Annotated in this window: 99 protein-coding genes and 1 pseudogene (1 of these 100 running past the window's edge); 38 read left to right on the top strand and 62 right to left on the bottom strand. The window is 72.6% G+C overall.

Features of this window, described 5'->3' with window-relative positions; translation table 11 throughout:
• Positions 1 to 123 carry the start of a redox-sensitive transcriptional activator SoxR gene (soxR, locus tag ADK55_RS16165; protein ID WP_053679310.1) on the bottom strand. The gene continues 327 nt to the left of window position 1, outside the view, so 123 of the gene's 450 nt are visible here — the first part of the coding sequence; it begins with the start codon at positions 121 to 123; its stop codon lies beyond the left edge, outside the window.
• Positions 124 to 229: 106 nt separating this feature from the next.
• Here soxR and ADK55_RS16160 point away from each other — a divergent pair, with 106 nt between their 5' ends.
• Positions 230 to 691, top strand: a complete 462-nt coding sequence (locus ADK55_RS16160) for a MaoC family dehydratase (RefSeq protein WP_053679308.1) — start codon at positions 230 to 232, stop codon at positions 689 to 691.
• 109 nt (positions 692 to 800) lie between these two features.
• Here ADK55_RS16160 and ADK55_RS16155 read toward each other — a convergent pair whose 3' ends face one another.
• The 3 genes from ADK55_RS16155 to ADK55_RS16145 form a co-directional block, all read right to left on the bottom strand.
• Entirely contained in the window at positions 801 to 1,439 is a 639-nt protein-coding gene (locus tag ADK55_RS16155) for a TetR/AcrR family transcriptional regulator (protein WP_053679305.1), read from the bottom strand.
• Between the two features lie 89 nt (positions 1,440 to 1,528).
• Positions 1,529 to 1,846, bottom strand: coding sequence for a YiaA/YiaB family inner membrane protein (locus tag ADK55_RS16150; RefSeq protein WP_053679303.1), 318 nt, complete (start codon positions 1,844 to 1,846; stop codon positions 1,529 to 1,531).
• Positions 1,847 to 1,934: 88 nt separating this feature from the next.
• Positions 1,935 to 3,086, bottom strand: coding sequence for an acyl-CoA dehydrogenase family protein (locus tag ADK55_RS16145; RefSeq protein ID WP_053679302.1), 1,152 nt, complete (start codon positions 3,084 to 3,086; stop codon positions 1,935 to 1,937).
• A 76-nt stretch (positions 3,087 to 3,162) separates the two neighbouring features.
• On the opposite strand from ADK55_RS16145, the gene ADK55_RS16140 reads away from it, so the two are divergent.
• The gene (locus ADK55_RS16140) at positions 3,163 to 3,810 is read left to right on the top strand and encodes a TetR/AcrR family transcriptional regulator (RefSeq protein WP_053679300.1); all 648 of its coding nucleotides are present in this window, start codon (positions 3,163 to 3,165) and stop codon (positions 3,808 to 3,810) included.
• 189 nt (positions 3,811 to 3,999) lie between these two features.
• Here the strand turns inward: ADK55_RS16140 and ADK55_RS16135 are convergent, their stop codons facing one another.
• The 8 genes from ADK55_RS16135 to ADK55_RS16100 form a co-directional block, all read right to left on the bottom strand.
• A complete protein-coding gene (locus tag ADK55_RS16135; RefSeq protein ID WP_053679298.1) occupies positions 4,000 to 5,079 on the bottom strand; it encodes a Zn-dependent alcohol dehydrogenase in 1,080 nt (359 codons plus the stop codon).
• 26 nt (positions 5,080 to 5,105) lie between these two features.
• Positions 5,106 to 6,518: an aldehyde dehydrogenase family protein gene (locus ADK55_RS16130; RefSeq protein WP_053679296.1), complete on the bottom strand. Its 1,413-nt coding sequence runs from the start codon at positions 6,516 to 6,518 to the stop codon at positions 5,106 to 5,108.
• Between the two features lie 99 nt (positions 6,519 to 6,617).
• Entirely contained in the window at positions 6,618 to 8,156 is a 1,539-nt protein-coding gene (locus ADK55_RS16125) for a CitMHS family transporter (RefSeq protein WP_053679294.1), read from the bottom strand.
• Positions 8,157 to 8,229: 73 nt separating this feature from the next.
• Positions 8,230 to 10,428 carry a molybdopterin oxidoreductase family protein gene (locus tag ADK55_RS16120; protein WP_053679292.1) on the bottom strand — a complete coding sequence of 733 codons (2,199 nt, stop codon included), beginning with the start codon at positions 10,426 to 10,428 and terminating at the stop codon, positions 8,230 to 8,232.
• Between the two features lie 113 nt (positions 10,429 to 10,541).
• The gene (locus ADK55_RS16115) at positions 10,542 to 11,162 is read right to left on the bottom strand and encodes a TetR/AcrR family transcriptional regulator (protein WP_053679345.1); all 621 of its coding nucleotides are present in this window, start codon (positions 11,160 to 11,162) and stop codon (positions 10,542 to 10,544) included.
• A gap of 35 nt (positions 11,163 to 11,197) precedes the next feature.
• Positions 11,198 to 12,652, bottom strand: coding sequence for a hypothetical protein (locus ADK55_RS16110; protein ID WP_234350062.1), 1,455 nt, complete (start codon positions 12,650 to 12,652; stop codon positions 11,198 to 11,200).
• Positions 12,649 to 13,683: a cupredoxin domain-containing protein gene (locus ADK55_RS16105; protein ID WP_234350061.1), complete on the bottom strand. Its 1,035-nt coding sequence runs from the start codon at positions 13,681 to 13,683 to the stop codon at positions 12,649 to 12,651. The genes ADK55_RS16110 and ADK55_RS16105 overlap by 4 nt, the downstream gene beginning before the upstream one ends.
• Complete coding sequence (locus ADK55_RS16100) at positions 13,680 to 15,959, bottom strand: right-handed parallel beta-helix repeat-containing protein (protein ID WP_078998976.1); 2,280 nt, start codon at positions 15,957 to 15,959, stop codon at positions 13,680 to 13,682. Before ADK55_RS16100 ends, ADK55_RS16105 begins: the two co-directional genes overlap by 4 nt.
• Positions 15,960 to 16,351: 392 nt before the next feature.
• Here ADK55_RS16100 and hmgA point away from each other — a divergent pair, with 392 nt between their 5' ends.
• Together hmgA and ADK55_RS16090 are read left to right on the top strand one after the other, a co-directional pair.
• Entirely contained in the window at positions 16,352 to 17,680 is a 1,329-nt protein-coding gene (gene hmgA / locus ADK55_RS16095; RefSeq protein ID WP_053679291.1) for a homogentisate 1,2-dioxygenase, read from the top strand.
• A 49-nt stretch (positions 17,681 to 17,729) separates the two neighbouring features.
• Positions 17,730 to 18,479, top strand: a complete 750-nt coding sequence (locus tag ADK55_RS16090; RefSeq protein WP_053679288.1) for a GntR family transcriptional regulator — start codon at positions 17,730 to 17,732, stop codon at positions 18,477 to 18,479.
• A gap of 91 nt (positions 18,480 to 18,570) precedes the next feature.
• Here the strand turns inward: ADK55_RS16090 and ADK55_RS39220 are convergent, their stop codons facing one another.
• Complete coding sequence (locus ADK55_RS39220) at positions 18,571 to 18,747, bottom strand: hypothetical protein (protein WP_199826536.1); 177 nt, start codon at positions 18,745 to 18,747, stop codon at positions 18,571 to 18,573.
• Positions 18,748 to 18,930: 183 nt separating this feature from the next.
• On the opposite strand from ADK55_RS39220, the gene ADK55_RS16085 reads away from it, so the two are divergent.
• A complete protein-coding gene (locus ADK55_RS16085) occupies positions 18,931 to 20,091 on the top strand; it encodes a type ISP restriction/modification enzyme (protein WP_371591336.1) in 1,161 nt (386 codons plus the stop codon).
• Between the two features lie 129 nt (positions 20,092 to 20,220).
• Here ADK55_RS16085 and ADK55_RS16080 read toward each other — a convergent pair whose 3' ends face one another.
• On the bottom strand, positions 20,221 to 20,946 hold the full coding sequence (locus ADK55_RS16080) for a TetR/AcrR family transcriptional regulator (RefSeq protein WP_053679284.1): 726 nt from the start codon (positions 20,944 to 20,946) through the stop codon (positions 20,221 to 20,223).
• 70 nt (positions 20,947 to 21,016) lie between these two features.
• Here ADK55_RS16080 and ADK55_RS16075 point away from each other — a divergent pair, with 70 nt between their 5' ends.
• From ADK55_RS16075 to ADK55_RS16065, 3 genes are all read left to right on the top strand, one after another.
• A complete protein-coding gene (locus ADK55_RS16075; RefSeq protein ID WP_053679282.1) occupies positions 21,017 to 22,000 on the top strand; it encodes an ATP-binding cassette domain-containing protein in 984 nt (327 codons plus the stop codon).
• Positions 21,997 to 22,785, top strand: a complete 789-nt coding sequence (locus ADK55_RS16070; protein WP_053679281.1) for an ABC transporter permease — start codon at positions 21,997 to 21,999, stop codon at positions 22,783 to 22,785. Before ADK55_RS16075 ends, ADK55_RS16070 begins: the two co-directional genes overlap by 4 nt.
• 99 nt (positions 22,786 to 22,884) lie before the next feature.
• Positions 22,885 to 24,096 carry a CaiB/BaiF CoA transferase family protein gene (locus ADK55_RS16065; protein WP_053679280.1) on the top strand — a complete coding sequence of 404 codons (1,212 nt, stop codon included), beginning with the start codon at positions 22,885 to 22,887 and terminating at the stop codon, positions 24,094 to 24,096.
• 120 nt (positions 24,097 to 24,216) lie between these two features.
• On the opposite strand, the gene ADK55_RS16060 is transcribed toward ADK55_RS16065, so the two are convergent.
• The gene (locus ADK55_RS16060) at positions 24,217 to 24,486 is read right to left on the bottom strand and encodes a hypothetical protein (protein WP_078998975.1); all 270 of its coding nucleotides are present in this window, start codon (positions 24,484 to 24,486) and stop codon (positions 24,217 to 24,219) included.
• Positions 24,487 to 24,768: 282 nt separating this feature from the next.
• Here ADK55_RS16060 and ADK55_RS16055 point away from each other — a divergent pair, with 282 nt between their 5' ends.
• A complete protein-coding gene (locus ADK55_RS16055) occupies positions 24,769 to 26,472 on the top strand; it encodes a serine/threonine-protein kinase (RefSeq protein WP_053679278.1) in 1,704 nt (567 codons plus the stop codon).
• 12 nt (positions 26,473 to 26,484) lie between these two features.
• Here the strand turns inward: ADK55_RS16055 and ADK55_RS16050 are convergent, their stop codons facing one another.
• Positions 26,485 to 27,297, bottom strand: coding sequence for an SGNH/GDSL hydrolase family protein (locus tag ADK55_RS16050; protein ID WP_053679276.1), 813 nt, complete (start codon positions 27,295 to 27,297; stop codon positions 26,485 to 26,487).
• Between the two features lie 199 nt (positions 27,298 to 27,496).
• Between ADK55_RS16050 and ADK55_RS16045 the strand changes: the two genes are divergently transcribed.
• Both ADK55_RS16045 and ADK55_RS16040 read left to right on the top strand, forming a co-directional pair.
• A complete protein-coding gene (locus ADK55_RS16045) occupies positions 27,497 to 28,594 on the top strand; it encodes a DUF5925 domain-containing protein (RefSeq protein ID WP_053679339.1) in 1,098 nt (365 codons plus the stop codon).
• Positions 28,595 to 28,720: 126 nt separating this feature from the next.
• Positions 28,721 to 29,263, top strand: coding sequence for an FABP family protein (locus ADK55_RS16040; RefSeq protein WP_053679274.1), 543 nt, complete (start codon positions 28,721 to 28,723; stop codon positions 29,261 to 29,263).
• Positions 29,264 to 29,302: 39 nt separating this feature from the next.
• On the opposite strand, the gene ADK55_RS16035 is transcribed toward ADK55_RS16040, so the two are convergent.
• Positions 29,303 to 29,695: a GntR family transcriptional regulator gene (locus ADK55_RS16035; RefSeq protein WP_234350059.1), complete on the bottom strand. Its 393-nt coding sequence runs from the start codon at positions 29,693 to 29,695 to the stop codon at positions 29,303 to 29,305.
• Positions 29,696 to 29,766: 71 nt separating this feature from the next.
• Between ADK55_RS16035 and ADK55_RS16030 the strand changes: the two genes are divergently transcribed.
• The 3 genes from ADK55_RS16030 (at position 29,767) to ADK55_RS16020 (ending at position 32,637) form a co-directional block, all read left to right on the top strand.
• The gene (locus ADK55_RS16030; RefSeq protein ID WP_053679271.1) at positions 29,767 to 30,714 is read left to right on the top strand and encodes a GNAT family N-acetyltransferase; all 948 of its coding nucleotides are present in this window, start codon (positions 29,767 to 29,769) and stop codon (positions 30,712 to 30,714) included.
• Positions 30,711 to 31,193, top strand: a complete 483-nt coding sequence (locus ADK55_RS16025) for a DUF402 domain-containing protein (RefSeq protein ID WP_053679269.1) — start codon at positions 30,711 to 30,713, stop codon at positions 31,191 to 31,193. The genes ADK55_RS16030 and ADK55_RS16025 overlap by 4 nt, the downstream gene beginning before the upstream one ends.
• 304 nt (positions 31,194 to 31,497) lie before the next feature.
• The gene (locus ADK55_RS16020; protein ID WP_053679266.1) at positions 31,498 to 32,637 is read left to right on the top strand and encodes a lytic polysaccharide monooxygenase auxiliary activity family 9 protein; all 1,140 of its coding nucleotides are present in this window, start codon (positions 31,498 to 31,500) and stop codon (positions 32,635 to 32,637) included.
• Here the strand turns inward: ADK55_RS16020 and ADK55_RS16015 are convergent.
• Positions 32,634 to 33,725, bottom strand: coding sequence for an IS630 family transposase (locus ADK55_RS16015; RefSeq protein WP_053679264.1), 1,092 nt, complete (start codon positions 33,723 to 33,725; stop codon positions 32,634 to 32,636). The two genes, ADK55_RS16020 and ADK55_RS16015, sit on opposite strands and share 4 nt — an antisense overlap.
• 143 nt (positions 33,726 to 33,868) lie before the next feature.
• On the bottom strand, positions 33,869 to 34,732 hold the full coding sequence (locus tag ADK55_RS16010) for an esterase/lipase family protein (protein WP_053679262.1): 864 nt from the start codon (positions 34,730 to 34,732) through the stop codon (positions 33,869 to 33,871).
• A gap of 177 nt (positions 34,733 to 34,909) precedes the next feature.
• On the opposite strand from ADK55_RS16010, the gene ADK55_RS16005 reads away from it, so the two are divergent.
• A complete protein-coding gene (locus ADK55_RS16005; RefSeq protein WP_159041410.1) occupies positions 34,910 to 36,007 on the top strand; it encodes an acyl-CoA dehydrogenase family protein in 1,098 nt (365 codons plus the stop codon).
• 30 nt (positions 36,008 to 36,037) lie between these two features.
• On the opposite strand, the gene ADK55_RS16000 is transcribed toward ADK55_RS16005, so the two are convergent.
• Both ADK55_RS16000 and ADK55_RS15995 read right to left on the bottom strand, forming a co-directional pair.
• Positions 36,038 to 37,057: a DNA polymerase Y family protein gene (locus ADK55_RS16000; protein WP_053679258.1), complete on the bottom strand. Its 1,020-nt coding sequence runs from the start codon at positions 37,055 to 37,057 to the stop codon at positions 36,038 to 36,040.
• Complete coding sequence (locus tag ADK55_RS15995; RefSeq protein ID WP_053679256.1) at positions 37,054 to 40,602, bottom strand: DNA polymerase III subunit alpha; 3,549 nt, start codon at positions 40,600 to 40,602, stop codon at positions 37,054 to 37,056. Before ADK55_RS15995 ends, ADK55_RS16000 begins: the two co-directional genes overlap by 4 nt.
• A 215-nt stretch (positions 40,603 to 40,817) precedes the next feature.
• Here ADK55_RS15995 and ADK55_RS15990 point away from each other — a divergent pair, with 215 nt between their 5' ends.
• Positions 40,818 to 41,921, top strand: a complete 1,104-nt coding sequence (locus ADK55_RS15990) for a hypothetical protein (protein ID WP_053679254.1) — start codon at positions 40,818 to 40,820, stop codon at positions 41,919 to 41,921.
• 37 nt (positions 41,922 to 41,958) lie between these two features.
• Here ADK55_RS15990 and ADK55_RS15985 read toward each other — a convergent pair whose 3' ends face one another.
• The 3 genes from ADK55_RS15985 to ADK55_RS15975 are packed head-to-tail and all read right to left on the bottom strand — an operon-like array spanning position 41,959 to position 45,711.
• Positions 41,959 to 42,369 carry a hypothetical protein gene (locus ADK55_RS15985; protein WP_053679252.1) on the bottom strand — a complete coding sequence of 137 codons (411 nt, stop codon included), beginning with the start codon at positions 42,367 to 42,369 and terminating at the stop codon, positions 41,959 to 41,961.
• Between the two features lie 40 nt (positions 42,370 to 42,409).
• Complete coding sequence (locus ADK55_RS15980; protein ID WP_078998973.1) at positions 42,410 to 44,185, bottom strand: amidohydrolase; 1,776 nt, start codon at positions 44,183 to 44,185, stop codon at positions 42,410 to 42,412.
• Positions 44,186 to 44,229: 44 nt separating this feature from the next.
• Positions 44,230 to 45,711 carry a purine-cytosine permease family protein gene (locus tag ADK55_RS15975; protein ID WP_078998972.1) on the bottom strand — a complete coding sequence of 494 codons (1,482 nt, stop codon included), beginning with the start codon at positions 45,709 to 45,711 and terminating at the stop codon, positions 44,230 to 44,232.
• 156 nt (positions 45,712 to 45,867) lie between these two features.
• Between ADK55_RS15975 and ADK55_RS15970 the strand changes: the two genes are divergently transcribed.
• Together ADK55_RS15970 and ADK55_RS15965 are read left to right on the top strand one after the other, a co-directional pair.
• Entirely contained in the window at positions 45,868 to 46,473 is a 606-nt protein-coding gene (locus tag ADK55_RS15970) for a TetR/AcrR family transcriptional regulator (protein ID WP_053679250.1), read from the top strand.
• A gap of 402 nt (positions 46,474 to 46,875) precedes the next feature.
• On the top strand, positions 46,876 to 47,778 hold the full coding sequence (locus ADK55_RS15965; protein WP_053679248.1) for an alpha/beta fold hydrolase: 903 nt from the start codon (positions 46,876 to 46,878) through the stop codon (positions 47,776 to 47,778).
• 30 nt (positions 47,779 to 47,808) lie between these two features.
• Here the strand turns inward: ADK55_RS15965 and ADK55_RS15960 are convergent, their stop codons facing one another.
• Positions 47,809 to 48,996, bottom strand: a complete 1,188-nt coding sequence (locus ADK55_RS15960; RefSeq protein ID WP_053679246.1) for a hypothetical protein — start codon at positions 48,994 to 48,996, stop codon at positions 47,809 to 47,811.
• Positions 48,997 to 49,302: 306 nt separating this feature from the next.
• Between ADK55_RS15960 and fxsA the strand changes: the two genes are divergently transcribed.
• The 6 genes from fxsA (at position 49,303) to ADK55_RS15930 (ending at position 58,987) form a co-directional block, all read left to right on the top strand.
• Positions 49,303 to 49,467 (top strand): FxSxx-COOH cyclophane-containing RiPP peptide, encoded by a 165-nt coding sequence (gene fxsA, locus ADK55_RS15955; RefSeq protein ID WP_159041409.1) that lies wholly within the window; start codon positions 49,303 to 49,305, stop codon positions 49,465 to 49,467.
• Between the two features lie 29 nt (positions 49,468 to 49,496).
• The gene (gene fxsBH, locus ADK55_RS15950; protein WP_199826535.1) at positions 49,497 to 51,761 is read left to right on the top strand and encodes a radical SAM/SPASM protein FxsBH, inactivated beta-hydroxylase extension form; all 2,265 of its coding nucleotides are present in this window, start codon (positions 49,497 to 49,499) and stop codon (positions 51,759 to 51,761) included.
• Positions 51,758 to 52,537 (top strand): aminoglycoside N(3)-acetyltransferase, encoded by a 780-nt coding sequence (locus ADK55_RS15945; protein ID WP_053679242.1) that lies wholly within the window; start codon positions 51,758 to 51,760, stop codon positions 52,535 to 52,537. The genes fxsBH and ADK55_RS15945 overlap by 4 nt, the downstream gene beginning before the upstream one ends.
• Positions 52,538 to 52,580: 43 nt before the next feature.
• The gene (locus ADK55_RS15940; RefSeq protein WP_234350068.1) at positions 52,581 to 54,047 is read left to right on the top strand and encodes a TIR-like protein FxsC; all 1,467 of its coding nucleotides are present in this window, start codon (positions 52,581 to 52,583) and stop codon (positions 54,045 to 54,047) included.
• Positions 54,031 to 58,014, top strand: a complete 3,984-nt coding sequence (gene fxsT, locus ADK55_RS15935; RefSeq protein ID WP_107089203.1) for an FxSxx-COOH system tetratricopeptide repeat protein — start codon at positions 54,031 to 54,033, stop codon at positions 58,012 to 58,014. Before ADK55_RS15940 ends, fxsT begins: the two co-directional genes overlap by 17 nt.
• 76 nt (positions 58,015 to 58,090) lie before the next feature.
• Positions 58,091 to 58,987 (top strand): DUF4231 domain-containing protein, encoded by an 897-nt coding sequence (locus ADK55_RS15930; protein WP_053679238.1) that lies wholly within the window; start codon positions 58,091 to 58,093, stop codon positions 58,985 to 58,987.
• A 23-nt stretch (positions 58,988 to 59,010) separates the two neighbouring features.
• Here ADK55_RS15930 and ADK55_RS15925 read toward each other — a convergent pair whose 3' ends face one another.
• From ADK55_RS15925 to ADK55_RS15910, 4 genes are all read right to left on the bottom strand, one after another.
• The gene (locus ADK55_RS15925) at positions 59,011 to 59,490 is read right to left on the bottom strand and encodes a hypothetical protein (RefSeq protein WP_053679236.1); all 480 of its coding nucleotides are present in this window, start codon (positions 59,488 to 59,490) and stop codon (positions 59,011 to 59,013) included.
• An 80-nt stretch (positions 59,491 to 59,570) separates the two neighbouring features.
• Positions 59,571 to 60,446, bottom strand: a complete 876-nt coding sequence (locus ADK55_RS15920; RefSeq protein WP_053679234.1) for a S1 family peptidase — start codon at positions 60,444 to 60,446, stop codon at positions 59,571 to 59,573.
• 150 nt (positions 60,447 to 60,596) lie between these two features.
• Positions 60,597 to 61,415 carry a DUF1684 domain-containing protein gene (locus tag ADK55_RS15915; protein ID WP_053679232.1) on the bottom strand — a complete coding sequence of 273 codons (819 nt, stop codon included), beginning with the start codon at positions 61,413 to 61,415 and terminating at the stop codon, positions 60,597 to 60,599.
• A gap of 79 nt (positions 61,416 to 61,494) precedes the next feature.
• Entirely contained in the window at positions 61,495 to 62,769 is a 1,275-nt protein-coding gene (locus tag ADK55_RS15910; RefSeq protein WP_053679231.1) for a DUF5685 family protein, read from the bottom strand.
• Positions 62,770 to 63,053: 284 nt separating this feature from the next.
• On the opposite strand from ADK55_RS15910, the gene ADK55_RS15905 reads away from it, so the two are divergent.
• Entirely contained in the window at positions 63,054 to 63,515 is a 462-nt protein-coding gene (locus tag ADK55_RS15905; RefSeq protein ID WP_053679229.1) for a cell division protein SepF, read from the top strand.
• Positions 63,516 to 63,524: 9 nt separating this feature from the next.
• On the opposite strand, the gene ADK55_RS15900 is transcribed toward ADK55_RS15905, so the two are convergent.
• Together ADK55_RS15900 and ADK55_RS15895 are read right to left on the bottom strand one after the other, a co-directional pair.
• Positions 63,525 to 64,694, bottom strand: coding sequence for an acyl-CoA dehydrogenase family protein (locus ADK55_RS15900; RefSeq protein WP_053679226.1), 1,170 nt, complete (start codon positions 64,692 to 64,694; stop codon positions 63,525 to 63,527).
• 105 nt (positions 64,695 to 64,799) lie between these two features.
• Positions 64,800 to 66,488, bottom strand: coding sequence for an MFS transporter (locus ADK55_RS15895; protein WP_053679224.1), 1,689 nt, complete (start codon positions 66,486 to 66,488; stop codon positions 64,800 to 64,802).
• A 283-nt stretch (positions 66,489 to 66,771) separates the two neighbouring features.
• Here ADK55_RS15895 and ADK55_RS15890 point away from each other — a divergent pair, with 283 nt between their 5' ends.
• Both ADK55_RS15890 and ADK55_RS40975 read left to right on the top strand, forming a co-directional pair.
• Complete coding sequence (locus tag ADK55_RS15890; protein ID WP_053679221.1) at positions 66,772 to 67,887, top strand: glycosyltransferase family 39 protein; 1,116 nt, start codon at positions 66,772 to 66,774, stop codon at positions 67,885 to 67,887.
• Positions 67,888 to 68,215: 328 nt separating this feature from the next.
• On the top strand, positions 68,216 to 69,490 hold the full coding sequence (locus ADK55_RS40975) for a phosphatase PAP2 family protein (RefSeq protein WP_420713633.1): 1,275 nt from the start codon (positions 68,216 to 68,218) through the stop codon (positions 69,488 to 69,490).
• A gap of 7 nt (positions 69,491 to 69,497) precedes the next feature.
• Here ADK55_RS40975 and ADK55_RS15880 read toward each other — a convergent pair whose 3' ends face one another.
• The 3 genes from ADK55_RS15880 to ADK55_RS15870 all read right to left on the bottom strand — a co-directional run bounded on the left by ADK55_RS15880 (position 69,498) and on the right by ADK55_RS15870 (position 71,858).
• The gene (locus ADK55_RS15880) at positions 69,498 to 70,472 is read right to left on the bottom strand and encodes a helix-turn-helix transcriptional regulator (RefSeq protein ID WP_053679219.1); all 975 of its coding nucleotides are present in this window, start codon (positions 70,470 to 70,472) and stop codon (positions 69,498 to 69,500) included.
• Between the two features lie 69 nt (positions 70,473 to 70,541).
• Entirely contained in the window at positions 70,542 to 71,057 is a 516-nt protein-coding gene (locus tag ADK55_RS15875) for a hypothetical protein (RefSeq protein WP_053679217.1), read from the bottom strand.
• Between the two features lie 75 nt (positions 71,058 to 71,132).
• Positions 71,133 to 71,858, bottom strand: a complete 726-nt coding sequence (locus ADK55_RS15870) for a transglycosylase family protein (protein WP_078998970.1) — start codon at positions 71,856 to 71,858, stop codon at positions 71,133 to 71,135.
• A 294-nt stretch (positions 71,859 to 72,152) separates the two neighbouring features.
• On the opposite strand from ADK55_RS15870, the gene ADK55_RS15865 reads away from it, so the two are divergent.
• Together ADK55_RS15865 and ADK55_RS15860 are read left to right on the top strand one after the other, a co-directional pair.
• The gene (locus tag ADK55_RS15865; protein ID WP_053679215.1) at positions 72,153 to 72,971 is read left to right on the top strand and encodes a hypothetical protein; all 819 of its coding nucleotides are present in this window, start codon (positions 72,153 to 72,155) and stop codon (positions 72,969 to 72,971) included.
• Between the two features lie 230 nt (positions 72,972 to 73,201).
• Positions 73,202 to 73,597, top strand: coding sequence for a hypothetical protein (locus ADK55_RS15860; protein WP_234350057.1), 396 nt, complete (start codon positions 73,202 to 73,204; stop codon positions 73,595 to 73,597).
• Between the two features lie 27 nt (positions 73,598 to 73,624).
• Here the strand turns inward: ADK55_RS15860 and der are convergent, their stop codons facing one another.
• The 5 genes and pseudogenes from der to ADK55_RS15835 all read right to left on the bottom strand — a co-directional run.
• A complete protein-coding gene (gene der / locus ADK55_RS15855) occupies positions 73,625 to 75,085 on the bottom strand; it encodes a ribosome biogenesis GTPase Der (protein WP_053679329.1) in 1,461 nt (486 codons plus the stop codon).
• 75 nt (positions 75,086 to 75,160) lie between these two features.
• Positions 75,161 to 75,748 (bottom strand): lysophospholipid acyltransferase family protein, encoded by a 588-nt coding sequence (locus tag ADK55_RS15850; protein ID WP_234350065.1) that lies wholly within the window; start codon positions 75,746 to 75,748, stop codon positions 75,161 to 75,163.
• Positions 75,749 to 75,804: 56 nt separating this feature from the next.
• Positions 75,805 to 76,539 (bottom strand): (d)CMP kinase, encoded by a 735-nt coding sequence (gene cmk / locus ADK55_RS15845; protein WP_053679209.1) that lies wholly within the window; start codon positions 76,537 to 76,539, stop codon positions 75,805 to 75,807.
• Between the two features lie 197 nt (positions 76,540 to 76,736).
• Positions 76,737 to 77,825: a prephenate dehydrogenase gene (locus tag ADK55_RS15840; RefSeq protein WP_053679207.1), complete on the bottom strand. Its 1,089-nt coding sequence runs from the start codon at positions 77,823 to 77,825 to the stop codon at positions 76,737 to 76,739.
• Between the two features lie 279 nt (positions 77,826 to 78,104).
• Positions 78,105 to 78,581 (bottom strand): annotated as a pseudogene (locus ADK55_RS15835) (YidB family protein); the annotation flags it as partial.
• Between the two features lie 133 nt (positions 78,582 to 78,714).
• Between ADK55_RS15835 and ADK55_RS15830 the strand changes: the two are divergent.
• From ADK55_RS15830 to ADK55_RS15820, 3 genes are read left to right on the top strand one after another with little or no spacing between them, the layout of a single operon-like run.
• On the top strand, positions 78,715 to 79,104 hold the full coding sequence (locus ADK55_RS15830) for a DUF952 domain-containing protein (RefSeq protein WP_053679206.1): 390 nt from the start codon (positions 78,715 to 78,717) through the stop codon (positions 79,102 to 79,104).
• Between the two features lie 59 nt (positions 79,105 to 79,163).
• Entirely contained in the window at positions 79,164 to 79,628 is a 465-nt protein-coding gene (locus ADK55_RS15825; protein WP_053679203.1) for a Rieske (2Fe-2S) protein, read from the top strand.
• Between the two features lie 28 nt (positions 79,629 to 79,656).
• The gene (locus tag ADK55_RS15820) at positions 79,657 to 80,346 is read left to right on the top strand and encodes a DNA polymerase beta superfamily protein (protein WP_053679201.1); all 690 of its coding nucleotides are present in this window, start codon (positions 79,657 to 79,659) and stop codon (positions 80,344 to 80,346) included.
• 21 nt (positions 80,347 to 80,367) lie between these two features.
• Here ADK55_RS15820 and ADK55_RS15815 read toward each other — a convergent pair whose 3' ends face one another.
• From ADK55_RS15815 to ADK55_RS15755, 13 genes are all read right to left on the bottom strand, one after another.
• Positions 80,368 to 81,390: an ADP-ribosylglycohydrolase family protein gene (locus ADK55_RS15815; protein WP_053679199.1), complete on the bottom strand. Its 1,023-nt coding sequence runs from the start codon at positions 81,388 to 81,390 to the stop codon at positions 80,368 to 80,370.
• Positions 81,387 to 82,118, bottom strand: coding sequence for an NUDIX hydrolase (locus tag ADK55_RS15810; protein WP_053679197.1), 732 nt, complete (start codon positions 82,116 to 82,118; stop codon positions 81,387 to 81,389). The genes ADK55_RS15815 and ADK55_RS15810 overlap by 4 nt, the downstream gene beginning before the upstream one ends.
• Positions 82,115 to 83,209, bottom strand: coding sequence for an AAA family ATPase (locus ADK55_RS15805; RefSeq protein WP_053679195.1), 1,095 nt, complete (start codon positions 83,207 to 83,209; stop codon positions 82,115 to 82,117). The genes ADK55_RS15810 and ADK55_RS15805 overlap by 4 nt, the downstream gene beginning before the upstream one ends.
• Positions 83,206 to 83,880, bottom strand: coding sequence for a nicotinamide riboside transporter PnuC (gene pnuC, locus ADK55_RS15800; RefSeq protein ID WP_053679193.1), 675 nt, complete (start codon positions 83,878 to 83,880; stop codon positions 83,206 to 83,208). The genes ADK55_RS15805 and pnuC overlap by 4 nt, the downstream gene beginning before the upstream one ends.
• A 115-nt stretch (positions 83,881 to 83,995) precedes the next feature.
• Positions 83,996 to 85,414: a pseudouridine synthase gene (locus ADK55_RS15795; protein ID WP_053679191.1), complete on the bottom strand. Its 1,419-nt coding sequence runs from the start codon at positions 85,412 to 85,414 to the stop codon at positions 83,996 to 83,998.
• The gene (scpB, locus tag ADK55_RS15790; RefSeq protein ID WP_053679189.1) at positions 85,414 to 86,043 is read right to left on the bottom strand and encodes an SMC-Scp complex subunit ScpB; all 630 of its coding nucleotides are present in this window, start codon (positions 86,041 to 86,043) and stop codon (positions 85,414 to 85,416) included. Before scpB ends, ADK55_RS15795 begins: the two co-directional genes overlap by 1 nt.
• Positions 86,040 to 87,188, bottom strand: a complete 1,149-nt coding sequence (locus ADK55_RS15785) for a segregation and condensation protein A (RefSeq protein WP_078998967.1) — start codon at positions 87,186 to 87,188, stop codon at positions 86,040 to 86,042. Before ADK55_RS15785 ends, scpB begins: the two co-directional genes overlap by 4 nt.
• 102 nt (positions 87,189 to 87,290) lie before the next feature.
• Positions 87,291 to 87,797, bottom strand: a complete 507-nt coding sequence (locus ADK55_RS15780; protein WP_078998965.1) for a hypothetical protein — start codon at positions 87,795 to 87,797, stop codon at positions 87,291 to 87,293.
• Complete coding sequence (locus tag ADK55_RS15775; protein ID WP_078998964.1) at positions 87,782 to 88,900, bottom strand: ParA family protein; 1,119 nt, start codon at positions 88,898 to 88,900, stop codon at positions 87,782 to 87,784. Before ADK55_RS15775 ends, ADK55_RS15780 begins: the two co-directional genes overlap by 16 nt.
• Positions 88,901 to 89,268: 368 nt before the next feature.
• A complete protein-coding gene (gene ald, locus ADK55_RS15770; RefSeq protein WP_053679185.1) occupies positions 89,269 to 90,384 on the bottom strand; it encodes an alanine dehydrogenase in 1,116 nt (371 codons plus the stop codon).
• Between the two features lie 152 nt (positions 90,385 to 90,536).
• Positions 90,537 to 92,501, bottom strand: coding sequence for a tetratricopeptide repeat protein (locus ADK55_RS15765; protein WP_053679184.1), 1,965 nt, complete (start codon positions 92,499 to 92,501; stop codon positions 90,537 to 90,539).
• A 196-nt stretch (positions 92,502 to 92,697) separates the two neighbouring features.
• Positions 92,698 to 93,327, bottom strand: coding sequence for an NUDIX domain-containing protein (locus tag ADK55_RS15760; RefSeq protein WP_053679324.1), 630 nt, complete (start codon positions 93,325 to 93,327; stop codon positions 92,698 to 92,700).
• Between the two features lie 106 nt (positions 93,328 to 93,433).
• A complete protein-coding gene (locus ADK55_RS15755) occupies positions 93,434 to 95,071 on the bottom strand; it encodes a CTP synthase (RefSeq protein WP_053679180.1) in 1,638 nt (545 codons plus the stop codon).
• Between the two features lie 515 nt (positions 95,072 to 95,586).
• Here ADK55_RS15755 and ADK55_RS15750 point away from each other — a divergent pair.
• The 3 genes from ADK55_RS15750 to ADK55_RS15740 all read left to right on the top strand — a co-directional run bounded on the left by ADK55_RS15750 (position 95,587) and on the right by ADK55_RS15740 (position 100,513).
• Positions 95,587 to 97,392 carry a glycoside hydrolase family 15 protein gene (locus ADK55_RS15750; protein WP_053679179.1) on the top strand — a complete coding sequence of 602 codons (1,806 nt, stop codon included), beginning with the start codon at positions 95,587 to 95,589 and terminating at the stop codon, positions 97,390 to 97,392.
• A gap of 96 nt (positions 97,393 to 97,488) precedes the next feature.
• Complete coding sequence (locus ADK55_RS15745; RefSeq protein WP_053679177.1) at positions 97,489 to 98,871, top strand: FAD-binding oxidoreductase; 1,383 nt, start codon at positions 97,489 to 97,491, stop codon at positions 98,869 to 98,871.
• 22 nt (positions 98,872 to 98,893) lie between these two features.
• The gene (locus tag ADK55_RS15740; RefSeq protein WP_053679175.1) at positions 98,894 to 100,513 is read left to right on the top strand and encodes a PucR family transcriptional regulator; all 1,620 of its coding nucleotides are present in this window, start codon (positions 98,894 to 98,896) and stop codon (positions 100,511 to 100,513) included.
• Between the two features lie 31 nt (positions 100,514 to 100,544).
• Here the strand turns inward: ADK55_RS15740 and ADK55_RS15735 are convergent, their stop codons facing one another.
• From ADK55_RS15735 to ADK55_RS15715, 5 genes are all read right to left on the bottom strand, one after another.
• Positions 100,545 to 101,666, bottom strand: coding sequence for a glycosyltransferase family 4 protein (locus ADK55_RS15735; protein WP_053679322.1), 1,122 nt, complete (start codon positions 101,664 to 101,666; stop codon positions 100,545 to 100,547).
• A 251-nt stretch (positions 101,667 to 101,917) separates the two neighbouring features.
• Positions 101,918 to 103,636: a DNA repair protein RecN gene (gene recN, locus ADK55_RS15730; protein ID WP_053679173.1), complete on the bottom strand. Its 1,719-nt coding sequence runs from the start codon at positions 103,634 to 103,636 to the stop codon at positions 101,918 to 101,920.
• Between the two features lie 82 nt (positions 103,637 to 103,718).
• Positions 103,719 to 104,678: an NAD kinase gene (locus tag ADK55_RS15725; protein WP_053679172.1), complete on the bottom strand. Its 960-nt coding sequence runs from the start codon at positions 104,676 to 104,678 to the stop codon at positions 103,719 to 103,721.
• A complete protein-coding gene (locus ADK55_RS15720; RefSeq protein ID WP_053679170.1) occupies positions 104,675 to 105,490 on the bottom strand; it encodes a TlyA family RNA methyltransferase in 816 nt (271 codons plus the stop codon). Before ADK55_RS15720 ends, ADK55_RS15725 begins: the two co-directional genes overlap by 4 nt.
• Before the next feature lie 7 nt (positions 105,491 to 105,497).
• Positions 105,498 to 105,770, bottom strand: a complete 273-nt coding sequence (locus ADK55_RS15715; RefSeq protein ID WP_420713632.1) for a hypothetical protein — start codon at positions 105,768 to 105,770, stop codon at positions 105,498 to 105,500.
• A gap of 64 nt (positions 105,771 to 105,834) precedes the next feature.
• On the opposite strand from ADK55_RS15715, the gene ADK55_RS15710 reads away from it, so the two are divergent.
• Positions 105,835 to 106,182, top strand: a complete 348-nt coding sequence (locus ADK55_RS15710; protein WP_053679318.1) for an SCP2 sterol-binding domain-containing protein — start codon at positions 105,835 to 105,837, stop codon at positions 106,180 to 106,182.
• A 58-nt stretch (positions 106,183 to 106,240) separates the two neighbouring features.
• Here ADK55_RS15710 and ADK55_RS15705 read toward each other — a convergent pair whose 3' ends face one another.
• The 4 genes from ADK55_RS15705 to ADK55_RS15690 all read right to left on the bottom strand — a co-directional run bounded on the left by ADK55_RS15705 (position 106,241) and on the right by ADK55_RS15690 (position 110,349).
• Positions 106,241 to 107,068, bottom strand: coding sequence for an ABC transporter ATP-binding protein (locus tag ADK55_RS15705; RefSeq protein WP_107089202.1), 828 nt, complete (start codon positions 107,066 to 107,068; stop codon positions 106,241 to 106,243).
• On the bottom strand, positions 107,065 to 108,114 hold the full coding sequence (locus tag ADK55_RS15700; protein WP_053679316.1) for a FecCD family ABC transporter permease: 1,050 nt from the start codon (positions 108,112 to 108,114) through the stop codon (positions 107,065 to 107,067). Before ADK55_RS15700 ends, ADK55_RS15705 begins: the two co-directional genes overlap by 4 nt.
• Positions 108,115 to 108,176: 62 nt before the next feature.
• Entirely contained in the window at positions 108,177 to 109,223 is a 1,047-nt protein-coding gene (locus tag ADK55_RS15695) for a FecCD family ABC transporter permease (protein ID WP_199826534.1), read from the bottom strand.
• An 82-nt stretch (positions 109,224 to 109,305) separates the two neighbouring features.
• The gene (locus tag ADK55_RS15690; RefSeq protein ID WP_053679164.1) at positions 109,306 to 110,349 is read right to left on the bottom strand and encodes an HAD hydrolase-like protein; all 1,044 of its coding nucleotides are present in this window, start codon (positions 110,347 to 110,349) and stop codon (positions 109,306 to 109,308) included.
• 123 nt (positions 110,350 to 110,472) lie between these two features.
• Between ADK55_RS15690 and ADK55_RS15685 the strand changes: the two genes are divergently transcribed.
• Positions 110,473 to 111,744, top strand: a complete 1,272-nt coding sequence (locus tag ADK55_RS15685) for a DUF1015 family protein (RefSeq protein ID WP_053679162.1) — start codon at positions 110,473 to 110,475, stop codon at positions 111,742 to 111,744.
• A gap of 90 nt (positions 111,745 to 111,834) precedes the next feature.
• On the opposite strand, the gene ADK55_RS15680 is transcribed toward ADK55_RS15685, so the two are convergent.
• Complete coding sequence (locus tag ADK55_RS15680; RefSeq protein ID WP_053679160.1) at positions 111,835 to 112,713, bottom strand: tetratricopeptide repeat protein; 879 nt, start codon at positions 112,711 to 112,713, stop codon at positions 111,835 to 111,837.
• 15 nt (positions 112,714 to 112,728) lie between these two features.
• Here ADK55_RS15680 and ADK55_RS39215 point away from each other — a divergent pair.
• Positions 112,729 to 113,174: hypothetical protein (locus ADK55_RS39215; protein ID WP_420713631.1), on the top strand; the 446-nt coding region annotated here is incomplete at its 3' end.

The raw sequence follows: 113,174 nt of genomic DNA, 5'->3' as shown, positions 1-113,174 counted from the left end.
GGTGCGACGGCTGCTGATCAGGCCCTTGGCCTCGTAGAAGTGCAGCGCCGAAACGGCCGCGCCGCTGCGCGCGGACAGCTGACCGACGGTGAGTTCATGGACTTTCTCGGGAATCTGCGGCACCCGGCCGAGGGTAGTCGGCCGGACCGGAATCCGTTGACAGATACATGTGGCCCCAGCATGCTGAGCAAGCGCTTATTCGCTGGTCGGTGAGAGGCAGGGGCAAGGCATGGCCGAACCGAGGATCTTCACGTCCGCCGAGGAGCTGCGCGCCGGGGTCGGCGCCCCGCTCGGCCCGAGCGAGTGGCTGGAGGTGGATCAGAAGCGGATCGACCTCTTCGCCGACGCGACGGGCGATCACCAGTGGATCCACGTCGATCCCGAGCGGGCGGCCTCCGGCCCCTTCGGAACGACCATCGCGCACGGCTACCTCACGCTGTCGCTGCTGCCGAGCCTGGTTCCGCAGATCATGCGGGTCGAGGGCATGCGGATGGGCATCAACTACGGCACGAACAAGGTGCGGTTCCCGGCCACGGTGCCGGTCGGCTCGCGACTGCGCGCCACGGCCGTGATCACGGAGGTCACCGAGGCGGGTGGTGGCGTACAGGTCGCGGCGACCGTGACGGTCGAGCGCGAGGGCGGCGACAAGCCGGTGTGCGTCGCGGAGTCGGTGTCCCGGTACTACTTCTGAGCCGAGGGCCGGGGCGGGAGCGCGAGTCGGCCACGGAGACGGCGACCGGGCCCCGGGGCGGTATCACCGTTCGGTGTCACCGGGGACGGGCGTCAGCGCGTGACGGGCGTCAGTGCGCCGTCCCGTGGTCGGGGCGCGTGCCGACCATGCGGAGCACGAGGTCGGAGTAGAGCGCGCCGACCTCTTCGGGGGTGCGCGAGCCGGTCACGTTGAACCATCGGGCCACGTCGATGCACAGGGACAGGACGGCGAGTGTGGTGCCGGGCACGTCGGGGACCTCGAACTCGCCCGCCGTGACCCCGTCGGAGATGATCCGGCGCACAGCCGCGTCGCTCTGCCGGCGCAGTGCCACGATTTCGGAGCGGTGCTCCACGGCGAGAGCATCGAGCTCGTACTGGACCACGCGGGCGGTGGTGTGGTGTGCGGCGTGCCAGCCCACGAAGGACCGCACGGCCTCGTCGAGCCGGTCGGCGGCGGTCCCCGGGCCGGACGCGGCCGTCTCCAGGATCTCCAGCGCCTTGTCGTGGCCGATCCGGCTGATTCGGTGGAGCAGCTCTTCCTTGGTCTTGTAGTGGATGTAGAGCGCGGCCGGGCTCATGCCGGCCCGTCCGGCGATGTCCCGGGTGGTGGTGGCGTGGTAGCCACGCTCCGCGAAGGCCTCCACGGCGGCGACGAGCAGCCGCCGCGCGGCGTCGGGGGTGACCTCCGACCACGGCTGGTAGCCGCCGGTGTCCGCCGGGCTGTCCATCGCTCGCTCACCCTCTTCGCCTCGCGGAACCCGTGTCGCGGGATCCGTCGTATGGGAATGGACACCCTACCGGAGGGGTGAGCAAGCGCTTAGCGATCCTGGGCGGCCGGGCCGGGGGCGGGCTTCGGCGCAAAGGGGTCGTAGCCGGTCATGAGCTTCTCCATCCGGGCCTGATCGACCCGGGTGACGATCTGGGTGACCTCCTGCCGGTCGCGGATCACCTTGGCGAGGGTGAAGGCCGAGGTGGTCAGGTAGAGGACGGCGATACCGAGGAAGGCGCGCACCCAGCCGTTCGCGTCCAGGTTGTAGATCCCCAGGGCCACGGCCGCCATGGCGACGCCGAAGGAGGCGACGGCCTGGCCGTAGTAGGCCCCCGTGTTCTGCTGCTTGACCGGTGTCTCGTTCATGGGTCCAGCTTCGGCGACCTGTGGCCCGCGCCACATCCGTGCGTGTACTCACGTACGTACTCAGCCGGCGGCGGGGCGGCGGGGCGGCTCAGAACGCCGAGACCCCCGTACGGGCACGGCCGATGAGCAGCTTCTGGATCTGACTGGTGCCCTCGTACAGGGTCATCACACGGGCGTCGCGCAGCAGTTTCCCGGCCGGGTACTCGTCGATGTAGCCGTAGCCGCCGTGGACTTGGAGGGCGTTGCTCGCGGCGCGCACGGCGGCCTCGGAGGCGAAGAGCTTGGCGGTCGAGGACTCCGTGGCGAAGGGCTTCCCGCGGTCGATCAGGTCGGCCACCCGCCAGGTCAGCAGCCGGGCCGCGTCCACGTCGACCGAGATGTCGGCGATCAGCTCCTGGACCAGTTGGTGGTGGGCGATGGGCTTGCCGAACTGTTCGCGCTGGGCGGCGTACGAGACGGCCGCGTCCAGCGCCGCCTGGGCGATGCCGACGCAGCCGGCGGCGACCGACATCCGCCCCTTGGCGAGGGCGGACATGGCCACGGAGAATCCCTTGCCCTCGGGCCCGAGCATCGCGGAGGCCGGCACGCGGACACCGTCGAGGGCGAGTTCGGCGGTGGCCTGGCCGCGCAGGCCGAGCTTGCCGTGGATCTCGCGACGGGTCAGGCCGGGGCTGTCGGTGGGCACGAGGAAGGCGGAGATCCCGCGGTGGCCGGGCTCGTCGTTGGTGCGGGCGAAGAGCAGGACCACATCGGCCCAGGTGCCGTTGGTGATGAACATCTTGCTGCCGCTGACGACGTACGTGTCGCCCTCGCGCCGGGCGCGGGTGTCCAGGTTGCCGGCGTCGGAACCGGTGCCGGGTTCGGTGAGACCGAAGCAGCCGAGCGATTCGCCCGAGCACAGGCGTGGGAGCCAGGCCTGTTTCTGCTCCTCGGTGCCCCAGGCGGCGACGGTCTTGGCCACCAGCCCGAGGGAGACGGAGACGATGCCGCGCACGGCGGAGTCACCGCGGCCGAGTTCCTCGGTGACGAGCACGTAGGCGAGGTGGTCGCCGCCGGAGCCGCCGTACTCCTCGGGCACGGTCAGTCCGAGGAAGCCCAGGTCGCCGAGCTTCTTGACCAGGGACCGGTCGACGCTCTCGGCGCGGTCCCATGCGGCGGCGTACGGGGCGATCTCGCGCTCGGTGAACTCGCGGGCGAGCCGGCGGACGGCCTCCTGTTCCTCGCTCAGCTCCAGGTTCACCGGGCACCTCCGGGCGGTCCGGCGCAGATTAACTAGCACCGGTAGTTTATTGCGGGCAGGCCCTACTATGTGGCGCATGGCCAGACCGCGCAAGCCCCTCCTCAGCAGAGACCGCATCGTCGAGGCGGCGGGCGCGCTGGTGGACTCGGAAGGCCTGGAGGCGGTGTCCACGCGCCGATTGGCCGCCGCGCTCGGCGTCAGCGGGCCTTCGCTGTACAACCACTTCCGCACCAAGGACGAGATCCTCGACGCCGTCGCGGACGCGGTGAGCGCCCGAGTCGACTTGTCGATGTTCAGCTCCGAGGACGGCCGGAGTTGGCGGCTCGCGCTGCACGACTGGGCTCACTCGTACCGGGACGCCTTGTCCGACCACCCGAACATCGTTCCGGTGCTGGCGCGGGGACCGGGCCGTCGCCCCGCGGGGCTTCGGGTGGCGGACGCCGTCTTCGGCGCGATGACCGAGTCCGGTTGGCCGCCCGCCCACGCGACGCGGATCGGCGCGCTCATGCGGTACTTCATCCTGGGCTCGGCCGTGGCTTCCTTCGCCGGGGGTTTCGTGGACGACCGTGCCGCGTACGACCCGTCGGACTACCCGCACCTGGGCCAGGCCCACTTGCTGGCCGAGCGGCAGCACGAGGTGGACGAGGGCGCGTTCGAGACGGGGCTGACGGCGCTGCTGGACGGACTGGCGATCCAGTACGAGGCGCTGAAGGGGGCGACCTGACGGACGGCGGGGCGGGGGCCGGCGGGAGCCGGGACGGCTGGGACGCGGGCGGGAGCCGGGCAGGGGACGGGGCGCGGGCGGGAGCCGAGGGGACGGGGCGGGGCCTTGACCGGTTCCACCGGCTCCGGCCCCCCGCTCCGACCCCGGCTCCGCCCCCGCCCCCGGGTCCGGGTCCGACCCCGGGTCCGGTCAGAAGATGACCAGCGAGCGGCCGCCCTTGCCCGCCAGCATCGCGTCGAAGGCGGCCGGGATGCCGTCGAGGGTGATCCGGTCAGTGACGAGCGCGCCGAGGTCCAGCCGGCCGGCCCGGACGTGGTCGGCGATCACCGGGAGGTCGCGGGCCGGGTCGCTGTTGCCGTAGACGCAGCCGGTGAGGGTCCGGGCGAAGTGGAAGATCTCCAGCGCGTGGAAGGTGACCTGCTGCTCCTTGCCGCCGATGCCGACGACCGTGGTGCGACCGCCGCGACGGGTCGCGTCCCACGCACCGCGAATGGTGTCCGCCCGGCCGACGCACTCGATCGCCACGTCCGCGCCCCGGCCGCCGGTCAGCGCGCGGATCTGCTTGGCGGTGGTCTCCGATGCGAGGACGAACTCCGTGGCACCGGCGGCGCGCGCCAGCTCCTCCTTCGCCGGTGAGACGTCGACGGCCACGATCGGACCCGCCTGCGCGACGCGGGCCGCCTGGAGGGCGGCCAGACCGACCCCGCCGACGCCGAAGACGGCCACCGACTCCCCCGGGCGAACCTGGGCGCTGTGGTGAACGGCTCCGTAGCCGGTGAGGACGGCGCAGCCGAGCAGGGCGGCCTCGGCGAGCGGGATCCCGGCGGGTGCGGGCAACACGCAGTTCGCCGCGACCACGGTCTCCTCCGCGAAGGCGGCCACGTTCAGCCCGGGGTGCAGCTCGGTGCCGTCGGCGTCGTGGGCGTGGATCGCACCGACCCCGGCCAGCGCCTGGGTGCAGAGCCAGACCTCGCCGATCAGGCAGTGGTGGCACGCCCCGCAGGACGGGGCCCAGTTGAGCACCACCCCGTCGCCGGGGGCGACATGGGTGACGCCCTCCCCGACGGCGAGGACCGTGCCCGCGCCCTCGTGACCGAGGACGGCGGGGACGGGAACCCGCATGGTGCCATTGCTGAGGGAGAGGTCGGAGTGGCAGACCCCCGCTGCGGCGAGTCGCACGCGAACCTGACCGGGGCCGGGATCGGGCAGCACGATCTCTCGGATCTCCAGCGGGGCTCCGACTGCGGGCAGGATGGCGGCGCGGACCATGGTCGTCGTCTCCGTACTTCCGGGATTCAGAACTGCAGGGACTTGGTCTGGAGGTACTCGCCCAGGCCGTGCGGGCCCAACTCGCGTCCCACTCCCGACTGCTTGTAGCCGCCGAAGGGCGCGAGCACGTTGAAGCGACCGCCGTTGATGTCCACCTGGCCGGTGTCCATGCGGCGGGCGAAGGCCGTCGCGGTCTCCGCGTCCGCCGCCCAGACGGCTCCGCCGAGGCCGTACACGGTGCCGTTGGCGATGCGCAGGGCGTCGTCCTCGTCCTCGTACGGGAGGATCGACAGCACGGGGCCGAAGATCTCCTCCTGGGCGATGGTCATGTCGGGGGTGACGTCGGCGAAGAGGGTCGGGGCGATGAAGTACCCCTGGTCGTGGGGCGCGTCGGGCCCGCCCGCGACGAGGCGCGCCCCCTCCTCGACCCCCTTGACGATGTACGCGCGGACGCGGTCGCGCTGCTTGGCGTTGACCACCGGGCCGAGGCGGGTGCCCTGCTCGCGGGGGTCGCCGGTGGGGTACTTGGCGATGGCGTCGGCCGCGAGCGCGACGGCCTCCTCGTACTGGTCCCGGTGGACGAGCATGCGGGTGAGCGCGTTGCAGCTCTGGCCGGAGTTGTTCATGACGTGGCCGACGCCGACGGCGATGGCCTTGGCCAGATCGGCGCCGGGCAGGATGACGTTGGCCGACTTGCCGCCCAGTTCGAGGGCGACGCGCTTGATCGCGGCGCCGGCGGTGGCGCCGATCTGCCGGCCGACGGCGGTCGAGCCGGTGAAGGAGACGAGGTCGACTCCCTCGTGTGCGGCCAGCGCCTGGCCGGCGACCGGGCCGGTGCCGGTCACCAGGTTGAAGACCCCGGCCGGGATGCCCGCCTCGTGCACGGCTTCGGCGAAGAGCTGTGCGGTCAGCGGGGTGTCTTCCGCCGGCTTGAGGACGAGGGTGCAGCCGGCGGCGAGAGCGGGTGCCACCTTGGCAACGACCTGGTGCAGCGGGTAGTTCCAGGGCGTGATGGCCCCGACCACGCCGACCGGTTCCATCAGCACCGTGGAGTTCCCGAGACGCTCCTCGAAGGCGTACGAGGCGCCGAGTTCGGCGAACGAGCCCGCGACGGCGATCGGCGACCCCACGTGTACGGCCTCCGCGAAGCCGAGCGGGGCGCCGAGCTCCGCGGAGATCGTCTCCGCGATCTCCTTCTTGCGGCGGACCAGTACGTCGCGCAGGGCCCCGACGAGGGTCGCCCGCTCGGCCGGCGGCGTGGCCGCCCAGCCGGGGAAGGCCGCGCGGGCCGCACGTACGGCCTCGTCCACGTCCTCGGCGGTACCGGCCGGGACCGAGGCGAGGACCTGTTCGTCGGCGGGGTTGACGACCTCGATCCGCTCGCGTCCGACGGCCGGTCGCCAGGCGCCGCCGATGTACATCCCGTCGTGGGCCTTCATGGCTTTCCTCCCGAACACGCACGAGCGCGTAGAACCTGACCTCGCCAACACCCTACAAACTAGCGTCGGTAGTTTTGCGGGCGCCAGAGGCGTCCGGGATCAGATGATGCCGAAAAGCATCCCCGCCGCCAGGACCACCAGGGAAGTCAGGGCCGCCCATTTCACGGTGAATCGGGTGTGATCGCCGAACTCGACCTTGGCCATGCCGACGAGGACGTAGACGGCCGGAACCAGTGGGCTGGACATGTGCAGGGGCTGGCCGACCAGGGACGCGCGGGCGATCTCCAGCGGCGAGACGCCGTGGGCGGCGCCGGCCTCGGCCAGTACCGGCAGGACCCCGAAGTAGAAGCCGTCGTTCGACATGAAGTAGGTCAGGGGCAGGCTGAGCAGGCCCGTGACCAGCGCCATGTGGGGGCCCATCCCCTCGGGAATCGCGCCGACGAGCCAGTCGGCCATGTGCTTGACCATGCCGGTGCCGGTGAGGACGCCGGTGAAGACGGCGGCGGCGAAGACCATGCCCGCGACATTGAGGACGTTGTCGGCGTGGGCGGCGATCCGGGCCTTCTGGTCGGGCATGTGGGGGAAGTTGACCGTGAGGGCGAGGGCCGCGCCGAGGAGGAAGAGCACGGGGATGGGCAGCAACTCCATGATCATCGCGGTGAGGAGGGCGACGGTCAGTCCGGCGTTGAACCAGTAGAGGCGGGGACGGAGCGTCGCACGGTCCGGATCGAGCCCCTGGAAACCGTCATCGTCGCCGTCGGGGGTGGTGGCCGTGGCCGTGGGTGCGTCCGTGGGTGCGGGTGCGGGTGCGTGTGCGTGTGCGGGTGCGTCCGGAGCGGTGGAGGTGAGTACGGGTGCGGGTGTGCTGCCGGAGCCGCCCGGGCCCGAGGCCGCGACCACGGCGCCCACCCCCGCCGTGACCGTGGCGGGATCCCCTTCGGTCAGCTCCACATCCGACTCCGCGTCCCGCTTCGCCGCGGTCTTCTCCTGCCCGAACTCATCCTGCGCGCCGGGCATGACGAGCAGCCCGACCCGCCGCCGCTCCTTCACCCCGAGGACGTACGCGAGGAGGAACACGAAGAGCAGCCCGGCCGCCAGCGCGGGGATCATCGGGACGAAGACGTCCGCGGCGTCGAGCTTGAGGGCGGTGGCGGCACGGGCCGTGGGGCCGCCCCAGGGGAGGGTGTTCATGACGCCGTTGGCGGTGGCCGCGACACCGGTCATGACCACCAGGCTCATGCCGAGGCGCTTGTAGAGCGGGTACATGGCCGAGACTGTGATCATGAAGGTGGTCGAGCCGTCGCCGTCGAGCGACACGATCGCGGCGAGTACCGCCGTACCGACCACGACCCGCATCGGGTCCGCCTTGCAGAAGCGCAGGATGCCACGCACGATCGGATCGAAGAGGCCGACGTCGATCATCACGCCGAAGTAGACGATGGCGAACATCAACATCGCGGCCGTCGGCGCGAGTTTGCCGACTCCGTCGATGACGTAGTCGCCCAACTGCGCACCCTGTCCGGCGAAGACGCAGAAGAGCGCGGGGATGAGCACGAGCGCCGCGATGGGCGACATTTTCTTCAGCATGATCAGAACCAGGAAGGTCGCGATCATGGCGAAGCCGAGGAAGGTCAGCATGCTGGGAACGTAGGGGGCTCCTCGATGTGCCAACAAGACGTGGACGCGTGAGCAATACGAGCAAAACCCCTGCTCAGGGCAGAGGTGCCAGTTCGACCGGGAATCCGTTGAGCACGGCGGTACCGGACAGCGGGTCGAGTCGGCTGCCGTCGAGCAGCTGGTTCACATTGGCTCCGGGGACGGCCCTGGCCACCGAGAGCCGGGAACCGGCCCGGTCGTGGCCCCAGCCGTGCGGGAGGCTGACGACCCCGGTACGGACGGCGTCGGTGATCTCGACCGGGACTTCCAGACTGCCGCCGTCGGCGGTGATCCGGGCCCGGCCGCCGTCGGTCAGGCCCAGTCGGTCCGCGTCCTGCGGATGGACGTGGAGGGTGCACCGGTTGGAACCTCCGACCAGGGCCGGGACGTTGTGCAACCAGCTGTTGTTCGATCGCAGATGGCGGCGGCCCACGAGCACCAGGGCGGCGGGGCGTTCGGCGAGCGCCGCGCGCAGCCTGGGGAGTTCGGCCGCGATCGGGTCCGGGAGCAGTTCGATCCGGCCGGTGCGGGTCTTCAGCACGCCCGGGAGCCTGGGGCTCAGGGGGCCCAGGTCTATGCCGTGCGGCCGCTTCCGCAGCTCGTCGAGGGTGAGGTCGTACGGTCCGAGCCTCAGCATCATGTCGAGCCGCCGCTCGGGGCCGGTACTGCCCGTCAGCGCCCGCGCCTCCCGCTGCGGGTCCGCGCCGAAGAGCGGTGAGTGGGGGTCGGCGACCTCCCGGGCGAGGGTGTCGGCGATGACGCGGTCGTCGAGGACGTCCGGCGATGCCCCGTGCAGCCCGGACACCGCGAGGATCAGGCGCGCGTGGACCTCACACTCGTCCATGCGGCCCTCGCCGAGGGGCACGGCGGGTGGTGAGTAGCGGGCCTGGTTGTGGACGGCGAACGCGTTGAAGGCGAAGTCGAAGTGGGCGGACTGTGAGGGCGGTGGCGGGGGCAGGACGACGTGGGCGTGGCGCGAGGTCTCGTTGAGGTACGGATCGACGCTGATCATGAAGTCGAGGCCGGCCAGGGCCGCATCGAGGCGCCGGCCGTCGGGGGCGGACAGCACGGGGTTGGCGGCGATGGCGATCAGGGCTCGGATGCGCCCCACGCCCGGCGTCTCGATCTCCTCGGCCAGGGCGGCGGTGGGCAGTTCGCCCTTGGCCTCCGGGTGTCCGCTGACCCGGCTGTGCCAGCGGCCGAGGTCGAACCCCTTGCCCGGGCGGGCGGGTCGGGGGGCGCGGTCGGTCGCCGAGAGGGGGAAGAGCGCCCCGCCCGGGCGGTCGAGATTGCCCGTGAGGATGTTCAGTACGTCGACCAGCCAGCTGGCGAGGGTGCCGTACTCGGCCGTGCAGCTGCCGATGCGCCCGTACACGGCGGCGGTGGGCGCGGCCGCCAGTTCCCGGGCGAGGGAACGGATCTCATCGGCGGTCAGGTCGCAGGCCGGGGCGACGGCCTCGGGAGTGAAACGGGCGAGGGCGTCGGCGAGTTCCCCGAGGCCCTCGGTCCACTCCCCCGGCGTCCCGGGGGTCGCGAGTCCTTCCGCGAGCAGGGTGTGCGCGAGCGCGGCCAGCAGCAGGGCGTCGCTGCCGGGGCGCGGTGCGAGGTGCCGGTCGGCCAGCGCGGCGGTGCGCGTGCGCCGCGGATCGACGACGACCAGGGTGCCACCGCGGGCGCGCAGGGCCTTGAGCCGGCCGGGAAAGTCCGGGGCGGTGCACAGGGAGCCGTTGGACTCGACCGGGTTCGCGCCGAGGAGCAGGAGGAAGTCGGTGCGGTCGAGGTCGGGGACCGGGATGGCGAAGGGGTCGCCGAACAGCAGCCCGCTGGAGACGTGCTTGGGCATCTGGTCCAGGGTGCTGGCGGTGAAGAGGTTCCGGGTGCCGAGGGCCTTGAGGAGGAGCGGCGGGTAGAGGGCTCCGGCCATGGTGTGGACGTTCGGGTTGCCGAGAACGACGCCGACGGACTGGGCTCCGTGTTCCCGCACGAGGGCGGGCACGGCTGCGGCGATCACCTCGTAGGCCTCCTCCCAACTCGCTTCGCGCAGCCGGCCGTCGCGGCGTACGAGAGGGGTGCGCAGCCGGTCCGGATCGCCGTCGAGGGCCCCGAAGGCCGCCCCCTTGGGGCAGATGAAGCCACGACTGAACACATCGTCCCGGTCGCCGCGGGCGCCGGTGACCGTGGTGCCCTCGATGGTCAGCGTGAGGCCGCAGGTGGCTTCACAGAGGGGGCAGATGCGCAGGGCGGTGCGGGGCATGGTCGCTCCTGGGGACGGCAGGCTGCGGTGCGGGCGCACGGGCGGGTCGAGCATACCGACCGGTAGGGAGGTTGGGGAGGGGTGCGTTCGCGGCGGTTGTGGACCCCGGAGGCTCAGTCCAGTACGCGGGCCAGGTAGGCCTGCATCATCGCCCGGGTTTCGGCGACGATCCCGGGGTCCCCGGCGGGGTCGACGCGGAAGGCCAACTGGATGAGCGCGTCGGTGGCCTCGACCGCCACCAGCACGGACCGTTCGAGGGCGGCGTCGCGGGTGCGGCCGAGGTGGCGGGAGAGCAGTTCGGTGAGCCGTGCGGCGACCAGGTGGTTGGGGTCGGCGGCCGGGCCCTCGGGAGGCGGCGCGGGCACCCCGAAGTCGACGAGCGCGAATCCGGGCACGCTGCGCTTCATCGCCAGGTACTCGTCCAGGACGGCGTCGACGACGGGCCGCCAGTGGGTGGCCGGAAGGACGGCCAGCCGTTCCTCGATGCCGTCGGCGTAGCGGTCGAGATTGCGGTGGGCCAGGGCGATGGCCATGGCTCGCTTGTTCCCGAAGAAGCGGTACACGGAGCCGATGGGCACTCCGGCGCGCAGGGCGACGGCACGGGTGCTGAGGTTCTCGTACCCGGTCTCGTCCAGGAGTTCCGCGCAGGCGTCGAGGATCCGGGCGAGCCGGTCGGCGCTGCGCTGCTGGATCGGGGTCCGGCGCATGGGGTGGGCGGGGGGCACGGGGTCCATCATGCCGTTCCTGGCTTCCGCTCGGGCCGGTGGCCTCAGTTCAGCAGGAGGCTGAGGCCACCGATGGTGTACGTGATCATCAGCGCGAGCAGGGGCAGTTGGCCGGCCACGGCCTTGGCGGGCGGGAAGAGGCGCACGGACCGGTCGTGCGCGGCGATCACTCCGAGTACGTGTCCGGTGACGACGGCGATCACCTGGAGGGCCGCGAGACCGCCTGGACCCAGTGGTGGCAAGGGTTCTGGGGCGTTGTCAGTGCCTGCTGCCATGATTACTGTGCGTGGTCCTTCGGTGACGAGGAGGGAGAAGTAGTGGGCGACGAGATAGCCGAGCGCGATCGGCACGAGTGAGTGCGCGAAGGCCGTCAGCGGGCGGGGGTGCGGGCCGCTGACGAGGCGGGTGGCCGCCGCGCACAGGCAGTACAGGGCGGCGACGAGGGCGATGGAACCGAGAAGTCCGAGGGTGGCCGTGGGGGTGCGGCCGAGAGGGGAGGTCTGAATGGCGTTGATCCAGGCGGGGCTGTCGGAGTAGCCGTCGTAGGCGGTGGAGCCGAGCAGGACACAGACGACGGCGACGAGTCCGGGCCGCTCGGGCGTCGCGTCGAGTCCGTGGAACGGATTGCGGAGGACCAGCCGGCCGTCGGAGCGACGGCCGAGGGGGGAGAGTCTGGCCAGGAGATCGGAGTAGGCCTCGAAGGGGTCTCCGTCGGCGAACCAGTTCTCGCCGAAGCGGGCGGCGAGGGCCAGTTGACCGACGACGAAGCAACCGAGGGCGATCAGGAGGGTGGTGGTGGATGCGGGATCCGGGGAGACCAGCTCCAGCCAGGTGAAGCCGAACAGCCCGACCGCGGCGGGCCATTGGCCGAGCCGGGCGGGCAGTGGGCGGTCGGGGGCACGGCGGCGCAGGGCGACGGCGAGGAGTCGGTGCAGGGTGCGGAGCGGGTTGACAAGGCGCCATACGGGGCCGAGGAGGAGGGAGGCCGGGACGAGTCCGACCCAGAGCAGGACGTAGACGGCGCCGGGAGCGGGGTTTCGGGCGGGGTCGTCGGGACCGATGAGGAGGTGGAGCAACACGACGAGGGCGGCGGCGAGACCGAGCCCGCGCAAGGTGGTGCGGGTGGCCGGCGCGTCGGCCACCCGCTGGAACCGGGCGGGCAGGGCGAGGCCCGAACGGTCACCCCGGAAGCGGGACGTGGACCAGAGCAGACCGAGGGCGAGGAAGGAGACGAACAGCGCGGCGAAGGCACCGGCGAAGGCGTAGAAGGGAGAGATCGGCAGATCGTGCTGGGACCCGATCCCGTGTGCGAGCAGGGTGGTCGACGGATCGGCCAGGTACGGGACCACGTCCTGGCCGGAGCGACCGCCCCCCGCGCACGGGCCCGGACAGCCGCCGGCGCCCGGGCCGAGGAGGAGCCTCGGGGCGAGAGGGAGGTCCGGGGCGAGTCGGAGGTCCGGGGCGGGGGGCAGGCCCGGGGCGAGGCCGAGGGGGGTCATCGGACGAGGAGCTGGGTGAGGACGAGGTCGCTCTCGTGGGTCTCGACCTCGAAGAGCCCGGTGCGGTCGGCCGTCAGGATCAGGGTGGCCTCCTGGCCTGCGGGCAGGGCGAGTTCCTTGTCGTAGCCGTGGACGTGCAGGGTGTCCGCGCGGTCGCTGGTGACGCGCAGGGCCACCCGCTCGCCGCGCCCCACCTCGACGCGGCCGGGAGCGGGAACCACCTTGCCGTCCCGGACGACGACGGTGACCGTGCGGTCGGCATCCGGGGTCTCGGAGCTCCGGGGGGTCTGGGCCGGCTGGGGGGTCTGGGTTGCCTGGGGTGGCGTCGTCGGTGTGGGGGCGGCGTGGCTGTGGGACCCCTGGCCCGGGGGGCCACCGGTCAGCTCGACGGTGGCCTCGACCACCTTGCCGCCGACGGCCCAGGCGGTGTGGTCGTCGGCGTACAGGCGGACGGCCAGGGTGTGCACGCCCTCGGGCACCTGCGCCGCGGGCAGGTGGTACCAGGGGCCGTACACCCGGGCCAGCTTGCGCCCGTCCAGTTCCAGGTGGGCGTGGCCGGCGCCGGGGAGGGCCGCGCCGCCGACACTGTCGGGGGTGAAGCGGAAGTTCTTCACGACCAGTTGGAGGTTCCAGCCGTCCTCCGAGTCCGGCCGGGTGGTGATCCGCACCTCCGGCGCGCCCTGGGCCGGGACCTGCCGGAGGCGGTGGCCGGCGCCGTCCTGGGCACCGAGCAGGGTGCCCACGTCACCTGAGGCCTGTTCGTGGCTGGTGCCGGGTTTGTGGTGGGTGGTGGCCCGACCCCCACAGCCCGTCGCCGTGCCGCCGGCGAGCAGCAGGAGCAGGGCGACCAGAACCGCGGTGCGGACGGTTCGGCGGCGAGGACCGACCGCACGCCGGGGAGGACGGGGCAGTCGGGTCGCGCGGGTCGGTTGGGCCGTGAGGGGTGGGAGGGCCATGCGGGTCGGTCGGGCCGAGTGGGTCGGCGCGGCGCAGGCCTCGCGGCCGATGCGGTCGGCATGGTCTCGGCTCACCGCGGGCCTCCGTTCCCGGCCGGGGGTTCGGTCGCGGCCCGGGGTTCGGTCCCGGCCGGGGGTTCGGTCGCGGCCCGGGGTTCGGTGGCGGCCGAGGGTTCGGTCCCGGCCGAGGAGTGGGTGGCGGCCCGGGGTTCGGTGGCGGCCGGTGAGTGGGTGGCGGCCGCCGCGCTCAGGGCCGGGGGCGGGCCGACCGGGGCCGGGGCGCGATCCCCGTCGGGGTCGCCGCCGGGGCCGGTCGGGCGCGCCGGCGTGCCCGGGCGGGCTTCCGGACGGGCGGAGGCGACGACCGCCCAGAGCACCCACACCACCGCGACGAGCGCCCGTACCCAGGCGGGGCCGAGGGGGATCCAGGGAATCATCAGGACGGCCCTGTCGAAGGCGTCGAGGAGGGTCAGGACGGCCAGTAGCAGGGTGAGCCGGGCGAGCCACGGCCGGTCGGCTCGCAGGACCAGCCAGACGCCCGTCCACCACAGCCCCAGGAGGAGCAGGGCCAGTGCCGGCACGAAGGTGGGGGTGAGGGCGGTGGTGGACCCGGCGACGTCCAGGCACAGCCCGGCGAGGCCCAGCAGCGAGGCGAGCGTCCCCCCTCGGGAGCCGCGCAGTCGGCGCCACCACAGGACTCCGCCGACCAGCAGCAGCACGGCCGCGACGGCCAGCGCGATCTGGGTCTCGACCCGCTCCAGGCCTCGGGCGCCGTACCAGTCGCAGCCCGCCGGCAGCTTGCGGGCCTGGACGTTGTAGTCGGCGCAGACCAGCAGTTGGACGAGCTTGACCGGTTCGCCGGCGAGACGCGCGGAGCCGCCGGAGACGGCGCCGCGGCGCTCGCCGCACTCGGGCAGGGTGGCGGGGGTGGAACCGTCGGGTCCGTCCTGCCAGCAGTTGCCCCTGCCCTGTCCGTCCCACCAGACGTCCATGCCGTTGGGCCGGGAGGCCCCGGCCTTGTCCTTGCCGAGGATGTTGGCGGCGTAGCGGTTGTGGTGGGAGGTGTCGGCCTGCTTGGCCCAGGCCTCCTCGCCGCGGATGAAGGCGGGGACGGCGCTCAGGAAGAATCCGGCGCGCTGGTGGCCGTACACCCAGTTGCCCTCGTACAGGTTCCAGTTCCCGCCGGCCGTGATGATGCCGGTGCCGGGCGGCATGGAGATCTGCGGGCAGACCACGCCCTGCTCGTATCCCCGTTCGATGGGAGGTTTGGCGCAGGTGCCGTCGGCGACGTGACGGTAGTAGTCCTGGTTGTTGTCGTGGATCAGGTTCCGCTCGAACCTGGCGTGGTTCTGCGGGAGTCCGGGGTGGCCGGGGAAGGCGCTGTCCATCGACGCGCCGCCCATGTTCTGGTCGAACTCGTTGTCGTGGACCCAGACGGAGTCCCCGGCCGTGCCCGAGTAGCCGACCATGTTGTGGTGGCTGCGGCAGCCGGTGATCTCGATGGAGTAGCGGGGGACGTCGTAGCCGCGGCCGTCGTTGATGTCGGAGGCGCTGCCGGGGTAGATGCCGGAGTCCCCGTTGCCGTAGGACTCGCAGTTCTTGTAGAGGCCGTGGTCGCTCGCGAAGGTCAGGAAGCCGTACTCGTCGTTCCAGCGGGTCAGTACGTCGTCGATGACGAAGCCGTCGCCGGCGAGCACGTACAGCGAGTTGAAGGTGGTGCGCTGGGCGGTGAAGTTGCGGAAGTAGATGCCGTTGGACTTGTCGGCCCGGATGGCGTTCAGCTTCTGGTACTTGGCGTCGATGACCACGTCCTGGCGGGACGCCCCGGTGCCCTCGATCTGGAGGTTCGTCTTGCCGAGGATCGCGACGAGGTTCTGGTTGTGCCGGCACCGCTCCTGCTGCTCGTAGGACAGGATCTGGTAGCCGAGCGAGGAGTTGGGCGCCTTCAGCGTGGCGCACTCGCCCGTGGGCTTGGGGAGTGAGGGCTCCTCCTCGTACAGGCCGGGCAGGATCGCGATGTTCATCCCCGGTCGGTCCACCGCGTCCACGGCCTCCTGGAGGTGACGGAAGCCGGTCTTCTCGCATTGCGCGTAGAGGGCGAGGTTGCGCTGTCTGAGTTCCTGCGGGAAGCCCGATATCCGGCGCTCGAAGGCGGGCCGGTCGGTCTTGCACACCAGGAGGTCGGGCTCGGCCTTGCGGTACTCGGGTACGGAGCCGCTGCCGTCGGGGAGGGTGACGGGGCGCTCCTCGTGCGCGCGGGCGGCGGGCGCGGCGGCGAGGAGGGACAGGAACGCGAGGAGGGCGGCGAGGAGCGCCGCCGGCACGGCAGGAAACCTGCGGGTCCACGACATGCGCGAGAGAGTAGAGCAATGTTCACCTTTTGGGATCCCCCTCGACGCGAATCGGTTCAGCGCCCGTCGGAACCCGCCTGAACCCGCCCGCCGGAACCCGCCGGAACCCGCCTGAACCCGCCCGCCGGAACCCGCCTGAACCCGCCGGTCCGACGGCAGGCGCGTGCACGGGCACGCGCTCGGGCACGGGCACGGGCACGGGCACGGGCACGGGCACGGGCAGACCGGCCGTACGGGGACGGAGGCCGAGCGCCGCCGAACCGGGCTCCACACGCCCGAACGGAGGCTCTTCGGGCCGGGAGGGCGGGCCGGCCGGAAGGTCACCGTTGACGCGGGGGGCCGGGAATCCTACTGTCACCCATAGGATTCCTTCGGCAGACCGGGAGCGTTCCATGAGTGACGGCGACACCAGCGAGCAGGCCAGGAAGACCGCGGAGGCGCTGGAGTACCTCACCGGATTCGGCAACGAGCACAGCTCCGAGGCCGTTCCGGGCGCGCTCCCCCACGGCCGGAACTCGCCCCAGCGCGCCCCTCTCGGCCTCTACGCCGAGCAGCTCAGCGGCAGCGCGTTCACCGAGCCCCGCACCCACAACCGCCGCTCGTGGCTCTACCGGATCCGCCCCTCGGCGGCGCACCCGCCGTTCACCCGCGTCGACAACGGCGGCCTGCGCAGTGCGCCCTTCACCGAGACCGTGCCGGATCCGAACCGGCTCCGCTGGAACCCGCTGCCCGACCCGGCGCCCGGCACCGATTTCCTGGCCGGCCTGTGGACCCTCGGCGGGAACGGCGACGCCGCCCAGCGCGCCGGCATGGCGATCCACCTCTACTCCGCCAACGCCGCCATGACCGATCGGGTGTTCAGCAGCTCGGACGGCGAGCTGCTGATCGTCCCCGAACGCGGTGGTCTGCTGCTGCGCACCGAGTTCGGCCTGCTCAGCGCCCGGCCGGGCGAGATGGCCCTGATCCCGCGCGGGGTCCGCTTCCGCGTCGAGCTGCTCGACGCGAACGCCCGTGGCTACGTCTGCGAGAACTACGGGCAGCCCTTCGAGCTGCCGAACCTCGGCCCGATCGGCGCCAACGGCCTCGCCGCCGCGCGGGACTTCCGGGCGCCCGTGGCCGCGTACGAGGACGTCGACCGCCCGACCGAGGTGGTCAACAAGTACTGCGGCAACCTCTGGACGGCCACGTACGACCACTCGCCGCTCGATGTGGTCGCCTGGCACGGCACCCACGTCCCGTACGTGTACGACCTGCACCGTTTCAACGTGATCGGCTCGATCAGTTACGACCACCCCGACCCGTCGATCTTCACCGTGTTGACCTCGCCCTCGGACACCCCGGGGCTGGCCGGGGTGGACTTCGTGGTGTTCGCCCCGCGCTGGCTGGTGGGAGAGGACACCTTCCGTCCGCCGTACTTCCACCGCAACGTGATGAGCGAGTACATGGGCCTGATCGAGGGCGCGTACGACGCGAAGGCCGAGGGCTTCGTGCCCGGTGGCGGCTCGCTGCACAACATGATGTCCGCGCACGGCCCGGACCGGGAGACCTTCGACCGGGCGAGCGCCGCCGAGCTGAAGCCGCAGAAGATCGACGACGGGCTGGCCTTCATGTTCGAGACCCGCTGGCCCATCGTCGCCACCGACCAGGCGGCCGGCGCCGAACACCTCCAGCGCGGATACGACGACGTCTGGCAGGGTCTGGAACGCCACTTCCGCGCCTAGCATTCGCTGCACGCCCGCCCCAGACGTCCAGCCGTACGGAGAACCACCCGTGACCGCCTTCGCCCCCGACTCCCTGGTGCTGAACCGGAAGTTGCCGCTCTGGTACCAGGTGTCCCAGTCGCTGCGCGCCTCGATATTGGGGCGCACCCCGGACGCCTCGCTGCGCCTGCCCACCGAGGAACAGTTGGCCGGGCACTACGGGGTGAGCGTGCTGACGATGCGGCAGGCCCTCAAGGAGTTGGAGGGGGAGGGCCTGATCAGTCGGCACCGGCGGCGCGGGACGTTCATCGAGCCGGGGGCGCGGCGCGGGGCCCCGGTGCGGTTGTTGGGTTCGGTCGACGCGATCGTGGCCCAGCAGTCGGGTGAGCGTACGACGATTCTCGGACACGAGCGGACGGCGGTGTCCGGGGAGCTGCTGGAGCACTTCCCGGACACCTCGGAGCTGGTCACGTACCGGCGGCTGCGCCACGACAGCGTGAGCGGCGAGCCGACGAACTGGGCGGAGAACGCGGTCCGCACGGAGCTGGCCGCATCCATCGACCTGAGCGACCTGGAACGGTTCCCGATGACCAAGGTCCTCCGTGACCTGGTCGGGGTGAAGATCAGCCGGATCACGGACACCGTGGAGGCGCGGCTCGCGGACCCGGAGACGGCCGCGCTGCTCCAGGTCCCGCTGCTGAGCCCGATCCTGCACTACACGGGTGTGACGTACGACGACGGGGGCCGGGTGGTGGACGTGGCCCGCATCCGCTACCGCGGCGACCGGTTCTCCTTCACGGTGACGGTCGACGCGCACTGAGACCGGCCTCGACCGGCCTGCGCACACCGAGCCGGTCGAGGCACGGGAGGCCCGCCCACCCGCCGACCCACGCGCCGCCCACACGCCCCGCCTACGCGCCCGGGGGCCGCTTCGCGTCTTCCTCCGCGCCCCGCTCGCCCTCGGCCTGTGACGGGGTGGTGCGCGTGGTCTGCGGATGCCGTTGGCGCTTCTGCCGCTCGTCCATGTCCTCGTCGAGGCGTTCGCCCTCGGCCTGGGAAGGAGTCGAGTATTCGTCGTACTGACTCATCAGCCGTCTCCTCGGTCCACAGCGGTTGGTCCACACAGGGGTCGGTCCGCGCGGGGCTCGGTCCGCGCAGGGGGCCCTCACAGGGCTCGGTCCACCACACCGGTACAGATGCGTTCATAAGGAGCGTAACGCTTCGGCCTGGACGCGGCCCGGGCGTCGCCTCCCCTCGCTACCATCTGCCGGGTGAGCGACGACGTACCGCTGCTGGACGATCTGATGCCCTGGGCCGTGGGTTCGCTGCGGCTGGGGCGGGACTGGGTGACGGCCCCCGAGCCGGCGACCCTGCGGGCCCGCTGGGCGACCCTGGCCGGCGCCGAAGGCGCCGAGCGGGAGAGGTTGTTCCGTCCGACCCGGGCCCGTACGCCCTCCTCCGGGGCCGCCGCGCTGCCCGGGCAGCGGTCCGCGTCCACGGCCCGCTTCGCCGAGGCGCCGGGCCCGTTCCCGGAGCCCGTACGGGTGCTGACCGCGCCCTTCGACGAGCAGTGGCTGCTGCCCGACCAGCGGCTCATCGACCGGGCCCGCCCCGAGCTGTGGCGGGTGCGCGACGCCCACCAGCTGTTCGTCGTGGAGACGCCGGAACCGCTGGTCACCGCCCATCTCCCGGCCGGCCGGCTGGGCCGGATCCGCCCGCTGCACCGGCGCCCCGGCGGCGCGGAGCCCAACCTCGCGCCGGGCCTGCTGCACCTGCTGGGCGAGCGGCTCGGCGGTTGGGTCACTCCCGAGGACGTGCTGTGCTGGGTGCTCGCGGCGGGCCGCCCCGGGGCCCGGGGCACGTACGAGGTCCCGCTGACGGCCGACCCGGAACGCTGGCGGGCCGGGCTGGAGCTCGGGCAGCGCCTGCTGACCGTCCAGTTGCGCGGGGCGCGGGGCGGTGAGCCGCCCCGTCTGCCCGGCGGGCGGCGGCCGTACGTCCGCTCGACGGTCACGGCGTGGCCGCGGGGGCTCTCGTACGACCCGGACACCGAGACCCTGGGGCTCGGGGACGGGAGCATCTCCCCCGTGCCGCCGGGAGCGTGGGATCAGGAGTCCCGGGGCGAGCGGGTGTTGGAGTCCTGGTTCGCCGCCCGGACCGCGCACCGCTCGGACGGGGTCGACGGCCTGGAGGCGCTGGGGCCCGGGGAGTGGCCGCAGTCATGGACCTCGGAGCTGTTGGCGTTGGTCACGAGCCTGGCGCTGCTGGCCGATCTGGCGCCGGAGCGGGCGGCGTTCGAGCCCGGCCCGTCGCTCACGGCCACCGAGCTCGAAGGCCTCGGGGTGTTGCCGCCGCCGCGCGGGTCCCGGCGACCGGCCTCGGTGTTGGACCACCGCGAGGAGGGCCCGGGCGGCCAGTTCGCCCTGCTGTGAACCCCGGCGCGGCGGCGAACCCCGGCGCGCCGCGAACCCAGGGCGCGCCGCGAACCCGGGTGCGCGGTCGACGCCGCCCGAGGACCGGGTGCCCGCCCGTGCGCGCCCCGGGTGTCCGACCCCGCGCGTTCATGCCCCCCAGGTGTCGAGCAGCTGCGTGATCCAGCGGTCGAACAGTTCGTCCGGCGCGTCCAGGTCGGCGGGGACGGAGGGCAGCGCCGTGAGGGCGCCCGCCAGCCGCGGGTAGTCCCCGCTCGCCAGCCGGGACCCGAGCCACGCCGCCCGTACGCGCTGCTCGTCGGCCTCGCTCCAGGGCAGTGCGCGGGCCCGCTCGGCCAGGGCCAACTCGCCGCCCACGTAGGTGGCCACGGTGCCGTTGACGGCGGCGACCAGTTCGAGTTTCCGTCCGTCCGGCGCGTCCAGCGGCTCCAGGCAGGCCAGGCTGTACTCCAGGTACCGCAGGGCGTGCGGACTGAAGCCGTAGACCGGGGTGAGCAGCCGGGGCAGCCACGGGTGGCGGCGCATCAGGTCGCGCGTCTGACGGGCCAGCGCGAGCATGTCGGCCCGCCAGTCGCCGGTGGGCGGGGTCAGTTCGTACTCCCCGCTGACGGCGTCGACCATCAGCTCGTACAGGTCCTCCTTGCGTGGCACGTAGTTGTACAGGGACATCGTCCCGGCCCCGATCCCGGCGGCCACGCGGCGCATGGAGACGGCCTCGATCCCCTCGGCGTCGGCGATCCGCACGGCCTCGGCCGCGATCGACTCGCGGCTGTGGGCGGGGCGGGGGCCCCGCCCCGCGCGTTGTGGGCGGGCCCAGATCACTTCGGGTTCAGCGGGGCGGCCGCTGGGGGTCATCGCTCATCACCTCGTTCGTCGCCTCCATCCTAGTTACGTACGCCGTACGTAGTGAGGTAGGGTGCCATGCATGACGACTACGTACGCTGTACTTAGTGAAGGTCTGGAAAAGTCCTACGGCGAGGTGCGCGCCCTGCGCGGGCTCGATCTGGCGGTGCCCGAGGGCACGATCTGCGGGCTCCTGGGCCCCAATGGCGCCGGCAAGACCACCGCCGTCCGGATCCTCACCACGCTCACCGCGCCCACCGCCGGGCGGGCCCTGGTCGCCGGCCACGACGTCACCCGCGCTCCGGGGGCCGTTCGCCGCAGCATCGGGGTCACCGGCCAGTACGCCTCGGTGGACGGGGACCTCACCGGCCGGGAGAACCTGCGGCTCTTCGCCCGCCTCGCCGGGCTGCGCGGGGCCGCCGGTCGGGCCCGCGCCGACGAGCTGCTGGAGCGCTTCGAGCTCACCGAGGCCGCCGACCGCACCGCCTCCACCTGGTCGGGCGGCATGCGGCGGCGCCTGGACCTGGCCGCGGGGCTGCTCGCCCGGCCCCGCGTGCTGTTCCTGGACGAGCCCACGACCGGCCTCGATCCGGCGGCCCGCGACCGGATCTGGACCGCGGTGCAAGAACTCGCCGGCCGCAGCGGGGGCGGCGGGGGCACGACCGTGCTCCTCACCACCCAGTACCTGGAGGAGGCGGACAGGCTCGCCGACGACATCGTGGTGGTGGACGGCGGCCGGGCCGTCGCCACCGGCACCCCGGCCGAACTCAAGTCCCGGATCGGCTCCCACGCGGAGGTGACCGTCACCCACCCCGACGCCCTCACGGGCGCGGCGGCCGTACTGGACCGACTCACCGGGGGCCGACCCGTCCTGAACGGGGAACGCCTCACCGTCGGCGTGACCGTGTCCGACACCGGCCTGACCCTGCCGCGGATCATCCGCGCCCTCGACACGGCCGGCATCCCAGTCACCGACGCCACCCTGCGGCCACCCACCCTCGACGAGGTGTTCCTGCGCCTCACCCGGGTCCGCGAGGTCGCACCCGAGAAGGAGCACGCGGCATGAACACCCTGCTGTCCGACGGCGGAGCCGTCGTCACCCGTCAGTTGCAGAAGGCCCGGCACGCGCCCGCGCTGCTGCTGCTCACGCAGACCATGCCGATCATGATGCTGCTGTTCTTCGGGTACGTGTTCGGCAGCGCGCTCGCGATGCCGGGCTCCGAGTACCGCGAGTTCCTGCTTCCGGGCCTGCTCGCCGCCACCGCCGCCAACGGGCTGATGACGGGCCTGTTCACGGCTGCGCAGGACGCCCACCGTGGGGTCACGGACCGGTTCCGCACCCTGCCGATGAGTCGGGCCGCCGTGCCCCTCGGGCAGATCACCGCCGACCTGCTGACGACGGGAGTGTCCATGGTGCCGCTGATGCTGGTGGGGATCGCCATGGGCTGGCGGATCGAGAACGGGCTGCCGGGCGCGCTGGGGGCCCTCGGAGTGCTGCTGCTGTTCCGCTTCGCCTCGGCCTGGGTGGGCACGTACCTCGGCCTGCTCAGCAAGAGCGAGGAGGCCGCCGGCCAACTCGGCGGCGCCACCTTCGTCCTGCCGATGCTGTCCAGCGCCTACCTGCCGACCTCCGGGCTGCCCGGATGGCTGCGGACGGTCGCCGAGTGGAACCCGATCAGCGCCGTGGCCGGCGCCGTGCGCACCCTCTGCGGCAACGCGGGCGGCGAACCGGCGGCCGGGGCCGCCTGGCCGGCCGCGCACCCGGTGGCCGGGGCGCTGCTCTGGTCGCTCGTCATCCTGGCCCTCTTCGCGCCGCCGGCCACCCGCCGGTTCGCGCGCGGCCAGGACTGAGACGTGGCCATAACCGAGACGCGGTCAGGACCGAGCGCAGGGGCGGAGCCGCCGGGCGGGGGGTGACAGATCCGGGTCGGACCGGGTAGGCAGGCTGCCATGACACCCGATTCACGCCCCCACGACCCGCTCCCCCTCGACGGTGTCACCGTCGTCGCCGTCGAACAGGCCGTCTCGGCCCCCTTCGCCACCCGCCAGCTCGCCGATCTCGGCGCCCGGGTGATCAAGGTCGAGCGTCCCGACGGCGGCGACTTCGCGCGCGCCTACGACACCGCCGCGAAGGGTCTGGCCTCGCACTTCGTTTGGGCCAACCGGGGCAAGGAGTCCCTGGCGCTCGACCTGAAGGACGCGCGGGGCCGGGAGGTCCTGCACGAGCTGTTGACCGACGCCGACGTCTTCGTCCAGAACCTCGCCCAGGGGGCCGCCGCCCGCCTCGGGCTGGACTCGGCCGCGCTGTGCGCCCGGTACCCGCGTCTGGTCGCCGTGGACGTCTCCGGCTACGGGGCCGAGGGGCCGTACGCGCACAAGCGCGCCTACGACATGCTCGTGCAGTGCGAAGCGGGGCTGGTGTCGGTGACCGGGACCCCGGAGCGTCCGGTCAAGGCGGGCATCCCGGCGGCGGACATCGCGGCGGCCATGTACGCGTTCTCGGGGGTGCTCGCCGCCCTCCTGCGCCGCGGGATCACCGGGCGCGGGGGCCGGGTGGAGGTGTCGATGCTGGACGCGCTCGCCGAATGGATGGGGCATCCGCTGCACCACACGATGCACGGCGGGGAGCAGCCCGTGCGGACCGGTCTCGCGCATGCCGTGATCGCGCCCTACGACGCCTACCCGACGGCGGAGGGGGACCGGGTGCTGCTGTCGGTGCAGAACGACCGGGAGTGGCGGCGGCTGGCGGAACAGGTGCTGGAGAAGCCGGAGTTGGCGGATGATCCGGCGTTCGCGACGAACGCCGCCCGCACGCTGGGCCGGGAGCGCACGGACGCGGTGGTGGCCGGGGCGCTGGCCGCGCTGGACGCGGACGAGGCGATCCGGAGGCTGGAGGCGGCGGGCATCGCCTGCGCGCGACTGAACTCGGTGGCGCAGGTCGCGGCGCATCCGCAGTTGGCGGCGCGCGACCGCTGGCGGGAGATCGGGTCGCCCGCGGGTCCGCTGCGCGCTCTGCTGCCGCCCATCGGGCTGCCGGACGGCGCGCCGGCGCGGATGGGAGCGGTACCCGCGCTCGGCGAACACACCGACGCCCTGCTGCGCGCCCTGGGGATGACGGGCGCGCAGATCACGACTCTGCGCCAGGACGGCGTGGTCGCCTGAGGCGATCCACACCGGAAGAACACCGATGACGTCGACGAGACCGCCGACACCGGTGACACCGCGAACACGTACAGGGCCGGGTGGGCGCAGCCGGGTCAACCGGCCGCGTTCTGCGGGCAGTTACGAGCGGCGGCTACCGAAGAGCGTGCGACGCAGGCGACGCAGCGGCGCGAAGAGCGCGACGCGCGCGCTCCGGCTCCGCTGGACGTGCGTGTGATCGCGGGCGGTGAGCTCGCGCATCAGCAGCGTCGCCTCGGCGGTCTCGTGGTGCGGGACGGCGGGACCGCCCAACACGGCGAGATGGCGGTCGAGGCGCGAGCTGGTCGCGCTGCTCCCGCAAGTGATGGCAGGCACGCGAGGCGGCCTGCTGCGCATTGCTATCTGTTCCATGTCTCTCCCCACCCGTACGAGGGCACCCGGCCCGGGCAGGTTCACCCTATCGCCCCCGCGTCGCGCCCGGGTATCCCGGTGGTGTGAATTACCCCTATACCTACGGGGAGTTGACGATTACTCACCGGAGTCAATCGTCACTCTCCGCACAGATTGTGCGGAATTGACGCCCCCTCGGAAGTCGTGGCGGTTCATACGGGGAGTCCTGTCGTGACAGGGGCCACACGGCGCACACTGCGCTAACTTGGAGTGATCGTCCGGTAACACGTTCGGGGGGCTCGGATGAGTGGGAATGCGGGTGAGGACGGGCGTGTCATCGCCGGTCGGTACCGGTTGCTGGGCCCCCTGGGTCGCGGCGGCATGGGGATCGTCTGGCGGGCGCGCGACGAGGTGCTGGGGCGCGAGGTCGCCGTCAAGGAGGTGCGGGCGCCCGCCGGACTGGACACCGCCGAGGTGGAGCGGTTGTACCGGCGCATGGAGCGCGAGGCCTGGGCGGCGGCCCGGGTCTCCCATCGCGGCGTCGTCACCGTGTACGACGTGGCGAGCGAGGGCGGCCGCCCCTGGATCGTGATGGAGCTGATCCGCGGACTGTCCCTGGCGGAGGTGCTGGAGGGCGAGGGGCCCATGCCCCCGCAGCGGGCCGCGCACATCGGCGAGCAGGTGTTGGCCGCGCTGCGTTCCGCGCACGAGTCGGGGGTTCTGCACCGGGACGTCAAGCCCGCCAACGTGCTGATCGCCAACGACGGGCGGGTGGTGCTGGGCGACTTCGGCATCGCGAGCCTGGAGGGTTCCTCGGCCATCACCATGACCGGCGAGGTGGTGGGCTCCCCCGAGTTCCTGGCCCCGGAGCGGGCGCTGGGACGCGAGCCGGGTCCCGCGTCGGACCTGTGGTCGCTCGGCGTGCTGCTGTACACGGCCGTCGAGGGGACCTCACCGTTCCGGCGCGACAGCCCGTTGTCCACGCTGCAGGCGGTGGTGGACGAGGAGTCGACCCCGGCGCGCCGGGCCGGCCCGTTGGAGCCCGTGTTGGAGGGGCTGCTGCGGAAGGACCCCGCCGAGCGGCTGTCGGCGGCGGAGGCGTCCCGGATGCTGCGGATCATCGGCGCGGGCGGCACGGCACGGGCCGCCGGCGGACCGGTGTCGGGGCCGTCGTCGGGGCCGGCTCCGGCGGTGACGGCCGCGCACGGGCACGATCGGGACGCGGGGTCCCGGACCGCGACGCCGCCGACACCCCTGTCGGTGCCGCCGGGGTCGGGCACGGCGCCGACCGTGATGTCCCCATCGGGACCGACGCCGCCGCAGGGGCGGGCCGGGACGGTGCTGACGGTGGGGATCGTGGTGCTGGTCCTGGCCTTGGTCGTGCTGGGTTGGCTGCTCTGGAAGGACGACGGGGACACGGCCGGGGCTCCCGCGAACGGGGCCGGCGGTTCGGGTCCCGCGGCCACGCGGTCGACGTCGTCGACGCCCGCCTCGACTCCCTCTTCCCCCTCCCCCTCGACTTCCGCGTCCACCTCGGCGTCGGCGAGCGCCGGCGCGCCCGCGCAGAAGGTCACGGTGTACGTCCACACGCTCCGCGGTCGCTACGCGGGGAGTTGCCCGCCGCCCCCCGTCGACGCGCCCGCCTTCGCCGGCACCGTGGAGGTGGCGCGCGTTCCCGCCGAGTTGGAGTACCGCTGGGTGACCCGGGGCGGGTCGGCCGACGGGTCGGAGCCCCGCTGGCAGGACCTCTCGTACGGGGCGGACGGCGCCACGACCCGGCAGGTCGACCACGTCGAGGCGGGCCATCGCGCCGGCGCGACCCTCGACGACGCGGTCCGGCTGGAGGTGCGGGGCGCCGCGCGGGCCACCTCGCCGTGGCTGGAGTTCTCCGTGACCTGCGAGAAGGAGACCCCGACGGGCGGGGCCTCCTCCCCCGGCCCTTCCGGTTCACCGGGTTCCCCGCGCCCGACGCCGTCGCCGGCGCCGAGCCCGGGGGTCACGCTCTGAACGGGGCCCGGGTCAGGCCTTGGAGGCGAAGGACGGCAGGTAACCGCCCGACTGGCCGGACGCGGTCGGGTGGTAGGACTCCCCGATGTTGGTCCAGTTGACGCTGTGCAGCCACGGGCTGCCGGAGCAGATCTCGTGGCCCGTGAAGGCACCGGCGACCGAGGCGTAGGTGAAGCCGTGGTCGGCGGCCCGCTTGGCGACGGCGGCGTTGAGGTAGTCGGCCGCGCCGTTGATGGCGGCGCGTTCGCCCTCGGTCAGGCCGCTGACGCAGGATCCGTTCAGCTTGTAGAAGCGGGGATAACCGAGGACGACCACGTGGGCGCCCGGGGATCGGCCGGAGACGGCGTCGTAGACCTGGTCGAGCTTGCCCGGCAGGGTGGAGTCGACGTACGCCTTGGCCTGGTTGACGCGGTTGACGCAGGTGGATTCGGACTGGAGCACACAGGTCGTCATGACATCGGAGAAACCGGCGTCGTTGCCGCCGATTGTGATGCTGACGAGGTCGGTGCCGGAGTTCAGCGGGCCCAGTTGGTTGGCGAGGACGTCGCCCGTCCGGGCACCGGAGCAGGCGACGAAGGAGAAGGTCTGCGGGGAGTGGGCGGCGGCCCAGAGGGCCGGATAGGCGCGGTTGGTGCGCTTGCAGTTGCCGCTCGAACCGTCGTAGTTGCCGGCGCCGACGCCGGACGAGTACGAGTCGCCGAGCGCGACGTAGCCGAAGTCGGCCCGGGCGGAGGCGGCCGCCTGGCCGGCGCCGAACAGGGCGGCGCCCGCGGCGAGTAACAGGGAGGAGGTGAGGGCGGCGAAGCGCGACATTCTCTTGCTCATGTGTGCGGCTCCTTGTGGGGGTTACTCCTGAGTCCGTGGTACAAGCAGCCGCGCACTTCCGGAAGTGGCCATGCCAAGAATGTTCGGGGCAGGCTTGCGCCGGAATCTTCACTCCCCATGCGTTTGAAGAGGGAACTTGAGCACCCGTTCCGGCGAAACACGGGTGCACGGGGCCAGATCGTGCCGGATCATGGGCGCCATGCCAGCCAACCCGCACGAGGCCCTGCCGATCAGGCTCAACGTAGACGACAGCGACTCACCGTCCGACGTCGTCGACGCCCTGTTCCTCGGCCGGTTCGCCTCCGGCGAGCAGCCTTACTCCCAGAGCGTTTCCATCGAACGGGTGAAGGTCGAAGCGACCCTCCTGCCGGCCGGGGCGAAGGTGCTGCGCTCGGCTCGCGACACCGACCGCAGCGCCACCCTCGCGGAGGGCGAGGGGTGGACCATGCTCGTGTCGCGTTGGAGTCGCGGCGCGGACGTGACGGTGACGGCCGTCAGCGACGAACTCGCCACCCGCGTGCTCGGGGAGGCCACGGACGGGGCCCAGGACGAGCCCGAACCCCAGCCGGAGAACGTCACGATGGGGTTCTGGTACGTCTCCCCGCGCCGCGGGCCGTACCGCACGACCCGGCAGATCGCCGCCGGCACCTGGCCCGAGGTGCGCTCGAACTACACCGCGCCGGTGGCCGGGGCGATGGACCGGCTGATGAAGGTCACCCCCGACGACATCGCGGGCCGGCTGCTGTTGCTGCACGGCCCGCCCGGTACCGGGAAGACCTCGGCGCTGCGGACGCTGGCGCGCTCGTGGCGGGACTGGTGCCAGGTCGACTGCGTCCTGGACCCGGAGCGGCTGTTCAACGACGTGGGCTACCTGATGGACATCGCGATCGGCGAGGACGAGGGCACGGCGAAGGGGCGCTGGCGGCTGCTGTTGCTGGAGGACTGCGACGAGCTGATCCGCGGCGAGGCCCGGCACCAGGCCGGGCAGGCGTTGTCCCGGCTGCTGAACCTGACGGACGGTCTGCTGGGCCAGGGCCGCAACGTCCTGGTCGGCGTGACGACCAACGAGGACCTGGAGCGGCTCCACCCGGCGGTGGTCCGGCCGGGCCGTTGCCTGGCCCGCATCGAGGTCGGCCGGCTGACGCACCGCGAGGCCGTGGACTGGCTCGGCACCGACGAGGGGGTCTCCCGCGAGGGCGCCACCCTGGCCGAACTGTTCGCCCTCCGGCGGGGCGCCGGGCCGGCCGCGCTGCTGCCCCCGCAGGGGCACGGGACCGAGGCGGGGCTGTACCTGTAGCCCGATCCGCGTCGGGGCGGCGCCGCCGCGGTACCGGCGGGCCGGGGACAATGGCCCCGTAGTCGCAGTCCCGTCGGTCGGCGCGAGCCCGCCGCGGTCAGGACCCGCCGAACAGGAGAGTGCCCCGTGCCCGAGCCGGCGCAGGAGAATCCGTACCCCGACAGCCTCACGCCGGGCGGGGGCCCCGCGCCGCACCCGCAGCTCGCGCCGGTGCTGGCCCTGCTGGGGCGTTGGCACGGCCGGGGGCGGGGCGAGTACCCGACCCTGGAGCAGGGGTTCCGGTACGAGCAGGAGATCACTTTCAGCCACGACGGCAGGCCCTTCCTGCGGTACGAGTCGCGGGCCTGGCTGATCGACGAGTCCGGTGCGCCCCTGCGTCCCTCGGGCCGGGAGAGCGGCTGGTGGCGGGTCATGCCCGACGCCTCGCTGGAAGTCACGCTGGCCCACCCGACCGGGATCGTGGAGACGTACGTGGGCCGTGTGTCCGGTACGGAGATCGAGATCGAGACGGATCACGTGGCGCGGACCCCGCGGGCGAAGGAGGTGACCGGGATGAGGCGCCGGTACTCCCTCGCCGACGGACAGTTGACGATCACGCAGGAGATGGCGGCGATGGGGCAGCCCATGCGACACCACCTCAAGGCCGAACTGGGACGCCGCGAGGACTGAGGCCGGCCCGGGTGGACCTGCTTGCCGTACCGGGTGCGCCTACTTGCCGTACCGGGCCCGCAGGGCGTCCAGGGCGGCGGCCGTGGCCTCGTCGAAGGTCAGCCCCAGCCGGTGGGCCCGCTCCGCGTACGCCTGCGCGGCGGTGGCCGATTCCCGGGAGGCCGAGTCGTCCGCGGCCGCGACGAGGGTTCCGTTGCGGCCCCGGGTCTCGACGACACCGTCCGCCTCCAGTGCCCGGTAGGCCTTCGCGACGGTGTTCGCCGCCAACCCCAGTTCCTCCGCGAGGGCCCGGACCGTGGGCAGTCGGAACCCCACGGGCAGCCGTCCCGCCCGGGCTCCCGCCGAGATCTGCGCGCGCAGTTGCTCGTAGGGGGCGGCAGCGCCGGCCGAGCCGTCGATCTTGATCTTCAGGTGCGAGGGAGTCGGGGTCACGCGGCCGATTCTCTCCCATCGCCCGCGTAATTCGCAGGCGTCCCCGCTCTGATCGTCCTAGCGTCGGCGCCATGACCCTCACCATCCGTGACCTGCGCCCGGGCGACCCGGGCGACGCCGAGGCAGTCGCCGCGGTGCGCCGCGCCGCGCTCCCGTTCATGATCGCCAGTGGGGCCGGGGTGGCCCACGAGCTCGCCTCCGCCCACCCCGACAAGCGCTACCGGCTGCTCCTCGCGGAGAACGGGGACGGCCGGGTCGTCGGCACTGCCCAGGTCGGCATCGCGCACGACAGCGCCGAGCCGGGCGCGTCCTTCGTCAACGCGTACGTCCATCCCGACCACCGGGGGCTCGGAGCCGGGACCGCCCTGCTGCACACGGCCGAGGAGCACCTGCTCGCGCGGGGCGCGGTGGAGACGTACGCCTGGGTCGTGGACGAGCCCGGCCACCGGGCCTTCGCCGAGCGGCACGGCTACCGTCCCGGCCGCTCCGCCCACTTCCTGCGGCTGGACCTCACCACCGCCGCCCTTCCCCCGTACCCGGCCGAGCTGCCGCCGGGGGTGGAGCTGCGCACCGGTTCCGCCTTCGTCGACGATCCGCGGCCGCTGTACGAGGCCGACGCGGCGGTGAGCCGGGACGAGCCGGGCGACCTGCCGGTGGAACTGGACGACTACGAGGACTGGCTGAGCAGTGTCTGGCACGAGCCCACGCTCGACAAGGAGCTGACCACGGTCGTCCTCGTCGACGGCGAGCCGGTCGCGTTCACCGCCGCCCGGACCGACGGCACCGGGCGCTACGCCTCGGGGATGACCGGAACCCTGGCGGCCCACCGGGGCCGCGGCCTGGCCAAACTCGCCAAGATCGATTCCCTGCGCCGGGCCGTCGCGGCCGGCTGTACGGAGGCCTTCACGGGCAACGACGCCGGGAACGGCCCGATGCTCGCGATCAACTCCTGGTTCGGATACGAGATCCGCGCCACGGAGACCCGTTTCACCAAACGTCTGGAGCCCACAGCGCGATGAGCGAGCGAATCGACGTCACCCTCACCAAGGCGGGCCGCACCAAGATCCGTTATCCGGCCGAGCTCCTCGCCGACACCGGCGACCGGATCTCCGTACGCGCCCCCTGGGCGGCCGCGACGGTGCGCGACTTCGGGTTCGTGCGCTTCGAGCCCGGCGACGTGTTCACCGAGCACTTCTGGCGCGACCGCTGGTACGCGGTCAAGGAGGTCCGCACGGGCGCCGGCGTCCTGAAGGGCTGGTACTGCGACATCACCCGCCCCGCCGTGGTCCGGGACGGCGAGATCCTCGTCGAGGACCTGGACCTGGACCTGTGGGTCTCGGCGGACGGGGCCCTCGTCCTGCGCCTGGACGAGGACGAGTTCGAGGCGAGCGGACTCGCCGCGACCGACCCGGAGGCCGCCGGCGAGGCGGTCCGCGCGCTCGACGCCCTGGAACGCCAGTCCCGCACACCGGTCGGTCTGGCCGCGCTCCTCGGCTGAGCGGACGCGGCCCCGGGCCAGGCCCCGGGGCCCGGCCCCGAGGCGGCACGGACGTGTTCCGGAGGCTGCACGGACGTGTTCCTGAGGTGGCGCTTGTCCCTGCCTTAAGCGCGCCCTAAGGATCTCCGATCGGCGCCGGATCCGGACCGAACGGGGCTTTCGGGAGGCTAGCTTGGCCGAGCCGGGGAGGGCCCCGGGCGGCGCCGCGACCCGTGAGGGACGGCCGTCGGCCCGGCCGACTCGCACCGGCCCGCCCCTGACGCGCTCAGCCCGTTCCGCCGCCTTGCCCAGAGGAGTTCCATCCATGCGCCACGCACGCCGTACCGCCGCCCGAATCGCCGCCGTCGGCCTGGCCCCGCTCGCGGTGGCCGCGTACGCCGCCGTGCCCGCGGCCGCCCACGGTTCGATGACGGACCCGGTCAGCCGGGTGGCGGCGTGCTACGCGGAGGGCCCGGAGTCCCCGAAGTCGGCGGCCTGCAAGGCGGCGGTGGCGGCGAGCGGGGCGCAGGCGTTCTACGACTGGAACGCGGTGAACATCGCCAACGCGGCCGGGCAGAGCAAGTCCCTGATCCCGGACGGGCAGTTGTGCTCCGCGGGCAACGCCAAGTACAAGGGCCTGGACCTGCCCCGCGCCGACTGGCCGGCCGGTTCGATGACCTCGGGCGCGCACACCTTCCGCTACAAGGGCACCGCCCCGCACAAGGGGTCCTTCGAGCTGTACGTGACGAAGGACGGCTACGACCCGACGAAGCCGCTGAAGTGGTCCGACCTGGAGTCGAAGCCGTTCGTGAAGGTCACCGACCCTGGCATGCGCAACGGTGACTACGTCTTCTCCGGCACCGTCCCGAAGAAGACGGGCCGCCACCTCGTCTACAGCGTGTGGCAGCGCTCGGACAGCCCGGAGGCGTTCTACAGCTGCTCGGACGTGGTCTTCGGCAAGGACAACGGCGCGGGTGCCGGCACCGGCGGCGGCGCGCAGCCCACGGGCAAGCCGAGCACCGGTACGGGAACAGGCACAGGCACAGGCACCGGCACCGGTACCGGTCCGAGCGCGAAGCCGAGCGCCGGTGGGAGCGGCAAGCCGTCGAAGGCGCCCGGCAAGCCGGGCACCAAGCCCGGTACGGGCGTGCCCGGCACCGACGAGGACTGCCCCCTGGCCAAGGCGCCCACGGACCAGCAGATCGCGGCCGGCGCGGTCAAGTCCTCCGTGGAGCACCACGGTCACGGTGACGACGACGCGAAGACCAACGCCGGGAACGCCGCCGCTCCCCTCCTCGCCTCGGAGGCACCCGTGACCCCGAAGGACGGCAACCTCGCGGAGACGGGCGGCAACAGCGCCACCCCGACGATCGCGATGGCCGGGGCCGGCGCCCTGGCCGTCGGCGCGGCCGCGCTGTTCGTGGCGGCCCGCCGCCGGAGCGCCGCGGGCCGCCACGGCCGCTAGTCTTCTGAGTCAGGAATTCTGTTCAGATAGCTGGCGAGGCGTTCGAGGATCTCGTCTGCGGTCTTGGTCCAGACGTAGGGCTTGGGGTCGGTGTTCCATGTGGCGATCCAGGTTCGGATGTCCTTCTCCAGGGCCTGGACGGATCTGTGGACGCCTCGCCGTATCTGCTTGTTTGTCAGCTCGGCGAACCATCGCTCCACCAGGTTGAGCCAGGACGATCCGGTTGGTGTGAAGTGCAGGTGGAACCGGGGGTGTGCCAGGAGCCAGGTCTTGATGGCCGGGGTCTTGTGGGTGGCGTAGTTGTCCAGCACCAGGTGGATTTCGAGGCCGGCCGGGACTTCCTTGTCGAGCTTGATGAGGAACTTCTTGAACTCCTCGGCCCGGTGGCGCCGATGCAGGGAACCGATCACCTTGCCGGTGGCCACCTCCAGAGCAGCGAACAGAGTGGTGGTGCCGGCCCGGACGTAGTCGTGGGTGGTCCGCTGCGGAACTCCGGGCATCATCGGCAGCACCGGCTGTGAGCGATCCAGGGCCTGGATCTGCGACTTTTCGTCGACACAGAACACCAGAGCCCGCTCCGGCGGGTCCAGATAGAGACCGACTACATCGTGGACCTTGTCGACGAAGTACGGGTCTGTCGACAGTTTGAACGACTCCGAGCGGTGCGGCTGCAGGCCGAACGCCCGCCAGATCCGCGACACGGTCGACTGCGACAGGCCCAGCTCCTTCGCCATCGAACGCGTCGACCAGTGGGTCGCGTTCTTCGGGGTGGGCTCCAGCGTCCTGGAAACCAGCGCGGCCACCTGTTCGTCCGTCACCGTCCGCGGGCCGCCCGGACGCGGCATGTCACCCAGACCGGCGATTCGATACCGCACGAACCGCGCACGCCAGCGGCCCACCGCATGGGGAGTCGAGCCGAGTCGAGCCGCCACGTCTTTGTTCGAAGCGCCTTCGGCGCAGGCCAGGATGATCCGACATCTCAAGGCCCACGCCTGCGGCGTGGAACGGCGCCGCACCCACCCCTCGAGTGCGGCCCGCTCCTCGTCCGACAACGTCAACTCGGCCTTCGGCCGCCCCGTCCGCGCCATACCGCAAGCCTACACATCTGAACAGAATTCATGACTCAGAACACTAGGTCCTGTCGTCTAAGTGGCGCCGCGGGCCAGGCGGGACTTTGACGACAGGGCACGGGCGGTCCGTCAGGCCGTCCGGACGGACCGCCCGCGCCTCGTCACTCGAAGATCGAGGCGCAGGTGGTCCGTTCGGCGTGGGCCGGGTCGAGTGCGTTGAGCGCCTCGTGCCAGGCGATGCGGTCGGTCAGGCCGATGGTCACGTGCTCGGAGAGGTCCAGGGCGCACAGGTCCTGGAGCACGACGTTGCGCACGTTCGCCCCGTCGAGGAAGGCGCTGCGGTAGGGGGTGACCACCTCGTCGTAGCGGGTCGCGATCACGGTGTACTTCACGCCCGGGACGGTGTCCCCGCCCTCGTTGAGGCGGGTGATGAAGGCCGAGCCGGCGATCTGGTCGGCCAGGCCGGGGGTCGAGGCGCTGATCAGGTCCTCGGCGCCGGGGAAGTACGGGAGCAGGCGCGTCAGCCCGCTCAGGGTGGTGCCGTGGTTGTCGGGGGCGAGCCCGACGAGGGCGTTGACCTTGGCGGCGCCGCCCAGGAACTTCAGGTAGTGGCGCGGCATCATGCCGCCCTGTGAGTGGCCGACGATGTCGGTCTTGGCGGCTCCGGTGGCGGCGAGCACCTTGTCGACGAACACGTCGAGTTGGGCGGCGGACTTCTCGATGGGGCCGAGGCCGTGGAAGAAGGGGACGCCGGGGAGCTGCCCGTAGTCGAGGGAGTAGACGCAGTAGCCGCGGTTCACGAGGTACGGGGCGAAGCCGAGCCAGTTGTCGACGGAGTTCCCGAGGGTGCCGTGGACGAGGACGACGGGGCGGGGGTGTGCGGCCGTCGGCCGACAGGACCAGTTGTTCCAGCCGCTGCCGGGCGCCGACGCGGCCTGCGCGGCGGGGGTGGTGGGGGCGATGAGCGCGGCGGTGGTGAGGGCGAGGACGGCCAGCGGGCGGAGCAGTCGTCTCCAGGGCAGCATCGTGTGATCTCCTTGCGGGTCAAGGGGAAAGGGCGTGGGGGTTCGTCCCGTGATCCGGATCACAAGGGGGGCTGCTGCCGTTAAATTACGGGCGAGTAGCAAGACTTGGAAGTTACGCGTCGGTAAAAACTCGCGTGTCGAGGCTCCCGCCGGCCCCGCACCAGAAGAATGACCCGCATGCACACGGTCCCCGGCGCCGGAACCGCACTGGCCACCCCGCCCGACCTGGCGGTCGATCCGTTGGTCGCCGCCGTCACCGAGACCGCGGTGCGCGTGTTGCGCCCGTGTGTGGAGGAGACCGCCGAGGCGGGGGTGCCGCGTTCGCACCTCGACGCGCTCGCGGCGTGTGGCGCGTACGGGCTGATCGCATACGAACCGGATCCCGCGAGCGGGGTCGGGGCGCGGCGGGTGACGCGGGAGGTGCACGAGCTGCTGGCCGCCGCCGATCCGTCGACGTGGTTCGTGTGGACGCAGCACCACGCCCTGGCCAAGGGGCTGTTGCGCGGTGGTGACGCGGCGCTCGGGGAAGCGTGGTTGCCGGCCCTGGCGCGCGGAGACCGGCGGGCCACGGGCGGTTTCGCCTTCCTGCGCCATCCGCGACCGCCCGTCACCGCGGAGCGGGAGTCGGGCGGGTGGCGGTTGTCGGGGCGGGTGCCGTGGATGACGGGCTGGGGGCTGACCGACGTGGTGTACCTGGGCGCCCTCACGTCGCGGGACGAGGTGCTGTTCGCGCCGGTGGACTGCGCCCCGGGGGCCGGGCTGGCGTCGGCGCCGTCGGCTCCGCTGTGGGCGATGCGGGGGACGCGCACGGCGGCCGTCGAGGTCCGGGACGTGTTCGTGCCGGACGCCGAGGTGGTGGTCCGGGAGCCGCGGGCCGACTGGGTGCGGGCGTACGACCTGGAGAACGCCGACGCCCAGCCCGCCGTCTTCGGGCAGTTGCGCGCCACCGCGGACTTCCTGCTCGACTGCGAGGGCTACGAGGACCTCGGGCTGCGGATCGCGGACCGGGCGGCCCGGCTGCGCGCCGAGGCGTACGCGCTGCGGGACGAACTACCGCCCGGGGAACGGCCCGCGGACCGGCTGCGGCTGCGGGCCGAGAGCCTGGACCTGGCCGTACGGGCCGCCGCGGCCTGCGTGGCGGTGGCCGGCGGGCGCGCGATCCAGTACGGCAACACGGCGGGTCGGCTCTCGCGGGAGGCGCAGTTCCACCTGATCCAGGCCCAGACCGGCGGGCTCAAGCGCGAGGTGGCCCGGCTGATGGTGGACGGGCCCTGATCCACCGGCCGGGCCCCGGGGCCCGTCGGGTCACGAGGCCCTGCCGAGGCCGGCGGGATGCCGGACCGTGGCCGCCCCGAAGGTGGCCGCCGGGCGGACCGTGCCCGCGCCGAAGCGGGCGTTGGCCCGGTCGACGGCCGCCTCCACCGTCAGCCGGGATTCCCGTACCGGGTCCAGGGAGATCTGCCGGGCCACGCGTTCGGCGCCGGTCAGGTCCTCGGCCCGCAGCACCATCCCGGTCAGTCGGGCCCGTTGCAGGCCCGCCGCGTCCATCAGCCGGTACGCCGCGGTGCGCAGGTCCTCGTCGTGCGCGGAGGGTTCCGCGAGCCGCCGGGTCTTCTCCCAACGGGTGCCGCCCGCGAAGCGCAGGGTCAGGGACAGGGAGCGGGCCGCCTGGCGGCGCCCGCGCAGGAGCGCGCCGAGCCGGACGACCAGGGCGAGCAGGGTGGCCCTGGCGTGCGGGCCGTCCAGTTCCTCCCGGGTGAACCCGCTTCTGACGGCGGCCGAGGAGGGCAGGTCTCGGGGGGTCACCGGGCGCGGGTCGATGCCCCGGGCGCGCTCGGCGACCAGCCGGCCGGTCCGCTTGCCCAGGATCCGTTCGACGACGCCGGGCGGGACCCGGGTGAGGGCTCCCACGGTGTGCAGTCCGTACCCGCGCAGCGCCTCGGCCTGTCGGGAGCCGAGCCCGTACAGCGCCTCCACCGGCAGCGGCCCGAGGAATCCGGCCACCGCGTCGGGGTCGTCGGGGACGGCCAGGATCCCGCCGGGGCCCGGGATCCGGGCGGAGGCCATGGCCGCGAGGGCCCAGGTCGCGGCGACCCCGATCCGTACGTCCGTGCCCAGCCGGGCCACCGCGCGCAGTCGGACCACCTCGGCGATCCGGGCGGCCTCGATGCCGAAGTACCGCTGGGCTCCCCGTGCCTGGACCAGGGCGGCGCGGGGCGGCAGGGCCTGGACGAGCGGGGAGAACTCCCGCAGCAGTTCCAGGACCTCCCGGTAGCCCTCACCGGTGAGGGTCGGGGCGCACCGTACGTGCAGGATCGTGCTCATCCCGCGCTCCCCGGGCTGGAGTGCCACAGCTTGCGGCCGGTCGCGGCGCCCTCGCCGGGCGGCCGGAGGTCGGCCCACGGGTTCATCTCGTAGCCGTTCGCCAGGTGGATGCGGCGGCCGTCCGGTTCGCCGTCCGGCTGGGGGGCGCGCTCGCGGGCCGGTTCGGACAGTCGGGCGGTGACCGCCTCCAGGCCTTCCTCCCCGCGCAGTTCGACCAGTTCGGACAGGTTCCAGGCGGCCGCTCCGACGATGCTCAGGCTCTGTGGGCCGCGGCGCTGCACGACGCCTCGGACCAGCAGCAGGAAGGAGTGGAAGACGGTGTGGGCGCAGGTCTCGTGGCTGTCGTCGAAGAAGGCCAGGTCGACCAGTCCGGTGCCGTCGTCGAGGGTGGTGAAGATGACCCGCTTCCCGGATCGGATCGGCGGGGTCTGGGTGGCCGCCTTGGCGCCGGCGACCAGTACCGTCCGCCCGTGTTCGACGTCGCGGAGCCGGGCGGCCGGGACCACGCCGAGTTCGGTCAGGAAGGCCTGGTGGTCGCCCATGAGGTGGCGGGAGGCGTCCATGCCGAGGACGCCGAGTTCGGCGCTGAGGCGTTCGCCGTCGGTCAGGTCGGGCAGGCCGACGGGTGCGGTGGACCGGCCTCCCTCCAGCGGGAGTTGGGTGTTCGCGCGGGCGCCGGCGGCTCGTTGTGCCCCGTGCAGTTCGGTCAAGTGCAGCAGCAGGTCACGGCGGTTCGCGCCGAAGGCGTCCAACGCGCCGACCTGGGCGAGTCGTTCGGCCACGGGTCGGCCCGGGTGGGCGCGGTCCCAGAAGTCGCGCAGGGAGGCGTAGGGCTGTCCGGCCTCGATCCGGGCCGCCTCGGCCTCGCCGATGCCGTGGACGTCGGCCAGGGCCAGCCGGAGCCCCCACTTCTGCTCGGACACCAGTTCGATACGGTGGGCGACCGCCGACCGGTTCACGTCCAACGGCAGCACCGGCACGCCCCGCCGGCGGGCGTCGGCCAGCAGCAACCGCTTCGGGTACATCCCCGGGTCGTGGGTGAGCAGCCCGGCGTAGAAGGCCGCCGGGTGGTGGGCCTTGAGCCAGGCCGACTGGTAGGTGGGCACGGCGAAGGCGACCGCGTGCGCCTTGCAGAACCCGTACGAGCCGAAGGCCTCCACGATCTCCCAGGTCCGGGCGATCACCTCGGCCGAGTAGCCGCGCGCGCTCGCCGTCGCGGCGAACCAGACCTTGATCCGGCCCTGCGACTGCGGGTCGGACAGTCCGCGCCGCACGCGGTCCGCCTCGTCCCGACCGCAGTCGGTCATGACGTGCACGATCTCGATGATCTGCTCGTGGAAGACCACCACCCCGTACGTCTCGCGGAGCGCGTCCGCAAGGGCCGGGTGCGGGTATCGCGCCGGGGCGCGGCCGTGCCGGGCTTCGATGAAGGGCCGCACCATGTCGGCGGCCACCGGCCCCGGGCGGAAGAGGGAGATGTCGACGACCAGGTCCTGGAAGGTGGCCGGCTGGAGCCGTCCCACCAGGTCCCGCTGGCCCGGGGACTCGATCTGGAAGCAGCCCAGCGTCTCGGCCGAGCGGATCAGCTCGTACGTGGCCGGGTCGCCCGGCGGGACCTGCGCGGGGTCGTCCAGGTCGAGTTCCTCGCCGGTGGCGCGCCGGAGTTCGGCGACGGCGTGGGCCATCGCGGACTGCATCCGCACGCCGAGGACGTCCAGCTTGAGCAGCCCCAGCTCCTCCACGTCGTCCTTGTCGAACTGGGACATCGGGAAGCCCTCGCCGCCGCTCGGGACGACCGGGGTGCGGGAGAGCAGCGAGGCGTCGGACAGCAGGACCCCGCACGGGTGCATGGCGACCCCGCGCGGCAGTGCGTCCAGCGCCTCGACCAGCTCCCAGAGCCGACCGTACGACTCCCCCCGAACGTCGCGCAGTTCGGGGAGTTCGGCGAGGGCCGTGCGGGCGTCGCGGGCCCGGATGTGCGGGAAGGCCTTGGCGAGCCGGTCCACGGCTGCCGGGTCCATGGACAGGGCGGCGCCGACGTCGCGGATGGCGTGCCGGACCCGGTAGGTCTCGGGCATGGACACGGTGGCGACGCGTTCGTCGCCGAACCGGTCGATGATCCGCCGGTAGACGTCCAGCCGGCGGGCGGACTCCACGTCGATGTCGATGTCGGGCAGGACGTGGCGGCGCTTGGACAGGAAGCGCTCCATCAGCAGACCGTTCGCGACGGGGTCGGCGTGCGCGATCCCCAGGAGGTGGTTGACGAGGGACCCGGCGCCGGAGCCCCGGGCGGCCACCCGGATGCCCATGTCCCGTACGTCGTCGACCACTTGCGCGACCGTCAGGAAGTACGAGGCGAAACCGTGGTAGGCGATGACGTCGAGCTCCCGGTGCATCCGGTCCCAGTACTCGTGGTCGTCCGCGTACCCGCGGAGCACCATGCCGGCGGAGGCCCGGGAGGCGAGCACCCGCTGGGCGGTGCGGTGGCCGGCGCCGACGAGCCGGGCCTCGGGGAAGTGCACGGAGCCGATGCCCAGGTCGTCCTCGGGGTCCACGGCGCAGGCGTCGGCGGTGCGCCGGGTCTCGCCGAGCAGCCGGCGCGCGTCGGTGGGGCGCAGACCGGCCGCCCGGGCGATCCGGTCGGCGACCTCGGCCATGGCGGTGGGGTCCTTGAGCCAGCGTTCGCCGCTGTCCAGGCGCTTGCGGGGGTCCACGGGAACCAGGCGGCGGGCCGCGTCGAGGACGTCGGCGACCGGCCCCTGGCCGGGGTCGGCGTAGCGGACGGCGTTGGTGACCACGGCCGGGACGCCCTGCTCGACGGCGAAGCCGAGCGTGCGCGCGGCGAGGCGCAGCGAACCGGGGCCCGTGTCGACGTCGGCGCCGGCGCGGCCGTGGTGGACGGCTTCCAGGCGCAGCGCGTCCCCGTACAGCTCCCGCCAGGGCGCGAGCAGCCGCGCGGCCCGGTCGGGGCGGCCCGCGGCCAGCGCCCGGCCGACCTCGGAGTCGGGGCCGAGCAGGACGAACACGCCGCTCAGCCCGAAGGAGCCGAGCGCCTCGCGCAGGGCGTCCCAGGTCACCAGCGGGACCTCGGGGGCGCCCGCGTGGGCGGCGGTGACCAGCCGGCAGAGCTCGGCCCAGCCGGCGGCGCCGTCCCGGGCGAGGAAGACGGCTCGGGCGGCGGACTCGTCGACGAAGGCGCCGCCCCTGACGGGGGTGCGGCGGCGGAAGGAGGCCTCGGCGTGGGAGGTCCCGCCCCCGCCGGATCCCGTACCAACGGAGAACCCCGGACCACCGGAGGACCCGGCGCCCGCCGGCGAGGAGTCCGCGGCGGGGGCGACCGCGAGGTTCACTCCGAACAGGGGCCGGACCCCGGCCCCCGCGGCGGCCTTCGCGAAGCGCACCGCGCCCGCGAGGGTGTCGCGGTCGGTGAGGGCGAGGGCGTCCATGCCCCGCTGCGCGGCGCGTTCCGCGAGCCGTTCCGGGTGCGAGCCTCCGTAGCGTGCGGAGAACCCCGAAACGGTGTGCAGATGCGTAAAACCAGGCACCCGCGGCCTCCTGCTTCGCTCGATACTCGACCTCCCCTCTCCACCATAGAGCAATTCGAATACGCGTGCGAAACAGTTGTTCGATCACCGGGTGGGAGACCCGTCCGGGAGACCCGTCCCACCCGGTTCCGGGCGGGCCGCGGGACCGGTTCCCGCGTCATCCGTTCGGCCCGCCCCTGCTGCGCCCCTCCCCCGATACGCCGAGCGTGTGAGGCATGACCCAGACCACCTCCACAGGTCCGCCCGGCGGCTTCCTCGCCGAGGTCAAGGACGCCGTGACCGCCCGGGCCGCCCTGCTGGTCCTGGGGGTGCTGGCCCTCCAACTCGCCTTCATCACCTCGTACATCGGGGCCTTCCACCACCCCGTGCCCAGCGAGATCCCCCTCGCCGTGGCCGCTCCCGCGCGAGGGGTCGCCGACCGGTACGCCGAGCAGCTCGAGACCCTGCCCGGCACACCGCTCGACGCCCACGCGGTCAAGGACGCGGACACGGCGCTCGCGCGGGTCCGGGACCGCGAGGTGGACGGCGCGCTGATCGTCGACCCGAGCGGCAAGACCGACGAGCTGCTGGTCGCGAGCGGTGCCGGGGCCTCCCTCTCGCAGGCGGTCGAGGAGGTCGTCGGGCGCGCCGAGAAGGCCGCCGGGCGCAGCGTGCGGTTCCGCGACGTCGCCCCGGCCGCCCGGGGCGACGCCCGCGGCCTGAGCTCCTTCTACCTGGTCGTCGGCTGGTGCGTGGGCGGCTACCTGTGCGCCGCGATCCTCGCGATCAGCGCCGGCGCCCGGCCCGCGAACTCCGCCCGCGCCGTCATCCGGCTGGGCGTCCTGCTCGTGTACTCGATCGTCGCCGGGCTGCTGGGCGCGGTCATCGCCGGTCCCGTCCTGGGAGCGCTGTCCGGAAGCATCACGGCCCTGTGGGGCCTGGGCACCCTGGTCGTCTTCGCCGTCGGCGCGCTCACCCTGGCCCTCCAGGGACTGGCGGGCGTGGTCGGCATCGGCCTGGCCATCCTCCTGGTGGTGGTCCTCGGCAACCCGAGCGCGGGCGGCGCCTACCCGTACCCGCTGCTGCCGCCGTTCTGGAGGACCATCGGACCGGCCCTGCCGCCGGGCGCCGGCACGTACGCCGCCCGCTCGATCGCGTACTTCCGGGGCAACGGCGCGGGCGGCCCGATGCTGGTGCTGGCCGGCTGGGCGCTGCTCGGCTCGGCCGTGACCCTGGCCTGCGCGATGTTCCACAAGGGGAAGGCCGGACCCGCGGTGGGCAGCGGGATCGGCGACGCCCCGCAGGACCCCGCGCCCGCCGGGAGCGGCTCCGACCGGTGACCGGCCCGTCGGCCCGCGCGCGCCCCGACGGCGGCGCTCAGAAGTAGTCGGCCGGGTCGGGGACGCGCAGGAAGCGGGTGGCGAGGTCGACGTCGGTGTCGTGGACGAGGAACCCGAGCCGGTCCCCGTCGGGCGCCCGGTACTCGACCATCTGCATGCCGGGCCGCCAGGAGGCCCGGCGGGTCGCGCGGCCCCCGCCGGGCAACTCCACCGCCCGGCGGGCGGGCCGCTTGAAGACCGGCCCGCCGGTCGGGCCCGTGCTCAGCGTCCCGTACACGAAGCCCGCGCGGCCCAGCCCCTCGCGCCATTCGACCCGGCAGGAGAGGGCGGTCCGCACTCCCGCGGCCACCCCGGCGGCCCGGTGCGCGGCCAGCCGGCGACGCGCCAGGTGGACCACTCCCAGACCCGCCGCCGCACCGACGGCCGACCCCACCAGATCGACGAACATGCCCGCGCCCCGCTTCCCGACCGACTCCGATCGGCACAGCCTAGGCGTCGAGCGACACGTCCTGATCTTCGAGCGACACGGCCCGACCCTCACAACCCACGCCCTGACCCTCGAACGACACGGCCCGACCCTCGGCCGGCACGCCCTGACCCTCGACCGGCACCTCCTGGGCGGTGTGCACGACCTCCCCCGCCACCACGACGGTCCGCGCGACGGTCCCGGGGATGGACTCCGCCGGGATCTCCAGGATGTTCCGGGACAGCACCACGAAGTCCGCCGCCTTGCCCACCGTCAGGGAGCCGCGCTCGGTGTCGAGGAAGTTGGCGTACGCCGAGCCCATCGTGTAGCCGTGCACGGCGGTGGCCACGTCCACCGTCTCGCCCGGCTGCCACGGGTCGCCGCCGTCCAGCGGCCGGCGCGTCACGGCCGTGTAGATGCCGATCATCGGGTCCATCTCGGCGACGTTCCAGTCGCTGGAGAAGGCCAGCACCGCGCCCGCGTCGTGCAGGCTGCGCATGGGCCACGCCTTGTGCCAGCGCCCCTCGCCCACGTTCTCCGCCCAGTCCTGGCCCGGTCCGGCGATCTCCGGCGCGCAGTGCCGGGGCTGCATGCAGGCCACCACGCCGAGTTCGGCGAAGCGCGGCACGTCCTGGGGGTCCAGGCATTCCACGTGCACCACCTGGTGGCGGGCGTCGCGCGGCCCGTTGACCGCCCGGGCGTGCTCGACGGCGTCGAGGACGGTACGGATGCCCCGGTCGCCCGTGGCGTGCACGAAGCACTGGAAGCCGCGGGCGTCCAGCCCGGCCAGCAGCTCCGCGAACTCCTCGGCCGGGTAGAAGGTCTCGCCCCGGTGGGCCCCGCATCCGGTGTACGGCTCCAACAGCGCGGCCGTGCGCGGCTCCACGACGTCGTCGATGTACAGCTTCAGCGGGCCCACCCGCAGGCGGTCCCCGGAGTACATCCGGGCGCAGGCGGCGAAGAGGTCGAGTTCCTCGTCGCTCGTGCCGCGCGGGTGGAAGAGGGCGGCGACGATCCTGGACCTCAACCGCCCTTCCGCGCGGGCCCGTTCGAAGAGTTCCAGGTCGTCCAGGGAGTTCTGCGGCTCCACCACCGTGGTGATGCCGAAGCGGATCGCGTCGTCGAGGCTCTTGGCGAGCCGCCCGTACTGGCGGTCCGGGGAGGCCCACGGCACGCCCAGCTCGCGCAGCGCCCGGTGTCCGTCGCGGGAGAGTCCCTTGATGGCGAAGTCCTTGACGAAACCGGTGGGTTCGCCCGTGGCGGGATCGACGGCGGCGGTGCCGAAGGGCAGGTCGACGCGGTCGCGGGAGACGCCGAGGCGGCGCATGGCGGCGGTGTTCAGCCAGGCCGTGTGGACGTCGTAGGAGAGCACGATCGCGGGGGTGTCGCCGGTGACCGGGTCCAGGTCGGCGGCGGTCGGCATCCGGCCGCCGGGGATGGCGGAGTAGTCGAAGGCCTCGGCCTCGATCCACTGCGCGTCCGGGTGGGCCTCGCGCCATTCCCCGATCCGGTCGAGGATCGCGTCGAGCGTGCGGACCCCGGCGAGTTGGACGCACGCGTCGTCGGAGCCGAGTCGTACGTGGTTGTGGGCGTCGATGAAGCCGGGCAGCACCAGCCGCCCGCCCGCGTCGATGCGCTCGGTGTCGGGTCCGGCCCAGGCCTCGGCCTCGGCGTCCGGGCCCACCCAGACGATGGTGCCGTCGTGGACGGCGAGGGCCTCGGCCTCGGGCAGGTCCGGGTCCACGGTGTGGATCCGGGCCCCGGTGAGCAGCAGGTCGGCGGCGATGGGGTGTGACATGGGGTGGTGCTCCTGTGGCAGCTGAGGGGGATGTGTACGGAGGGTCAGGCGGCCGGGGTGTGGGCGGGTGCGCGCCGGACGAGGGCCCAGTAGGCGAGTCCGGAGACGACCGAGCCGAGAAGGGTGAGGTCGGCGCCGCCGAGGGGGGCCACGAGGGGGCCGGTCCATAGCTCGGAGTCGCAGGTCAGGGCGGCGAAGAGCATGCCCGCGAGCAGGGCGGCCATGCCCGCGGGGTGGTAGCCGGCCCGGTACCAGTAGGCGCCCGCGTTCCCGGCGTGCAGGGCGTCGGAGTCGTACCGGCAGCGGCGCAGCAGCATGTCGGCGAGGAACACCCCGCCCCAGGGCGCGAACACGATGATCAGCAGGGAGAGGAAGGAGAGCAGGGAGGTCGTGAAGTCGGTGAGGAAGAGCGCGGCGAGCGAGCCGACGGCGGTCACGGCGGCGCTGATCACGATGGCCCGGGAGCGGCTCCACGGGATGCCGAGGACCTGGAGGTTCAGGCTGGAGGAGTAGAGGGTGATGATCGAGTTGGTGACGGAGCCGCCGAGCACGAGCGCCAGGAACACGGTCTGGAACCAGCCCGGCAGCAGGCTCTCGGCGCCCGCGACGGCGTCGGTCATGTCGGTCTGGGTGGCGGCCGCGACGCCCGCGACGCCGAGGGCCACGGAGGAGATGAACCCGCCCGACGCCCCCATCCAGGTGATCGACCTCAGCGAGGTGGTCCGGGGCAGGTAGCGGGTGTAGTCGGCGGGCATCGGCAGGTACGAGAAGGGGCCGGCCAGCATGACGACGAAGGCCAGGCTCCAGCCGGACAGTCCGGGGCCGGCGGCGGGCGCGGAGGTGTCGGCGCCGGGCAGCACGAAGACGAGCAGCGCGCCGAAGCCGACGGCGAGGACGTACGCCATCCAGCGCTCGGCGAACTGCACGGTGGCGTGGCCCCACATGGCGACGGCGAAGGTCAGCGCGAGGGTGACGCCGAGGGCCAGGGCCCGGATCGCCGTGCCCCCGCCGAGGCCGATCTCGGCGAGGAACACCTCCAGCGCCAGGGTGCCGACCACGGTGTTGACGATGGTGTAGCCGATGCTCACCACCCAGTTGAGGACGCCGGCGGGGAAGTTGCCGCGCACCCCGAAGGCGGCGCGGGAGATCACCAGGGTGGCGGTGCCGGTGCGGATGCCGCTGAGCCCGGCCGCGCTGACGGCGAAGAAGGAGAGTCCGCTGAGCACGACCACCAGGGTGGCCTGCCAGAAGGAGAGGCCGAAGGCCACGGCGAGGGCGCCGTTGATCACGTAGGTGAAGGTCAGGTTCGATCCGAACCAGAGCCAGAAGAGGTCCTTGGCGCCGCCGTGGCGCTCGGCGTCCGGGATGGGGTCGATGCCGTGCGTCTCGACCTTGAAGACCTCGTCCTTGAAGACCTCGCCCTTGAAGACCTCGTCGACGTCGGCCGCCGGCTCCGGCCGGCTCGTCCCCTGTCGGCTCGTCCCCCGTCGTCTCGTCTCCGGCCGGCTCGTCTCCTGCTGTGTCATCCGCCGTACCCCTGACCTTGGCACTCTCGGCCCTCCAGGACCTTGAATGGCGTTCTAAGTTCTTGAATGACATTCAAGATGCGCCGCCTCCGGGGGCCACGTCAAGACCCCGTCCGGGATAAGGTCCGACCAGGCAAGATCAGGAAGGCGGGACCGGTGGCGGGAGCGGCGCGGCGGCGCGACGGGCAGATCGCCCAGGAGCGGATGCTGGAAGAGGCCATGACGGCGATCGCCGAGGACGGGCTGGCGACGCTCACCATGTCGGCGCTGGCCGAGCGGCTCGGCACCAGCGGAGGCCACATCCTGTACTACTTCGGCAGCAAGGACCGACTGCTGCTGGAGGCGCTGCGCTGGAGCGAGACGCAGCTGACCGCCGAACGCACCGAACTGCTGGGCCGCCGGCTCACCGCCCACCGCAAACTGGCCCTGTTCGTGGAGCTGTACCTGCCCCGCGGCCCCCGGGATCCGCGCTGGACGCTGTGGATCGAACTGTGGGCCCGCACGCCCTCCAACGAGCCCCTCCAGGTCGCCCAGCAGGAGATCGACGACGGCTGGCAGCGGGACCTGGAGACCCTGCTGGACAAGGGGGTGCGGCAGGGGCGGTTCGCCGCCGACCTGGACGTGCCGGCCCGCGCCTCGGAGCTGCTCGCGCTACTGGACGGACTGAGTACCCGCGTGGTCCTGGGTCAGCGCGGCGCGGAGCGGAACGTGGCCCTGGAGCGGGCCCGCTCGGCGGCGGCCCTGCTGATCCCGCACCTCTGAAGGTCCCGCGCGCGGGGCGCGCACCGGAGGCCGTCCGGGGTCCCGGCCGGCCACCGCTTCCCCGGCGCGAATGCCGCCACCCCTCGTGACGGGAACTCCTTCATTTCCGCCCGGTCCGAACCGGCGACCCGTTTTCCCGTGTCTCAATTCGACACCCGAAAGCGGAAGGCAGTGCGCCCAGAAAGCCCTTTCCGAAGGGGCAATGGGGCCATTCCTGCCCGTTCGCGCCCGTTCACGCCCCCCGTGACCACCCTTCTTGACCTGGGCATATGCAAGGGGACCGCAGGCCTCCACATATGCGTGAAAGCATTCCCGAGAATTTCCCGCGAAGTGCGCTCTACCGCACTCCTCTCCCGGCGAGCACAATCACCGTGACGACTCGGACCGTGAGGGAGGGAGCGCGTGCGCCATCAGGTGCGTACCGCCGACGGACGTGCTCTGGCCGTGGAGCGCTGGGGCGATCCCGACGGCAAACCGGTCTTCCTGCTCCACGGCATGCCCGGCAGCAGACTCGGGCCGGCCCCGCGGGGCATGGTCCTCTACCAGCGCCGGATGCAGCTCATCGCCTACGACCGGCCCGGCTACGGCGGCTCCGACCGCCATCCGGGCCGCACCGTCGCCGACGTGGCCCAGGACGTGGCCGCCGTCGCCGACGCCCTGGACCTGGACACCTTCGCCGTGGCGGGCCGCTCCGGCGGCTCCGCGGGAGCCCTGGCCTGCGCCGCCCTGCTTCCGGACCGGGTCACCCGGACGGCGGCCATGGTGGGCCTCGCCCCCCGGGACGCGGAGGACCTGGACTGGTTCGCCGGGATGGCGGACTCGAACGTCCGGGAGTACACCACCGCCGCCGACGACCCCGAGGAACTCGCGGCCCGGCTGACCCCCCGCGCCGCCGGCATCCGCGCGGACCCCGGTCGGCTCCTGGACGAACTGCGCCGGGAACTCACCGACAACGACCGCATGATCGTCTCGGACGCGGGCCTGCGGTCCATGTTGCTGCGCAACTACCGCGAGGGCCTGCGGACCTCCGCGGACGGCTGGATCGACGACGTGCTCGCCTTCAGCCGCCCCTGGGGCTTCGACCCGGCCGACATCCGGACCCCGGTGATGATCTGGCACGGGGAACTGGACGTCTTCTCCCCCGTCGGGCACTCCCGCTGGCTGGCCCGCCGGATCCCCGGCGCCACCACCACCATCGACCCGGCCGCGGCCCACTTCGCGGCCCTGCGCGCCCTGCCCGACGTACTGAACTGGCTGCTGCGGGACGTGCCCGCACCCCCGGTCAGCGAACAACTGCCTGCCTGAGGTGCGCGGCGTACGGGACCTCGGCCGCGGTCAGTTGCCCCCGACGACCGGGTTCTCGGGGTCGTAGTTGGTCAGGACGCAGCCCTCGACCCGGGCGCGCTCCAGGCGGTAGCCGGTCGGGGCGGAGAATCCGGGGACGCAGTTCAGGTAGAGGAACTGCTGCTGGTAGAGGCCGAACCGGACGTCCGGGTCGTTGCTCTCGACCGCGACGTTCTCGCCGACCAGCAGCCGGCTCGCCGTGCGCCTGAGCTTGCCGTCGTCCTTGAGGTCCGCCTGCTGGGCGGCCTTGGCCCTCGTCTGGAGCGCCTTCATGTCCCCCACGGTGTCCAGCCAGTTGAGGTGGTGGGCGCGCTGCTCGCCGCCCGGTTCCCCGCACAGGGCCCGGCCGGTGACCCCCCAGTCGAGGGCGTTCCCCTCGACCACGGGCGTGTAGTCGATGGACTCGATCGCCACCGTGTCGGGATCGGTGGAGAACCGCGTGCAGTCCACGCTGGGCGCCACCAGCTTGCGCAGTTCGGCCACGCTGCCGGCGCGCGCCAACCCGAGACTGCCCTTGGCCGGTTGGCCCGGCTTCTGTCCGCCCGGGTCCTGTGGGGTCTCGAAGTTCGGGCTGCCCTTGCCGTCCTCCGCGTTGACGAAGTCGCTGAGGCCGCACCCTTCGACGAGCGCCTTGTCCATCTTGTAGCCCTTGGGCGCCCAGAAGCTCGGGTTGCAGTACAGGATGCGCAGTTCGGACCGGGCCAGGGCGAGGGCCGACTCGGTCGAGGTCGGGGTGACGACGAAGCCCTTCCCGACGAAGACCCGGCTGAACAGCCCCTGGGAGCCGCCGGAGGACTCCATGACGCTCCGCTTGTAGCGCTCTTGGAACTCCTTCATGTCCGACGGTATGTAGAAGACGAGTTGCCCGTCCTTGGCCGCGTCGCTGCACACGCCCCGTTGCGTCACCGACCACTCGCCGACACCGACGAACTCGGTCAACGGAAGTCGGGGGTCACCGGGTTGGTCGCTCAGGTCGTCACAGTTGGTGAACTGCCGTACGTACTGCTGCGCACCGGCGAGGGTGACCGGCGCCGGGCCCTTCCCGCCGACCGGCGTCGCCGCGGCTCCGGCGGACGGGGTGGCCCCGGACGCGCCCGGGGCCGGGTCCCCCTCACAGGCGGGGAGCGCGGCGAGGCAGGCGAGGGCGGCGGTCATGGCGAGGATCCGCTGGGTGCGCATGGGGTGCTTCCGTCCGAAACAGCAGGTGGCGAGGGTGACGTGCTCATGCTAGGCGAATCCGCGCACCATGATCCGAATCCCCGGAGGGAGCGGGAAGACATGCCCGGGAAGAAAAGGATCTTGCCGTACGGCAAACGGCCGAATGCGACCCCGCGAGAATTGCGTCACGCTTTCTATAGAACGCTTGACCAGGCGTCATGTCTCGGTTGCCAATGGGGTGTGGACGAGTAAAGTCCACGCTTGACACTGGCGCGCGCCGCTGTCAACCCCCTGCCCATTCCACCCGGCTTCCCCAAGGACGGTGTCGTGAACACTTCCGCAACCCCCCCGACCACCACGGTCAAGACCTCCCGGGTCCCGCTCGACCGCATCGACGTGCACAGCACCTCGGCGGCGACGACACTCGGCCGCGTGTTGCGGACGGAATCCGGTCGTCACGTTCAGGCACCGATCTTCAACTCTGCGCTCTGACAACGAAGTAGGCGCTCTAGACTGGTGGAATGACCGGCCTGATCGCATTTCGCGAGATCGTCCTGAAAGTTCACAGCAGATGCGATCTCGCTTGTGATCATTGCTACGTCTACGAACACGCAGATCAGAGCTGGCGAGCCCGGCCGAAGGTGATCTCCCCCGAGGTGATCGCACACACCGCGTCGCGGCTCGCCGAACATGCCCGTGACCATGCTCTCCCCTCTGTCACGGTGATTCTCCACGGAGGGGAACCCCTGCTGGCGGGCACCGCCCGACTCCGGCTCGTGTGCGAGGAATTCACCCGCGCCCTCGACGGAATCGCCGCCCTGGATCTGCGCATCCACACCAACGGGCTCCAGCTCGGTCACCGCCATCTGGACCTCTTCGCCGAGTACGACGTCCGGGTCGGCATCTCCCTCGACGGGGACCGCGCCGCGAACGACCGCCACCGCCGGTTCGCGGACGGCCGCACCAGCCACCCCCTGGTCCTCGCCGCCGTCGCGCTGCTCCGCTCCGAGCCCTACCGCCACCTCTACCAGGGGCTGCTCTGCACCGTGGACGTGGCCAACGACCCCGTCGCCGTGCTCGACGCCCTCGTGGAGCTGGAGCCCCCCCGGGTGGACTTCCTGCTCCCCCACGCCACCTGGGAGACCCCTCCGGTCCGCCCGGACGGCGCCCCCGACGCGTACGCGCGCTGGCTGCTGCGGGTCTTCGACCACTGGGAGCGCCGGGAACGACCCGTCCCCGTACGGCTCTTCGAGTCGCTGCTGTCCACCCTGCGCGGCGGTCCCAGCCTGACGGAGTCCCTGGGTCTGGCCCCGACCGACCTCGTCGTCGTCGAGACCGACGGACAACTGGAGCAGGTCGATTCCCTCAAGACCGCCTTCGAGGGGGCCGCGGCCACCGGCTTCAACGTCTTCGACCACACCTTCGACCAGGTGGCGGCCCACCCCGGGGTGCGCGCCCGACAGCAGGGGCTGTCCGGTGTCAGCGACACGTGCCGGCGCTGCCCCGTCGTACGCTCGTGCGGCGGCGGACTCTACGCCCACCGCTACCGGCCCGACCCCGCCACCGGCGGGAGCTTCGACCACCCCTCCGTGTACTGCGCCGACCTGCGCGAACTGGTGGACGGCGTGGAGGGTCGCACCGCGCGGCGCGAGACCGCCCCGGAACTCACCGACCCGACCGAACTGGCCCGGTCCCAGCAGGAGCTGACCCGGGTGCTGCTGGCCCGGTTGAACGCCGACCGGACGGGTGACCCCGACTGGGCCCGGGCCTGGGAACTGCTGGCGGCCGTGGAGCGGTCCGGGGACGCCGGCGCGGACGCCCTGGACGCCGTCCTGGACCACCCGTTCACCCGGACGTGGGTACTGGCGGCCCTGGACCCGGAGCACGAGGGCCCCCGGGAGGACGCCGGCCCGGCCCGTCGGCTGGCCGCGCTGGCCGCCGCCGCCGTGCTGCGCGGCGGGTTGAACCTGCCCGCCGAGGTGGTCTACCGGGACGGCGAGGTGTACCTGCCGACCCTGGGACTGCTGCGGCTCGGCGAGCCGGGCACGCGGGGGCGAGCCGCGCTCCGCGCCGTCGACGACGGGTACGCCGTACGGGACGGCCGCGCCGAACACCGCTTCGGACCGGCGGCGGGGGACGCGCGCTGGCAGCCCGTACGGACCTGGGCGCCCGGGCCCGACGCGCCGCCGGTGGCCCTGGAGGACCTGGACCCGTACCGCAACTGCTTCGCCCGCCCGCCCCGGCTGCGGCTCGGGGCGGGCGAGGCCGAGGAGTGGCGGGGTCTCCTGGACCGGGCCTGGGCCCTGCTGCACGACACGGTCCCGGAGTTCGCCCGGGCGGCCGCCGCCGGGCTGACCACGCTGACCCCACTGGCCGGCGGACCCCGGGAGCACGGCTGGGGGGAGGCCGGCCGTCACGCCCCCGGGGCGCTCGGCGTCCCGTACGGGGCGGGGGTGCGGGAGACGGCGCTCGCGCTCCTGACCGGCCGCCGCCGGGCCCGCCTGCGCGCGCTGACCGAGGTGGCCGACCTGTACGCCCTGGACGGGGAGTGGCAGCACCCGTCGCCCTGGCGGGAGCGGCCCGTACCGGTGTCCCGACTGCTGGCCGACGTACACGAGCGGGTGGCGGTGGAGGCCTACCGGCGGGCCGTCGCGGGCCCCGAACCCGGCGCCGCCGACCCCATCCACCGGGCCCTGGACCGGCTGTCCGGAGCGGCCGAACTGACCATCACGGGCAAACGCCTGGTGGAGGAGCTGCGCTGGGAACTGAAGGCGGTCGACGCGTGAGCGCCCTCGCCCTCGCCGTCCACCTGCGCCTGCTCGGCGTCCGACCCCGGACCCGGCTGCTGGTGCACGCCGGGCTCGGCGGGACCGGCCTGCGCGCCGAGGTGCTGCGCGACGCCCTGACCGGGGTGCTCGGCCCGCACGGCACGCTGGTGGTGCCGACCTTCACCCCGGAGAACTCCCTCACCTCCAGCGCCCACCTGGCAGGGATCGCCGGGCTGAGCGCGTCCGAGGCGGCGGCGTTCCGCGCCCGGATGCCGGCCTTCGACCCGGCGACCACACCGAGCCAGGGCATGGGCGCCCTGGCCGAGGCCGTGCGCACCGCGCCGGGAGCCGTGCGCAGCGACCACCCGCAGACCTCCTTCGCCGCGCTCGGGAAGGACGCGGAGCGCCTGTGCGCGGGTCATCGGATCGAAAGCCACATGGGCGAGGAGTCGCCTCTGGGAAAGCTGTGCTGGGAGGGAGGGCAGGTACTCATGATCAATGTGGGGTTTTCAGTTTGCACTGCTTTCCATCTCGCGGAGTATCGAATTCCGAAGCCCCCCTTGCGCATGTACGACTGTGTGGTGAAGGTGAACCTTCCGGGGGGTCAGCAGGGGAGGGAATGGACGACGTACGAGGACGTGGCACTGGACGACGGCGACTTCGCGGAGATCGGCGCGACGTTCCCGGATTCACAGGTGCGCAGGGGGCGGGTGGGCGGCGTCTCGGCCCTGCTCTTCTCGATTCCGGATGCCGTCGATCACGCCCTTGACTGGATGACCGAAAACAGATGCTGATTGACTGAACGATGAGGGGATGTCGCGAAGCAGCTCCGGAATGATGTTTCTTCGCTCGCATCTTCGGGACGGGGGGCGTGTGCCCGCATCAGTGCAGCCGTACTTCTTTCTCAGTTATGCGCATACACCGAGATTCGGGGCCGGGGGGCCCGACCCGGACATGTGGGTCGAGCGTCTCTTCCGCGATCTCTGCAGTCACGTCATGGCGCTGACCGATCTGCCCGCCGGCTCCGAGGCGGGTTTCATGGACCGGGAGATACGCAGCGGGGAGGGCTGGTCGGAGCGGCTCGGCACGGCGCTCGCCACCTGCCGGGTCTTCGTCCCGCTGTTCTCGCCGCGCTACTTCGCCAGCGAGATGTGCGGGAAGGAGTGGTTCGCCTTCGCGCAGCGCGCCATCCAGCACGGAGCGGCGAGCAACGAGCCGGCCGAGGCCATCGTCCCCGCCCTGTGGGTACCGGTGCCGCCGTCCCAACTCCCGGGCCCGGCGGAGCGGTTGCAGTTCAACCACAACACCTTCGGCGAGCGCTACGTCACCGACGGGCTGTACGGGCTGATCAAACTGCGGGGGTACGCGGAGCAGTACGAGCGGGCCGTCTACGAACTCGCCAAACGCATCGTCCGCGTCGCGGAGACCGTCCGCCTCGACCCCGTCCGCCCGGTGGACTACCGGGTGGTGCCCAGCGCCTTCGGCAGCTCCGACAATCCGGCCCGCTCCCTCCACGTGACCGTCGCCGCCGCGTCCCGCCACGACCTGCCGGAGGGGCGCAGCCCCGAGTACTACGGGGACAGCGCGCTGGACTGGAACCCGTACCACCCGGCGTCCCAGCGGCCCGTCGCCCTGATCGCGGAGGACCTGGTCAGGAACCTCAACTACCAGACCAGCATCGGTTCCTTCGACGACGAGGCCGGGCACTTCGACAGCAAGCAGCCGCCGACCCGCCCGGAGATCCTGATCGTCGACCGTTGGGCGGTCGAGGACGAGCAGCGCCGCCGGCGACTCGCCGCCTTCGATCAGGAGTCCCGGCCGTGGATCAACGTGGTCGTGCCGTGGAACCGGTACGACCACCAGAGCCGGGCGAAGGAGAGCGAACTGGCGCACCGGCTGGAGGACACCATGCCCGTCAAGATGGGCCAGGGCCGGGCCGCGTGCCGGGCCGCCGCGAACGGCGTGGCCAACATGGAGACGCTCGGGCAGATCCTGCCGCAGGTCGTGGAGGCGGCCGCGCAGCAGTTCCTCAGACACGCCCAGGTCTATCCACCGGCCGGCGGCACCCACACCGAACGCCCGCGGCTGATCGGGCCGATGGGGATGAACGGGCCGCCCGTGCCGCTGCCGCCGCCCGCCCCCTTCCCGCCCGACAGCGAGTCCCGGGACGGCGAACACCGCGACGGTGAGGGTCGCGACCACGAGCACCGGAACGGAGAAGACCGGAACAGCGAGCCGCGCGGCCGGGACGCCGCCGACCACAACGAATCAGACCGGGGGGACGCGGATGACAGCGAGTCGTGACAGCCGTGACGGACGCATCGTCACCTTCTATTCGTACAAGGGCGGTACCGGCCGCACGATGGCGCTCGCCAACACCGCCTGGATCCTCGCGGCCAACGGCAAGCGCGTGCTCGCCGTGGACTGGGACCTGGAGGCACCGGGGCTGCACCGTTTCTTCCATCCCTTCCTGGACCCCTCCACCCTCGGGGCCACCACCGGGGTCATCGACCTGATCAGCGAGTACGCCTGGGCCGCCACCAGCCCGGTGCAGCGCGCCGACGACTGGCACAAGGACTACGCGCGGATCCAGCCGCACGCCGTCTCGCTCACCCCGGAGACCCTGGGCTGGGAGTTCCCCGACGGCGGCACGCTCGACTTCGTCTCGGCGGGCCGACAGAACCGCGAGTACTCGGCGACCGTCTCCACCTTCGACTGGGACAACTTCTACGACCGGCTCGGCGGTGGTCTCTTCTTCGACGCCTTACGCGCCGACATGAAGCGGAACTACGACTACGTCCTGATCGACAGCCGGACCGGTCTGTCCGACATCGCGGACATCTGCACGGTGCACCTGCCGGACGTCCTGGTCGACTGCTTCACCCTCTCCGACCAGTCGATCGACGGCGCCGCCTCGGTGGCACGCCAGATCGACGAGCGCTTCAACGACCGGGGCATCAAGATCTACCCGGTTCCGATGCGCATCGACGAGGGCGAGAAGGAGAAGGCCGACGCGGGCCGGGCCCTGGCCCGGATCAGGTTCGACCGCTTTCCCAACGGTCTCGTCGGGGACGAACTCACCTCGTACTGGGGTGCGGTGGAGATCCCGTACCGGCCCTACTACGCCTACGAGGAGACCCTGGCCACCTTCGGTGACGAGGCCGGTCTCACCAACTCCCTCCTCTCCGCGTTCGAGCGGTTGACGGCGGTGGTCACCGAGGGCGAGATCGTCTCGATGCCCGCCATCGCGGAGGACGTCCGGATGCGGATCCGGGACGCCTTCACCCGGCGGCGCCCCGCCCTGCCCGCCGACCTGTTCCTCTCCTACGTCGCCGAGAACCGCATGTGGGCCGACTGGATCGAGTCGGTCCTCACCCGGGCCGGGTTCCGGGTGGTGCCGCAGGACGTCTCCGCCGAACGCCCGCCGGGCGACGGGAGCGGGAGCGGGGACACCCTCGGCGGGGCCGGCATCAGCGTCGACAACGCGGCCCGGACCGTGGTGCTGCTCTCCAGCGCCTACCTCAAGTCCGCCCGGGCCGTGGACGTGTGGAACCGGGCGGCCGCGGAGGACCCGACCGGGGGGCGACGCCAGCTGGTGCCGCTGCGCGTGGGCGACGTACGGCTGGCGACCCCGTACATCGACCGCAACCCGGTGGACCTGTTCCGCCTGGACGAGGTGCACGCCACCACGGCGCTGCTCCGCGCGGTGGAGCGGCCGATGGCCCTGCCGGACTCCGTCAACAGCACCACCCAGCCCGGGCCCCGCTTCCCCGGGACGGTCCCGAAGATCTGGAACGCTCCGCCCCGCAACCCCGGGTTCACGGGGCGCAGCATCGTGCTGGAGCGGATGCGCGACCAGCTCGGCGGCGGCATGGCCGTGGTGCTGCCGCAGCCGCAGACGCTGTACGGGCTCGGCGGCGTGGGCAAGACGCAGGTGGCGCTGGAGTACGTGCACCGGTTCATGGCCGACTACGACCTGGTCTGGTGGATCTCCTCGGAACAGACCGACGACGTGGTGGCGGCCCTCGCGGAGCTGGCCGTACGCCTCGGCGCGCAGACCGGCGAGGACATGTCGGCCGCTTCCCAGGAGGCCATCGACCTGCTCCGGCGCGGGGTGCCGACCTCGCGGTGGCTGCTGGTCTTCGACAACGCCGACGATCCCGAGACCCTGAAGCGGTTCTTCCCGCCGGGCGGCCCGGGGCACGTGCTGGTGACCTCGCGCAACCAGTCCTGGTCGCAGTACGGCGACGCGCTCCCGGTGGACGTGTTCCTGCGCGAGGAGTCCATCGAGCACCTCCAGCGCCGCGCGCCGGGGCTCACCAAGGAGGACGCCGAGCAGGTGGCCGTGGCGGTGGGTGACCTCCCGTTGGCGGTCGAGCAGGCGGGCGCCTGGATCGCGGAGACGGCGACGCCGGTGTCCGCGTACCTGGAGCAGTTGGCGGAGCAGGCGGCCCGGGTGCTGGGGTTGAACCAGCCCCCCGGGTACCCGGAGCCGGTGGCCGCCACCTGGAACGTGTCCATCGAGCGGCTCCAGTCCCGCTCCCCCGCCGCCGTGCGGCTGCTCCAGCTCTGCGCGTTCTTCGCGCCCGAGCCGATCTCCGCGAACCTCCTCTACAGCAAGGAGATGATCAACGCGCTCAAGCCGTACGACTCCTCGCTCCAGGAGAAGCTGATGCTGGGCCGGGTGATCCGGGAGATCGGCCGGTTCGCGATGGCCAAGGTCGACCAGGTCGGCAACAGCATCCAGGTGCACCGGCTGGTCCAGGCCGTGATCCGGGCCCAGCTCTCGGAGGAGGAACAGCGCGAGGCCCGGCACGCGGTGCACCGGATCCTGGCGGGGGCCCGGCCGGACGACGACGAGCCGATAGACAATCCGGAGACCTGGCCGCGGTTCAACACCATCTGGCCGCACCTGACCCCCTCCGAGGCCCGCAACTGCAAGGAGCCGGAGACCCGCAGGCTGTTGATCGACCGGGTCCGCTACCTCTGGAAGCGCGGCGACTTCAAGGCCGCGTACCAACTCGGCGAGGAGCTGCGGGAGATCTGGAAGGACACCCTCGGCAACGACGACCTCCAGTACCTGTACCTGCGCTTCCACCTGTCCAACATCCTGCGCTCGCAGGGCCGGTTCGTGGAGTCGCAGGAGCTGGGCGAGGTCACGCTGGAGCGGCAGCGGACGGTGCTCGGCCCCTCTCATCCGCACACGTACATGACCACCAGTGGTCTGGCGATGGACCTGGGGGCGCTGGGTCGGTACGCGGAGGCGATGGAGCTGGCGACGGCCGCCCACGAGGGCTTCAGCCAGATATTCCACGAGGCGCACCCCCGCACCCTGGCCGCGGCCAACAATCTGGCGCTGAACCTGCGCATGGTCGGCCAGTACGCCCGGGCCCGGGAGATCGACCAGGAGGTCTTCGACCGGCGCACCGAGGTGCTGGGCACGGACCACCCGTACACGCTCTCGTCGGCCCAGAACCTGGCCCGTGACCTGCGCGAGGTCGGCCGGTACGACGATTCGGTGCAGCTCCTGGCACGGACGTACGAGATCTACAAGCGGACGCTGGGCCGGGCCTTCCCGGGCACCCTGTCGGCCGCCAAGAACCTGGCGGTGTCGCTGCGCAGGGCGGGCGAGTTGGAGGACGCGCTGCGGCTGACGACGGCGACCCGCAACCGGTACCGGGCCAAGTACACCTCGGTCAACCCCGACCTGTTGGCCTGCGAACTCAACCTCGCGTCCGACCTGTTCGCGACGGGTGATCCGGGCGCGGCGCGGGACCTGGCGCAGGAGGTGGTGGACGAGTTCATGAAGGTGCCGGGCGAGCGGCACCCGTACACCCTGGCCGCGGTCAACAACCTCGCGGTGTTCCACTGGGGCACGGGTGCGGCGGACACGGCGGAGCCGATGTTGCGGCAGACGATCCGACACATGAGCGAGGTGTTGGGCGACAACCACCCGCACACGATCTTCACCCATCTGAACCTGGCCAACGCCCGGGCGGACCTGGGTGATCCGGAGGGCGCGCTGGAACTGGAGCGGTTGTCGGTGATGCGGCTGCGCGAGGCGCTGGGAGTGCATCACCCCGAGACCCTGGCGAGCGCCTCCAACATGGCGGTCAGCCTGGACATGATGGGGCGCAAGGAGGAGGCCGCCCGGGTGCGGGCGGAGGCCGTGGCCGAGTTGACGCGGCTGCTCGGCGAGGACCACGGTCTGACCCGCTACGCCCGCGACGAGCGGCGGGTGCACCGCGATCTGGAGCCCCTCGCCGTGTGATCCGACGGAGGGCGGCCCCCGCACGGGTCGCCCTCCACCCCGACAGCAGCCTGGGGGGTTCGCTGTGAGCGACAGCATGACCTTTCGAAACGAGGACCTGCCGGCCCTCTTCCACCACACCGATCAGGCGGCGATCTCCCGACAGCGGGAGTCCACCCAGGCCACGCGCGCCCAGCTGGTGCTGCTCGTCGTCGCGGCGGGAGCCGCCGCCCTGCCCGCGGGACCGACCGTGGGATCGCTGCGACTGTTCGGGGCGATCAGCGCGCTGGCGTACGCCGGTGTCCTGGGGGTGGGCATCCGGGCGACCCGGCGCCGGGCCCGGCCCCAGTGGCAGCTGAACCGGAGCGCGGCCGAGTTCATCAAGTCCCTGGCCTGGCGGTACGCCGTGCACGGGGCGCCGTTCGGCAGTGACGTCGCCGGGCCGGAGGCGACGTACCGGACCCGTTTGGAGAAGGGCCTGGACGAGCTGCGCAAGATGGGCTGGGAGGATCCCCGGGTCTCGGGCGCGGTGCCGGAGGGCGGGGAGATCACGGGGGCGATGCACCGGTTGCGCGGTCTGGGCTACCACGTGCGCCGGGAGACGTACGTCCGGGATCGGCTGATCGAGCAGCGCAACTGGTACCAGCGCAAGACGGAGGTGTCGCGTCGGGCGACCGCCCTGTGGTCGTGGACCATCGTGCTGTTGACGTGCCTGGGTCTGTTGTTCGCCCTGTTGGGGGCCTTCGGTTCGGGTCCGGGGCCGCGGCTGACGGGGCTGCTCAGCGCGGCGGCGGCGGCCGGCATCGCCTGGAACGAGGTGCGCCGGCACCATCCGCTGATCGAGGCGCACACCCTGATCGAGCAGGACCTGTCGGCGATGATGGTCGTGATGCAGACGACGATCACCGAGGCCCAGTGGCCTTCCTCGGTGTACGAGACGGAACGCTACGTGTCTCCGCAGCACACGGACTGGCTCGCGCGACACAGCAGTTGACGTCCGTGGCGGGAGGGTGTGGCTCAGACCCGGGTCACGCCCTCGCGCCAGACGACGGTGACGGGCTTGCCGAGCGCTCGCGCGTAGGCGACGATCTCGCCGGTGCCGCCGTGCCCGCGGGCGGGCAGCCCGTCCCAGACGGCGACGAGCCGGTCGCAGGAGTCCGCGATGAAGGTGCCGGCCGCGTAGTAGGCCTCGTCCGTGGACCGGTCGAAGGCCATCCGGATCTCCTGGGCCGCCCGGTGCTTGAGCCGTCGGTAGTGGGCCAGGGACTCGGCGCCCTCGAAGGTCTCCTCGTAGTCGCCGCTGGGGATCACCACGGTGAGGTCCGCGCCGCATTCCAGCGCGATGTCGGCGAACAGTTGGTCCGCTCCCTCGGCGAGGCTGGAGAAGGCCTCCAGCGGTCCGTCGTGGCCGTCGAGGACGGCCCGCAGGCCGTCCCTCACGTGGTCGAGCACCTCGATGGGAATCGACCGGTGTCCGGTCACGCCGATACGTTTCATGCGGAATCCTCCCCCGTGGACGCCTGGACATCCTCCCAGAAGGCGGGAGGACGTCCAGGGGTCGAGCGGGGGCGCGCGGGTCAGTAGACGCTGACGCCGTAGGCGTTCAGGGCTTCCACGACGGGCTGGAAGAAGGTCGTTCCACCGGAGGAGCAGTTGCCGCTGCCGCCGGAGGTGAGACCCACGGCACGGCTGCCGGAGTAGAGCGGGCCGCCGCTGTCGCCGGGCTCGGCGCAGACGTTGGTGCGGATCATGCCGTAGACGATGTCGCCGCCGCCGTAGTTGACGGTGGCGTTGAGGCCGGTGACGGAGCCGCTGTGGATGCCGGTGGTGGAGCCGCGCCGGGTGACGGACATGCCGGTGGTGGCGTTGACGGCACTGGTGATGTCCTGGCTGCCGACGGTGCCCGGCGGGATCGGGGTGCTGCTGTTGTACTTGATCAGGCCGTAGTCATTGGTCGGGAAGCTGGAGCCGACGGTGGGGCCGATGACGGTGGTGTGGGCGGAGTTGCTCCACCAGGTACCGGCTCCGTCGGTGCAGTGGCCGGCGGTCAGGATGTAGTAGGTGCTGCCGCTGCGCACGTTGAAGCCGAGCGAACAGCGCCAGCTCGACGCGTAGATGGCGTCGCCGCCGGACAGGAGTTTCGTCAGCCTGCCCGGGGTGCGCTCGATGCGCAGGGCGCCGGCGTCGGCGCCCGCCTCGCGGCGGATCCTGGCGATGTCGGCGGCCGACACCCTGGAGTCCGCGGTGACCACGAGGGTTCCGTTGGCGGGGTCGGTGTGCCAGGCCGTGCCCGCCACGTCGGCGCGCAGGACGGATGCCCCGGCCGAGGCGAGGCGATCGGCGCTGAAGCCGCTGTCGGCGCTCGCCGTGGCGGGTGCGCCGAGCGCGGCGACGGCGGCCAGGCCGGTGGCCGCCGCGAGAAGCTTGATTCGGGTGATGCTCTGGATTCTCACTGACTCGTCCTCCCGGAGGGGATGGGGGGCCCGGCGGTGGTGGGGGTGCCGGAGCCCGGGAGAGAGGCGGTCGGGGGCACGACGGGCGCAAGCCCGTTCGCCGTGCCCCTGACAAGCCTCGTGAGAGACGCTTTCGGGAGTGTCCTGGCGTCAGATTCCCGCGACAAGAGCGGCTTTCAGCCTCCGCTCACCCGCCGGAACCTCGAACGGCAGCGTGTTCCCGGGTGGCGGGAACGGACAGATGAAGTGGTCCGCGAAGGCGCACGGCGGCAGCTGGGCCCGGTTGAAGTCCACGGTGATCGAGCCGTCCTCGCCGGGGATCCCGGGCTTGAGGAAGCGGAACCGGTAGCTGGACACCCCACCGGTGGCGTCACCGAAGACGGCCCACAGGCTCCCGTCCTCCTCGTCCACGGCCACCTGGAGGGCGTGTTCCACGCCGTCGTGGGTGAAGACCAGTTCCCCGCCGAGACCGAGCCCGCGAGCCCGCCCGTCGGCGTTCTCGACCTGGACCGTCCGGTCCCGGCCGTACGGTCGAAAGCGCCCCGGGAGGGCGAGTTCCGGGTGGTACGGGCCGGCCTCGATGCCGGTGAAGTCCCGCCGGGCCTCGGAGGCCGGGTCGAAGACGCGCACCGCCCACTCCCCCTCCCGCCGGATCACCACGATCCGGAGGTCGCCCGCGGAGATCCGGGAGTGCGAGGGCGGCGCCTCGTCGGCCGCGAGCACGGCGTCGCCGGTGAAGGGGGCGCCGTCGAGGCGCAGCCCGTCCTCGGGGTCGGCGTGCAGGGCCACCCCCGCGTCGGTGGTGCGCCATTCCCCGGGAACGGCCGGAATTCGACCTTCCGGGTAGTCGGCGAGCCAGTGGGTACCGGTCAGCGCGAGGGGCCCGTGCGGGGCGGACACGGTCGCCACCCGGTGCTCGTGCCAGCGCCGCCAGGCGGTCTCGGGGTCGGTGTCGTCGTCATGGTTCATGCCGCTCAACCCTTCCACGCCGGTCCGGACGGGAACCGCGGGGTACCCCGTCCGGACCTGGGAAATATCTGAGGGAGGCTCAGCAGCCGTCGCAGGGGCAGCAGCAGCACCCGTCACCGCAGCTGTCACAGCAGTCGCACCCGTCACAGCAGTCGCAGCCGTCGCACCACGGGTCCCTCTTCTGCCGGGACCACGGACCCTCGTGCTCCGTGCAGCAGAGTTGGCAGGTGCAGAAGAGCCCGACGGCCACCGCGCAGCCCGCGAGCAGACCGCGGCGCGGTCGCTGTGGAGGCAGCCCGCCGCCACCGCCGCCTCCCGGCCCGCCCGGCCCCATCGGCGGAGGAGTCCCGGGGCCCCCGGGGGCGTACGGGGTGCCCGGCGCGTACGGGTTCCCGCCGCCGTACGGGTTCCCCGCGCCCGGGGCGTCGTAGCCCTGCGGGGCCGGGCCGAAGCCCCCGCCGGAGTTCACGGCGGCGTGGTCGCCCGTGTGACCGCAGGCGGTCGTGCCGAAGGCCCGGTCGACCGAGGTGCGCAGCTCGTGCACCAGCAGGCGGTGGGCGAGACCGGCGTCCGCGAACTCCACCTCGCGCAGTGCCAGCCGGATGCCGCGCAGGGCGTCGTCACAGAGCCTGCGCGCCTCGGTGAGGGAGGTGCCGGTGGCGGTGAGCGGGTTCCAGGCACCGGCGGCGGCGTCCGCCCGCTGGTCCTCCACGGCGTCCAGCAGGTGCGCGAGCCGGCCGAAGTACCGGCCCGCCTCGGCGAGCGGGACGGTGTTGCCTGGCCGTCCCGCGAGGACCGCGGTATGCGCGAAAGCGGCGGCGGTCGCGGTCTCCGTCGGCTCCGTCACCACCAGCACGGGTGTGCCGATTCCGGCCAGCACCTCGATGCCGCCCTGCCGGTCCACGGCGTCGACGAGCACGGCCGTGTCGAAGCCGAGCGAGGCCCCGGTGCGGGCGCCGGCCCGGTCCCAGCCCCGGGCCACCTTGCGCGCGGCGGCGGCGATCGGCGCCCGGGCCAACAGCCCGTCCCGGTCGGCGACGTGGTCGCGCACCTTCGCGGAGGCCAGCACGAGCGAGACGGCCGCCGCGAGACGCGCGCCCTCCCCCTTGGCGACGGCTGCGGTGCGCATACCGCGCAGCGGGCAGGGGCCGGCGGTGCGTCGCGCCCGCGGATCCGGACCGGACTGAGCCTCCGTCAGAACGGATACCAGCAGGCCGTCGTAGTTGGTCACGATCCTGGCGAACTGTCCGTGGTCACCGCGAAGTGCCAGGCAGAGACCGCAGAGATGAGCCATCCACTCGGTCTTGAAGCGCTCCCCCAGCCGGTGCGTGCAAGGTCTGACGATGCCGAACAATCTGCTTCCCCCGTGTGTCATGCGTGTGCTTTCCGGGCATGGTATCGAGCCATCCCGGTCACCCGTACGCACCAGCGCATCACCCGAAAGGAGGCGGCGGTCGTATTTTCACTCAGTCAGCAGCGGTAGGCCGTCGCGCACCTTAGTCGTGCAACGAATGTTCTGCACCAGTACCGTCACGAAAAGCCGGCGCGGCGGCTATCCACTTGGCGCGTTGTCAGCATCATGGACGACCATAGGGGCAGCGGAGAGAAGACAACTGACCGCGGTGAAAGGAGGCGTCCATGGGTTCGGTGCGCAAGGCGAGTGCCTGGTTGGGTCTCGTGGAAGACAACGACGACGAGCGGTACTACGACGACGACTACGCGGAGGCGGTGGAGCGCCAGCAGGGCGGGTCCGTCTCGGGCCCCGGTGACCAGTGGGTCACCGACCCGCGCGTCAAGGTGGCCTCGGAGTCCGCGGTCGAGCAGGGTCGGCGGATCGCGACGGTGACGCCCGACGGCTTCCGTGACGCCCGCGGCATCGGCGAGCTGTTCCGCGAGGGCGTCCCGGTCATCGTGAACCTGTCGTCGATGGACCCGGGCGACGCGAAGCGCGTGGTCGACTTCGCGGCCGGTCTGACCTTCGGCCTGCGCGGATCGATCGAGCGGGTGGCGACCAGGGTCTTCCTCCTGACCCCGGCCGACACCCAGATCGTCAGCGGCGAGCCCGGTGGGCGCTCCCGCGACTTCTTCAACCAGAGCTGAGCCGGGCCCTCACCGGAAGGCGTCGAGCCCGGTGAGTGCCTTGCCCAGCACCAATTGGTGCATCTCGACGGTGCCCTCGTAGGTGAGGACCGATTCGAGGTTGGTGGCGTGCCGCATCACGGGATATTCCAGGGAGATCCCGTTCGCGCCGAGGATGGTCCGCGCGGTGCGGCAGATGTCGATGGCCTCGCGGACGTTGTTGAGTTTGCCGAAACTGATCTGCTCCGGCCGCAGGGTTCCCGCGTCCATGCGGCGCCCCAGGTGGTGGGCGAGCAGGATGCCCTTGTGGAGTTCCAGTGCCATGTCCGCGAGCTTGGCCTGGGTGAGCTGGAAGCCGCCGATCGGCCTTCCGAACTGCTCCCGGGTCTTCGCGTAGTCGAGCGCGGACTCGAAGGAGGCGCGCGCCGCGCCCATGGAGCCCCAGACGATCCCGTACCGCGCGTGGCTGAGACAGCCCAGCGGCCCCTTGAGCCCGGTGACGCCCGGAAGCACCGCGTCCGCGGGCAGGCGTACGTCGTCCATCACCAGCTCGCTGGTCACCGAGGCGCGCAGGGACCACTTGTGCTTGATCTCGGGCGCGGAGAACCCGGCACTGTCGGTGGGCACGGCGAAACCGCGGATGCCCTCGTCGGTCTGCGCCCACACCACGGCGACGGCGGCCACCGACCCGTTGGTGATCCACATCTTGCGGCCGGTCAACACCCAGTCGGTGCCGTCGCGCTTGGCGTACGTGCGCATCGCGGCGGGGTCCGAACCGACGTCGGGTTCGGTCAGGCCGAAGCAGCCGATGAGCTCGCCGGCGGCCATGCCGGGCAGCCAGCGCTCCTTCTGCTCCTCGGAGCCGTACTTCCAGATCGCGTACATGGCCAACGAGCCCTGTACGGAGACCAGCGAGCGGATGCCGGAGTCTGCGGCCTCCAGCTCCAGGCAGGCCAGGCCGTACTGCACGGCGGAGGCGCCGGCGCACCCGTATCCGGTCAGCGACATCCCGAGCGCGCCGATCGAGCCGAGTTCCCGGGCGAGTTCCCGGATCCCGGGCAGCTCGCCGTTCTCGTACCACTCGGCGATGTGCGGCAGCACCCGGTCGGCGGCCCAGTCCCGGACGGTGTCGCGGACCGCGAGGTCCTCGGGGCTGAGCAGCTCGTCGATCCCGAGCGGATCGGTGGGTACGAAGGACACGTGGCCTCCCGGCGGCCTGAGGGACGGAAACCTGGCGGTGTCAGTGTGTCCGCGACCCCGCCCCCGGTCCACCCCCACCTGCGGGGGTGCCGGTCGGGCCGGGTGTCAGGCCGAGCGGGCGGCCGGGTCGCACTCGGCGTGCGCCTGACCGGGGATCCGCGCGGCGGACTCGCCTGCGGGGGTCGCGGTCGTCGCCTGCGCGGGCAGCCGCAACGGTTCGCCGGCGTCCGCGTCGGCGGCGCAGTCCATCGTGCGCGGCAGCTTCAGCGCCATGACCGCGCCGGCGAACAGCAGCCCGGCGCTGACCACCAGCGTCACGTGCAGGCCGTGGACGAACGAGTGCCGGGCGGCGGCGTACAGCGCGGCGCCGGCGGGACCGCCGAGGTGCGCCGCGATCTGGTAGGCCTCGCCCAGCGAGTTGGCGGCGTCGGCGGACTCGGCCGCCGAGACCCCCGGAACGTGCGCGAGGCCCGGCGCGTAGGCCGCGTTCATGACACTGCCCAGCAGCGCGATGCCCATGCCCGCGCCGAGCTGGTACGAGGTCTCGCCGATCGAGGCCGCGCCGCCGGCGGTGGCCGCCGGGGCCTCGCTCAGCATCGACTCGTAGGCGGCGAACAGCGTGGTCTGGAGGCCGAAGCCGAGCAGGATGAACCCGACGGTGAGCAGGACGGGCCGGTCCTGCTGCCCCATGAGCGTCAGCAGGAGCACGGCGCAGGCGGTGAGCAGGAAGCCCAGCGAGACCATCGTGCGCGGGCCGACCCGTTGCAGGGTGTACGAGCCGGTGGCGCCGGCGGCCATCGCGGCGAAGGTCAGCGGCAGCAACCGCAGGCCGGTCTCCAGCGGGCTCAGGCGCAGCACCAGCTGGAGGTACTGGACGGCGATCAGCTCCAGGCCGACCAGGGCCAGCATGGCGAGCACGATGCAGCCGACGGAGGTGGTGAAGGCCGCGCGGGAGAACAGCCGCATGTCGATCAGCGGGTGGGTGCGGCGTCGCTGGCGGCGCACGAAGATGATCAGCAGCGCCACGCCGAGGAGCAGCGGGACCAGCGCCTCGGGGTCGACGAGCTGCCGTTCGGCGCCGAGTCGCTTGACCCCGAGGACCGCCCCGAGCACGCCGCCGGCGGCCATCAGCGCGCCGAGCACGTCCCACGGTCCCTCGGTGGATCCCTTGGACTCGGGAAGCAGCCACCGCCCGAGCGGCAGGATCAGTGCCATCAGCGGAATGTTGATCAGGAAGACGGAGCCCCACCAGTAGTGCTGGACGAGGAAGCCACCGAGGACGGGGCCGCTGGCCGCGCCGATGGCGGCGACGGCGGTCCAGATGCCGATGGCGAGGGCCCGCTCGCGCCGGTCGGGGAAGACCTGGCGCAGGATCGACAGGGTCGCCGGCATGATCATCGCCCCGCCGATGCCGAGCAGGGCGCGGGCGGCGATGAGGACCTGGGCGTTGTCGGCGAGGGCGGCGATGGCGGAGGCGATGCCGAAGAGCCCGTAACCGAGGAGCAGGATCCGACGGCGGCCGACCCGGTCCCCGAGGGTGCCGAAGAGGATCAGCAGCGCGGCGCAGACCAGCGGGTAGGCGTCGACGATCCAGAGGAGCTCGATCGAGCCGGGGCGCAGGTCCTCGGTGACGGCGGGAACGGCGACGTGCAGGATCGTCGCGTCGAGCGCGACGAGCACGAGGCTGACGCAGAGGACGGCGAGGACGACCCAACGATTCGCCCCGCCGGAGGCGGCGCTGATTCGCTGCCAGGGGGAAGGGTTCCGGTGGTCGGTCACGTTCGTCCCCGACATGCATGTACCTCCCAGGTGATCCCTCGCACTCGGCGGACCAGCGTCGTGTGGAGCCACGGGGTGGGGTGGGGGTGCGGCGTCCTGCGGGGTCCGGCATCGACAAGCGAGTGAACGGTCAGCGTACGCGAGTTCGTTTGACCCATACGTGGTCAAGCTCTCATCCCGACGGCGGCCGACGTGTGGTGTGTGCCACTCGCCGCGGCCCCTCTCCCTTCCCTCGTGTACACGCCTGGTCACGGCCCGTGGTTCTGGTCCGGCGCCCGGCGGGCCGGCGTCGATAATCATGCCCGTGAAGGATCTTGGATTTCGTCGGGCCGCGCCCGCCCTGGCCGCGTTCGCGGCGGTCAGGCTGCTCGGGCTGAGCGTGCTCGCACTGTGGGGGGCGGCGGTCGACAGCAGCCCGCACACACTGCTGTCGGCGCGCTGGGACTCCCTCTGGTACGCCCGGATCGCCGCCGAGGGTTACGGGTACGAGGTGCTCCTGCCGAACGGCGACGTCCACTCCAACCTGGCGTTCTTCCCCCTGCTGCCCTGGCTGGAGCGCCTGGTGGCGGCGGTGACCGGCTTCTCGTACGGCTCGGCCGGCCTGGTGGTCTCCGCGGTCGCGGGGCTCGCGGCGGCCTGGGGGATCTTCGCGGTCGCCGACTCGCTGTACGGCCGCCGGGTCGGGGTCCTGGCCGTCGCCGCCTGGGCGGCGCTGCCGGTCGCGATCGTGCAGTCCATGGCGTACAGCGAGTCGCTGTTCACCGCCCTCGCGGCCTGGTCCCTGTACGGGGTCCTGCGTGGCCGCTGGATCACGGCGGGCCTGCTCGCGGCGGCGGCCGGGCTGACCCGGCCGGTCAGCGCCGCCGTGGTCGCGGCGGTGTGGGTGGCGGCGGTACTGGCCCTGCGGCGCGGGGAGCGGTCGTGGCGGATGGCGGCGGGGGCCCTGCTGGCCCCGCTCGGCGCGGCGGCGTACGTGCTGTGGGTCGGGGCGCGCACCGGCGAGGGCCTGCTGGGCTACCTCGACGTGCAGGGCGGCTGGGGCAACGGCTTCGACGGGGGCTGGGCCTTCGCCCGGTTCATCGGGGCCCGGCTGGCCTCCCCGGCGTTCCCGGCGGGGATCGGGCTGATCGCGGGGGTGGCGCTGGTGTTGTGGCTGTACCGGCTGTGCGTACGACAGCGCCAGCCCGCGGCCCTGCTCGTCTACTGCGGGATCGTGGTGGCGCTGGCACTGTGCGCGTCCGGGTACTTCGGGTCCAAGCCCCGGCTGCTGCTGCCCGCCTTCCCGCTGATGCTGCCGGTGGCCGCGGCGCTGGCCCGCCTGCGGACCGGGCGGGCGGCGGCGGTGCTGGTCTCGGTGGCCTCGGTCTCCGCGGTGTACGGGGCGTTCTGGCTCAACGGATCGGGGCCTCCGTGAGCCCGGCCGGGGCCGCGGTCACGGAAGGGATCATTCCGATCCATGCTTGAGTAAAGTAATTGACCTGCGGTGATAAACCGTCGGTAAGCAGGTCGATAATCGCCCTGCGGGCGTTTCAATCGGCAGTGGAATAACGGGAATTAAGTACCGCGTGAGACCAAGTCCACATCACATGGTCATCACAAAGCCGGCGATTCGACCGGGCCGAGCTTCGACGCGCGGTAACGTCGATTGAGTGCGTACCGACCATATGCTGACCCGTCTCGAGCGGGTCTTCGCCCGGCTCGACCGGGAACCAGAGCGACCGGCTCATCTGCAAACTCCGCGGATGAGCCGGCACCGCGTCGTGCTCCTCGGTTCCACGCTCGCGTTCTATCTCGCGATCGTGGTCGCCGTGTTGACCACGTCCTGGCTCGTCCGGTTGGACTGGCAGATCATGTTCTTCCGGCCCTACGAGCAGTGGCCGCAGCTGCACGCCTTCCTCGACTACCTCGTCGTGCTCGGTCAGCGCGGACCCACCGCCGTCATGGTCGCGGCCTGGCTCGGGTGGCGCTCGTGGCGGCAGCACACCCTCCGCCCGCTGATCACCCTCGGCGTGGCGCTGCTCCTGCTGAACGTCACCGTCGGCGCCGTGAAGATCGGCCTCGGCCGGCTCGGCCCGCACTACGCGACCGAGATCGGCTCCGCCGAGCTCTTCGCCGGCGGCGATATATTTCCTTCCGGCCACACCGCCAACGCCGTCGTGACCTGGGGAATCCTGGCCTACCTGGCTTCCACCGTGGTCACCCGGCGGGTGCTGTCGGTGGTGTCCGCGGTCGTCTCGCTGAGCGTCGGCGCCACCACCGTGTACCTCGGCACCCACTGGGTGAGCGACGTACTGCTGGGCTGGACCGCCGGCCTGCTGATCCTGCTGGCTCTGCCCTGGTTCGAGCCGCTGGTCGCCCGGGCCGAGGCCTACGTCTTCGAGCTGCGCGAGCTGCTGCGCCGCCGGCTGGAGGAGGGCCGGGTGTCCGAGCCGGTCGCCGCCGCGCTCACCCCGCTGCTCTCCGCGGGCGGCAAGTGGCAGCTGCGGCGGAACGCGGAGGCCACGGCACCCGTCCCGGCCGCCGCTCCGGCCAACCCGCAGGCGCAGGCCGCCGGGCAGCCCGCCGCCAACGCCGGGACGGGCCACGGCCCGACGCCCAGGCCGGCCTACGCGGCCCGGGCGCTGGTACGGCTCCCCGTCTCCCCCGAGGAGGCCGCCACGATCGTCGGGCCGAGGGACGGTACCCTGGAAAAGGTGGACGGGGAAAACTGTCTTCTGCGCAACAGGGCCCCGGCAGGGGGGGCCGGTTCATCGAACCGGCCCGCCGTTGTCGTTCACCTGCCCGGTCCGTCAGCATCGCGCCCTGAGGTTCCTCCGTACCGGGTCACGCTTGTGTCACGGATTGTCGACAGTCCTTTGCCCGGGCCCACTTACCCGGAAGTGGCCGACAAGAGGCCCGGGGCCTTTCTTTTTCGACCCGCGACACGCCCGCCGGGAAGGCTGTTTCCCATTCCGTTCCAGGGCCACCGATTTCCCCGCCGGAGGATTGCCGGGGAGTCGCCGAAGGAGTGGGACTGAACCCCCGTCAGCTTCCTTGCGGGTTCTTCACCGATCGGTCGAGAAGGTCACGCAGGGCCCGGATCCTCCCGGTAAGCTCCACCGGTTCGACGACTTCGAACTCACACCCGAGCATCATGATGTGAATCACAAGTACGTCCAGATTCACCGCCCCGGTGCGCAGCAGACAGCTCTGTCCGTCCACCGGTTCCAGGGTGCCGTCGCTCGGCCCGACGATCGTGGCGGCCTCCTCGGCGGAGACGGCGAGCCGTACCAGCGCCCGGGCCGCGTAGGCCCGTCCGGACACGCCTTCGGAGACGTACGCGGCCAGGTCCTCGGCGGGCGCCGGGCGCGGCGGGAAACGCGGACCGTGCGGGGGCGCGGGCTCGATCCGGTCGGCCCGGAAGGTGCGCCAGTCCTCTCGGTCGACGTCCCAGGCGACGAGGTACCAGCGTCGCTCGGTGCACACCAGTCGGTGGGGCTCCACCGTGCGGCGGGTGACGTTGCCCTCGTGATCCCGGTAGCCGAAGCGCAGTCGCTCGCCGTCCCGGCACACGGTCGCGAGCTCGGTCAGCACGGCCGGGTCGACGGTGGACCGCTGCGGCCCCCTCAGCATCGGCACGGTGAACTCGTTCAGCGCGGAGATCCGTCGGCGCAGCCGTGACGGCAGGACCTGCTCCAGCTTGGCGAGGGCCCGTACCGAGGCCTCGCCGATCCCCTCGACCCCGTTGCCGGCGGCCGTCCGCAGCCCCACGGCGACGGCCACGGCCTCGTCGTCGTCGAGCAGCAGCGGCGGCAGTTCCGCCCCCGCGCCCAGCTGGTACCCGCCCCCGGTACCGGGGCTGGCGTTCACCGGGTAGCCGAGCTCGCGCAACCGGTCCACGTCCCGTCGCACGGTGCGCGGGGTGACCCCGAGCCGGTCGGCGAGATCGGGGCCGGTCCATTCGCGGTGGGCCTGCAACAGGGACAACAGGCGCAGCAGTCGGGCGGAGGTCTCCAGCATGATCGGAAGTCTGCCGGCGCGGGACGCGGGCGCCGCGCGCGGTGGTGCGGGGCCGGCCGGGCCGGGGCGTCAGCAGCCCGGGACGGCGAGGTCGCCACCCAGTTTCACCAGGGCGCAGAGCGAGGTGAGGGAGACCTTCCAGACGCCGTCCTCCAGGACGGCGCCCCCCTTGGTGTCGGACAGCACCGGGAATCCGCTCACGAGCAGGTCGTAGGTGACCTCGGCCTCGGTGGGCGAGGTGAAGGTGACCCCGGTGACCTCTGAGGACACGGCGGCGGCCTGGGGATGAACCGAGACGGCGGCCAGCAGGGGCTTGAGCAGGTCGCCGTTCTGCAGGACCTCGGCCTTCCGGTCGGCGGAGACCGAGGGGTCGAAGAACGCGGCCCAGTTCTTCTCGATCCGCGCCTCGGCCGCCGCAGGGTCCGCCGGGCCGTCCGCCCGGATCGCCGTCGCGGGTGCGAGGGCCGACGAGGCGCTCGCGACGCCGTTCTCGGTCGCCCCGGCGGTGCAGGCGGTGGCGGGTACCAGCAGGAGCGCCGCTGCCGCCGCCCAGGCGACGCGGCGGGAGTGTCCGTGTCCGCTCATGTCTCCAGGGTCGGCGCGTTCCGGACCGCCCGCAAGAAATGCCCCGGAACCGGCCGGGCCGGGCCCCGGGGCCGGTCAGCGGGGGCGGGGCGACGACCCCGGGGCCCCGCCCGGCGCGGGCGCGCCGACCGCGGGAGCCGCCCCGGCGGACGGGGTCGGCGGCTTGCCGGCGGGGCCGGACCGCGCGGGGAGCGGCGCCGTGTGCGCCGGTCGCGGGGCCGGGAGGATCAGCCGGGTGCCGACCACCAGCGCCTGCGTGTTCGGACCGATCAGGGCCCGGTTCGCCTCGTACAGCGCCTGCCAACCGCCGCGCACCCGGTGCTCGCGCGCGATCGAGTACAGCGACTCCCCCGCCCGCACCACGTGCGTGCGCCCGGTCAGCCCGTACCGCTTCGAGCACACCGGCCAGGCCTCCCACCCCTGGGTGCCGAGCACGCCCTCGGCGACCCGGATCTGCTGTTCCCTGGTCGCCAGGTCCGCCCTCGGCGCGAAGAGCAGCCCCCCGTGCTCCTCCCAGGTCGGCTGCCGGAACTGGAGCCCGCCGTAGAACCCGTTGCCCGTGTTGACCGCCCAACGCCCGCTGCTCTCGCAGTCGGCCACGCAGTCCCAGGGCCACTCGCCACCCGGCCCGCAGTCCCCCGGACCGTTCCCCAGCACCCCGGGGGAACCGGGATGCGCCGCGCCCGCGGGGCCGGGGGCGGGGGGCGGGGGAGCCGCGGCGGCGCGGGACGGGGGGACGAACACCAGCGCGGCGACGACCGCGGTCGCGGAGGCGACCCACCGGATCCGGAGGTTGGGCATCGGGTCACGCTACGCGGGCCGCCCGCGACCTCACGGACCGCCACGCGACCGCCCCCGCGCCCACCCGGACGGCCGCCCCCGGTGGCCCGCGAACCAGCCGACAGCGACCGACAACTGAGCACAAACAGAAAAGAGTTGGCACGAAAACAAAGCCCCGGTCGAGCCGTTCACCCTCCCGGGTGGCCGGTTCGATTCCGTTCCCTCAAACGGCGTGACCCAGCCCGCCGCTGCTGCGTTGTGCCCGGCGAGCCGGGACCCCCCGGCCCCCGCTCGCCTAGTCCGAGGAGTCACCCCGTGCCGCGCATGCTCGACGTCAGTGATGAGGTACGTGCCGAGATCGGTGACGAAGAAGCCGACAGGCTGCTCGTCGGCGACGACGCGCCGGGCAGTTACGACTGCACTTCCTGCCGCACCCCCGGCAACCCCGAGAGCGACCGCACCAGCACCGTGCTGTTCGTCGGCGAGGAGACCGCCGTCCTCGCCTTCGCCCACGCCACCTGCATCCCCTCCCAGGTGGTCTCCGTACCCGAGGCCCAGCTCCAGGGCGCCGTCGCCAGCATCACCGGCGACAGTCCGGCACCCGCCCCCTCCCCGGTCGCCCCCGACGGCGCCCCCCAGTCCGTGCCCGGCGGTCAGGCCGTCCTCGGCATCACCAGCGGCCTGGTCCTGATCGACAACGAGCTGCACCCCGCGCTGGTCGTCGAGCCCACCGCCCCGATCGCCCGTCCCGGCACCACCGGCCCCGGCGACGACTTCCTGCCGCTCCTCATCGAGCAGGGCTTCATCCCGGTCACCGACACCAAGCAGCTCCCCTCGCCGCTGGCCGGCTGGTCGGTCCTCCTCGCCGCGGGACAGCTGCACGCCGTCCTCCAGCCCGGTCCGGCCGGCGGCAGCCCGATCCACTGGTGGCAGGCGCACCAGGCGCTGTCCGTGACCGACGGCTGGCGAGCCGCCGTCAACAAGACCCAGCGCGTGCTCATCTACGCGGCTCCGGTCGGTTCCATCGGCCAGCAGCCCCGCGAGGACCTGCTCCGCGACGCCCTCGACAAGGCCGCCGCCAACGGGCAGCTGGTCGCCGCCTCGATGCCCCTGGCCGGTACCCCGGGCGCCTGATCCCCTCGCCCTTCCCGCTCGTCCCTCACACCCCGCCGAAACGGTCGCCCGCCCCCGCCGAAGGGGCCGGACCGCATGCGCCGGGGGTGCGCGGTCCGTCCCGCGCACCCCCGGCGATCTGCGTTTTCTCCCCGTTCACCCCGCATCCGCAGGGCCCCGGGTTCGTTGGCTGATACGTGCATTCACACGACGTCTCCCGCGCCCCGTCCCATCCGAGCACCGTCCCCCCGATGCGCCCGTCCCGGGATCGGGACATCGCCCCGGTCGCCTCGCACACCCCGATCTACGACACGTTGTACTCGGAGTACCTGCGCGCCTTCCGGACCCTGCCGGGTGACCGTACGGGCGAGGAGGACCTCGGTTTCACGGCCTTCTCCTACGGGGGCGGCCACGGCGGGGCCGGGGCGGGGGGCGGTTCGTACGCGGCGGCCTGGAGCACGCCCTCCTGGCAGCCGGTGGAGGCCTGGCAGCCCGCCCCTTACGTCCCGGCCCCGCTGCCCTCGTACGCCCACTCCGCCGGCTCCGGTCAGGGACAGGGACAGGGATACGCCAACGGGCGACAGCACCAGACCGGGATGCAACACGTCCCGGCGGCCCTGCCGCCCGCTCCGCGCCGGGGCTACTGACCCCGGCGGCACGTCGGCGCGTACGCCTTACTTCTTCTTCTTGTACTGCGCGCCGCGCTTCTCGCGCACCCGCACCGAAAGGTGGATCGGGGTGCCCTCGAAACCGAACTCCTCGCGCAACCGGCGCTCGATGAAACGGCGGTAGCCGTGCTCCAGGAAGCCGGAGGCGAAGAGGACGAAGCGCGGCGGCTTGCTTCCCGCCTGGGTCCCGAACAGGATGCGGGGCTGCTTGCCGCCGCGGATCGGGTGCGGGTGGGCGGCGACGACCTCGCCGAGGAACGCGTTCAGCCGACCGGTGGGGACGCGCGTCTCCCAGCCCGCCAGCGCGGTCTCGATCGCCGGGACCAGCTTCTCCATGTGGCGGCCGGTGAGCGCCGAGACGTTGACGCGGGGCGCCCAGGCGACCTGCTGCATCTCGGTCTCGATCTCGCGCTCGAGGTAGTAGCGGCGCTCCTCGTCGAGCTCGTCCCACTTGTTGTACGCGATGACGACCGCGCGGCCCGCCTCGACGGCCATGGTGATGATGCGCTGGTCCTGGACGCTGATGGTCTCGGTCGAGTCGATCAGGATGACCGCGACCTCCGCCTTCTCCACGGCGGCGGCCGTGCGCAGCGAGGCGTAGTAGTCGGCGCCCTGCTGGAGGTGGACCTTCTTGCGGATGCCCGCGGTGTCCACGAACTTCCAGGTGACCCCGCCGAGTTGGATCAGCTCGTCGACCGGGTCGCGGGTGGTGCCGGCCAGTTCGTTGACGACGACGCGGTCCTCCTTCGCGACCTTGTTCAGGAGCGAGGACTTGCCGACGTTGGGGCGGCCGATCAGCGCGATGCGGCGGGGGCCGCCGATGGGGGTGCCGAAGGTCTGCGCGGGGGCCTCGGGGAGGGCCTCCAGTACCGCGTCGAGCATGTCGCCCGTGCCGCGGCCGTGCAGGGAGGAGACCGGGTGCGGCAGGCCGAGGCCCAGCGACCACAGGGACGCCGCGTCGGACTCGCCGCTCAGGCCATCGACCTTGTTGGCGCAGAGCACGACGGGCTTGCCGGCCCGGCGCAGCAGCCTGACGACGGCCTCGTCGGTGTCGGTGGCGCCGACCTTGGCGTCCACGACGAAGACGACCGCGTCGGCGCTCTCGATGGCGTACTCGGCCTGGGCGGCGACGGCGGCGTCGATACCGAGGACGTCCTGCTCCCAGCCGCCGGTGTCGACGACCTTGAAGCGGCGGCCGGCCCATTCGGCCTCGTAGGTGACGCGGTCGCGGGTGACGCCGGGCTTGTCTTCGACAACGGCCTCGCGGCGGCCGATGATGCGGTTCACCAGGGTCGACTTGCCGACGTTCGGCCGGCCGACGACGGCGAGGACGGGCAGCGGGCCGTGGCCCGCCTCCTGCAGGGCGCCTTCGACGTCCTCGACGTCGAAGCCCTCTTCCGCGGCGAGCTCCATGAACTCCGCGTACTCGGCGTCGCCAAGTGCTCCGTGGTCGTGCTGGTCGTTCATGAAGTCCGTTCCTCGTCGTTCGTGGTGATCGGTGGTGCCCGCGCGGCGCGGTTCCACTACTGGGTCAAGTCTCACTCAGCGCCCGGTGAGGCGCTTGGCGTCGGCCAGGTGGGCGGTCAGCCGGTCCTGGATGCGTACGGTGGCCTCGTCCAAGGCGGTGCGTGTGCGACGGCCCGTGCCGTCCCCGGCGTCGAAGGCGGAGCCGAAGACCACGTCGACCCGGCTCTTGAGGGCCGGCAGGCCCTTCACGAGTCGGCCGCGGCTCTCGGTGCTGCCGAGCACGGCGACGGGTACGACGGGGGCGCCGCTGCGCACCGCGAAGTAGGCGAGGCCGGCGCGGAGCGAGGCGAAGTCGCCCTCGCCCCGGGTGCCCTCGGGGAAGATCCCCAGGGCGCCGCCGTTGTCGAGCACGCCGAGGGCGCGGCCGATGGCGGTGCGGTCGGCGCCGGCGCGGTCGACCTTCACCTGCCCGATGCCGTCGAGGAACGGGCCGAGGGGACCCACGTACGCTTCCTTCTTGATCAGGAAGTGCAGCGGTCTCGGCGCGGTCCCCATCACCATGGGGCCGTCTATGTTGTGGGAGTGGTTCACGGCGAGGATGACGGGGCCCTTCGCGGGCACCTTCCAGGCTCCCAGTACGCGCGGCTTCCACAGCCCGTACATCAGCCCGATGCCGATCCTCCGGCCGACCGCCGCACCCTTGAGGGAGGGCGCTGCGCTCACTGGCGACCCGCCCGCTCCCCGGTGTCCTCGGCCGCGCTCTGCCGCTCCGCGACCAGCGTCACCACGCATTCGATGACCTGGTCGAGCGTGAGTTCGGTGGTGTCCACCTCGACCGCGTCGTCGGCCTTGGCCAGCGGGGAGGTCTTCCGGCCGGAGTCGGCCGCGTCCCGCTTGATCAGGGCTTCCCTGGTGGCCGCGAGGTCCGCGGCCTCCTTGCCGCGCAGCTCGCCGCTGCGGCGGGCGGCGCGGGCCTCGGCCGAGGCGGTCAGGAAGACCTTGAGGTCGGCGTCGGGCAGGACCGTGGTGCCGATGTCGCGGCCTTCCACGACGATGCCCTCGGCGCTCTCGGCGGCGTCGGCCGCGATCGAGCGCTGGAGTCGGGTGATCAGGGCGCGCACCTCGGGGACGGCGCTGACGGCGCTGACCTTGGAGGTGACGTCCCGGGTGCGGATGGGGCCGGAGGCGTCCAGTCCGTCGACGGTGATGGTGGGCGCGGACGGGTCGGTGCCGGACACGATGGCGGGCTTGTCCGCGGCGAGGGCGATGGCCTGCGGGTCGTCGATGTCGACGCCGTTGGTGATCATCCACCAGGTGATGGCCCGGTACTGGGCACCGGTGTCCAGGTAGCGCAGCCCGAGCTTGGCGGCCACGGCCTTGGAGGTGCTGGACTTGCCCGTGCCGGAGGGACCGTCGATGGCGACGATCACGGCGGACGGAGCTGCGGATTCCACGGTGCGGGCACCTTCCTGGTTGCGCGTACGTGTCCGGGCGCGCCAATAGCGCCCCTCCCCAGGTTACCGGGCCCTGGCCGCTCCCCGTCCCGCCCGGGAGGGACGGGCCCGCGTCGACGCCCGGCAGGGGCGGTGACCGGCGGGAATACGGGAGCGCGGCCGGCTACCGGGGCGGTACCCGGCCGCGACCCCGGGGGTTACTGCTGGCGCAGCGCCCAGCCGCGCTCGCGCAGTTCGGCCTCCAGGGGCGCCACCGCGCGGGGTTCCACCATCAGCTGTACGAGACCGGCCTGCTGTCCCGTCGCGTGCTCGATCCGCACGTCCTCGATGTTCACGCCGGCCCGGCCGGCGTCGGCGAAGATCCGTGCCAGTTCGCCCGGCTTGTCGCTGATGAACACCCCGACCGTCTCGTACGCCATCGGCGCCGCGCCGTGCTTGCCCGGGACCCGGACCCGGCCCGCGTTGCCCCGCCTGAGCACGTCCTCGATGCCGGCGGCCCCGCCCCGGCGCTTGGCCTCGTCGGCCGACTGGAGGCCGCGCAGGGCCTCCACCGTCTCCTCCAGGTCGGCGGCGATCCCGGCCAGGACGTCGGCGACCGGGCCCGGGTTCGCGGAGAGGATCTCCACCCACATCCGCGGGTCCGAAGCCGCGATCCGCGTCACGTCCCGGATGCCCTGCCCGCACAGTCGCACGGCCGTCTCGTCGGCCTCCTCCAGTCGGGCCGCCACCATGCTCGACACCAGTTGGGGGGTGTGCGAGACCAGGGCCACCGCGCGGTCGTGGGCGTCCGCGTCCATCACCACCGGGACGGCCCGGCACAGCGCCACCAGTTCCAGCGCGAGGTTCAGCACCTCGTGGTCGGTGTCCCGGGTCGGTGTCAGCACCCACGGGCGACCCTCGAACAGGTCGGCCGTCGCCGCGAGCGGCCCGGACCGCTCCTTGCCGGCCATCGGGTGCGTTCCGATGTAGGTGCCCGCGTCCACGCCCATCGCCGTGAGTTCCCGTCGCGGGCCGCCCTTGACGCTGGCCACGTCCACGTAGGCGCGGGCCAGGTCGCGGCCGATCGCGTCGGCCAGCGCCGTCGCGACGTGGGCGGGCGGGACGGCCACGATCGCCAGGTCCACCTTGTGTTCCGGTGCCTCGTCCGTGCCGGCGCCCAGGGCGGCGGCCGTGCGCGCCTGCGCCGGGTCGTGGTCGACGAGGTGCACGGTGATGCCGCGGGCGGTCAGGGCGAGCGCCGCGGAGGTGCCGATCAGTCCGGTTCCGATGACGACGGCGGTTCTCACGAGCTGCTCCAGGATGATCGCGTGACGGCGGGCCTGACTCAGGGTAGCCGGCGCGCGCGGCGCGAGGGCCCGGTGGCCGACCCGTGGGACGACCGACGGGCCCTCGCGGCGGGGCCCGGGTCCTGTCGTCAAAGTGGCGCCGGTAGGGCCCGCGGTGTCCGGTGCCGTGCGTCGCGAGGCGCAGCGGCGCCCGTGTACCGGACGTACTCGGGTGCCCCGACAACGCGGCGAGGTGCGGTACCGGGCGCCGCGGGCCAGGCGAGACTTTGACGACAGGGCTTAGAGCTTCTGCTGCCTGATGATGTCCTCCAGCGATCCCGAGGGCAGCGATCCGTCGGGGGTCAGCTTGTCCACGGCCCGGGGCAGGGACTGCGCGATCTGGTCGGCGGCGTGCTCGGGGCTGACGCCCGTCTGCTCGGCCACCTTCTGCAGGGTCTCGTTCGGCAGGGCCTCGGCGATCTGCGCGCCGGTGACGGCCTTGTTCTCGCCGGTGCCGACCCACGACTGGGCCTGGTCGACGAGGCCGGACTTGGACAGCATGTCCATCAGCCCGCCGAGCGGGTTGCCGCCGCCTCCGGCCGCCTGGGCGCCACCGCCACCGCCACCGCCGGTGAGCGCGCCGAGCAGGGCGCCGAGGATGTTGCCGCCGCCACCGCCACCCGCCTGGCCGCCACTGCCGCCGCCGCTGCCGCTGCCGCCGAGAAGCGAGCCCAGGAGAGAGCCGAGGTCGTTACCCGCCATCGTCATGCCTTTCGGAGAGGGACCGGTCCGCGCGCGTACGGCGCCTCCGGCGTCGAGATAGGGACAATCTCACCCGGTTCACCCCATGACGCCACTTGGCGCACGGTCCCCCGAACCGCCCCGGAGCGCCTGGGGTAGAACGATCGGCATGATCTTCCACATCGTCGCGCTCACCGACTGGACGGCCGCGCCCGAGCTCCCGTACGCCCCCGCCTCGCTCGATTCCGAGGGTTTCGTGCACTGTTCGGCGGACCGCGCGACGGCTCTCGCGATCACCGAGGCGTACTACCGGGACACCCCCGGCACCCTGCTGACCGTGGAGCTGGACGAGGGGGCGTTGACCTCCGAGGTCCGCCGGGAGGGTGAATCCGGCGGCCTCTACCCCCACGTCCACGGCCCGTTGAACCGGGGTGCGGTGGTACGCGTGTGGGAGGTGGTGCGCACACCCGGCACTCCTGCCACATGGGAACCGTGGCAGTCGGGCGACCGACGCGCGCCGCACGGCAGCGAAGAGCCTGGCGCGGCGGACTTCTCCTGAGGCCCGCCGCAGACCAGGATGCTGCTCGCCCAGCCTGGCCACACAGCGAGGAGACAGTCATGAGCGACCCCACACGGACCGCCCGGCGCACCGTACTGGCGGCAGGGGCGGTGGCCCTGACGGGCGGTGCCCTCGCGGCGTGCGGCTCGTCCTCCGAGAAGCCCGCGAGCGAGGCGGGTACCGGGTCGACCCCACGGGACGCCGGGTCCTCTCCCGCCGGGTCCTCGGCCGGGGGCGCCGCGCTGGTGAAGTCCTCGGCCGTACCGGTCGGCGGCGGCACCGTGCTCAAGGAGCAGAAACTCGTGGTGACCCAGCCGACGGCCGGGTCGTTCCGCTGCTTCACCGCCGTCTGCCCCCACCAGGGGTGCCTGGTGAACAAGGTCGAGAACGGCAGCATCGACTGCCCCTGCCACGGCAGCAAGTTCGAGATCACGGACGGCGCGGTGGCCAAGGGGCCGGCCGCCACCGGTCTCGCCGAGAAGAAGATCGTCGTGTCCCCGGGCGGTGAAATCTCCCTCGCGTAGCGCGGGGGCGTCCGCCTACCCTCCCGGGATGAACGACCTCACCCTCGTCCGGGACCACACCGTCTACTCCTGCGTGATGGGCTCCCGCGCGTTCGGGCTGGCGACGGAGGCGAGCGACACCGACGTGCGCGGTGTCTACCTCGCCCCCACGCCGCTGTTCTGGCGCTTCGAGAAGCCCCCCACGCACGTGGACGGGCCGCGGGACGAGGAGTTCTCCTGGGAGCTGGAACGCTTCTGCGAACTGGCGCTGCGGGCCAACCCGAACATCCTGGAGTGCCTGCACTCCCCGCTGGTGGAGCGGATCACCCCGGTCGGCGAGGAACTCCTCTCCCTGCGCGGGGCCTTCCTCTCCCGCCGGGCCCACCTCACGTTCACCGGCTACGCGGCCGGCCAGCACGGCAGGCTCCTCGCGGACGTGCGCAACCACGGCGCGCCGCGCTGGAAGCACGCCATGCACCTGCTGCGCCTGCTCGGGTCCTGTCGCGACCTGCTGCGCACGGGCCGCCTGGAGATCGACGCCGGCGCCGACCGGGAGCGCCTGCTGGCGGTGCGGCGCGGTGAGCTGGGCTGGGCGGAGGTGGACGCCTGGATGTCCCGCCTCACCGGGGAGGCGGAGGCGGCCCTCGCCGGCAGTCCCCTGCCGGCGGAGCCGGACCACGCCCGTGTGGAGGACTTCCTGACCCGTGCCCGCCGGCTCTCGGCGGCCGTGACCCCCTGAGGCCGGCTCGGGTCACAGGGGTCAGGCGTCCCAGAGGGCTCCGAGGGCCAGGAGCTCGTCGCGGTACTCGATGCGGCCCTCCCAGTCCCGGGGCCAGACGTCCGCGCCGAGGTGGGCGCCGGCGAAGGCGCCGGCCAGGCAGGCGATGGAGTCGGAGTCGCCCTTGGTGCAGGCGGCCCGGCGCAGGGCGGTCAGCGGCTCCTCGGGGAAGAGCAGGAAGCAGTGCAGGGCCGTGGCGAAGGCCTCCTCCGCGATCCAGCCGTCGCCCGTGGTCAGGCAGGGGTCGGTTTCCGGGGAGGGCGACCTCAGGGCGTCCGCGAGCCGGTCCAGGACGCCCAGGCATTCGTCCCAGCCCCGGGCGATGAAGGACCGCTCCGTGGCGTCGGAGGTGCTGCGCATCCACAGGTCGCCCAGCCAGTGCTCGTGGTAGCGGGTGCGGTTCTCCAGGGCGTACGAGCGCAACTGCCCGACCAGGCCCGTGACCTCGGTGCCCCGTGCGAGCAGGTACACGGCCCTGGCCGTCAGGTCGGAGGCGGCGAGGGCCGTCGGGTGGCCGTGCGTCAGGGCGGACTGGAGCTGGGCCGCGCCGGCCCGCTCCTCCTCGGTCCAGCCGGGCACCAGGCCCACGGGGGCCACCCGCATGTTCGCGCCGCAGCCCTTGGAGCCGATCTGGCTGGCGTCGCGCCAGTCCCGCTCGGGCTGGTCGAGGAGCCGGCAGGCGCGCAGGCAGGTGTTGCCCGGGGCCCGGTTGTTCTCCGGCGAGTGGTACCACTCGACGAACTCCTCCCGGACGGGTCGGGTCAGCCGCAGCGGTCCTATCCGGCCCCGCTCCCCCGCGGTGCGCATGCCTCGGGCCAGGGCGAGCGTCATCTGGGTGTCGTCGGTGACGATCGCCGGGCGGGGCAGGGACATCTGCCGCCAGGGTCCGGTCTTGGAGAGGATCGACGGGACGTCGTTGAACTCCGTCGGGAAGCCGAGGGCGTCGCCCAGGGCGAGGCCGAGCAGGGCCCCGGTCGCCGCGCGCTTCTTCGTCGTCACGGTCATCGTGCGTGTCCTTCCGAGGGGCGGAGCAGGGGCGGGTGCAGGGCCGTCGCGGGCCCGGAGCGGTAGAGCGCGGCCGGTTTGCCGCGCCCGCCGGTCAGTCGGGCGGCTCCCGCCACGGCCTCGACGAAGCCGGGGGTGGCGAGGACCTTGCGGCGGAAGTTGGGGCGGTCCAGGGCGGTGTCCCAGACGGTCTCGTAGACGGCCTGGAGCTCGCCGAGGGTGAACTCGGGCGGGCAGAAGGCGGTGGCCAGGCAGCTGTACTCCAGCTTCGAACCGATCCGCTCGCGCGCGTCGTCGAGGATGACCGCGTGGTCGAAGGACAGTCCGGCGGCCTCGCCCACGGGCACCCAGCGGGCCCGGTCGGCATCGCCGCCGCCTTCCGCGGCCGGCTCCGGCATGTCCGGGACCAGCGCGGTGAAGGCGACCGAGACCACCCGCATGCGGGGATCGCGGTCGGGTTCGCTGTAGGTCCTCAGTTGTTCCAGGTGCAGGGCGGCGACCACGGCGTCGGACAGGCCGGTCTCCTCGGCGAGTTCGCGGCGTGCGGCGCTCTCGGCGGACTCGCGGGGCAGGATGAAACCGCCGGGCAGGGCCCAGGCGCCCGCGTACGGCTCCTGTCCGCGCCGGATCAGCAGCACGTGCAGGTCGCCGGCGCGGACGGTGAAGACGGCGAGGTCGACGGTCACCGCGAACGGTTCGAAGGCGTGGGGGTCGTATCCGGTGGTCATCCGTTCTCCACCCGTACGTTCTCGGGCAGCGGGTCCGTGAAGTGCCATCCCTCGGCGAGCAGTCCGTCGACGGCGGCCACGGCCGCCGTCAGCCGTGCCTCCCGGTCCCCGCCCATGAGCAGGAAGCGCCTCCGCGTGTCGGTGAGTTCCTCCCGGAAGCGTCCGGTCATCCACGGTCTGAGCTGCGGTCCGTCGCGCAGCCCGTCGTCCTCGAAGGGCACGCCGACGTCGTCGGTCAGCAGGTACAGGTCACGGCGGGTGCGGGAGGCGATCTCCTCGACCTCCTCGTTGCGGCCGCCCATGTACCGCTCGTGCCAGATGCCGGTGGCGAAGGAGTCCGTGTCGCAGAAGAGCACCGGTGAGCCGAGTCGGGCGGCCTGTTCCTCCTCGGCGTCCTGGCGGCGCGCGATCACCGGGAACTCCTCCGAGGCGAAGGACACCTCGGACCAGGAGGCCGCCGGGTCGGTCGACCGCGCCGCCGCCAGCTTCTCCTCGCTGTACCGGCGCCCGTACTCGGCGACCCAGCCCGTCTTGGCCCAGACCCCGCCGCGGCGGCGGTAGTGGGCCGCGAGGTCGCGCGAGAGCGTGGTCGTGCCCGTGGACTCGGCGCCGAGGACGACCACGCGCCGGGTCAGGGCGGCCCGTACGGCGGGGCCCAGGAACTCCCAGCAGGCGGCGGGGTCCGCGCGGACGGCCGTACCCGACACCGGGAAGAGGGAGCGGTCCGGGTCCACGCAGACCTCCTGGGCGCCGAAGCGGCGCGCGAGTTCCGTCCCGTACGCCTCCGAGGTGAAGACGGCGTCGACCCGGCCGGGCACGGCGGCGCGGAAGATCGCCATGTGCGCGTCCCAGATCGCCGGATCGTGCAGGTCGACCGGGATGTCGTCGACCGCGCCGACGACGTGGGCGCCGGGGTGGGCCTCGCGCATCCAGGCGACCCGGTCGGCGAGCGGCACCGATTCGACGGAGGCCGCGCACACCAGCACGGTCAGTCGTTCGCACTGGTCCTGGGCGGTGCGCACCAGGTGGTGGTGGCCGGTGTGGGGCGGGTAGAACTTGCCGAGCACCAGCCCGTGGCGGTGGCGCCTCATGCCGTCGCCGCCGTCTTCAGCCCGCGGGTGCCCTCGGTCCCGCCTGTCCCCCCGGTCGCGGCGAGGGCGCGGCGCCAGTCGATCAGTCCGGCCACGCACAGGGCCAGGAAGACGACGTACAGCACGGCCGTCACGTACAGGTCCTTGTGGACGTACAGCGGGATGGAGACGAGGTCGGTGGCGATCCACAGCCACCAGGACTCCAGGAGCTTGCGGCACTGCCCGTAGGTGGCCATGAGGGAGAGCCCGACGGCCACCGCGTCCCAGAGGGGAACGGTGGAGTCGGTGGCGCGGTCCAGCAGCAGGGTGAGGGCGAGCATCCCCACCGCCCCCGCCGCGGCCAGGGCGGCCCATTCGGTGCCCGTGGTCCGGCGCACCGGCAGGGTCGCGGCGGTTCCTGGTCCACCCCCGTGGGTCCAGGACCACCACCCGTACGCGGCGAGGGCGATGAAGACGATCTGGAGCCCGGCGTCGGCGTAGAGACCGGCCTGGGCGAAGAGCACGATGAAGAAGAGGTTGTTCGCGATCCCGATGGGCCAGTTGGCGATGTGCTGCCGCGCCACCAGCCAGACGCACAGGGCGCCGGTGGCGGCCGCCAGGATCTCGGTCCAACTCGTCTGCCAGCCCATGGAGACCCTCGTTTCTTTAATAGTCAGGTTGACTATAAACATGATCGGGCGTGCGGGCAAGCAAAAAGCCCGCGGTGCCGAAGGGCACCGCGGGCTTTTCGGCCCCGACGGACGGGGCGCGGTCGTGCGAGGGGTCGGGTGACCCCTCGCGAGGGTCCTACAGACCGACCTCGCGCATGAGCATGCCGACCTCGGTGTTGGTCAGGCGGCGCAGCCAGCCGGACTTCTGGTCACCGAGTTCGATCGGGCCGAAGGAGGTCCGGACGAGCTTCTCGACGGGGAAGCCGGCCTCCGCCATCATGCGGCGGACGATGTGCTTGCGGCCCTCGTGGAGGGTCACCTCGACCAGGTAGTTCTTGCCGAGCTGGTCGAGGACGCGGAAGTGGTCGGCGCGGGCGTAGCCGTCCTCCAGCTCGATGCCGTCCTTGAGGCGCTTGCCGATCTCGCGGGGCAGCGGGCCGGTGATGGCCGCGACGTAGGTCTTCTTCACGCCGTACTTCGGGTGCGTCAGACGGTGGGCCAGCTCGCCGTGGTTGGTGAGCAGGATGATGCCCTCGGTCTCGGTGTCGAGCCGACCGACGTGGAAGAGACGGGTCTCACGGTTGGTGACGTAGTCGCCGAGGCACTGGCGGCCGTCGGGGTCCTCCATGGTGGAGACGACGCCGGCCGGCTTGTTCAGCGCGAAGAACAGGTACGACTGGGTGGCGACGGTCAGGCCGTCCACCTTGATCTCGTCCTTCGGCTGAACGCGCTTGCCCTGCTCCAGCACGATCTCGCCGTTGACCTCGACGCGGGCCTGCTCGATGAGCTCCTCGCACGCACGGCGCGAACCCATGCCGGCGCGGGCGAGCACCTTCTGCAGACGCTCCCCCTCCTCCTCGGCACCCGGGAAGGTCTTCGGGGTCTTGATCACGGGCTTGTCGGCGTACCGGTCGCGCACGCGCTCCTCGATCCGCGCGTCCAGCTCGCGGGGGCGCGACTGGCCGCTGCGGCTGCCGGGGCCGCTGCGCGGGCCGCCGGCTCCACCGATGCCGGGGGTCCGGGAGGTACGGGGGCCGCCCTTGGCGCCACCTCGCGCGGAGTCGCCGCGAGCACCACCGCGGTTGCCGTCGGCCGCGCCGCGGGCACCGCCGCCGCCCGCCTTGGCGCCGCCTCGGCCGTTGCGCTCACCCTCGGGGCCCACGTCGTAGCGACGCTCCTCGGGGCGGGGGTTGCGGGGACGCTGGGGGGCCTGGTCGCGGTCACGGTCGCGCGAGGCGCCCGCACCGGAGCCGCCGCCTCGGTAGCCGCCGCCACCGGAGGAGCCGCCCGAGCCGCCGCCTCGGTAGCCGCCGCCACCGCCGGAGCCGCCGGACGAACCGCCGGAGCCGCCACCCCGGTAGCCACCGCCACCGCCGGACGAACCGCCGGAGGAGCCGCCGCGGGAGCCGCCGCCGGAGCCGCTGCCACCGCCGGAGCCGCCACCGCGGTAGCCACCGCCGCCGGAGGAGGAGCCGCCGCGGTCGTTACCACGCCCGCCGCCACCGCCGCCGCCGCTGTTCCTGTTGCCGCCACCGTTGCCGTTACTGCTTCGCATCAAAGTTCCGTCGTCTTGTCGTCTTCAAAGTAGTCCGGTGCATCAGGTGCGTCCGGATCGAACGACGGAACACCCTCTTGCGTCTCGGCTTCGATCGCGTCCGCCTCGGGGAGGAAGGGCGCGAGCTCCGGAAGCTCGTCCAGGCCACGCAGGCCCATCCGCTCCAGAAAGTAGTTCGTCGTCCTGTACAGGATCGCACCTGTTTCGGGTTCCGTCCCCGCCTCGGCCACCAGACCCCGCTGCAGGAGGGTCCGCATGACCCCGTCGCAGTTGACTCCGCGGACCGCCGAGACCCTTGATCGGCTGACCGGCTGGCGGTACGCGACGACCGCGAGGGTCTCCAGTGCCGCCTGGGTGAGCCGGGCCTGCCGGCCGTCCAGGACGAAGGCCTCCACCGCCGTCGCGAAGGCCGCGCGACTGTAGAACCGCCACCCGCCGGCGACCGGGCGCAGCTCGAAACCCCGTTCCTGGGCGGTGTACTCGTCGGCCAGTTCCCGCAGGGCGACGGCGACCTCGCGCGGGGTCCGGTCCAACACCTTGGCGAGGTGTTCCTCGGTCGCGGGTTCGTCGATGACCATGAGGACGGCCTCCAGGGCGCCCTTGAGGGCGAGCTCCGCCGGCTCGGTCATTCCTTGGCCTCCACGATCTGATCGAACTCGTCCGTCACCGTCGGCATCCCGTCGCCGTCCCCGCCGCTCCAGCGCACGGTGAGCGTGCGCAGGGCCTCCTCCTGGTCGAGGACCACGGCCTTCTCCCGGTACAGCTCCAGCAGGGCCAGGAAGCGCGCCACGACGGTCAGGGTGTCCGGGGCGTCCTGCGTGAGTTCCGCGAAGGTGGCCTCCCCGCGGGCCTTGAGCAGCGCGACGACCAGGGCGGCCTGTTCGCGGACGCTGACGAGCGGGGCGTGGATGTGGTCCACGTAGACCTGGGGCGCCGCCCTGGGCCGCATGGCCTGCACGGCCAGCCGGGCGAACCCCTCCGCGCCGATGCTGATCACCACGTCGGGCAGCAGTTCCGCGATGTGCGGCTCCAGTCCGACGGTGCGCGGGTACCGCAGGCCCTCGTCCTCGGCCCGGTGCTCGAAGATCTCCGCGATCCGCTTGTACGCCCGGTACTGGAGGAGCCGGGCGAAGAGCAGGTCCCGTGCTTCCAACAGCGCCAGGTCGGCCTCGTCCTCCACCTCGGCGGCGGGCAGCAGCCGGGCGGCCTTCAGGTCGAGGAGGGTGGCGGCCACGACGAGGAACTCGGTGGTCTGGTCGAGGTCCCAGTCGGGTCCCATGGCCCGGATGTGCGCCATGAACTCGTCGGTGACCCGGGACAGCGCGACCTCGGTCACATCGAGTTTGTGCCGCGAGATCAACTGGAGCAGCAGGTCGAAGGGGCCCTCGAAGTTCGCCAGCCGGAGCGTGAACCGCCCGTCCCCGGTGTCGGCGGGCGCGCCGACGGGAACCTCACCCACCCCCCGGAGGGCCCCAGGAGGCCCCGTGGGCGCCTCTGCGACCTCGGGGGCCTCCTGGGCCATCGAGGGGGCTTCGGGGGCCTCCGGGAGCCCTGTGGGCGTCTCGGAGGGCATCCGCGCCGGCGCTTCGGACGGGGTCCGGGCCGGCGTCTCGGACGGGATCCGGGCCGGCGTCTCGGACGGGAGGGGCGGCGTCTCCGGCGGTACGGGGGCCGGCTCCCGCCCTCCCGGCCCCTGTTCCCCCGCGTCGGGGGCGCCCGGGCCGCGGCCCAGCCGGCGGCGGGCGGGTGGGTCGGGTTCGGCGGGAGGGCGCAATCGAGGTCCAGGGTGGTGCGAGGGCGGTACGGACGGGCCGGCACGACGGTGCCGCCGAGGCGACGTTAGCGGGCCGGCCCTCGCCCTGGCGTCAGGCGCCGGTCAGCGCCCGCGCAGTCTTCGTACGAGGATGCTCGCGTCGCCCCGGGACTCCAGGTCCGCGAGGACCACGGCGACCGCCTCGCGGACGATGCGGCCGCGGTCCACGGCGAGGCCGTGCTCCCCGCGCAGCACCAGGCGCGCGTGCTCCAGGTCCATGAGCTCCTCCGCGGAGACGTAGACCGTGATCTTCTCGTCGTGCCGCTCGCGCCCGCTCGGCCGCCGGTTCGCGCCCCGGCCCTGCCCCTTGCCGCGCCGGGGCGCGGACGCCCCGGCGGCGGTGGTGGCAGAACCTTCCTGCGGCCTGCGCTGCGCGCCCACCGCCGGTTCGCCGGTTTCCCGGCCGCGCCCCTCCGTCGTGCCCTCCGCCGGGTTCGCCGAGTGTTCCGACTGCGCCGAGCCGCCCGCGGACTCCTCGACGCCCCGCCGCGGCGAGGACGACTGCAGTGCCATCCCCCCGGTCGTACGGAACAGTTCGTCGGCTCCGGGCAGACTCACTCGGCGGGACACCGGGCGAGCACCTCCCTGGCCAGCTGGCGGTAGGCGGCGGCGCCCACGGAGTTGGAGGCGTACGTGGTGATCGGTTCACCGGCGACCGTGGTCTCCGGGAAGCGCACCGTCCGGCCGATGACCGTGTGGTAGACGTGGTCGTCGAATGCCTCGACGACGCGCGCCAGCACCTCACGGCTGTGCACCGTCCGGGAGTCGTACATCGTGGCGAGGATGCCGTCGAGTTCCAGCTCCGGGTTGAGCCGCTCCTGCACCTTCTCGATGGTCTCGGTCAGCAGCGCCACACCGCGCAGCGCGAAGAACTCGCACTCCAGGGGGACGATCACCTTGTGAGCCGCCGTCAGGGCGTTCACGGTCAGCAGACCGAGCGAGGGCTGACAGTCGATCACGATGTAGTCGTAGTCGGCCATCAGGGGCTTGAGGGCCCGCTGCAGGGTGGACTCGCGCGCGACCTCGCTGACCAGCTGCACCTCGGCGGCGGACAGGTCGATGTTGCTCGGCAGCAGGTCCATGTTGGGGACCGCCGTCTTCAGCAGCACCTCGTCGGCCGACATGCCCCGCTCCATGAGCAGGTTGTAGACCGTCAGGTCGAGTTCCATCGGGTTCACGCCGAGACCCACGGACAGCGCGCCCTGGGGGTCGAAGTCGACGAGCAGCACGCGGCGCCCGTACTCGGCGAGCGCGGCACCCAGGTTGATGGTCGACGTGGTCTTTCCCACGCCGCCCTTCTGGTTGCACATCGCGATGATCTTCGCCGGACCGTGGTCGGTCAGTGGCCCGGGGATCGGGAAGTACGGCAGCGGCCGTCCGGTCGGGCCGATCCGCTCACGGCGCTGACGGGCAGCGTCGGGGGCGAGAGTGGCCGCGTACTCGGGATCGGGCTCGTACTCCGCGTCGGGGTCGTAGAAGTGCCCTTCGGGCACGTTTTCGTAGTCGGCGAAACCCACGGGCTTTTCGCCGCTCAGGTCGCCGGCCCTGGAGTTCACGTCTAGGCCGTCCATGCTGTTTCGGGGCGTCGTCATGTGCTGGTGGTTTGCGAAGGTGCGGACTGCGACGGAGCCGACAGCTTCGATTCCGGCAGGGCCCTGGCCCCGCGCAGGCATTCCTGCTCGACCACCCCCAGGAGCAAATGTCGACTCATTCACAAGTCGTCTTACCTCCTCGGACGTGACCAGGACACTTATCGATAGGTCAGCGTGGCACCATGCCGACGGTTGGCGACTCTATGGCGTGTCACCGCCCAGCGGCAACACAATCCACCGGACCCGACGCGTTGTGTCGGCAACCGAACACCACTCTGTCAAGGGCGTACGAGCTGTCGCCGCGAAGTTTCGCAGGTGTGCGAAAGGGTTAAAGGGTTACGTTCGAGGCGAGTTGAGCGCCCTCGACGCGCGCCCCGAAAACGCGTCCGGCCGGACCTCGCGAGCAAGGTCCGGCCGGATACGTGAGATTGACGTCAGTCGTTGACGGTTCAGCCGAGCAGCGTGCTCAGCGGGAGCGTCGGGAGACCGTGGGCCTCGGCGACGGGGCCGTAAACGACCTGCCCGTCATGGGTGTTGAGGCCCAGACCGAGGGCCGCGTCGCGGCGCAGCGCCTCGGCCCAGCCGAGGTTCGCGAGCTGCACGATGTACGGCAGGGTCGCGTTCGTCAGGGCGTAGGTGGAGGTGTTCGGAACCGCGCCCGGCATGTTGGCGACGCAGTAGAAGACCGAGTTGTGGACCTGGAAGGTCGGCTCGGCGTGGGTGGTCGGACGGGAGTCCTCGAAGCAGCCGCCCTGGTCGATCGCGATGTCGACAAGGACACTTCCGGGCTTCATCTTGGCGACGAGCTCGTTGGTGACCAGCTTCGGGGCCTTCGCACCCGGGATCAGCACCGCGCCGATGACCAGGTCGGCCTCGGTGACGGCCTTCTCCAGCTCGAAGGCGTTGGAGACGATCGTCTTGATCTTCGTACCGAAGATCTTGTCGGCCTCGCGGAGCTTGTTGATGTCCTTGTCGAGCAGGGTCACGTGGAAGCCCATGCCGATGGCGATCTGAGCCGCGTTCCAGCCGGAGACGCCGCCGCCGATGACCACGCACTCGCCGGCGTGGGTGCCGGGGACGCCGCCGGGCAGGACGCCGCGGCCGCCGGCCGAGCGCATCAGGTGGTAGGCGCCGACCTGCGGGGCCAGTCGGCCCGCGACCTCGGACATCGGGGCGAGCAGCGGGAGCGCGCGGTTGGCGAGCTCGACCGTCTCGTACGCGATGGCGGTGGTGCCGGACTCCAGGAGGGCGTCCGTGCACTCGCGGGAGGCCGCCAGGTGCAGGTAGGTGAAGAGGGTCTGGTCCTTGCGGAGGCGGTGGTACTCCTCCGCGATCGGCTCCTTGACCTTCAGCAGGAGGTCCGCGGTCGCCCAGACCTCGTCGGCGGTGCCGAGGATCTCGGCGCCGGCGGAGACGTACTCCGCGTCCGTGATCGAGGAGCCGACACCGGCGTTCTGCTCGACGAAGACCTGGTGGCCGTTGCGGACCAGCTCATGCACGCCGGCGGGCGTGATGGCGACCCGGAACTCGTTGTTCTTGACCTCGCGGGGGATGCCGACCTTCATCGTCGATCACGGTCCTTGGCTCAGGGGATTTTTCGGGTCACTTCCATACATACCCGCTCACAAGAACGCGCAACGGGATGCACCACGAGATGACGTGGTGGAGCCAGTCTAATGAAGGATGAGTCGCTGTCTAGCCTTGCAAACAAATAATCTCAGTCGGAATCACTACGGATTTCGCAGGCGGCAGGGTCATCTCCCAGCAATCTGTCGGCTGCGGACCGGTGCAGCCTGGCAGCCGCGGGGTCGCCCAGCCTGTCGAGCGTGTCGGCCAGCCGCACCTGCAACGCGGCCTGAAGGCGCAGGTCCCCGGCCCTGCGCGCCAACTCGATCGCCTCGCGGCAGGTGTGCAGGGACTCCTCGGGCCGTCCGGCGTACTCCTGGATCCGGGCCATCTCGCTCAACGCCTTTGCCTGGCCCGGGACATCGGCCAGCCGGCGGTAGCCGGCGGCGGCGGCCCGCCAACTGCGCAGCGCCTCCCCGTAGCGGCCCGCGTACGTGTGCACGTTGCCGAGCCGGCCGTACAGCCTGGCCTCGTCCGCGCGCTCGCCCCGGGCGAGCGCCTGGGTCAGGGCCCGGCCGAACCAGTCGGAGGCCCGGTACCAGTCCGCCAGCTCCTGGTACGCGCCGCCTACGGATTCCATCGCGCGGCCCGTCGCGTACGGATCGTTCGCGGCCTTTCCCGCGACCAGGGCCGCCCGGTAGCGCTCCAGCGCCTCATGGGTGCGGCCCGTCTCGGCGTCCAGGTCGGCCAGGTTCAGCAGTGCGGCGGCCTGCTCCCGGTACAGGTCGCGCCGCTCGGCGACGTCCAGGACCAGGCGGTGCAGCCCGTACAGCTCGGGGGCCGCCGCCTCGGTCCCGCGGTGCTCCGCGAGGGCCCGTACGAGGGCCGAGATCAACCGGCGGGCCAGGGTGTCCAGGTCGCCGTCGGCCACCGCCAGGGCGGCCGACGCGGACAGGGCGGGCAGCCGGGTGTCCAGCCAGCCGGCGGCGGCCCGCCGGTCGGCGAAGCGGAGGGCGCGGGGCAACCCGTCCAGCCGCTCCCGCACGAGCTCCTCGTCCTCCTCGGCCATGGCCCGGCAGGAGGTGAGCAGTCGTACGGTCCGCTCCAGCATCCGAGCCCGGGCCAGCTGCACCTCGGCCGGTCGCTCCTTGGCCTCCAACAGTGCCTGGAGCAGGGGCGCGAGGCAGCCGGGCAACAGGAACAGACCGTCGGAGGCGTGCCGGACGAGACCCAGCCCGGCGAAGTCCTCCAGGGTGGACTGGGCGGCGGCCACGGAGCAGCCGGCCAGGGCGGAGGCGGTGTGCGCGTCGATGAACCCGGCGGGCGCGAGCGGAAGCAGCCGCAGGGTCCGCTGAGCGGGCTGCGGCAGCGATTCGTAGACGAGCCGGAAGGAGCGGGCCAGCGGCCCGCTGGTGCCGGGCGGCATGTCGTGGAGCTGCTTGGCCACGTCGGCCACGGCGGCCTTCGGGTGGGCGGCGAGCCAGCCGCCGACCAGGGCGAGCGCGGCGGGCTGGCCACCGCACTCCTCGGCGAGGGTCTCGGCGGCGCGCGGGTCCACGGTGATCCGGGTGTCCCCGATGCCGCGCCCGAGCATCTGGACGGCGGAGGGGGTGTCCAGGCCTCCGAGGGTGCAGGGGCGGACGTCCGGGATCCCGGTGAGCGGCCCCTCGGCGGTCACCACGACCAGGCACTCGGGGGTGTCCGGCAACAGGGCGTCGACCTGGTGCGGGTCGGCGGCGTCGTCGACGAGCAGGATGACCCGCCGCCCGGTCAGCGCGGTGCGCAGTTCGGAGCTGAGGTCGTCCTCGCCGGCCCCGGGCGGGGTGGAGTGACCGAGGCCCTCCAACAGGGTCCTGACGGCCCGTTCGGTGGCGACGGTCTCCCCGCCGGGGGTGGTGAGCCGCACCTTCACGACCCCGTCGGGGTAGTCGTCGCGCACCTCGCGGACGAAGGCCTCGGCCAGCGCCGTCCGTCCCGAACCAGGGCGGCCCGCGACGAGCAGGACCCTCGCGCGGGGCGCCTTCGCCTTGCGCCCCGAGAGGGTGTCGAGCCCGGTCCGTGCGATGTCCTCGCGCAGCTCCTTGAGCTCACGCCGCCGCCCGACGAAATCCGTCACGGGATCCGCTCCTCTCCCTGCCTTAGGGTTGCCGAGCGTAGTTCACGCAGAGCGACGACCCGTGTGGAGCGCGGCGGGCACATCGCCCGATCGGATCAGCCGATGGTCACACCAGACCCCCCAACGGCCCTCCGCCCGCCCCGGACCGGGCCGCGGCGGAGCAGGGCGGGGCGGCGCGACGACGGCCGCCGGGCGACTACGCCTCGTAGGGCCGGGCCGACCACGGTGCGTCGGCCGGGCGCAGGGCGTCCAGACCGCCCTCCGCGGCGAGGGCCGCGGCCAGGGCCAGCACACCCGCCACCAGCCCGGGGTTCCCCAGCTCGCCGGCCAGCACCCCCCGCACCAGTTCCGCCGGAGGGATCCGGGCGAACTGCATGTCCGCCTCCTCCTCCGACACCTCGAAGCGGGCGCCCTCCGCCTCCGCCAGGTCCCGCGCCAGGAACACGCGGATCGCCTCGTCCGAGCCTCCGGGCGAGGCGTAGAAGTCGACCAGCACCCGCCAGTCGTCGGCCTTGACGTGCGCCTCCTCGTACAGCTCACGCTGCGCGGCGTGCAGCGGGTTCTCCCCCGGTACGTCGAGCAGCCCCGCGGGCAGCTCCCACAGCTTCCGGCGCACCGGGTGCCGGTACTGCCGCAGCACGAGCACCTGCCCGGCCTCGTCCAGCGCCAGCACGCACACCGACCCCGGGTGCACCTGGTAGTCCCGGCGCACGGTCGCGCCGTCCGGCATCCGGACCACGTCGGAGCTCACCGCCGTCTTGGCGCCCTCGAAAGGACGCCGGGTCGAGACCGTCTCCCAGGTTTCCGAGGTGTCCTTGATCTCGATGTCGATGCCCATGCCGAATGTCCTCCACAACGCGCGACAGCCGGGGTACGGATCTCCGTACCCCGGCTGTCTACGTTATGCGGTCAGGCCCTCGGGCCCCGCAGGCTCACTTGGCGGACTGTTGGCGCTCCACCGCGGCCTTGACCAGACCCGCGAACAGCGGGTGCGGCCGGGTCGGGCGGGAACGCAGTTCCGGGTGCGCCTGGGTGGCGACCAGGTAGGGGTGCACCTCGCGCGGGTACTCGACGTACTCGACGAGCTTGTTGTCGGGGGACACGCCCGAGAAGACCAGCCCGGCCTTCTTCTCCAGCTCGCCGCGGTAGGCGTTGTTCACCTCGTAGCGGTGACGGTGGCGCTCGTCCACGTAGGCCTCGTCGCCGTAGACCTCACGGACGATGGAGCCCTCGGCGAGCTTCGCCGGGTACATGCCCAGACGCATGGTGCCGCCCAGGTCGCCCGCGCCCTCGACGAAGGCCAGCTGCTCCTCCATGGTCGAGATGACCGGGTGCGGGGTCGAGGCGTCGAACTCGGTGGAGTTGGCGTCCTCGATGCCCGCGAGGTTGCGCGCGGCCTCGATGACCACGCACTGCAGACCCAGGCACAGGCCCAGCAGCGGGATGCGGTTCTCGCGGGCGTAGGTGATCGCGCCGACCTTGCCGTTGACGCCTCGGTCCCCGAAGCCGCCGGGAACGCAGATCGCGTCCACGTCGCCGAGTACCGCCGCCGCACCGGCCGGGGTCTTGCAGTCGTCGGAGGTGACCCACTTGATCTGCACGCGCGCCTTGTTGGCGAACCCGCCGGCGCGCAGCGCCTCGGTCACCGACAGGTAGGCGTCGGGCAGGTCGATGTACTTGCCGACGAGCGCGACCTTGACCTCGTGGTCGGGGTTGTGGACGCGGTCCAGCAAGTCTTCCCAGACGCGCCAGTCCACGTCGCGGAAGGGCAGGTCGAGCTTGCGCACGACGTAGGCGTCCAGGCCCTCGGTGTGCAGCACCTTCGGGATGTCGTAGATCGACTTGGCGTCGATCGCGGCGACCACCGCGGCCTCGTCGACGTCGCACATCAGCGAGATCTTGCGCTTGATGGAGGTCGGGACCTCACGGTCGGCGCGCAGCACGATCGCGTCGGGCTGGATGCCGATGTTGCGCAGGGCCGCGACCGAGTGCTGGGTCGGCTTGGTCTTCAGCTCGCCGGAGGGGCCGATGTAGGGCAGCAGCGAGATGTGCACGACGAAGACGTTGTCGCGACCGACCTCGTGGCGGACCTGACGGACGGTCTCCAGGAACGGCAGCGACTCGATGTCGCCGACGGTGCCGCCGACCTCGGTGATGACGACGTCGACGTCCTCGGTCGCCATGCGGCGGATGCGGCTCTTGATCTCGTTGGTGATGTGCGGGATGACCTGCACGGTGTCACCGAGGTACTCGCCGCGCCGCTCCTTGGCGATGACCTGCGAGTAGACCTGGCCGGTGGTGACGTTCGCCGAGCCGTCGAGGTCGACGTCGAGGAAACGCTCGTAGTGGCCGATGTCCAGGTCGGTCTCGGCGCCGTCGTTGGTGACGAACACCTCACCGTGCTGGAAGGGGTTCATCGTGCCGGGGTCGACGTTCAGGTAGGGGTCGAGCTTCTGCATCGTGACCCGCAGGCCGCGCGCCTTCAGCAGCGCACCCAGGCTGGAGGCCGTGAGGCCCTTGCCGAGGGACGAAGCGACACCCCCGGTGACGAAGATGTGCTTGGTCGTCATGGCTGTGCTGTTTCGAAAAGCAGCGGGCGGCGTCGCCAAGAGGGGGCTCCCGTGGTCGCGAGGTGAGGTGCGTCCGGCGCCGGCCACCGTCGAACCGGAAGGTCTCAGGGGGCGCCGAAGCTGCGGTTTCGGGGCTCCTGATTCGCACAGGCAGACCACCGGTCCACGGGGTACCAGCCTATCAGCGCCCGGGCCGGTCCGCCTCCGACGACCCGGGCCGGCCCTCCCCGGTGATGCGCGCCACACCGCGCCACACCCGTGGCTACGGCATTTGCGCAGGTCACCCGTTCGGACGAGCCGCATTGTTCCGAGACTTAAGGAGATCACTAGGGTGCCGTCATATCCTGCTCGAATATCGCTGCACATCGCCGCCGAGCAGTCCGGCCTACGGTGTAACCACGCCGGTTCCGGAATCATGGACTCTACGCGGGGATCCCTACACACACGGAGACCGCGCAACCGCGCAATGCAAGCGCCCTCAGGGGCGGACGTGGCCGTTCGACTGGAGATGCAACGTGTCCGGGCGCATCGAGGATTACGCACTGATCGGGGACATGCAGACCGCTGCGTTGGTCTGCAGGGACGGAGCCGTGGACTGGTTGTGCCTGCCACGGTTCGATTCCCATGCCGTCTTCGCGAGCATTCTCGGCACCGAGGAACACGGGTTCTGGCGGGTCGGTCCCGCGGTCCCGTCCGGCACCCCGGCCCCGCGGGCCGATCGCCGGCGCTATCGCGGTGACTCCTTGGTGCTCGAAACGGAGTGGGACACCCCGAGGGGAACCGTCCGTGTCATCGACTTCATGCCTCCTCGCGAGGATCACGCACCGCAACTGATCCGCGTCGTGGAGGGCGTCAGCGGGCGCGTCCCGATGCGCTCGGCGCTGCGGATGCGTTTCAGCTACGGACGGATCGTGCCCTGGGTGCACAAGGTGGACGGCCGTACGGTGGCGGTCTCCGGCCCGGACTCGGTCTGGCTGGACACCGACGCGCAGACCTACGGCAAGGACCTGACGACGTACTCCGACTTCACCGTCGGGCCCGGCGACCGGGTGGCCTTCGCCATCAGTTGGCAGGCCTCGCACCGGGGCGCCCCCGAGGCGCCGGACGCCGAGGAGGCCCTGGGGGTCACCACCGACTTCTGGCGCGAGTGGGTCGACCAGTGCACGTACCACGGCCCCTACCGGGAAGCCGTGGTCCGCTCCCTGATCACGCTCAAGGCCCTCACGTACGGGCCCACGGGCGGCATCGTCGCCGCGCCGACCACCTCCCTGCCGGAGGAGATCGGCGGCAGCCGCAACTGGGACTACCGGTACACGTGGCTGCGCGACGCCGCCATCACCCTGTCCTCGCTCCTGCGCACCGGCTACCGCGACGAGGCCTCCGCCTGGCGGGACTGGCTGCTGCGCGCGGTGGCCGGCGACCCCGAGAACCTGCAGATCATGTACGGGATCGCGGGCGAACGGGAACTCGGCGAGACCGAACTGGACTGGCTGCCGGGCTACGAGAACTCCCAGCCGGTCCGCGTCGGCAACGGCGCCGCCCACCAGCTCCAGCTCGACGTGTACGGCGAGGTCACCGAGGCCCTCCACCTGGGCCACATGACGGGCCTGGCCCGCAACGACTACGCCTCGCTGCTCCAACTCAAGCTCATCCGCTACCTGGAGACCCACTGGAACGAGCCGGACGAGGGCATCTGGGAGGTGCGCGGCCCGCGCCGCCACTTCGTGCACTCCAAGGTGATGGCGTGGGTGGCCGTGGACCGCACGATCAAGCTGATCGAGAGCGGTGACGCGGACGGCCCGCTGGAGCGTTGGCGCGAACTGCGCGACGAGATCCACGCGGACGTGTGCGAGAAGGGCTACGACAAGGACCGCAACACCTTCACCCAGTCGTACGGGTCGAAGGAGCTGGACGCCTCGCTGCTGCTCATCCCACAGATGGGCTTCCTTCCACCGGACGACAAGCGGGTCATCGGCACCATCGAGGCGATCCAGCGCGAGCTGTCGACCCCCGACGGCTTCATCCTGCGCTACCCGACAGCCGGCGAGGAATGCGGCGTGGACGGCCTGGAGGGCGACGAGGGCGCCTTCCTCGCCTGCTCGTTCTGGATGGCGGACGACCTGGCGATGATCGGCCGGGTCGACGAGGCCCGCCGGCTCTTCGAGAAGCTGCTGTCGCTGCGCAACGACCTGGGCCTGCTCGCCGAGGAGTGGGACCCCAAGCTCCAGCGCCAGGTCGGCAACTTCCCGCAGGCCTTCAGCCACGTCCCGCTGATCGACACCGCGCTGCGCCTGACGGCGAGCGGGGCGTACGGGGGCTGACCCCGGGCCTTGTCGTCGAGGTTCCGACCGGCGCGACCTCGACGACAAGGCCTAACCTGGAGGGGTCTTGTGTGCCCCTCGCGGAAGGGGGCGGTCATGGCCCCGCTCTCGAAGGCGGGCGCGGCGTTGACCGCGCTCCGCGAAGACCTCTCCGGCGCCGTGCTCGCGCCCGACGATCCGGGCTACGACGAGGCCCGGACCGTCTTCAACGCCATGGTCGACCGACGTCCCGCCGTGATCGCCCAGTGCGAGAGCGAGTCGGACGTGGTCACGGCCGTGCGGTTCGCCCGACGGTTGGACCTGCCCATCGCGGTGCGGGGCGGCGGCCACAGCGTCGCCGGCACGGCCCTGGGGGACGGCGCGCTGGTGGTGGACCTCCGCCGGATGAACGAGGTGACGGTGCATCCGGGGGCGAAGGCCGTACGGGTGTCCGGCGGCGCCCTGATGAGCGACCTGGACCGGGCCTGCGCCCCGCACGACCTGGCCACCACCGGCGGCCGGGTCTCGACCACCGGGGTCGGCGGGTTCGTGCTCGGCGGCGGCTCGGGCTGGCTGGACCGGAAGTTCGGCCTGGCCGTCGACAACCTCCTCGGGGTGGACGTGGTCACCGCGGACGGCGAGATCGTCAACGCGACCGCCGAGGACGAACCGGAGCTGTTCTGGGCCCTGCACGGCGGCGGGGGCAACTTCGGGGTCGCCACCTCGCTGACGCTGCGGCTGCACGAACTGCCCGCCATGTCGGTCGCGATGCTCATGTACGCCCCCGAACGGGGCCCCGAGGTCACCCGCCTGTACCGGGAGATCATCGAGGCCGCGCCGCCCGAGGCGAGCGGTGGCGTGATCCACCTCACCGCGCCTCCGGAGCCCTTCGTGCCGCCGCACCTGGTCGGCACCATGCTCTGCGCGGCGCTCCTGACGTACGCCGGTTCCGAGGACGCCATGCGCGCGCTCCTGGCGCCGCTGCTGGCCGTGCCGCACGAGGTGGAGATCGTCACCGCGATCCCGTACGCGGACCTCCAGTGCATGATCGACGACCCGCCGGGGATGCGGAACTACTGGTCCGCCGAGTACCTGACGGGGCTGCCCGACGAGCTGGTCGACCTCTACTGCGCCCGCGCGGCGTCCATGCCGGTCCCGACCGGCACCCAGCACATCCTGTTCCCCCTGGGCGGGGCCATCGCGCAGGGGCCCGCGGACTTCCCCGTGCCGTACCGGGACGCCGCCTGGGCGGTGCACCCGTTCGCCGTCTGGGAGGACCCGGCGGACGACGAGCGGTGTCGGCGGTGGGTGAAGGACGTACGGGCCGACGCGCGGCCGTGGAGCACCGGGGCGGTGTACCTCAACTTCCTCGGCGACGAGGGCGAGGACCGGGTCGCGGCGGGCCTCGGCGAGGACAATCTGCGGCGCCTGGCCTCGGTGAAAAGGCGGTTCGACCCGGACAACGTCTTCCGGTTCAACCACAACATCAAGCCGGCCTGAGGCCCTGGTAGCGTCCCGCGACATGGACAACCAGGGCGGGATCACTGTTCAGCGGGCGCTGGAGCTGCCGGGACTGCGCAGCGGTCTGCCGGAGGTGATGGCCTGCGCGGATCGGCTCGGGCGGACCGTGCGCTGGGTCCACGCGGGCGAGGTCCCCAACATCGCCTCGCTCCTCAAGGGCGGCGAGCTGCTCCTGACCACCGGGCTGGGGCTGGGCACCCGGCCGGCCGAGCAGCGTGCGTTCGTGCGCCGCCTCGCGGACCGGGGCATCGCCGCGCTGGTCGTCGAACTGGGCCCGCGCTTCACGCGCCTGCCCGCCACCATCGTGGAGACGGCGCGGGCGGCCGGCCTCCCCCTCGTGCAGCTCCACCGCGAGGTGCCCTTCGTGACCGTGACGGAGGAGGTGCACACCGAGATCGTCAACGGCCACTACGCGCTGCTCCAGCGGGCCGAGGAGGTCCACCGGCGATGTACCGAGGCCCTGCTGGGCGGCGGCGGGATCCCGCAGGTGCTGAGCATCCTCGCCGACTTCACGGCGAACCCGGTCTTCCTGGAGACCCCCGACGGCCGGCTCCTCTACGCCGCCGGGCCGGTCTCCGGGGACGCCGCCGCCGACCCGCTCCAGGTGTGGGAGGGCCTGCGGGGCCAGCGCGAGGCCGAGCCGTCCGCCAACGCGGTCGTGGTCGACGTCCCCGGGGGCGGTCACGGCACGGGCTCGGTGCGGGCGCGCGTGGTCCTGCTCGGGGTCTCGGCCCCGCTGCTGCCCGTCCACCGGATGGCGGCGGAGCGGACGGCGGGCGTGCTGGCGGTGGTGTTGATGCAGGCCCGTCAGGAGGACGAGTTGTCCGCGCGGGGGCGGGGCGACTTCCTGACGGATCTCGCGGAGGGTCGCATCTCCGCCGAGGACGCCCCGGCGCAGGCGCGCGTCCTGGGTTTCAAGCCGGGCGCGGGCCCCCTCCTGCCGGTCGTGATGCGGCTGGCCACGGACCCGGGCCCGTCCGGGAACTGGGCGGTCCTCGCGCGGGCGGTGCTGGAGGAGCTGTCCTCGGTGGGCGTCCCGGTGCTGCTGGGCGTCCGCCCGGTGGAGGGCCGGGTGCCGCTGCTGGTGTCCCTGCGGGCGGAGTCGGAGCGCACGACGGTCGCCGACCGGGTCGCGGCGGCGTTGCGCGCCGGCGTGGAGCGGGCCGGTCTGGACCGGGCGGGTGCCTCGCCGGCGGTGGTCGTGGGCGTGTCGGGGAGTTGGGCGGCGGCCTCGGCCGGGCTGCGGCACGCCGCCGAGACGGCGACGGCGGCCCAGGGCCTGCCGGCCCGGCCCTGGTACGACGCCCGGCGTCTCGACATCGACCTGCTGCTGTGGCGGCTGCGCGAACACCCCGACCTCGCCGCTTTCGTGGACCGGGCGATCGGCCCGCTGCGGGTGCACGACGTGGCCTCCCGCCCCTCGCTGCTGCCGACCCTGGAGACGTACCTGGCGCACGCGGGCCGCAAGGCGGAGACGGCCCGTGAGCTGCATCTGAACCGTCAGACGCTGTACAACCGGTTGGCCCGCATCTCGGAGCTCCTGGGCACGGACCTGGACGACCCGGAGACGGTGCTCTCCCTCAGCCTCGCCCTGCGCGCCCGGCGCCACACCGCTTCCTGAGCCGGCGGGCGGCGTCCGGCATCCGCCGGACCTACCGTTCGCGCTCCATCAGCTCGTCGTACACCGACAGCACCTGGGCCACCGTGTCGTCCTCCGACGGCCACGTCGCGGCCTGCGCGCGGCCCGCCGACGCGAGCGCCGCCCGCCGGGCCGGGTCGCCGAGCAGCCCCGACACCGCGGCCGCCAGCGCCGCCGGGTCCCCGTACGGCACCAGCACCGCCGCGTCCCCGACCAGTTCCGGCACTCCCCCGACGTCCGTGGCCACCAGGGCCACGCCGGACCGCAGCGCCTCCTGGGCGAGCAGCGAGCGGCCCTCCCAGCGGCTCGGCAGGACCGCCACGTCCGCCGCGGCCAGCAGTCGGTCCGCGTCCCGGCGGCGCCCCAGCAGTCGTACGGGCAGTCCCTCCGCCTCGATCCGGCGCGACAGTTCGGCCCGCAGCGGCCCCTCCCCCGCGATCAGCAGCAGCGGTACGGGGTCCAGCTCGCGCCAGGCACGCGCGGCGTCCAGCAGCACGGAGTACCCGCGCCGGGCGACCAGGCTGCCGACCGCGATCACCAACGGCCGTTCCACCGCGCCCAGTTCGGCCCGCACCTTCTCCGGGTCGGCGGCCGGTTCGGGGATCGCGGGCAGTGGCGTCGCCATCGCCGCCAGTCGGGCGTCGCGCGCCCCGCGCGAGCGCGCCCGGTCCACCTGGTCCGAGGAGGCGCCCAGGACCACCGCGGCCGCCCGGGCCACTCGGCGTTCCAGCAACCGCCCCATCCGCCCCAGCGCGCCCGGCGCCTCGGGGGCGCCGCCGTGCCAGGTCACCACGAGCGGGGCCCGGTGGCGGCCGCCGCGCAGGGCCAGCGCGGCCCGCAGCCCGGCCCGTACCCCGTGCGCGTGGACCAGGTCGGCTCCGGCGCAGGCGGCGCGCAGGGCGCTCACCGCGTCGGGCGTGAACTCGGCGCCGGCGCCGGTGAAGTCGTACTCGCCCTCCGCCGCGACGGGGGCGCACACGGTGACCCGTACGCCGCGCGCCGCGAGCCCCGTGGTCAGGGAGCGGACGTGCGCGCCGCTGCCCGCGCCGGCGCCGCCCAGCACCTGGACGGTGCGCAGGGGCGGCCGGCCGTAGGGCTGGGCGGGAGGGGGGACCGGGACCGGGGAGCTGCTCACGGGCCGAAGCTCCAGGGTGAGGGAGTCAGAGACGTCGCCCAGGATGCCAGTCCGCACGCGCGTTCCGGGACCATACGGGTGCGGATCCCCGAGGAGATACCGCCAGACGCCCCCCAGCCTCACCCACACGGGCTACCCGCCGCCACCCGGACGGCGAAATCTCCCGATGCCGAACGTGTCCGGGGCCCGGGACGCGTCGCGTCCCGGGCCCCGCCCGACAAGATCCGAAAGAGCTGAAAGAGCTGAAAGAGCTAGGCGTCCGCGCGCGCCGTCGCGAGGAGTTCCTCGGCGTGCGCGCGCGCCGTCTCGGAGTCCTCCTGGCCCGCCAGCATCCGCGACAGCTCGCGGATCCGGTCCTCGCCCTCCAGGACGGTGACGCCGCTGCGCGTCACCGATCCGTCGACGGTCTTCTCCACCAGCAGTTGCCGGTCGGCGAAGGCGGCCACCTGCGGGAGGTGCGTGACGACGACGACCTGCGCCGACTTGGCAAGTTTGGCGAGCCGCCGGCCGACCTCGACGGCCGCCTTGCCGCCGACGCCCGCGTCGACCTCGTCGAAGAGGTAGGTGGGCACCGGGTCGGAACCGGCGAACACGACCTCCACCGCCAGCATGACGCGTGACAGCTCGCCGCCCGAGGCGCCCTTGGCGATGGGGCGCGGCTGGGCGCCGGGGTGCGGGGCAAGCAGTAGTTCGACCTCGTCCGCGCCGGAGGGCCCGTAGGCCACGGTCCGGCCGCCGACCTCGACGCCTTCGGGGTCCTCGATCTGGCGGATGTCGAAGGTGACCCGTGCGTGGGGCATCGCCAGCGAGGCGAGTTCGGCGGTGACGGCGGACGCGAACCGGGCGGCGGAGTCCATCCGGGCGTCGGTCAACGCCTGGGCCAGTTGGGACAGTTCGACCCGCAGGCCGTCCCGTTCCGCGGTCAGTTCCGCGATGTGTTCGTCGTCGCCGTCCAGTTCCAGGAGCCGCTCGGAGCCCTGTTCGGCCCACTCCAGCACGGAGTCGATGGAGTCCCCGTACTTGCGGGTCAGCTGGGTCAGGGCGGCCCGGCGCTCCTCCACGGCGGCCAGCCGCAGCGGATCGGCGTCCAGGTCGTCGGCGTAGCCGGCGAGTTCCCCGGCCACGTCGGCCAGCAGGATGCCCAGTTCCCCGATCCGCTCGGCGAGCGTGCCGAGGGCCGGGTCGTGGGACCGTACGGACTCCAGTGCGCGGTGGGCGCCCGCGACGAGGGTGTTCGCGTCGATGCCCTCGGGGTCCTCGGGGTTGCCCGCGAGGGCCGCGTGCGCGGCCTGCGCGGCCGAGGCGAGCGATTCCGCGTGGCCGAGGCGCTCGGCCTCCGCGGACAGTTCGACGTCCTCGCCGGGCAGGGGTTCCACGGCCGCGATCTCGTCGAGGCCGAAGCGCAGCAGGTCCGCCTCCTGGGCCCGCTCCCGGGCCCGGGTGACGAGGGTGTCCAGTTCGACGGCGACGGCGCGCAGGCGCCGGTAGGCACCGGTGTACTTCTCCAGCGGGACGGCCACGGAGCCCCCGGCGTACCGGTCGAGGGCCTGGCGCTGCCGGGCGGGCCGCAGCAGGCCCTGCTGGTCGGTCTGGCCGTGTACGGCGACGAGGTCGTCGGCGAGTTCGGCGAGCAGGCCCACGGGCACGGACCGGCCGCCGACGTGGGCGCGCGAGCGCCCCTCGGCGGACACGGTGCGGCTGATCAGCAGGGCGCCGTCGTCGAGCTCGGCGCCGGCCTCCTCGGCCCGCAGTGCGGCGGGGGCTCCGGGGCGCAGCACGATGCGCCCCTCGACCACCGCTGCCTTGGCACCGATCCGGACGAGGGCCGGGTCGGCGCGGCCTCCGAGCAGCAGGCCGAGGCTCGTGACGACCATCGTCTTGCCCGCGCCGGTCTCGCCGGTCACCGCGGTGAAACCGGGCGACAGCTCGACCACCGCGTCGTCGATGACCCCGAGCGACCGTATCCGCATCTCCTCAAGCACGGGACGACCATACCGAGGTTTGACGGGTGCCATGCGACGTCACCCTCGCCGAGTTCTCCGAACGCACGTGCTATTGGCGTGCTTCGTGCGGGGCTCCGCGCCACCCCGACACGGGCAGCGCGAACTTGGCGACGAGGCGGTCGGTGAAGGAGGCGTGGTGCAGTCGGGCGAGGCGCACGGGCACCGTGCCCCGCCGGACCTCGACCCTGGCGCCGGCCGGCAGTTCCAGGGTGCGGCGGCCGTCACACCACAGCACGCCGTGCGGGGTCCCGGGCTGCACCTCCACGGCCAGCACCGAGTCCGGCGAGGTCACCAGCGGCTTCGCGAACAGCGCGTGCGCGCTGATCGGCACCATCAGGAGCGCCTCCACCTCGGGCCAGACCACGGGTCCGCCCGCCGAGAAGGCGTACGCCGTCGAACCCGTCGGCGTCGCGCACACGATCCCGTCGCAACCGAAGCCGGTCACCGGACGCCCGTCGATCTCCAGGACCACCTCCAGCATCCGCTCCGGGGACACCTTCTGGACCGCGGCCTCGTTCAGCGCCCAGTCCCGGTGGAGCACGTCGCCGTTGGTGCGCACGACCACGTCGATGGTCATGCGTTCCTCGACCTCGTAGGCGCGCGTCACGACGCGTTCCACCACCTGGTCGAGGTCGTCCCGCTCGGCTTCGGCGAGGAACCCGACCCGGCCCAGGTTGACGCCGAGCATCGGCACCCCGGAGCCGCGCGCGAACTCGGCCCCGCGCAGCAGGGTCCCGTCCCCGCCCAGCACGATCAGCAGCTCGCACCCGTCGAGCACCTTCGGGGTGCACTCCGCGACCAGCTCGACCTCGGGCGGCAGCGGCAGGTCCACCGCCTCGTCCGCGAGGACCCGTACGCCCAGTCCGGACTTCAACAGTCCCTGGACGACCAACTCGGCGCTGCGGATGGCCGCCGGCCGTCCGGTGTGGGCGAGGAGGAAGACGGTGCGTTCCCCCGCGCCTCCCGCCGTCGAACCCGTGTATGCGCCTGTGTCTGCTGTATCGGTCACTGAGGCCCCTCCGCCACTGCACGGTCCACGTCCCCCGGGTCGAGTGCCGGTGCCCCCGCCCGCAGCCACAGAAAGTACTCGACGTTGCCCGACGGCCCGGGCAGCGGGCTCGCGGTCACCCCGAGCACCCCCAGCCCCAGCTTCCAGGCCCGCGCCGCGACTTCCCGTACGGCTTCCGCGCGCAGCTCGGGGCTGCGCACGACTCCTCCGCTGCCGAGGCGGTCCTTGCCGACCTCGAACTGCGGCTTCACCATCAGCACCAGATCCGCGTCCGGCGCGCAGCACCGGACGAGCGCCGGCAGCACCAGACCGATCGAGATGAACGACAGGTCGCCGACGACCAGGTCCGCCGGAACGCCGTCGATGAGTTCGACGGTCAGTTCGCGGACGTTCGTGCGGTCCTTGACCGTGACCCGCTCGTCGCTCTGCAGCGACCAGGCGAGCTGCCCGTAGCCGACGTCCACCGCGACGACGTGATCGACGCCCGCGCGCAGCAGCACGTCGGTGAACCCGCCGGTCGAGGCGCCCGCGTCGAGCGCCCGCCGGCCCTCGACGACCAGCCCCCGCGGCCCGAAGGCGGCGAGTGCGCCCGCCAGTTTGTGGCCGCCCCGGGAGACGTAGTCGGGGTCGCTGTCGTCCTTGAGGACGACGAGGGCCGCGCTGGTCTCGACCTGGGTGGCCGCCTTGGTGGCGGTGGTGCCGCCGACGGTCACCCGGCCCGCGGCGATCAGCTGGGCCGCGTGCTCGCGCGAGCGGGCCATGCTGCGGCGTACCAGTTCGGCGTCCAGGCGGCGGCGTGCCACTCCTGCCACGTTCGGTTCAGCTCCTGTTTTCGTACGGTCCGGGGACGGGCGGTGCGTCCAGCGCGGTCAGCGTTTCGCGCAGCCCCCTGTGCACATCCTCGTACACCTCGGCGTGCCCGTCCGCCGTGAGGTGGTCCGCGTCCGCCAGCCGCTCCAGGAGCGCGTCGACCCCGGCGTGCCCGGTGGGCGTCCGCACGACGCCCAGCGGCGCGGGTCCGGTGGGCTCGCCGGTGGCCCGCCCGGACGCGTCGGGGGCTGCCGGGACTCTCTCGGACACTTCGTCGGTCATGCCCCGACGCTACCTCGTAGCGCGCCGCGACCACGTACGGCTCTGCGGTACCGTCGTGATCACGATGGCTACGATTCAGGAGTGCCGCGAAGCACTCGACCGACTCTCGGACAACCTGGCCCGGGCCGACGGTGACGTGCGCGGTGCGGCCGCCTTCGACCGTTCCTTGAGCTGCCACATCACCGACCTCGACCAGACCTTCACGGGGCGGCTCGACAACGGCCGGATCCGGGTCGACGCGGTCGCCCCGGGGGCGCCCCGCACCAAGGCCGAGATCCGGTTGGCGATGTCCGGCGACGACCTGCTCGCCCTGGTCGCGGGGGAGCTGAAGTTCGCCAAGGCCTGGGCCTCGGGCAGGGTCAGGCTGGAGGCCGGTTTCCGCGACCTGCTCCGCCTCAAGAGCCTGCTGTAGACCCAGGGGCTGTAGACCCGAGCCCCGGGCGCCGCGGCGCCCGAGGCTGTGGGGCCCCTCAGACGGAGACCTTCGCGCGGGCCTCCCGACCCGCCGGGATCACCAGCGGCGTCCCCGTCTGCGGGTCGTCGATGATCTGGCAGCGCAGCCCGAACACCTTCTCCACCAGCTCCGCGGTCACCACCTCGGACGGCGGCCCCTCGGCCACCACCACGCCCCCGCGCAGCGCGATCAGGTGCGTGGCGTAGCGGGCCGCGTGGTTGAGGTCGTGCAGCACCGCCACCAGGGTCCGGCCCTGGTTCTCGTGTAGTTCGGCGCACAGGTCGAGGACGTCCAGTTGGTGCTGGATGTCCAGGTACGTCGTCGGTTCGTCGAGGAGCAGCAGCGGGGTCTGCTGGGCCAGCGCCATCGCGATCCACACGCGCTGACGCTGTCCGCCCGACAGTTCGTCCACGGCCCGGTCCGCGAGCTCGGCGACCCCGGTGGACGCCATGGACTCGTTGACGATCCGTTCGTCCTCGGGCGACCACTGGCGCAGCAGTCCCTGGTGCGGGTACCGGCCGCGGGAGACCAGGTCGCCGACGGTGATGCCGTCCGGGGCGATCGAGGACTGCGGGAGCAGGCCGAGGGTCTTGGCCACCTTCTTCGCCGGCATCGACCCGATGGCGTGGCCGTCGAGCAGCACCCGCCCCGCGGACGGCTTGAGCATCCGCGACAGCGCGCGCAGCAGCGTGGACTTGCCACAGGCGTTGGGTCCGACGATCACCGTGAAGGAATGGTCGGGTATCTCCACCGACAGGTTCTCGGCGATGACCCGCTGGTCGTAGCCGAGGGTCACGTTCTCCGCGGTCAGCCGCTGCACTTGGGTCCTCCTGGAGGTCTTCATATACGTCCCGCCTTGCGCTCGGTGACGAGCAGCCAGAGCAGATAGACACCGCCGACCAGCCCGGTCACCACACCCACCGGCAGCTGGTCGGCCCCGAAGGCCCGCTGTGAGGCCCAGTCGGACACCAGCAGCAGGACGGCGCCCATCAACGCGCCGGTGAGCAGGTTCGAGCCGGGCGAGCGGGTGAGCCGCCGGGCCAGCTGGGGCGCGGCCAGCGCGACGAAGGTGATCGGTCCGGCGGCCGCGGCGGCCGCGGTGGTCAGGACGATCGCGGCGAGCATCAGCAACAGCCGGGTCCGCTCGACCCGCACGCCCAGGGCGTACGCGGCGTCGTCCCCCATCTCCATCATCCGCAGGGCCCTGCCCTGCCCGAGGATCACGGGGAAGAGCACCGCGCAGGTCACGAGCAGCGGCCACACCTGCGCCCAGTCCCGGCCGGCCAGCGAACCGGTCAGCCAGACCATGGCGCGGGTGGCCTCGGTCAGTTGCGCCTTGGTGATCAGGTACTGGATGAGGGCGACGAGCATCGCGGACGCACCGATGCCGACGAGCACCAGGCGGTACCCGTGGATGCCCTTCTTGTACGCGAGCAGGTACACGGCGATCCCGGCCAGCACGCCGCCGACGACGGCGCCCATCGCCACCTCGGTCGCGCCGCCCTTGAACACGATGATCACGGTGAGCGCGCCGACCGCCGACCCGTACCCGAAACCGAGCAGGTCCGGGGAACCGAGCGGGTTGCGCGACACCGACTGGAAGACGGCGCCGGCCATTCCGAGGGCCGCGCCGACGAGCACCGCGACGAGCACGCGCGGCAGTCGAAGGTCGTTGACGATGAAGTCGTTGGCGGGGGTGCCGTTGCCCAGCAGCGTCTGCACGACGTCCCACGGGGCGATGTCGAAGTCGCCGGTGCCGATCAGCAGGACGACGAGCAGCAGCGCCACGACGCCCAGCAGCACTCCGGCGAGCAGCGCGCGGGGTTCCGCGCGCAGCGAGGTGCCTCGGGGGCCGCGCAGGGCGCGCGAGCGGAGCGGGGCGGCCTTCACCGGCTTCGTGGTCCGTACGGGGCTTTCGCCGTCCGCCGTCTCCCCGGTCTTCGCGGTCAGGGTCACAGCTGGGCCATCCTCTTGCGCCGAACCAGGTAGATGAAGACGGGGCCGCCGATGAGCGCGGTGACGATGCCGACCTGGAGTTCGGCGGGTCGGGTGACGACCCGGCCGACCACGTCGGCGCCGAGCAGCAGCACGGGTGACAGGACCGCCGAGTACGCGAGCACCCAGCGCATGTCGGGGCCGGTGATCATCCGTACGAGGTGCGGGATCATCAGCCCGATGAAGACGATCGGCCCGCAGGCGGCGGTCGCGGCCCCGCACAGCAGGGTGATGGCGAGCATGGCGCCGATCCGGGTCCGCGTCAGGTTGGCCCCGAGCGCCCGCGCGGTGTCGTCGCCCATCGCCATCGCGTTGAGCGGCCGGCCCAGCGAGAGCGCCAGCACGGCGCCGATCAGCAGGAAGGGGGCGACCTGCCGGACGGTGTCCATGTTGGCCGAGGACAGCGAACCCACCGTCCAGAAGCGCAGCTTGTCCAGTGCCTTGCTGTCCATCAGCTGGACCGCGTTGATGTAGCCGACCAGGGCCGCGCTGGCCGCCGTCCCCGCGAGCGCGAGCCGTACCGGGGTCGCGCTGCGGCTGCCGCCGAGCACGTACACGACGACCGAGACGACCGCGGCGCCCAGGAACGCCCACCAGACGAACTCGCTCAGCGAGGAGGCGCCGAGGAAGCTGATCGCCGACACGACGGCGGCCGCGGCGCCCGCGTTGACGCCGAGGATGCCGGGCTCGGCCAGCGGATTGCGGGTGAGTGCCTGCATCACCGCCCCGGACAGGCCGAGGCCGAGACCGACCAGCACGCCGAGGAGGGTGCGCGGGACCCGCAGGTCCCGCACCACCACGTCGTTCGCGGTCCCCGCGTAGTGGAACAGGCCGTGCCAGACCTGGTCCAGGGCCATCGGCTTGGCGCCCACGGCGATGCTCGCGACCGCGATCACGGCCAGCGCCGCGAAGGCGACCAGCAGACCGACGGCGCGAGCGCCATGGCGCTCGCGGGTGGCGGCGACGGGCGCCGCGCTCTGTTCGGGGGGACTCTCGACCAACACGCAGGTTAGGTTAGCCTACCCTCCCAGTTGTTCGGATCGACCGAACGTCCCTTCGCCCGCCGCACGCCCTGCGCCGGAGGGTCTAAAGCCCCAGCCTGGCCAGCGCCTTGTCCGCGTCGAGGTCGCAGGACCCGTCCCCCGCCCGCGTCCAGGCCGCCGCGCACAGCGCCCGCAGGCCGTCGATGGCGTCGAGCCGATCGCCCCCCTCGCCGCGCAGTTCCAGGACGTCGCCCGACACGAGCGCCGTCCAGCCGCCGCAGCGGAACCCGTCCTCGGCCCGCTCGACCTCAGGCTGCCCCGTCAACAGTCCGCGCAGGTCCCGGTCCACGTACGTCGGCCGGTACTTCGGCTCGGCGCGCAGCAACTGTGCGGCGTCCGTCACCCCGGTCAGGACCAGCAGCGAGTCCACCTCCCCGTTGTAGGCGCCCTCGATGTCGGTGTCCAACCGGTCGCCGACCACCAGCGGCCGCTTCGCGCCCGTCCGCAGTACCGTCTCCCGGTGCATCGGGGGCAGCGGCTTGCCGGCGACCTGCGGCTCCGCGCCCGTGGCGATCCGTACGACCTCCACCGCGGCGCCGTTGCCCGGCGCGATCCCGCGCGCGCTCGGAATCGTCAGGTCGGTGTTCGACACGTACCAGGGCACCCCGCGGTTGATCGCGTACGAGGCCTCGGCGAACCGCTCCCACCGCAGGTCCGGTCCCCCGTACCCCTGGACGACCGCCGCCAGCCCCTCCTCGTCGGCGGATTCCACGGGCACCAGCCCGCGTTCGCCCAACGCGACCCGCAGCCCCTCCCCGCCGATCACCAGCACCTTCGACCCGGGCTCCACCTGCTCGGCGATCAGCCGGGCCACCGCCTGCGCGGAGGTGATCACCTCGTCCGCCTCGGTGGGGATGCCCAACTCGCCGAGGTGCTCGGCGACCGCGTCCGGGGTGCGCAGCGCGTTGTTCGTCACGTACGCGAGGTGCATCCCGCCGGCCCGCGCGGAGGCCAGCGAATCCACCGCGTGCGCGATGGCCCGGCCGCCCGCGTAGACCACGCCGTCCAGGTCCAACAGGGCCGTGTCGTAGGCCTGGTGGAGACTGCGTTCACTGCCCTCGGGGCGGGTCCTGCTCTGCCGGCTCATCGTGTCCGCTCCTCATCCGAAAACCTCATGCGAACGCTCTTCGATCGGCGCTGTCCGCGTTCCGCGCCTGCCTGCCGCTCCCCCGATCATCCCGCATCGCGAGACGCGTCCTACCATGCATCAATGACCACTTCAGACAACGCGGAGCACGGACTGCGGCTGACCCCCTTCAACGGGCTGCGCTACGTCCCGGAGCGTGTGGGCAGTCTCGCCGCCGTCACCTCACCGCCGTACGACGTGGTCGTGCGCCCCGACGGAGTCGACTATCTCGAATCCGCCGAGCCCCACAACATCGTCCGCCTGATCCTGCCCCAGGCCGAGACGCCCGCCGCCCGCAACGAGCAGGCCGCGAGAACCCTCCGCGAGTGGCTCGCCGAAGGCGTCCTCAGCGCGGATCCCACGCCCGCGCTGTACGTGTACGAACAGCGCAAGGCGGGCCTCCTCCAGCGCGGGATCATCGGCGCCCTCGCCCTGTCCGCCCCCGACGCCGGCATCGTCCTGCCCCACGAGGACGTGATGCCGCACGTGGTCACCGATCGGGCCGGTCTGATGCGCGCCGCGTCCGCGAACCTCGAACCCCTGCTCCTGACCTACCGCGGCGACGACCCCGCGGCGGGAGCCTCGGCGGTCGTCGAACGGACCGTCCGCGGCACGCCGCTGTTCTCCACCACCACCGAGGACGGTTTCCAGCACCGCCTGTGGGCCATCACCGACCCCGTCGACCTGGACGCCGTCACCGCGGACCTCGGCCACCGGCAGGCGCTGATCGCGGACGGCCACCACCGTTGGGCGACGTACCTGCGCCTCCAGGAGGAGCACGACTCCCCCAGCCCCTGGGACTTCGGGCTGGTCCTCCTCGTGGACACCGCCCGCTATCCGCTCCAGGTCCGCGCCATCCACCGCATGCTGCGCCGCCTCCCGCCGGCCGAGGCCCTGGCCGCGATCGAGGGGCACTTCCGCGTGCGGGCCGTGGACGGCCCGCTCCCGCTGGCCCTGGAGGCCCTCACCGACGCGGCCGAACGCGGCAACGCCTTCCTGCTCACCGGGGACGGCAGGTTCCACCTGGTCACCGACCCCGACCCGGCCCTGATCGAGCGCACCGTCCGCCGCGACCGGCCCGAGGCCTGGCGCCGACTGGACGCGACCGTGCTGCACGCCGCCCTGCTCGACACCCTCTGGCAGGTCCCCGACGAGCCGGAGCACATCACGTACATCCACGACACCGCCGCGACGGTGGAGATGGCCGAGCGGCATGGCGGCACCGCCGTCCTGCTGCATCCCGTACGCGAGGAAGTGGTCCGGGACCTGGCCCGCCAGGGCGTCACCATGCCCCGCAAGTCGACCTCGTTCGGTCCGAAGCCGGCCACCGGGCTCGTCCTGCGCAGCCTGGTCTGACGTTCTCCCGGGGGCGCCCGGACATGCGAAAGGGCGGTACCCCACCGGGGGTACCGCCCTTTCACGTCAGATCACGCCGACGAAGACCGGTCAGGCCTTGTCGCGGTCCTCGCGCTCGTCGCGCTCGTCACGCGGCTCGTCGTCCTCGATGACGACGATCTCGTCGGTGACGTCGACGTCGGAGTCGGAGTCCGGGACGGGCTCGTACTCGTCGTCGTCCTCGTCGTAGTACTCGGCCTGGTCGGACGCGCGCTCGGCGGCGGCCACCTCGGCGTCGTCCTGGTCGTCGTCCTCGTCGATCTCGTCGGGCTCGTCGTCGAGGTCCGCGTCGTCCATCGCCGCGGCGTCGACGAACTCGACCCCGTCCAGCTCGGCGAGTCGGTCCGAGGCGTCCGTCGCCCCGTCCTTGTCGGCCTCGATGGTCTTGGCGAACCACTCGCGGGCCTCGTCCTCACGACCGGCGGCCAGCAGCGCGTCGGCGTAGGCGTACCGCAGACGCGCGGTCCACGGCTGCACGGAGTGGGAGGCGAGCTCCGGGCTCTGCAGGGTCACGATGGCGGCGTCGAGCTCGCCCATGTCCCGACGGGCACCGGCGGCGACCAGACGCATCTCGACCTGGCCGGCCTTGTCCAGCTTCTGCACCTCGGGCTCGCCGGCCATGGCCAGCGCCCGCTCGGGACGGCCGAGGCCGCGCTCGCAGTCGGCCATGACGGGCCACAGCTCGACGGAGCCGGTCATGCGCTTGGCTGCACGGAACTCCGCGAGCGCCTCGCTGTACTTCTGCGTCGCGTACGCGGCGAAGCCGGCGGCCTCGCGGACGGCGGCGACACGGGAGGCCAGACGCAGGGCGATGCGGGCGTACGCGTACGACTGCTCGGGGTCCTCGTCGATCAGTCGGGCCACCATCACGAGGTTCCGGGAGACTTCCTCCGCCAGGCCCTTGGGCAGGCTCAGGAGTTCCTGACGCACGTCGGCGTCGATCTCGTGACCGGTGATGTCCTCGTCGATCGGAAGCCGCTTGACCGGGTCCCGGTCGCGGTCCGCGCGGAAGTCACGGTCGCCACCACGGTCATCGCGACCGCCGCGGTAACCACCACGATCGCCACCGCGGTCATCGCGGCGGGGGTAGCTGGGGCGGTCCCCGCCACGGTCGTCACGGCGCTGGAAGCCGCCGCCACCACCGGTGGGACGACCACCGCGGTCATCGTCACGACGCGGGTAGCTCGGACGGTCCCCACCACGGTCGTCACGACCGCCGCGGTAACCACCACGGTCGTCATCACGACGCGGGTAGCTCGGACGGTCCCCGCCACGGTCATCGCGACGCTGGAAGCCACCGCGGTCGTCATCGCGGCGCGGGTAGCTGGGGCGGTCGCCGCCACGGTCGTCACGGCGCTGGAAGCCACCGCCGCTGGGACGGTCACCCCGGT

Source organism: Streptomyces sp. WM4235 (assembly GCF_001279725.1).
Classification (GTDB): Bacteria; Actinomycetota; Actinomycetes; order Streptomycetales; family Streptomycetaceae; genus Streptomyces.
Note: the sequence above shows the minus strand (reverse complement) of the source record. Positions and strands in the feature narration are given on the sequence as shown.

Bases quoted from the DNA above. Each gene is read 5' to 3' on its own strand.
- ADK55_RS16160 (WP_053679308.1), top strand. From the start codon at position 230: ATGGCCGAACCGAGGATCTTCACGTCCGCCGAGGAGCTGCGCGCCGGG.
- ADK55_RS16155 (WP_053679305.1), bottom strand. From the start codon at position 1,439: ATGGACAGCCCGGCGGACACCGGCGGCTACCAGCCGTGGTCGGAGGTC.
- ADK55_RS16150 (WP_053679303.1), bottom strand. From the start codon at position 1,846: ATGAACGAGACACCGGTCAAGCAGCAGAACACGGGGGCCTACTACGGC.
- ADK55_RS16140 (WP_053679300.1), top strand. From the start codon at position 3,163: ATGGCCAGACCGCGCAAGCCCCTCCTCAGCAGAGACCGCATCGTCGAG.
- ADK55_RS16135 (WP_053679298.1), bottom strand. From the start codon at position 5,079: ATGGTCCGCGCCGCCATCCTGCCCGCAGTCGGAGCCCCGCTGGAGATC.
- ADK55_RS16130 (WP_053679296.1), bottom strand. From the start codon at position 6,518: ATGAAGGCCCACGACGGGATGTACATCGGCGGCGCCTGGCGACCGGCC.
- ADK55_RS16125 (WP_053679294.1), bottom strand. From the start codon at position 8,156: ATGCTGACCTTCCTCGGCTTCGCCATGATCGCGACCTTCCTGGTTCTG.
- ADK55_RS16120 (WP_053679292.1), bottom strand. From the start codon at position 10,428: ATGCCCCGCACCGCCCTGCGCATCTGCCCCCTCTGTGAAGCCACCTGC.
- ADK55_RS16115 (WP_053679345.1), bottom strand. From the start codon at position 11,162: ATGGACCCCGTGCCCCCCGCCCACCCCATGCGCCGGACCCCGATCCAG.
- ADK55_RS16110 (WP_234350062.1), bottom strand. From the start codon at position 12,652: ATGACCCCCCTCGGCCTCGCCCCGGGCCTGCCCCCCGCCCCGGACCTC.
- ADK55_RS16100 (WP_078998976.1), bottom strand. From the start codon at position 15,959: ATGTCGTGGACCCGCAGGTTTCCTGCCGTGCCGGCGGCGCTCCTCGCC.
- hmgA (WP_053679291.1), top strand. From the start codon at position 16,352: ATGAGTGACGGCGACACCAGCGAGCAGGCCAGGAAGACCGCGGAGGCG.
- ADK55_RS39220 (WP_199826536.1), bottom strand. From the start codon at position 18,747: ATGAGTCAGTACGACGAATACTCGACTCCTTCCCAGGCCGAGGGCGAA.
- ADK55_RS16080 (WP_053679284.1), bottom strand. From the start codon at position 20,946: ATGACCCCCAGCGGCCGCCCCGCTGAACCCGAAGTGATCTGGGCCCGC.
- ADK55_RS16075 (WP_053679282.1), top strand. From the start codon at position 21,017: ATGACGACTACGTACGCTGTACTTAGTGAAGGTCTGGAAAAGTCCTAC.
- ADK55_RS16070 (WP_053679281.1), top strand. From the start codon at position 21,997: ATGAACACCCTGCTGTCCGACGGCGGAGCCGTCGTCACCCGTCAGTTG.
- ADK55_RS16065 (WP_053679280.1), top strand. From the start codon at position 22,885: ATGACACCCGATTCACGCCCCCACGACCCGCTCCCCCTCGACGGTGTC.
- ADK55_RS16060 (WP_078998975.1), bottom strand. From the start codon at position 24,486: ATGGAACAGATAGCAATGCGCAGCAGGCCGCCTCGCGTGCCTGCCATC.
- ADK55_RS16055 (WP_053679278.1), top strand. From the start codon at position 24,769: ATGAGTGGGAATGCGGGTGAGGACGGGCGTGTCATCGCCGGTCGGTAC.
- ADK55_RS16050 (WP_053679276.1), bottom strand. From the start codon at position 27,297: ATGAGCAAGAGAATGTCGCGCTTCGCCGCCCTCACCTCCTCCCTGTTA.
- ADK55_RS16045 (WP_053679339.1), top strand. From the start codon at position 27,497: ATGCCAGCCAACCCGCACGAGGCCCTGCCGATCAGGCTCAACGTAGAC.
- ADK55_RS16030 (WP_053679271.1), top strand. From the start codon at position 29,767: ATGACCCTCACCATCCGTGACCTGCGCCCGGGCGACCCGGGCGACGCC.
- ADK55_RS16025 (WP_053679269.1), top strand. From the start codon at position 30,711: ATGAGCGAGCGAATCGACGTCACCCTCACCAAGGCGGGCCGCACCAAG.
- ADK55_RS16020 (WP_053679266.1), top strand. From the start codon at position 31,498: ATGCGCCACGCACGCCGTACCGCCGCCCGAATCGCCGCCGTCGGCCTG.
- ADK55_RS16015 (WP_053679264.1), bottom strand. From the start codon at position 33,725: ATGGCGCGGACGGGGCGGCCGAAGGCCGAGTTGACGTTGTCGGACGAG.
- ADK55_RS16010 (WP_053679262.1), bottom strand. From the start codon at position 34,732: ATGCTGCCCTGGAGACGACTGCTCCGCCCGCTGGCCGTCCTCGCCCTC.
- ADK55_RS16005 (WP_159041410.1), top strand. From the start codon at position 34,910: ATGCACACGGTCCCCGGCGCCGGAACCGCACTGGCCACCCCGCCCGAC.
- ADK55_RS16000 (WP_053679258.1), bottom strand. From the start codon at position 37,057: ATGAGCACGATCCTGCACGTACGGTGCGCCCCGACCCTCACCGGTGAG.
- ADK55_RS15990 (WP_053679254.1), top strand. From the start codon at position 40,818: ATGACCCAGACCACCTCCACAGGTCCGCCCGGCGGCTTCCTCGCCGAG.
- ADK55_RS15985 (WP_053679252.1), bottom strand. From the start codon at position 42,369: ATGTTCGTCGATCTGGTGGGGTCGGCCGTCGGTGCGGCGGCGGGTCTG.
- ADK55_RS15980 (WP_078998973.1), bottom strand. From the start codon at position 44,185: ATGTCACACCCCATCGCCGCCGACCTGCTGCTCACCGGGGCCCGGATC.
- ADK55_RS15975 (WP_078998972.1), bottom strand. From the start codon at position 45,711: ATGACACAGCAGGAGACGAGCCGGCCGGAGACGAGACGACGGGGGACG.
- ADK55_RS15960 (WP_053679246.1), bottom strand. From the start codon at position 48,996: ATGCGCACCCAGCGGATCCTCGCCATGACCGCCGCCCTCGCCTGCCTC.
- fxsBH (WP_199826535.1), top strand. From the start codon at position 49,497: ATGACCGGCCTGATCGCATTTCGCGAGATCGTCCTGAAAGTTCACAGC.
- ADK55_RS15940 (WP_234350068.1), top strand. From the start codon at position 52,581: ATGTTTCTTCGCTCGCATCTTCGGGACGGGGGGCGTGTGCCCGCATCA.
- fxsT (WP_107089203.1), top strand. From the start codon at position 54,031: ATGACAGCGAGTCGTGACAGCCGTGACGGACGCATCGTCACCTTCTAT.
- ADK55_RS15930 (WP_053679238.1), top strand. From the start codon at position 58,091: ATGACCTTTCGAAACGAGGACCTGCCGGCCCTCTTCCACCACACCGAT.
- ADK55_RS15925 (WP_053679236.1), bottom strand. From the start codon at position 59,490: ATGAAACGTATCGGCGTGACCGGACACCGGTCGATTCCCATCGAGGTG.
- ADK55_RS15915 (WP_053679232.1), bottom strand. From the start codon at position 61,415: ATGAACCATGACGACGACACCGACCCCGAGACCGCCTGGCGGCGCTGG.
- ADK55_RS15905 (WP_053679229.1), top strand. From the start codon at position 63,054: ATGGGTTCGGTGCGCAAGGCGAGTGCCTGGTTGGGTCTCGTGGAAGAC.
- ADK55_RS15895 (WP_053679224.1), bottom strand. From the start codon at position 66,488: ATGTCGGGGACGAACGTGACCGACCACCGGAACCCTTCCCCCTGGCAG.
- ADK55_RS15890 (WP_053679221.1), top strand. From the start codon at position 66,772: ATGCCCGTGAAGGATCTTGGATTTCGTCGGGCCGCGCCCGCCCTGGCC.
- ADK55_RS40975 (WP_420713633.1), top strand. From the start codon at position 68,216: ATGAGCCGGCACCGCGTCGTGCTCCTCGGTTCCACGCTCGCGTTCTAT.
- ADK55_RS15880 (WP_053679219.1), bottom strand. From the start codon at position 70,472: ATGCTGGAGACCTCCGCCCGACTGCTGCGCCTGTTGTCCCTGTTGCAG.
- ADK55_RS15875 (WP_053679217.1), bottom strand. From the start codon at position 71,057: ATGAGCGGACACGGACACTCCCGCCGCGTCGCCTGGGCGGCGGCAGCG.
- ADK55_RS15870 (WP_078998970.1), bottom strand. From the start codon at position 71,858: ATGCCCAACCTCCGGATCCGGTGGGTCGCCTCCGCGACCGCGGTCGTC.
- ADK55_RS15860 (WP_234350057.1), top strand. From the start codon at position 73,202: ATGCGCCCGTCCCGGGATCGGGACATCGCCCCGGTCGCCTCGCACACC.
- der (WP_053679329.1), bottom strand. From the start codon at position 75,085: ATGAACGACCAGCACGACCACGGAGCACTTGGCGACGCCGAGTACGCG.
- ADK55_RS15850 (WP_234350065.1), bottom strand. From the start codon at position 75,748: ATGTACGGGCTGTGGAAGCCGCGCGTACTGGGAGCCTGGAAGGTGCCC.
- ADK55_RS15830 (WP_053679206.1), top strand. From the start codon at position 78,715: ATGATCTTCCACATCGTCGCGCTCACCGACTGGACGGCCGCGCCCGAG.
- ADK55_RS15825 (WP_053679203.1), top strand. From the start codon at position 79,164: ATGAGCGACCCCACACGGACCGCCCGGCGCACCGTACTGGCGGCAGGG.
- ADK55_RS15820 (WP_053679201.1), top strand. From the start codon at position 79,657: ATGAACGACCTCACCCTCGTCCGGGACCACACCGTCTACTCCTGCGTG.
- ADK55_RS15815 (WP_053679199.1), bottom strand. From the start codon at position 81,390: ATGACCGTGACGACGAAGAAGCGCGCGGCGACCGGGGCCCTGCTCGGC.
- ADK55_RS15810 (WP_053679197.1), bottom strand. From the start codon at position 82,118: ATGACCACCGGATACGACCCCCACGCCTTCGAACCGTTCGCGGTGACC.
- ADK55_RS15805 (WP_053679195.1), bottom strand. From the start codon at position 83,209: ATGAGGCGCCACCGCCACGGGCTGGTGCTCGGCAAGTTCTACCCGCCC.
- pnuC (WP_053679193.1), bottom strand. From the start codon at position 83,880: ATGTTTATAGTCAACCTGACTATTAAAGAAACGAGGGTCTCCATGGGC.
- ADK55_RS15795 (WP_053679191.1), bottom strand. From the start codon at position 85,414: ATGCGAAGCAGTAACGGCAACGGTGGCGGCAACAGGAACAGCGGCGGC.
- scpB (WP_053679189.1), bottom strand. From the start codon at position 86,043: ATGACCGAGCCGGCGGAGCTCGCCCTCAAGGGCGCCCTGGAGGCCGTC.
- ADK55_RS15775 (WP_078998964.1), bottom strand. From the start codon at position 88,900: ATGCCTGCGCGGGGCCAGGGCCCTGCCGGAATCGAAGCTGTCGGCTCC.
- ald (WP_053679185.1), bottom strand. From the start codon at position 90,384: ATGAAGGTCGGCATCCCCCGCGAGGTCAAGAACAACGAGTTCCGGGTC.
- ADK55_RS15755 (WP_053679180.1), bottom strand. From the start codon at position 95,071: ATGACGACCAAGCACATCTTCGTCACCGGGGGTGTCGCTTCGTCCCTC.
- ADK55_RS15745 (WP_053679177.1), top strand. From the start codon at position 97,489: ATGGCCCCGCTCTCGAAGGCGGGCGCGGCGTTGACCGCGCTCCGCGAA.
- ADK55_RS15740 (WP_053679175.1), top strand. From the start codon at position 98,894: ATGGACAACCAGGGCGGGATCACTGTTCAGCGGGCGCTGGAGCTGCCG.
- recN (WP_053679173.1), bottom strand. From the start codon at position 103,636: ATGCGGATACGGTCGCTCGGGGTCATCGACGACGCGGTGGTCGAGCTG.
- ADK55_RS15715 (WP_420713632.1), bottom strand. From the start codon at position 105,770: ATGACCGACGAAGTGTCCGAGAGAGTCCCGGCAGCCCCCGACGCGTCC.
- ADK55_RS15710 (WP_053679318.1), top strand. From the start codon at position 105,835: ATGGCTACGATTCAGGAGTGCCGCGAAGCACTCGACCGACTCTCGGAC.
- ADK55_RS15705 (WP_107089202.1), bottom strand. From the start codon at position 107,068: ATGAAGACCTCCAGGAGGACCCAAGTGCAGCGGCTGACCGCGGAGAAC.
- ADK55_RS15690 (WP_053679164.1), bottom strand. From the start codon at position 110,349: ATGAGCCGGCAGAGCAGGACCCGCCCCGAGGGCAGTGAACGCAGTCTC.
- ADK55_RS15685 (WP_053679162.1), top strand. From the start codon at position 110,473: ATGACCACTTCAGACAACGCGGAGCACGGACTGCGGCTGACCCCCTTC.